This window comes from Bacillus sp. TH50 (assembly GCF_016650565.1).
Classification (GTDB): Bacteria; Bacillota; Bacilli; order Bacillales; family Bacillaceae_G; genus Bacillus_A; species Bacillus_A mycoides.
This window is the reverse complement of sequence record NZ_JAEKFM010000003.1, coordinates 2,305,225-2,420,567: the sequence shown is the minus strand read 5'-3', so window position 1 is coordinate 2,420,567 and position 115,343 is coordinate 2,305,225. Positions and strand designations below refer to the sequence as shown.

Annotated in this window: 107 protein-coding genes, 22 tRNA genes, 3 rRNA genes and 5 pseudogenes (2 of these 137 only partly in view); 100 read left to right on the top strand and 37 right to left on the bottom strand. The window is 37.0% G+C overall.

Annotated elements, in window-relative coordinates; genetic code table 11:
* The 3 genes and pseudogenes from JFU23_RS12660 to JFU23_RS12650 all read left to right on the top strand — a co-directional run.
* Window positions 1–886, top strand: the 3' portion of a protein-coding gene (locus JFU23_RS12660; RefSeq protein ID WP_201032013.1) for an IS4 family transposase. It extends 587 nt beyond the left edge of the window; the window shows 886 of its 1,473 coding nt (coding positions 588–1,473); its start codon lies off the left edge, out of view; the stop codon is at window positions 884–886.
* 41 nt (window positions 887–927) lie between these two features.
* Window positions 928–2,139 carry an IS110 family RNA-guided transposase gene (locus JFU23_RS12655; protein ID WP_201031483.1) on the top strand — a complete coding sequence of 404 codons (1,212 nt, stop codon included), beginning with the start codon at window positions 928–930 and terminating at the stop codon, window positions 2,137–2,139.
* A 142-nt stretch (window positions 2,140–2,281) separates the two neighbouring features.
* A pseudogene (locus tag JFU23_RS12650) lies at window positions 2,282–2,437 on the top strand (IS4 family transposase); the annotation flags it as partial.
* Between the two features lie 147 nt (window positions 2,438–2,584).
* On the opposite strand, the gene JFU23_RS12645 reads toward JFU23_RS12650, so the two are convergent.
* The 3 genes from JFU23_RS12645 to JFU23_RS12635 all read right to left on the bottom strand — a co-directional run bounded on the left by JFU23_RS12645 (window position 2,585) and on the right by JFU23_RS12635 (window position 5,807).
* Window positions 2,585–3,832: an MFS transporter gene (locus tag JFU23_RS12645; protein ID WP_201032012.1), complete on the bottom strand. Its 1,248-nt coding sequence runs from the start codon at window positions 3,830–3,832 to the stop codon at window positions 2,585–2,587.
* Window positions 3,833–4,162: 330 nt separating this feature from the next.
* Window positions 4,163–4,639 (bottom strand): GyrI-like domain-containing protein, encoded by a 477-nt coding sequence (locus JFU23_RS12640; protein ID WP_002191058.1) that lies wholly within the window; start codon window positions 4,637–4,639, stop codon window positions 4,163–4,165.
* Between the two features lie 178 nt (window positions 4,640–4,817).
* Window positions 4,818–5,807, bottom strand: a complete 990-nt coding sequence (locus JFU23_RS12635) for an NAD(P)/FAD-dependent oxidoreductase (RefSeq protein ID WP_012261913.1) — start codon at window positions 5,805–5,807, stop codon at window positions 4,818–4,820.
* A gap of 463 nt (window positions 5,808–6,270) precedes the next feature.
* Between JFU23_RS12635 and JFU23_RS12630 the strand changes: the two genes are divergently transcribed.
* The 5 genes from JFU23_RS12630 (at window position 6,271) to pepA (ending at window position 10,824) form a co-directional block, all read left to right on the top strand.
* A complete protein-coding gene (locus tag JFU23_RS12630; protein WP_002067919.1) occupies window positions 6,271–7,479 on the top strand; it encodes an NAD(P)/FAD-dependent oxidoreductase in 1,209 nt (402 codons plus the stop codon).
* A 121-nt stretch (window positions 7,480–7,600) separates the two neighbouring features.
* Window positions 7,601–8,107 (top strand): NUDIX hydrolase, encoded by a 507-nt coding sequence (locus JFU23_RS12625; RefSeq protein ID WP_002015875.1) that lies wholly within the window; start codon window positions 7,601–7,603, stop codon window positions 8,105–8,107.
* Window positions 8,104–8,421: a YuiB family protein gene (locus JFU23_RS12620; RefSeq protein WP_002089308.1), complete on the top strand. Its 318-nt coding sequence runs from the start codon at window positions 8,104–8,106 to the stop codon at window positions 8,419–8,421. The genes JFU23_RS12625 and JFU23_RS12620 overlap by 4 nt, the downstream gene beginning before the upstream one ends.
* Window positions 8,422–8,507: 86 nt before the next feature.
* Window positions 8,508–9,134 carry a 3D domain-containing protein gene (locus JFU23_RS12615; RefSeq protein ID WP_085313020.1) on the top strand — a complete coding sequence of 209 codons (627 nt, stop codon included), beginning with the start codon at window positions 8,508–8,510 and terminating at the stop codon, window positions 9,132–9,134.
* A 205-nt stretch (window positions 9,135–9,339) separates the two neighbouring features.
* On the top strand, window positions 9,340–10,824 hold the full coding sequence (pepA, locus tag JFU23_RS12610; RefSeq protein ID WP_201032011.1) for a cytosol aminopeptidase: 1,485 nt from the start codon (window positions 9,340–9,342) through the stop codon (window positions 10,822–10,824).
* Between the two features lie 168 nt (window positions 10,825–10,992).
* Here the strand turns inward: pepA and cdaS are convergent, their stop codons facing one another.
* Window positions 10,993–11,598, bottom strand: coding sequence for a sporulation-specific diadenylate cyclase CdaS (cdaS, locus tag JFU23_RS12605; RefSeq protein ID WP_002067925.1), 606 nt, complete (start codon window positions 11,596–11,598; stop codon window positions 10,993–10,995).
* Window positions 11,599–11,741: 143 nt separating this feature from the next.
* On the opposite strand from cdaS, the gene JFU23_RS12600 reads away from it, so the two are divergent.
* Together JFU23_RS12600 and galU are read left to right on the top strand one after the other, a co-directional pair.
* Window positions 11,742–13,466 (top strand): phospho-sugar mutase, encoded by a 1,725-nt coding sequence (locus tag JFU23_RS12600; protein ID WP_085312689.1) that lies wholly within the window; start codon window positions 11,742–11,744, stop codon window positions 13,464–13,466.
* 152 nt (window positions 13,467–13,618) lie between these two features.
* Window positions 13,619–14,506, top strand: coding sequence for a UTP--glucose-1-phosphate uridylyltransferase GalU (gene galU, locus JFU23_RS12595; RefSeq protein ID WP_002015869.1), 888 nt, complete (start codon window positions 13,619–13,621; stop codon window positions 14,504–14,506).
* Window positions 14,507–14,551: 45 nt separating this feature from the next.
* Here galU and JFU23_RS12590 read toward each other — a convergent pair whose 3' ends face one another.
* Window positions 14,552–15,145 carry a biotin transporter BioY gene (locus JFU23_RS12590; RefSeq protein ID WP_201032010.1) on the bottom strand — a complete coding sequence of 198 codons (594 nt, stop codon included), beginning with the start codon at window positions 15,143–15,145 and terminating at the stop codon, window positions 14,552–14,554.
* Between the two features lie 50 nt (window positions 15,146–15,195).
* Window positions 15,196–15,939 (bottom strand): DUF3298 and DUF4163 domain-containing protein, encoded by a 744-nt coding sequence (locus tag JFU23_RS12585; RefSeq protein WP_002089296.1) that lies wholly within the window; start codon window positions 15,937–15,939, stop codon window positions 15,196–15,198.
* A gap of 95 nt (window positions 15,940–16,034) precedes the next feature.
* Here JFU23_RS12585 and JFU23_RS12580 point away from each other — a divergent pair, with 95 nt between their 5' ends.
* A complete protein-coding gene (locus tag JFU23_RS12580; RefSeq protein WP_201032009.1) occupies window positions 16,035–16,418 on the top strand; it encodes a hotdog fold thioesterase in 384 nt (127 codons plus the stop codon).
* 36 nt (window positions 16,419–16,454) lie between these two features.
* Here JFU23_RS12580 and JFU23_RS12575 read toward each other — a convergent pair whose 3' ends face one another.
* Window positions 16,455–17,831, bottom strand: coding sequence for a glycine--tRNA ligase (locus tag JFU23_RS12575; protein ID WP_201032008.1), 1,377 nt, complete (start codon window positions 17,829–17,831; stop codon window positions 16,455–16,457).
* Between the two features lie 345 nt (window positions 17,832–18,176).
* Entirely contained in the window at window positions 18,177–18,890 is a 714-nt protein-coding gene (locus tag JFU23_RS12570) for a DNA alkylation repair protein (protein ID WP_002067938.1), read from the bottom strand.
* Window positions 18,891–19,008: 118 nt separating this feature from the next.
* Here JFU23_RS12570 and JFU23_RS12565 point away from each other — a divergent pair, with 118 nt between their 5' ends.
* A complete protein-coding gene (locus JFU23_RS12565) occupies window positions 19,009–19,476 on the top strand; it encodes a hypothetical protein (RefSeq protein ID WP_002034556.1) in 468 nt (155 codons plus the stop codon).
* Window positions 19,477–19,579: 103 nt separating this feature from the next.
* On the opposite strand, the gene JFU23_RS12560 is transcribed toward JFU23_RS12565, so the two are convergent.
* Window positions 19,580–20,905: an ArsB/NhaD family transporter gene (locus JFU23_RS12560; protein ID WP_078185140.1), complete on the bottom strand. Its 1,326-nt coding sequence runs from the start codon at window positions 20,903–20,905 to the stop codon at window positions 19,580–19,582.
* Window positions 20,906–21,195: 290 nt separating this feature from the next.
* Here JFU23_RS12560 and kapD point away from each other — a divergent pair, with 290 nt between their 5' ends.
* Entirely contained in the window at window positions 21,196–21,819 is a 624-nt protein-coding gene (gene kapD / locus JFU23_RS12555; RefSeq protein WP_063218136.1) for a 3'-5' exonuclease KapD, read from the top strand.
* A 40-nt stretch (window positions 21,820–21,859) separates the two neighbouring features.
* On the opposite strand, the gene kapB is transcribed toward kapD, so the two are convergent.
* Complete coding sequence (kapB, locus tag JFU23_RS12550; protein ID WP_201032007.1) at window positions 21,860–22,243, bottom strand: kinase-associated lipoprotein KapB; 384 nt, start codon at window positions 22,241–22,243, stop codon at window positions 21,860–21,862.
* A gap of 173 nt (window positions 22,244–22,416) precedes the next feature.
* Between kapB and JFU23_RS12545 the strand changes: the two genes are divergently transcribed.
* Both JFU23_RS12545 and JFU23_RS12540 read left to right on the top strand, forming a co-directional pair.
* Window positions 22,417–22,593 (top strand): hypothetical protein, encoded by a 177-nt coding sequence (locus JFU23_RS12545; RefSeq protein ID WP_000982764.1) that lies wholly within the window; start codon window positions 22,417–22,419, stop codon window positions 22,591–22,593.
* Between the two features lie 68 nt (window positions 22,594–22,661).
* The gene (locus tag JFU23_RS12540) at window positions 22,662–23,201 is read left to right on the top strand and encodes a superoxide dismutase family protein (protein WP_201032006.1); all 540 of its coding nucleotides are present in this window, start codon (window positions 22,662–22,664) and stop codon (window positions 23,199–23,201) included.
* Between the two features lie 117 nt (window positions 23,202–23,318).
* Here JFU23_RS12540 and JFU23_RS12535 read toward each other — a convergent pair whose 3' ends face one another.
* The gene (locus tag JFU23_RS12535) at window positions 23,319–24,470 is read right to left on the bottom strand and encodes a MalY/PatB family protein (protein WP_201032005.1); all 1,152 of its coding nucleotides are present in this window, start codon (window positions 24,468–24,470) and stop codon (window positions 23,319–23,321) included.
* Between the two features lie 117 nt (window positions 24,471–24,587).
* Between JFU23_RS12535 and JFU23_RS12530 the strand changes: the two genes are divergently transcribed.
* Window positions 24,588–24,839 (top strand): YugE family protein, encoded by a 252-nt coding sequence (locus JFU23_RS12530; protein WP_002015854.1) that lies wholly within the window; start codon window positions 24,588–24,590, stop codon window positions 24,837–24,839.
* A gap of 327 nt (window positions 24,840–25,166) precedes the next feature.
* Here the strand turns inward: JFU23_RS12530 and JFU23_RS12525 are convergent, their stop codons facing one another.
* Together JFU23_RS12525 and JFU23_RS12520 are read right to left on the bottom strand one after the other, a co-directional pair.
* Entirely contained in the window at window positions 25,167–26,006 is an 840-nt protein-coding gene (locus tag JFU23_RS12525; protein WP_002089283.1) for an alpha/beta fold hydrolase, read from the bottom strand.
* Between the two features lie 110 nt (window positions 26,007–26,116).
* Window positions 26,117–27,097 (bottom strand): 2-hydroxyacid dehydrogenase, encoded by a 981-nt coding sequence (locus JFU23_RS12520; protein ID WP_002034537.1) that lies wholly within the window; start codon window positions 27,095–27,097, stop codon window positions 26,117–26,119.
* 262 nt (window positions 27,098–27,359) lie between these two features.
* Here JFU23_RS12520 and JFU23_RS12515 point away from each other — a divergent pair, with 262 nt between their 5' ends.
* From JFU23_RS12515 to yugI, 3 genes are all read left to right on the top strand, one after another.
* Window positions 27,360–27,857: an Lrp/AsnC family transcriptional regulator gene (locus JFU23_RS12515; protein WP_002067952.1), complete on the top strand. Its 498-nt coding sequence runs from the start codon at window positions 27,360–27,362 to the stop codon at window positions 27,855–27,857.
* Complete coding sequence (locus tag JFU23_RS12510) at window positions 27,854–29,062, top strand: aminotransferase (RefSeq protein WP_201032004.1); 1,209 nt, start codon at window positions 27,854–27,856, stop codon at window positions 29,060–29,062. Before JFU23_RS12515 ends, JFU23_RS12510 begins: the two co-directional genes overlap by 4 nt.
* A gap of 235 nt (window positions 29,063–29,297) precedes the next feature.
* Window positions 29,298–29,642, top strand: coding sequence for a S1 domain-containing post-transcriptional regulator GSP13 (yugI, locus tag JFU23_RS12505; RefSeq protein ID WP_002015848.1), 345 nt, complete (start codon window positions 29,298–29,300; stop codon window positions 29,640–29,642).
* 112 nt (window positions 29,643–29,754) lie between these two features.
* Here yugI and JFU23_RS12500 read toward each other — a convergent pair whose 3' ends face one another.
* Complete coding sequence (locus tag JFU23_RS12500) at window positions 29,755–29,988, bottom strand: DUF378 domain-containing protein (protein ID WP_002034535.1); 234 nt, start codon at window positions 29,986–29,988, stop codon at window positions 29,755–29,757.
* A 281-nt stretch (window positions 29,989–30,269) separates the two neighbouring features.
* Here JFU23_RS12500 and JFU23_RS12495 point away from each other — a divergent pair, with 281 nt between their 5' ends.
* Both JFU23_RS12495 and JFU23_RS12490 read left to right on the top strand, forming a co-directional pair.
* Window positions 30,270–31,622, top strand: coding sequence for a glucose-6-phosphate isomerase (locus tag JFU23_RS12495; RefSeq protein ID WP_002015845.1), 1,353 nt, complete (start codon window positions 30,270–30,272; stop codon window positions 31,620–31,622).
* Between the two features lie 108 nt (window positions 31,623–31,730).
* Window positions 31,731–32,144, top strand: a complete 414-nt coding sequence (locus tag JFU23_RS12490; protein ID WP_002131278.1) for a YugN-like family protein — start codon at window positions 31,731–31,733, stop codon at window positions 32,142–32,144.
* Here the strand turns inward: JFU23_RS12490 and JFU23_RS12485 are convergent.
* Both JFU23_RS12485 and JFU23_RS12480 read right to left on the bottom strand, forming a co-directional pair.
* Window positions 32,131–33,126, bottom strand: a complete 996-nt coding sequence (locus JFU23_RS12485; protein ID WP_201032003.1) for a potassium channel family protein — start codon at window positions 33,124–33,126, stop codon at window positions 32,131–32,133. The two genes, JFU23_RS12490 and JFU23_RS12485, sit on opposite strands and share 14 nt — an antisense overlap.
* A gap of 95 nt (window positions 33,127–33,221) precedes the next feature.
* Window positions 33,222–33,905 carry an MgtC/SapB family protein gene (locus JFU23_RS12480; RefSeq protein ID WP_002143579.1) on the bottom strand — a complete coding sequence of 228 codons (684 nt, stop codon included), beginning with the start codon at window positions 33,903–33,905 and terminating at the stop codon, window positions 33,222–33,224.
* Window positions 33,906–34,187: 282 nt separating this feature from the next.
* Between JFU23_RS12480 and JFU23_RS30245 the strand changes: the two genes are divergently transcribed.
* The 27 genes from JFU23_RS30245 to JFU23_RS12350 all read left to right on the top strand — a co-directional run bounded on the left by JFU23_RS30245 (window position 34,188) and on the right by JFU23_RS12350 (window position 41,560).
* Window positions 34,188–34,343, top strand: a complete 156-nt coding sequence (locus JFU23_RS30245; RefSeq protein WP_207200005.1) for a hypothetical protein — start codon at window positions 34,188–34,190, stop codon at window positions 34,341–34,343.
* 113 nt (window positions 34,344–34,456) lie between these two features.
* Window positions 34,457–36,008: ribosomal RNA gene (locus JFU23_RS12475) — 16S ribosomal RNA — on the top strand.
* A gap of 151 nt (window positions 36,009–36,159) precedes the next feature.
* Window positions 36,160–39,081 (top strand): 23S ribosomal RNA (locus JFU23_RS12470).
* A 101-nt stretch (window positions 39,082–39,182) separates the two neighbouring features.
* Window positions 39,183–39,298: ribosomal RNA gene (gene rrf, locus JFU23_RS12465) — 5S ribosomal RNA — on the top strand.
* Together the 16S, 23S and 5S rRNA genes with 22 tRNA genes alongside form the textbook arrangement of a ribosomal RNA operon.
* Before the next feature lie 5 nt (window positions 39,299–39,303).
* A tRNA-Val gene (locus JFU23_RS12460) sits at window positions 39,304–39,379 on the top strand.
* Window positions 39,380–39,383: 4 nt separating this feature from the next.
* Window positions 39,384–39,459: transfer RNA gene (locus JFU23_RS12455), tRNA-Thr, on the top strand.
* A 10-nt stretch (window positions 39,460–39,469) separates the two neighbouring features.
* Window positions 39,470–39,545, top strand: a tRNA-His gene (locus JFU23_RS12450).
* A 24-nt stretch (window positions 39,546–39,569) separates the two neighbouring features.
* Window positions 39,570–39,650: transfer RNA gene (locus tag JFU23_RS12445), tRNA-Leu, on the top strand.
* 29 nt (window positions 39,651–39,679) lie between these two features.
* Window positions 39,680–39,754 (top strand) — tRNA-Gly (locus JFU23_RS12440).
* Window positions 39,755–39,770: 16 nt separating this feature from the next.
* Window positions 39,771–39,859, top strand: a tRNA-Leu gene (locus JFU23_RS12435).
* 3 nt (window positions 39,860–39,862) lie between these two features.
* Window positions 39,863–39,936, top strand: a tRNA-Arg gene (locus JFU23_RS12430).
* 11 nt (window positions 39,937–39,947) lie between these two features.
* Window positions 39,948–40,021 (top strand) — tRNA-Pro (locus JFU23_RS12425).
* A 14-nt stretch (window positions 40,022–40,035) separates the two neighbouring features.
* A tRNA-Ala gene (locus tag JFU23_RS12420) sits at window positions 40,036–40,108 on the top strand.
* A 20-nt stretch (window positions 40,109–40,128) separates the two neighbouring features.
* Window positions 40,129–40,205: transfer RNA gene (locus JFU23_RS12415), tRNA-Met, on the top strand.
* A 4-nt stretch (window positions 40,206–40,209) separates the two neighbouring features.
* Window positions 40,210–40,286: transfer RNA gene (locus tag JFU23_RS12410), tRNA-Ile, on the top strand.
* 17 nt (window positions 40,287–40,303) lie between these two features.
* Window positions 40,304–40,396, top strand: a tRNA-Ser gene (locus tag JFU23_RS12405).
* Window positions 40,397–40,423: 27 nt separating this feature from the next.
* A tRNA-Met gene (locus tag JFU23_RS12400) sits at window positions 40,424–40,500 on the top strand.
* A gap of 3 nt (window positions 40,501–40,503) precedes the next feature.
* Window positions 40,504–40,579, top strand: a tRNA-Asp gene (locus tag JFU23_RS12395).
* A gap of 14 nt (window positions 40,580–40,593) precedes the next feature.
* Window positions 40,594–40,669 (top strand) — tRNA-Phe (locus tag JFU23_RS12390).
* A gap of 14 nt (window positions 40,670–40,683) precedes the next feature.
* Window positions 40,684–40,759 (top strand) — tRNA-Thr (locus JFU23_RS12385).
* 10 nt (window positions 40,760–40,769) lie between these two features.
* A tRNA-Lys gene (locus JFU23_RS12380) sits at window positions 40,770–40,845 on the top strand.
* Window positions 40,846–40,858: 13 nt separating this feature from the next.
* Window positions 40,859–40,929 (top strand) — tRNA-Gly (locus JFU23_RS12375).
* A 6-nt stretch (window positions 40,930–40,935) separates the two neighbouring features.
* A tRNA-Ile gene (locus tag JFU23_RS12370) sits at window positions 40,936–41,012 on the top strand.
* Between the two features lie 7 nt (window positions 41,013–41,019).
* Window positions 41,020–41,094, top strand: a tRNA-Asn gene (locus JFU23_RS12365).
* Window positions 41,095–41,100: 6 nt separating this feature from the next.
* A tRNA-Ser gene (locus JFU23_RS12360) sits at window positions 41,101–41,191 on the top strand.
* Window positions 41,192–41,197: 6 nt separating this feature from the next.
* Window positions 41,198–41,269 (top strand) — tRNA-Glu (locus JFU23_RS12355).
* A 135-nt stretch (window positions 41,270–41,404) separates the two neighbouring features.
* Window positions 41,405–41,560, top strand: coding sequence for a hypothetical protein (locus JFU23_RS12350; RefSeq protein WP_165690453.1), 156 nt, complete (start codon window positions 41,405–41,407; stop codon window positions 41,558–41,560).
* A gap of 30 nt (window positions 41,561–41,590) precedes the next feature.
* On the opposite strand, the gene JFU23_RS12345 is transcribed toward JFU23_RS12350, so the two are convergent.
* Window positions 41,591–42,814 (bottom strand): MFS transporter, encoded by a 1,224-nt coding sequence (locus JFU23_RS12345; RefSeq protein WP_088040341.1) that lies wholly within the window; start codon window positions 42,812–42,814, stop codon window positions 41,591–41,593.
* A gap of 323 nt (window positions 42,815–43,137) precedes the next feature.
* Here JFU23_RS12345 and JFU23_RS12340 point away from each other — a divergent pair, with 323 nt between their 5' ends.
* The 3 genes from JFU23_RS12340 to JFU23_RS12330 all read left to right on the top strand — a co-directional run bounded on the left by JFU23_RS12340 (window position 43,138) and on the right by JFU23_RS12330 (window position 45,667).
* On the top strand, window positions 43,138–43,737 hold the full coding sequence (locus tag JFU23_RS12340; protein WP_002067839.1) for a TetR/AcrR family transcriptional regulator: 600 nt from the start codon (window positions 43,138–43,140) through the stop codon (window positions 43,735–43,737).
* A 194-nt stretch (window positions 43,738–43,931) separates the two neighbouring features.
* Complete coding sequence (locus JFU23_RS30580) at window positions 43,932–44,102, top strand: hypothetical protein (RefSeq protein ID WP_002067841.1); 171 nt, start codon at window positions 43,932–43,934, stop codon at window positions 44,100–44,102.
* A 620-nt stretch (window positions 44,103–44,722) separates the two neighbouring features.
* Window positions 44,723–45,667, top strand: coding sequence for an L-lactate dehydrogenase (locus JFU23_RS12330; RefSeq protein ID WP_000715348.1), 945 nt, complete (start codon window positions 44,723–44,725; stop codon window positions 45,665–45,667).
* 325 nt (window positions 45,668–45,992) lie between these two features.
* On the opposite strand, the pseudogene JFU23_RS12325 reads toward JFU23_RS12330, so the two are convergent.
* Both JFU23_RS12325 and JFU23_RS12320 read right to left on the bottom strand, forming a co-directional pair.
* Window positions 45,993–46,346: pseudogene (locus tag JFU23_RS12325) on the bottom strand (dockerin type I domain-containing protein); the annotation flags it as partial.
* Window positions 46,337–46,459, bottom strand: a pseudogene (locus tag JFU23_RS12320) (TasA family protein); the annotation flags it as partial. The pseudogenes JFU23_RS12325 and JFU23_RS12320, both read right to left, overlap by 10 nt.
* Before the next feature lie 469 nt (window positions 46,460–46,928).
* On the opposite strand from JFU23_RS12320, the gene glgB reads away from it, so the two are divergent.
* The 5 genes from glgB (at window position 46,929) to glgP (ending at window position 54,968) form a co-directional block, all read left to right on the top strand.
* Complete coding sequence (gene glgB / locus JFU23_RS12315) at window positions 46,929–48,866, top strand: 1,4-alpha-glucan branching protein GlgB (protein WP_085312677.1); 1,938 nt, start codon at window positions 46,929–46,931, stop codon at window positions 48,864–48,866.
* Window positions 48,814–49,944, top strand: a complete 1,131-nt coding sequence (gene glgC / locus JFU23_RS12310) for a glucose-1-phosphate adenylyltransferase (RefSeq protein ID WP_002129671.1) — start codon at window positions 48,814–48,816, stop codon at window positions 49,942–49,944. The genes glgB and glgC overlap by 53 nt, the downstream gene beginning before the upstream one ends.
* An 18-nt stretch (window positions 49,945–49,962) precedes the next feature.
* Window positions 49,963–50,997 (top strand): glucose-1-phosphate adenylyltransferase subunit GlgD, encoded by a 1,035-nt coding sequence (glgD, locus tag JFU23_RS12305; RefSeq protein ID WP_002034525.1) that lies wholly within the window; start codon window positions 49,963–49,965, stop codon window positions 50,995–50,997.
* A 113-nt stretch (window positions 50,998–51,110) separates the two neighbouring features.
* Window positions 51,111–52,541, top strand: a complete 1,431-nt coding sequence (gene glgA / locus JFU23_RS12300) for a glycogen synthase GlgA (RefSeq protein ID WP_002143574.1) — start codon at window positions 51,111–51,113, stop codon at window positions 52,539–52,541.
* A gap of 18 nt (window positions 52,542–52,559) precedes the next feature.
* Window positions 52,560–54,968 (top strand): glycogen phosphorylase, encoded by a 2,409-nt coding sequence (glgP, locus tag JFU23_RS12295; protein WP_201032001.1) that lies wholly within the window; start codon window positions 52,560–52,562, stop codon window positions 54,966–54,968.
* Between the two features lie 157 nt (window positions 54,969–55,125).
* On the opposite strand, the gene JFU23_RS30935 is transcribed toward glgP, so the two are convergent.
* Together JFU23_RS30935 and JFU23_RS12290 are read right to left on the bottom strand one after the other, a co-directional pair.
* Window positions 55,126–55,260, bottom strand: coding sequence for a hypothetical protein (locus JFU23_RS30935; RefSeq protein ID WP_000911070.1), 135 nt, complete (start codon window positions 55,258–55,260; stop codon window positions 55,126–55,128).
* Between the two features lie 76 nt (window positions 55,261–55,336).
* The gene (locus JFU23_RS12290) at window positions 55,337–56,059 is read right to left on the bottom strand and encodes a lipase family protein (protein ID WP_002034520.1); all 723 of its coding nucleotides are present in this window, start codon (window positions 56,057–56,059) and stop codon (window positions 55,337–55,339) included.
* A 142-nt stretch (window positions 56,060–56,201) separates the two neighbouring features.
* Here JFU23_RS12290 and JFU23_RS12285 point away from each other — a divergent pair.
* A pseudogene (locus tag JFU23_RS12285) lies at window positions 56,202–56,288 on the top strand (MerR family DNA-binding transcriptional regulator); the annotation flags it as partial.
* A 79-nt stretch (window positions 56,289–56,367) separates the two neighbouring features.
* On the opposite strand, the gene JFU23_RS12280 reads toward JFU23_RS12285, so the two are convergent.
* Window positions 56,368–57,150, bottom strand: coding sequence for a TIGR00266 family protein (locus tag JFU23_RS12280; RefSeq protein WP_002015806.1), 783 nt, complete (start codon window positions 57,148–57,150; stop codon window positions 56,368–56,370).
* 321 nt (window positions 57,151–57,471) lie between these two features.
* On the opposite strand from JFU23_RS12280, the gene cspD reads away from it, so the two are divergent.
* Window positions 57,472–57,672 (top strand): cold-shock protein CspD, encoded by a 201-nt coding sequence (gene cspD / locus JFU23_RS12275; protein WP_001193051.1) that lies wholly within the window; start codon window positions 57,472–57,474, stop codon window positions 57,670–57,672.
* Window positions 57,673–57,715: 43 nt separating this feature from the next.
* Here the strand turns inward: cspD and JFU23_RS12270 are convergent, their stop codons facing one another.
* The gene (locus JFU23_RS12270) at window positions 57,716–58,447 is read right to left on the bottom strand and encodes a yteA family sporulation protein (protein WP_201032000.1); all 732 of its coding nucleotides are present in this window, start codon (window positions 58,445–58,447) and stop codon (window positions 57,716–57,718) included.
* A 124-nt stretch (window positions 58,448–58,571) separates the two neighbouring features.
* Entirely contained in the window at window positions 58,572–59,525 is a 954-nt protein-coding gene (locus JFU23_RS12265) for a 1,4-dihydroxy-2-naphthoate polyprenyltransferase (RefSeq protein WP_002015811.1), read from the bottom strand.
* A 193-nt stretch (window positions 59,526–59,718) separates the two neighbouring features.
* Between JFU23_RS12265 and JFU23_RS12260 the strand changes: the two genes are divergently transcribed.
* The 9 genes from JFU23_RS12260 to JFU23_RS12220 all read left to right on the top strand — a co-directional run bounded on the left by JFU23_RS12260 (window position 59,719) and on the right by JFU23_RS12220 (window position 70,268).
* Complete coding sequence (locus JFU23_RS12260) at window positions 59,719–61,113, top strand: isochorismate synthase (protein ID WP_201031999.1); 1,395 nt, start codon at window positions 59,719–59,721, stop codon at window positions 61,111–61,113.
* Complete coding sequence (gene menD / locus JFU23_RS12255; RefSeq protein WP_201031998.1) at window positions 61,110–62,864, top strand: 2-succinyl-5-enolpyruvyl-6-hydroxy-3-cyclohexene-1-carboxylic-acid synthase; 1,755 nt, start codon at window positions 61,110–61,112, stop codon at window positions 62,862–62,864. The genes JFU23_RS12260 and menD overlap by 4 nt, the downstream gene beginning before the upstream one ends.
* Complete coding sequence (gene menH, locus JFU23_RS12250) at window positions 62,861–63,673, top strand: 2-succinyl-6-hydroxy-2,4-cyclohexadiene-1-carboxylate synthase (protein ID WP_201031997.1); 813 nt, start codon at window positions 62,861–62,863, stop codon at window positions 63,671–63,673. Before menD ends, menH begins: the two co-directional genes overlap by 4 nt.
* A 68-nt stretch (window positions 63,674–63,741) precedes the next feature.
* Window positions 63,742–64,560 (top strand): 1,4-dihydroxy-2-naphthoyl-CoA synthase, encoded by an 819-nt coding sequence (gene menB, locus JFU23_RS12245; protein ID WP_002089233.1) that lies wholly within the window; start codon window positions 63,742–63,744, stop codon window positions 64,558–64,560.
* 127 nt (window positions 64,561–64,687) lie between these two features.
* On the top strand, window positions 64,688–66,133 hold the full coding sequence (locus tag JFU23_RS12240; RefSeq protein WP_201031996.1) for an o-succinylbenzoate--CoA ligase: 1,446 nt from the start codon (window positions 64,688–64,690) through the stop codon (window positions 66,131–66,133).
* Entirely contained in the window at window positions 66,134–67,240 is a 1,107-nt protein-coding gene (menC, locus tag JFU23_RS12235) for an o-succinylbenzoate synthase (RefSeq protein ID WP_201031995.1), read from the top strand.
* 287 nt (window positions 67,241–67,527) lie between these two features.
* Window positions 67,528–68,226: a response regulator transcription factor gene (locus tag JFU23_RS12230; protein ID WP_085312668.1), complete on the top strand. Its 699-nt coding sequence runs from the start codon at window positions 67,528–67,530 to the stop codon at window positions 68,224–68,226.
* Window positions 68,219–69,325, top strand: coding sequence for a HAMP domain-containing sensor histidine kinase (locus tag JFU23_RS12225; protein WP_201031994.1), 1,107 nt, complete (start codon window positions 68,219–68,221; stop codon window positions 69,323–69,325). The genes JFU23_RS12230 and JFU23_RS12225 overlap by 8 nt, the downstream gene beginning before the upstream one ends.
* 82 nt (window positions 69,326–69,407) lie before the next feature.
* Window positions 69,408–70,268, top strand: coding sequence for a M15 family metallopeptidase (locus tag JFU23_RS12220; RefSeq protein ID WP_201031993.1), 861 nt, complete (start codon window positions 69,408–69,410; stop codon window positions 70,266–70,268).
* A 153-nt stretch (window positions 70,269–70,421) separates the two neighbouring features.
* Here JFU23_RS12220 and JFU23_RS12215 read toward each other — a convergent pair whose 3' ends face one another.
* Window positions 70,422–71,651, bottom strand: a complete 1,230-nt coding sequence (locus tag JFU23_RS12215) for a translocation protein TolB (RefSeq protein ID WP_201031992.1) — start codon at window positions 71,649–71,651, stop codon at window positions 70,422–70,424.
* A gap of 334 nt (window positions 71,652–71,985) precedes the next feature.
* On the opposite strand from JFU23_RS12215, the gene JFU23_RS12210 reads away from it, so the two are divergent.
* The 7 genes from JFU23_RS12210 (at window position 71,986) to JFU23_RS31060 (ending at window position 78,423) form a co-directional block, all read left to right on the top strand.
* A complete protein-coding gene (locus JFU23_RS12210; RefSeq protein WP_201031991.1) occupies window positions 71,986–73,086 on the top strand; it encodes an amidohydrolase/deacetylase family metallohydrolase in 1,101 nt (366 codons plus the stop codon).
* Entirely contained in the window at window positions 73,064–74,167 is a 1,104-nt protein-coding gene (locus JFU23_RS12205; protein ID WP_201031990.1) for a DgaE family pyridoxal phosphate-dependent ammonia lyase, read from the top strand. Before JFU23_RS12210 ends, JFU23_RS12205 begins: the two co-directional genes overlap by 23 nt.
* Before the next feature lies 1 nt (window position 74,168).
* Window positions 74,169–74,924 carry a 2-dehydro-3-deoxy-phosphogluconate aldolase gene (dagF, locus tag JFU23_RS12200; protein ID WP_000181936.1) on the top strand — a complete coding sequence of 252 codons (756 nt, stop codon included), beginning with the start codon at window positions 74,169–74,171 and terminating at the stop codon, window positions 74,922–74,924.
* Window positions 74,917–75,933: a sugar kinase gene (locus tag JFU23_RS12195; RefSeq protein ID WP_201031989.1), complete on the top strand. Its 1,017-nt coding sequence runs from the start codon at window positions 74,917–74,919 to the stop codon at window positions 75,931–75,933. The genes dagF and JFU23_RS12195 overlap by 8 nt, the downstream gene beginning before the upstream one ends.
* Window positions 75,933–76,658 carry a GntR family transcriptional regulator gene (locus JFU23_RS12190; RefSeq protein ID WP_002015828.1) on the top strand — a complete coding sequence of 242 codons (726 nt, stop codon included), beginning with the start codon at window positions 75,933–75,935 and terminating at the stop codon, window positions 76,656–76,658. Before JFU23_RS12195 ends, JFU23_RS12190 begins: the two co-directional genes overlap by 1 nt.
* Window positions 76,659–76,723: 65 nt before the next feature.
* Complete coding sequence (gene gntP, locus JFU23_RS12185) at window positions 76,724–78,049, top strand: gluconate permease GntP (RefSeq protein ID WP_002167483.1); 1,326 nt, start codon at window positions 76,724–76,726, stop codon at window positions 78,047–78,049.
* Between the two features lie 179 nt (window positions 78,050–78,228).
* A complete protein-coding gene (locus JFU23_RS31060; protein WP_061674573.1) occupies window positions 78,229–78,423 on the top strand; it encodes a YjcZ family sporulation protein in 195 nt (64 codons plus the stop codon).
* Between the two features lie 54 nt (window positions 78,424–78,477).
* Here the strand turns inward: JFU23_RS31060 and JFU23_RS12175 are convergent, their stop codons facing one another.
* The 6 genes from JFU23_RS12175 to JFU23_RS12150 form a co-directional block, all read right to left on the bottom strand.
* The gene (locus tag JFU23_RS12175) at window positions 78,478–80,451 is read right to left on the bottom strand and encodes an FtsX-like permease family protein (protein WP_201031988.1); all 1,974 of its coding nucleotides are present in this window, start codon (window positions 80,449–80,451) and stop codon (window positions 78,478–78,480) included.
* The gene (locus tag JFU23_RS12170; RefSeq protein ID WP_085312659.1) at window positions 80,448–81,200 is read right to left on the bottom strand and encodes an ABC transporter ATP-binding protein; all 753 of its coding nucleotides are present in this window, start codon (window positions 81,198–81,200) and stop codon (window positions 80,448–80,450) included. Before JFU23_RS12170 ends, JFU23_RS12175 begins: the two co-directional genes overlap by 4 nt.
* Before the next feature lie 19 nt (window positions 81,201–81,219).
* A complete protein-coding gene (locus JFU23_RS12165) occupies window positions 81,220–83,178 on the bottom strand; it encodes an FtsX-like permease family protein (protein WP_201031987.1) in 1,959 nt (652 codons plus the stop codon).
* A gap of 85 nt (window positions 83,179–83,263) precedes the next feature.
* Window positions 83,264–85,234, bottom strand: a complete 1,971-nt coding sequence (locus tag JFU23_RS12160) for an ABC transporter permease (RefSeq protein ID WP_201031986.1) — start codon at window positions 85,232–85,234, stop codon at window positions 83,264–83,266.
* A 94-nt stretch (window positions 85,235–85,328) separates the two neighbouring features.
* Window positions 85,329–86,351, bottom strand: coding sequence for a sensor histidine kinase (locus JFU23_RS12155; RefSeq protein WP_201031985.1), 1,023 nt, complete (start codon window positions 86,349–86,351; stop codon window positions 85,329–85,331).
* 2 nt (window positions 86,352–86,353) lie between these two features.
* Window positions 86,354–87,049, bottom strand: a complete 696-nt coding sequence (locus JFU23_RS12150) for a response regulator transcription factor (RefSeq protein WP_002089212.1) — start codon at window positions 87,047–87,049, stop codon at window positions 86,354–86,356.
* A 415-nt stretch (window positions 87,050–87,464) separates the two neighbouring features.
* Between JFU23_RS12150 and JFU23_RS12145 the strand changes: the two genes are divergently transcribed.
* From JFU23_RS12145 to JFU23_RS12130, 4 genes are all read left to right on the top strand, one after another.
* The gene (locus JFU23_RS12145; protein WP_002129626.1) at window positions 87,465–87,737 is read left to right on the top strand and encodes an autorepressor SdpR family transcription factor; all 273 of its coding nucleotides are present in this window, start codon (window positions 87,465–87,467) and stop codon (window positions 87,735–87,737) included.
* Window positions 87,734–88,369: an SdpI family protein gene (locus JFU23_RS12140; RefSeq protein ID WP_201031984.1), complete on the top strand. Its 636-nt coding sequence runs from the start codon at window positions 87,734–87,736 to the stop codon at window positions 88,367–88,369. Before JFU23_RS12145 ends, JFU23_RS12140 begins: the two co-directional genes overlap by 4 nt.
* Before the next feature lie 160 nt (window positions 88,370–88,529).
* Complete coding sequence (locus JFU23_RS12135; protein ID WP_002067760.1) at window positions 88,530–89,246, top strand: ABC transporter ATP-binding protein; 717 nt, start codon at window positions 88,530–88,532, stop codon at window positions 89,244–89,246.
* Window positions 89,236–90,810, top strand: coding sequence for a putative ABC transporter permease subunit (locus tag JFU23_RS12130; protein ID WP_201031983.1), 1,575 nt, complete (start codon window positions 89,236–89,238; stop codon window positions 90,808–90,810). The genes JFU23_RS12135 and JFU23_RS12130 overlap by 11 nt, the downstream gene beginning before the upstream one ends.
* Before the next feature lie 113 nt (window positions 90,811–90,923).
* On the opposite strand, the gene JFU23_RS12125 is transcribed toward JFU23_RS12130, so the two are convergent.
* Window positions 90,924–91,796 carry an AraC family transcriptional regulator gene (locus JFU23_RS12125; protein ID WP_201031982.1) on the bottom strand — a complete coding sequence of 291 codons (873 nt, stop codon included), beginning with the start codon at window positions 91,794–91,796 and terminating at the stop codon, window positions 90,924–90,926.
* 306 nt (window positions 91,797–92,102) lie between these two features.
* On the opposite strand from JFU23_RS12125, the gene JFU23_RS12120 reads away from it, so the two are divergent.
* Window positions 92,103–92,873 carry an ABC transporter ATP-binding protein gene (locus JFU23_RS12120; protein ID WP_000859659.1) on the top strand — a complete coding sequence of 257 codons (771 nt, stop codon included), beginning with the start codon at window positions 92,103–92,105 and terminating at the stop codon, window positions 92,871–92,873.
* A complete protein-coding gene (locus JFU23_RS12115; protein ID WP_085312653.1) occupies window positions 92,860–94,809 on the top strand; it encodes an ABC transporter permease in 1,950 nt (649 codons plus the stop codon). The genes JFU23_RS12120 and JFU23_RS12115 overlap by 14 nt, the downstream gene beginning before the upstream one ends.
* A gap of 66 nt (window positions 94,810–94,875) precedes the next feature.
* On the opposite strand, the gene JFU23_RS12110 is transcribed toward JFU23_RS12115, so the two are convergent.
* Window positions 94,876–95,334 (bottom strand): epimerase, encoded by a 459-nt coding sequence (locus JFU23_RS12110; protein WP_201031981.1) that lies wholly within the window; start codon window positions 95,332–95,334, stop codon window positions 94,876–94,878.
* Between the two features lie 308 nt (window positions 95,335–95,642).
* Here JFU23_RS12110 and JFU23_RS12105 point away from each other — a divergent pair, with 308 nt between their 5' ends.
* The 11 genes from JFU23_RS12105 to JFU23_RS12055 all read left to right on the top strand — a co-directional run bounded on the left by JFU23_RS12105 (window position 95,643) and on the right by JFU23_RS12055 (window position 107,451).
* The gene (locus tag JFU23_RS12105; protein ID WP_201031980.1) at window positions 95,643–96,221 is read left to right on the top strand and encodes a class I SAM-dependent methyltransferase; all 579 of its coding nucleotides are present in this window, start codon (window positions 95,643–95,645) and stop codon (window positions 96,219–96,221) included.
* A complete protein-coding gene (locus JFU23_RS12100; RefSeq protein WP_201031979.1) occupies window positions 96,221–96,835 on the top strand; it encodes a DedA family protein in 615 nt (204 codons plus the stop codon). The genes JFU23_RS12105 and JFU23_RS12100 overlap by 1 nt, the downstream gene beginning before the upstream one ends.
* Window positions 96,836–96,863: 28 nt before the next feature.
* Complete coding sequence (locus JFU23_RS12095; protein WP_201031978.1) at window positions 96,864–97,565, top strand: response regulator transcription factor; 702 nt, start codon at window positions 96,864–96,866, stop codon at window positions 97,563–97,565.
* The gene (locus JFU23_RS12090; protein WP_201031977.1) at window positions 97,549–99,057 is read left to right on the top strand and encodes a sensor histidine kinase; all 1,509 of its coding nucleotides are present in this window, start codon (window positions 97,549–97,551) and stop codon (window positions 99,055–99,057) included. Before JFU23_RS12095 ends, JFU23_RS12090 begins: the two co-directional genes overlap by 17 nt.
* Before the next feature lie 112 nt (window positions 99,058–99,169).
* The gene (locus JFU23_RS12085; protein WP_085312648.1) at window positions 99,170–99,535 is read left to right on the top strand and encodes a YxeA family protein; all 366 of its coding nucleotides are present in this window, start codon (window positions 99,170–99,172) and stop codon (window positions 99,533–99,535) included.
* Window positions 99,536–99,729: 194 nt separating this feature from the next.
* Window positions 99,730–100,497 (top strand): rod shape-determining protein MreC, encoded by a 768-nt coding sequence (gene mreC / locus JFU23_RS12080; RefSeq protein WP_201031976.1) that lies wholly within the window; start codon window positions 99,730–99,732, stop codon window positions 100,495–100,497.
* 683 nt (window positions 100,498–101,180) lie between these two features.
* The gene (locus JFU23_RS12075; RefSeq protein WP_201031975.1) at window positions 101,181–103,043 is read left to right on the top strand and encodes an FtsX-like permease family protein; all 1,863 of its coding nucleotides are present in this window, start codon (window positions 101,181–101,183) and stop codon (window positions 103,041–103,043) included.
* 77 nt (window positions 103,044–103,120) lie between these two features.
* Window positions 103,121–103,942 carry a peptidoglycan-N-acetylglucosamine deacetylase gene (locus JFU23_RS12070; protein ID WP_201031974.1) on the top strand — a complete coding sequence of 274 codons (822 nt, stop codon included), beginning with the start codon at window positions 103,121–103,123 and terminating at the stop codon, window positions 103,940–103,942.
* Between the two features lie 17 nt (window positions 103,943–103,959).
* Entirely contained in the window at window positions 103,960–104,616 is a 657-nt protein-coding gene (locus JFU23_RS12065) for a YkyA family protein (protein WP_201031973.1), read from the top strand.
* 210 nt (window positions 104,617–104,826) lie between these two features.
* Complete coding sequence (locus JFU23_RS12060) at window positions 104,827–105,588, top strand: ABC transporter ATP-binding protein (protein WP_098167647.1); 762 nt, start codon at window positions 104,827–104,829, stop codon at window positions 105,586–105,588.
* 15 nt (window positions 105,589–105,603) lie between these two features.
* Complete coding sequence (locus JFU23_RS12055) at window positions 105,604–107,451, top strand: FtsX-like permease family protein (RefSeq protein WP_201031972.1); 1,848 nt, start codon at window positions 105,604–105,606, stop codon at window positions 107,449–107,451.
* A gap of 217 nt (window positions 107,452–107,668) precedes the next feature.
* Here JFU23_RS12055 and JFU23_RS12050 read toward each other — a convergent pair whose 3' ends face one another.
* Entirely contained in the window at window positions 107,669–107,848 is a 180-nt protein-coding gene (locus tag JFU23_RS12050; RefSeq protein ID WP_002015777.1) for a cold-inducible protein YdjO-related protein, read from the bottom strand.
* Between the two features lie 377 nt (window positions 107,849–108,225).
* On the opposite strand from JFU23_RS12050, the pseudogene JFU23_RS12045 reads away from it, so the two are divergent.
* Both JFU23_RS12045 and JFU23_RS12040 read left to right on the top strand, forming a co-directional pair.
* Window positions 108,226–108,377 (top strand): annotated as a pseudogene (locus JFU23_RS12045) (FtsX-like permease family protein); the annotation flags it as partial.
* A gap of 292 nt (window positions 108,378–108,669) precedes the next feature.
* On the top strand, window positions 108,670–109,434 hold the full coding sequence (locus JFU23_RS12040; protein WP_201031971.1) for a hypothetical protein: 765 nt from the start codon (window positions 108,670–108,672) through the stop codon (window positions 109,432–109,434).
* Between the two features lie 39 nt (window positions 109,435–109,473).
* Here the strand turns inward: JFU23_RS12040 and JFU23_RS12035 are convergent, their stop codons facing one another.
* Window positions 109,474–110,433, bottom strand: coding sequence for an Rpn family recombination-promoting nuclease/putative transposase (locus JFU23_RS12035; RefSeq protein ID WP_201031970.1), 960 nt, complete (start codon window positions 110,431–110,433; stop codon window positions 109,474–109,476).
* Window positions 110,434–110,556: 123 nt separating this feature from the next.
* Here JFU23_RS12035 and JFU23_RS12030 point away from each other — a divergent pair, with 123 nt between their 5' ends.
* Both JFU23_RS12030 and JFU23_RS12025 read left to right on the top strand, forming a co-directional pair.
* On the top strand, window positions 110,557–110,694 hold the full coding sequence (locus JFU23_RS12030) for a DUF7003 family protein (RefSeq protein ID WP_201031969.1): 138 nt from the start codon (window positions 110,557–110,559) through the stop codon (window positions 110,692–110,694).
* Window positions 110,695–110,723: 29 nt separating this feature from the next.
* On the top strand, window positions 110,724–111,233 hold the full coding sequence (locus JFU23_RS12025) for a DUF2199 domain-containing protein (RefSeq protein WP_002089190.1): 510 nt from the start codon (window positions 110,724–110,726) through the stop codon (window positions 111,231–111,233).
* A gap of 40 nt (window positions 111,234–111,273) precedes the next feature.
* Here JFU23_RS12025 and JFU23_RS12020 read toward each other — a convergent pair whose 3' ends face one another.
* Both JFU23_RS12020 and hpt read right to left on the bottom strand, forming a co-directional pair.
* Window positions 111,274–112,176, bottom strand: a complete 903-nt coding sequence (locus tag JFU23_RS12020; RefSeq protein ID WP_002143521.1) for a diacylglycerol/lipid kinase family protein — start codon at window positions 112,174–112,176, stop codon at window positions 111,274–111,276.
* Window positions 112,177–112,326: 150 nt separating this feature from the next.
* Window positions 112,327–112,854, bottom strand: a complete 528-nt coding sequence (gene hpt / locus JFU23_RS12015; protein ID WP_002112486.1) for a hypoxanthine phosphoribosyltransferase — start codon at window positions 112,852–112,854, stop codon at window positions 112,327–112,329.
* A 161-nt stretch (window positions 112,855–113,015) separates the two neighbouring features.
* Between hpt and JFU23_RS12010 the strand changes: the two genes are divergently transcribed.
* The 5 genes from JFU23_RS12010 to JFU23_RS11990 form a co-directional block, all read left to right on the top strand.
* The gene (locus JFU23_RS12010; RefSeq protein ID WP_000976189.1) at window positions 113,016–113,231 is read left to right on the top strand and encodes a hypothetical protein; all 216 of its coding nucleotides are present in this window, start codon (window positions 113,016–113,018) and stop codon (window positions 113,229–113,231) included.
* Window positions 113,232–113,415: 184 nt separating this feature from the next.
* Complete coding sequence (locus JFU23_RS12005; protein ID WP_201031968.1) at window positions 113,416–113,748, top strand: hypothetical protein; 333 nt, start codon at window positions 113,416–113,418, stop codon at window positions 113,746–113,748.
* 177 nt (window positions 113,749–113,925) lie between these two features.
* Entirely contained in the window at window positions 113,926–114,420 is a 495-nt protein-coding gene (locus JFU23_RS12000; RefSeq protein WP_201031967.1) for an LPXTG cell wall anchor domain-containing protein, read from the top strand.
* Between the two features lie 89 nt (window positions 114,421–114,509).
* Window positions 114,510–115,130: a class D sortase gene (locus tag JFU23_RS11995; RefSeq protein ID WP_201031966.1), complete on the top strand. Its 621-nt coding sequence runs from the start codon at window positions 114,510–114,512 to the stop codon at window positions 115,128–115,130.
* A gap of 54 nt (window positions 115,131–115,184) precedes the next feature.
* Window positions 115,185–115,343, top strand: the start of a protein-coding gene (locus tag JFU23_RS11990; RefSeq protein WP_000041840.1) for a response regulator transcription factor. Its footprint extends 531 nt past the window's final position; only the first 159 of its 690 coding nucleotides appear in the window; the start codon lies at window positions 115,185–115,187; its stop codon lies beyond the right edge, outside the window.

Genomic DNA, 115,343 nt, shown 5'->3' with positions numbered 1-115,343 from the left:
CCGAGATTTAGGTTATTTTCATTTAAAAGACCTTCAATATATACAAGATAAAGAGGCCTACTATATCTCTCGTATCAAGTCAAATACACGTATTTATCAAAAAAATCCTAACCCTGATTATTTTCAAGATGGAAGAATTAAGAAAGGTACAGAGTATATACAGATAGATATGGAGACGTTAATGAACTCCCTTCAACCAGGACAAACATGTGAAATAGCTGATGCTTATGTAGGAATGATTGATAAAGTGCCAGCTCGTGTAATTGTTCATCGATTAATAAAACAACAGCGACAAAAACGATTACAAGATCAAGCTGTAAGAGAAAAAAAGAAAGGAATGAAGTATTCTCCTCGTAGTAAACGACTCAGTGGTATCAATGTATATATGACAAACACCCCTACAGATATTGTCCCGATGGGACAGGTACATGACTGGTATTCTTTGCGTTGGCAAATCGAAATTTTATTTAAAACGTGGAAGTCATTCTTTCAAATTTATCATTGTAAAAAGATAAAACCAGAACGATTGGAGTGCCATTTATATGGTCAGTTGATTGCCATTCTATTCTGTTCTTCTATCATGTTTCAAATGCGCCAATTGCTCCTCATGAAGAAAAAACGAGAGCTTAGTGAGTATAAAGCCATATATATGATTAAAGACTATTTTCTTCTATTCCAAACTATACAAAACATACTAAGATTAGTAGTGCAGACCAAGGCATTGGTTCGCACTACTATTTTTTATATAGTAGAAGTGAAGAGGAGGTCGTGGGTGTTTTGGGATCCTGAATCCGTATACAAAACTGACCTTCTTCACTTACCTTATTTGAATCAGTTTTTAGTATGTTGGTCTTCGAGATCGTGTATAAGAAATGAGAATCGATAAGTGTAAGTTGAAGACTTCAATTCCACCTGAGGAGGCGCTATATGAAACACGTTATTGCATTTGATATCAGTATGGGTAAAAGTTATATGGTAATTTATAATGCACAAAAACAATGCGTATTCGAAAGTGAAATCAAGCATTCTAAGCCTGATTTTAAAAAGCTACAAGAAAAGATACATAAGCTTACAGATGAAACCGGCGAATCACCTGAAATTGTGTTCGAAGCAACAGGGATCTATTCCAGACAGCTAGAACGATTTATGCAAAATAACCAGTATACATATTGTTTATTAAACCCATTAGAAGCCAAAATACAATGTGATTCCTTGCGGATTCATAAGACAGACCGAAGCGACGCACACCGATTAGCTCTCACTCATTTTACAGTTACCCGAAGGGTATCTACCGGAACTGATAATTTATTCTATCAGTTAAAATCTCTTTCTAGATTATATAGTGAACTGGATGATGAATTATCAATAATTCGCGGCCGTATGCATAAAGTAATCCAATTAACATTTCCAGAATTGGAAAGAATATTTACTAGTAAATCTGATTTGTTTTTAAATTTTGTTCAACTATTTCCCCACCCAGATTGTGTTTTAGGTCTTTCTAAAACCATTATAAAAAATCGTATTCGTGCCAATACCAATAAAAAAATATCAAATATTACGGCGGAGAAAAAAGCGATTCAGATACTTGAAATAGCGAAAATTTGCTATCCTGCTGTTTCTCAGAACGATGTTCTGTGTGACCAGCTCAAATTATACGCAAGGCGCTATCAAGAGCTTCTTCACCAAAAAGAAATCTGTATTAGCAAGATGGTGTATGTAGCTGAGCAACGCGCAGAATACGATATCATTCGCAGTCTCCCTGGGATTGGACCGAATACTGCCGTACGCTTGATGGCTGAAATAGGAGATATTACTCGTTTTAACAATAACAAGCAACTCAATGCATTTGCTGGTATTGATATACGCCGTTTTCAATCAGGTAAAACCTTTTTTAAAGATAAAATCAATAAACGTGGAAATAAACATTTGCGGAAGCTCCTTTTCCTCATCATCCAGAACATGATTAAACAACGACGTTACGGACAAAATCATATTGTTGAGTATTACGATAAATTAAAAACGCAACCTTATAACAAGTGTCATAAAGTTGCGTCCATTGCATGTGTAAATAAATTATTGAAGCTTCTCTTCTATCTCATTACACATAATATGCACTATGATTATCGGTTAGCCGCCTAAAACCATAGTTTCATCCATCGTACCATATCTTCCCCCTAGTAAAAAATGGACACATATTAGGGGTATTTGGCTTGCATTCTAATTGGCTTAAAATCTCTGGCATTTAATCAATTATAACTCTAAAAAACATTTGACTAATCGTAAGAAAAACACCCAAGAGCTATCAAAGGTGTTACTTCGCCTGTTCAATCTCCTACAGCAAAACGGGCGGAAATCTCATCGATATGAGAAAAAAACGGTCTTTGATATATTAGGTGTCGTTTACAATTTTACCCTGTCTGATAATCAAGCCGCTTAATTCAAAAAAGTGAAACCCGCTAGGGTTTATTTCGTATGCAAATCTTTCAATCAACTACACTTGCCCTTTAGAAAAAAGAAACAATCTCGTCTAAAATTGACTTTGCATAAGCTTAGCTTGATAGCGATGTGGTGCTACCCCAAGTAGCTAATCGAACTTTCTTACAACTGGAACACGAATTGCTACAAATAGTACAAAGACGATAACAGCGATTGCACCGCTTTTCATAACCGTTACAATTGGAATGCCGATTCCAAGTGCAAGCGATGTAAATGCGTAAGAGAGCGGAATGAATCCCATCGATGAAAGCATGAGTAAACTCATAACGCGCCCCATCATCTCTTCTTTTACTGTTGATTGAATCATTGCCATAAGTGGAACGATAGCCATCGCAATTGTAATACCGTAAAACATTCCAGCTAATAACGCTTGCCAAAGTACGGTGCTAAAGTTAATGGCTAGGAAGAATATACCAGACAGTAGCATCATGATAATACAAAATAGACCACGTCTGCGGTTAATGTTTTTTAATCCGACAATGACAGCTCCTATTGCCATCCCGCCGCCAACAGACGCTTCTAAGTAACTAAACTGAAGTGAATCACCGTGCAGAACGTTTTTGACGAAGAGCGGGAAGCCTACTTGCATTGGGCCGATTAAAAATAAGTTTAAAAAGGCGCTACATATGAGGAAAGTTGAAAGAAATGGTGATTCTTTTACATATAAAATTCCCTCTTTAATAGAAGTAAACATGCCTTTATCTGTTTCATTTTTTTCGGGTACTGTAAATTGTATTTTTTGAACGAGTATCGCAGCGATAATGAGTAGCAGGATTGTAATTGAAAAAATCGTTTCATAGTTCGTAAATTTAATGAGAATACCGCCAAGTACAGGGCCCAAGATGACCGATCCTTGGTTTGTCATTTGAGTAAGTGAATTTGCTTGTGTTAAACGGCTCTTTTCTACAAGTTCAGGCAGAATAGATCCATCTGCTGACCAGAAGAAAGCGTCAGCAAGTCCGAAGAACAATGCGAATAAAGCAAATGTATATAGTGTTACATCACCGACGATGAACCAGGTGAGAATGGTTGCGACAAGAATAGCGCGAATAATATTAGAGTAAAACATAATATTTTTTTTCGGGAATTTATCAGCTAATGCTCCGCCGATAATCATAAAGATGAGTCTTGGAACACTAAGAGCCACGAAAACAATACCGAGTGAAGCCTCAAGGTTTAATGTTTTTGCTATGTACCATGTTTGTGAAAAAGTAAAAAAGGCTAAAGCAAAACTTGAAAAGAGAGTAGCTGCCCAAAGAAAAAGGAAGTTCGTATTTTTTAATAACGGTTTTCCGCTTCCTTCTAAAGCAGATTTATTTTGTTGTAGTTCCTCCATATTGCTTCCTTTCTATGTACCAAATTTAGACTGAAAAACCTATTAACAATCGTTTTATCCCGCTATTGGCGGGCAGTAAAACTCCCACCTCAAAATTGGGCTAGGGCAAAGAAGTTAGGCGGGAGTCGGGCTGCCCGTAAACGCCCGATTGGTGAAGGCTAATATTCAGTGGGGGATGAACAAAAACCCCCACTGAGTATAGTTTCACTTTATACAGTTTCTAATATTTCTATACTGCACTTTCTCATTGTAGACAATAATAATGAATTTGCACAGTGGCTATTTAACGACAAAAAAGAAGATACCAAAGGGTATCTTCTTTTTTGTCATTCACGCTAAAGCAATATAAATATCCACTTGTACGTTATTTGGATCTACTGCATTTTCGTCATAAAGCTCAAAGTCTGTTGTAAAAGCACGTTTGTTTTCTTTCGACCATTGCCAAATATATTCCCAAGTTTCACAAATGACTTCAGACACAGGACCTTTTCTCGTTGTAAATACCGCATACGTTGCGGCAGGTATTGTTAAGGCTGTCATATTTTCAGGAACGTCTTCTAATGAAGAAACAGGCATGCCAATAGTAAATTGATATGTACCAGTTTCATCTGATTCGTAGTTTGAGTAGAAAGCGAATGTTTCTTTTGTTTGTTGATTTGGGATGTGATGCATGATTTGTTCTTGGAAGTATTGGTTCCAAAGTTGTGGGATTTTTCCTTCAGTAGATGCCTCTTTTTCATTTGTCGTCGTAATAGAAACGCCGATTGCTTGGAAAGCTTCTTTCTTAATGATAATAGGTTCTTTCATTATAAAATTCCCCTCCATTGAATGAAACGTACGTTCTATTTTATTGTAACATATTTTAGGAGTATGTGGTATTTTTTTCTAAGGTACATAGCTGTGAAGAAAGAGAGGTAATTTGGATTAGGGATCTTTATAACAAAAGAACTCCTTTCATGTAAAAGGAGTTCTTTTCATTTCTATATTAAAACATGCTTGAGCTATGCATTGGTTGAAGTTTTGCGTTTGGATCGAAGTAAGCTTTTGCATTGTTTACTGCTGTCGGTGCTTCACCAAAGCCGCAAGCAATGAGTTTTACTTTTCCTTCATATGTACAAATGTCACCAGCAGCGTAAATGCCAGGAATATTTGTTTCCATTTTTGAGTTCACGAGGATGCTGTTCTTTTGAATATCTAAGCCCCAATTTTTAATTGGACCAAGTGAAGAAACGAAGCCGTAGTTTACGATTACGTCATCAACATCGATGATAATTTTTTCTTCTGTTTTTACGTGCTGAAGAACAACTTGTTCAATAGTATCATCACCGATAAGTTCAACTGGAACGTAAGGTGTGCTTACTTCTGCACGGGAATTCATTAAGCTTTCTACGCTATGTTCATGTGCGCGGAATTTATCGCGGCGATGAGCAATTGTAACTTTGTCCGCAATCGGTTCTAACATCATTGTCCAATCTACTGCTGAGTCACCACCGCCGAATACAACGACGCGTCTTCCAGCAAATTTATTCATATCATCAACGAAATAATGTAAGTTTTTCTTTTCATATTTTGCTGTGCCTTCTAATTCTAAGCGGCGTGGTTGGAAAGCACCATTACCAGCAGTAATAATGACAGATTTAGAGTAGTGAGTTTGTTTATTTGTAACAAGCTTAAATATACCGTCAGCTTGTTTTTCAAGAGTATCAACAGCTTCTTCTAAGCAAACGGTTGGATCGAACTTTTTCATTTGTTCTTTTAAGTTATCAACTAGCTCTTGTGCGCGCACTTTTGGGAATCCAGCTACATCATAAATATATTTTTCGGGATATAGTGCGGATAATTGCCCTCCAAGTTGAGGTAAGCTTTCAATAATTTTTACACTTGCTTGTCTCATTCCGCCATAAAATGCGGTGAATAGTCCTGTTGGGCCACCACCAATAATCGTTATGTCGTAAACTTTTTGATTTTCTGTCATTTTCATTCCCCCTATAGATGATGGAATTTTAATATTGATTTCATATATTGTTCATATGTACATGAAAATCCTGCAAATGATGACACTTTCAAATAAATGATAGCATATTTCAGTTAATAATACTTCTGGAAACGACTGAATAATAAGTAAGTTTGCGTATAGATGTTTTAGAATCGTATAAAATACAACGGAAGGAAAATACATGAAAAAAAGGCTAAAAAACCCTTGAAAACGCTATGTTATTTTAAAATATCGATAATTCTCTAGGTGCTTGAATTATGGAATGAAACCGACTAATATAGGGAAGTATTATGTTAAATTTCTATGACAAATTTCGTACGATTTTTTGACTGCGTTTTGTTATGATATAGAATGTGATAAATTCCACATTCTTGACAAATAGAGTTTTTAGTACTTGGTATTATTTTTATTACTATTATATAAAGAAAAGGGTTGTGATTTAGTGAAGACTCCAAAAATCGTAGTTTTAGGTGCAGGTTATGGCGGGATGATTACGACTGTTCGTCTGCAAAAAACATTATCTGTAAGTGAAGCTGAAATTACGTTAGTAAATAACAACAGCTATCACTACCAAGCAACTTGGTTACATGAGAGTGCAGCTGGTACATTACAAGATGATAAAATCTGTCTAGATATTCAAGACGTTATCGATACAAATAAAGTGAACTTTGTACAAGATACAGTAGTAGAGATTAAAGCTGCTGAAAAACGTATTATCTTAAAAGATGGTGAATTAGAGTATGATTACTTAGTAATCGGTCTTGGTTTCGAATCAGAAACGTTCGGAATTAAAGGATTAAAAGAGCATGCATTCTCAATCACTAACATTAATGCAACTCGTCAAATTCGTGAGCATATGGAAGAAAAATTCGCTCAATATGCGACTGAAAAACGTGATGAGTTAGTAACAATCGTTGTTGGTGGCGCTGGATTTACTGGTATCGAGTACGTAGGTGAGCTTGCAAACCGTATTCCTGAACTTTGCAAAGAGTACGATGTTCCACGTGAAAAAGCACGTATCATCTGTGTAGAAGCTGCTCCAACAGCACTTCCTGGTTTCGATCCAGCATTAGTAGAGTACGCTGTAAAACAACTTGAGAAAAAAGGTGTAGAATTCCGCATCGGTACAGCAATTAAGGAAGCAACTGAAGAAGGTATTATCGTTGCCAACGGTGATGATGCTGAGCTTCTTAAATCTGAAACTGTAGTTTGGGCTGCAGGTGTTCGTGGTAATGGTATTGTGGAAGAGTCTGGATTTGAAGCAATGCGCGGACGTATTAAAGTGGATGAGTACATGCACGCTCCAGGTCATGAAGATGTATTCATGGTTGGTGATGCAGCGTTAATCATCAACGAAGAGATTAACCGTCCATACCCACCAACAGCACAGATTGCAATTCAAGAAGGTTATAATATTGCACACAATTTAACTGTGTTAGTTCGCGGCAAAGGTGAAATGAAAAAGTTCGCATTTGATAATAAAGGATCTGTATGTTCATTAGGTCATGACGATGCAATGGGCGTTGTTATGGGTAAAAAGTTAACAGGTTGGAAAGCTTCATTCATGAAGAAAGTAATCGACAACCGTTACTTATTCTTACTAGGCGGACCTTTATTAGTTCTTAAAAAAGGTAAATTGAAGTTCTTTTAATATATAGTAGAAAAAGCAGAAACGGCTATGAGCTGTTTCTGCTTTTTTCGTATTGAAAATATAGTATAATATATAAAAAAAGAAAGAATATTCTGTTCGTTTTGATGGAGGAGGTTATATCATGGGGAAGCGAGGGAAAGTGTGGTTAGCTGTCAGTGGCTTAGTAGCTACAGAAGATGGGAGATGGCTATTCGTTAAGAAAAAATACGGTGGATTGAAAGGGCAATGGTCTTTACCTGCTGGTTTTGTTAATGAAGGCGAGACTGTTGATGAGGCTGTGAAACGTGAAATTTTGGAAGAGACAGGCATTGTTGCTCATGTAAAGGGGATTATTGGTATTCGCTCAGGTGTTATTCATAATGAAATTAGTGATAATATGATTATTTTTCTTCTAGAGCCAGAGGGAGAAGACGTTATCGTACAGGAGAAAGAATTGTCGGAAGTAGCTTTTTTACATCCAGAAAATATTGCAGATGATCAAAATACTTCTGTACTCATCAAATATTTATTAGAAGGAAGAGCAGAGTCGCATTTTGAAATGGACAAAACATTAAATCCAGGAGAGCAATTTGGTTATACGGCTTATCATGTGTTTACGGCGTATGCGAAGGAGAGGGAGAAGAAGTGAGTATACCGGTACTACTTATTTCAATGATGTTGTTCTTTATTTTATTTTTTGGAATTGGATTTTTACTCAACATGATTTTGCGAGCTACGTGGGTAATGGTTATTGTATATCCGATTATTTGTATGCTTATTATTAATAAAGCGAGTGTATGGGACTATTTTTCAAAGCCAAAAGAAACATTTTCTTCATTTGGGACAAGTGTATCGCATTTAGGACACGCAGATGTGTTTATTCTATCTACTGGATTAGTAGGTGCTGCTTTAGCGGGAATCATAATTAAAAAACTTCGAAAAAGTGGATATCAAATGTTTTAATCTCCAATCAATTTGGAGATTATTTTTTTGCATATTCCTTCATCGTATAGGGAATGATTAACGATGAAGGAGTGTGGAATATAAAAATGTTAAAACGATATTGTATTCGCATTATGATGACTTGTTTACTTGCATTCGCATTATGCGTAACATGGCAGGCTTTCACAGGAGTTTCTTTAGTAGAGATTATAAAATCATATGAAGGAACAAGTGTAAAAGAAGTACATGCAGCAGAAATTGAGAAAAAAGTTGCTCCGAGTAAAGAAGTGATAAATGCTTTAGAGCAGGCAAATGACTGGTCTAAATATCGTGTTATAGAAATGACTGCAACTGGTTATACATCAGGTATAGAGTCGACTGGAAAGAGGCCGGGGCATCCAGAGTATGGCATTACATATTCAGGTGTTAAAGCAAAAAGGGATTTATATTCCACAATCGCTGCCGATTTACGCGTATTCCCGCTTGGGACAATTCTATTCGTGCCAGGTTACGGATATGGTGTTGTAGCTGATAAGGGCGGTGCTATAAAAGGAAATCGTCTCGATTTATATTATGATACGGTGAAAGATGTTTATAGCCAATGGGGTAAGAAAAAAGTAAATGTGTATATAGTGAAAATAGGAAATGGCAAGTTTTCGGAAGAAGAGTTAACGATGTTAAATCAAGACGAAACGATGCAAGTGTTTCGTGGACAATATTTAAAACAAAGATAGTCTAGTGGCAATAACGCTAGACTTTTTTCTTGTCTTATTTCACCATAGAAGATATTGGAGATAGCATCTTTATCCTGCTATTTGCGGCCGGTAAAACCCCCACTGATTAAAGTTTCACTTTATATGAAATGACAGAATTTAGAATTGTCGCATTTTATCGAAAATAAAGTTATAATGGACGTAGAGAAATTTAGGGGGTCTGAACATGTTTCAAGTACAAAAAGAATTAGTAAGTCATGAAGCGGTAATTGTTGCCTTATTTGAAGAAGATAAAAAGAGTAGCTTTGTACAAGAACTGGATAAAGCGTTTGAAGGACAATTACAAGTTTTATTAGAAGAAAAAGAACTTTCAACTAAGAAGAAAGCCATTTCAAAAGTACATAGCTTAGGAAAAACAAATGTTAAACGTTATTATTTTGTTGGTTTAGGTAAGAAAGAGTCATATACAACGGAAACGTTACGTGCTGCTCTTGGTAAGGCGTTTAAAGCGTTACAAGCAGCAAAAGTACAAGATGCAGCAATCTTACTTGATTCTTTCGTGACAGATAAATTAGATGCGATTGATGTAGCTCATATTGCGGCAGAAGTACAAGGTCTTGGTACATATGAATTACAAACGTATAAAGCAGATAAAAAGGATCGTGTAGAATTAGAGAAGTTTACGGCTATTACAGCAGAAGATACACAAGAAATTGAAGCAGCATTAACGGTAGGATACGTACATGGACGTGCAACGAATTCAGCTCGTACGCTTGTAAATATGCCGCCAAACGTATTAACAGCGACAAAGCTTGCTGAGTATGCAGTTGAATTAGCAGAAAAATACGATATGGATTATAAGGTTCTTGAGAAAGAAGAGATGGAAGAGCTTGGTATGGGTGCATTACTTGCAGTAAACCAAGGATCTACTGAACCGCCAAAAATGATCGCTCTTATTTATAAAGGAAAAGAAGAGTGGAAAGATGTAATTGGATTTGTTGGAAAAGGGATTACATATGATACAGGCGGTTATTCTTTAAAACCACGTGAAGGCATGGTTGGTATGAAAGGTGATATGGGCGGAGCTGCAGCTGTTCTTGGCGCGATGGAGATCATCGGTGAACTTCGCCCAGAGCAAAATGTAATTGCTGTTATTCCATCAACTGACAACGTTGTAAGTGGTACAGCATTTAAGCCAGATGATGTTATTACATCTATGAGCGGAAAAACAATTGAAGTATTAAATACAGATGCAGAAGGTCGCCTAGCGTTAGCTGACGGTATTACGTATGCGAAGAAACTTGGCGCAAATTACTTAGTTGATGTTGCAACATTAACAGGCGGTGTAATTGTTGCACTTGGAAATCATACAACAGGCGCGATGACAAATAATGAAGAGTTGTTTGAACAAGTGTTAGAGGCTTCTATGGAAACGGATGAGCCAATTTGGCGATTGCCGATTTTTGAACGTGATAAAGAACGTGTCAAAAACAGTAAATTTGCTGATTTAAATAACTCACCAGGCCGTGAAGGACATGCGGTTATGGCTGGGACATTCCTTGGTGAATTTGCAGAAGAAACACCATGGGTACACTTAGACATCGCTGGAACATCTGAAACATCAGGAGCACATGATTTAGGACCATCTGGAGCAACAGGTGCAATGGTGCGTACACTTGCAACACTTGTTGAGCGTTTCGGAGAAGAATAATTTTTGAAGAAAAGGCTGTCTCAAATTTTTGGGATAGCCTTTTCTTATTGATATGGTATGACTATTGTAAGTTTTTGTCGGTAAGGCGATATATTTGGAGTTACGGTTAATATAATTTCATTTACTATTTTACCGTTTCAAAAAGTGCTACATAGTGAAAGATTCGTCCTATAAAGAAATCGTATATAACGTCCCGCCTAAAGCGAATGAAGTACGCCCTGTTTCCTCAGATACAACTAATATAAGTGCATCAATTTTCTCGGATAAGCCAATTGCAGCCCTATGACGTGTTCCTAGCTCAGGATTGATTTCCATGCTTTTTGTTAATGGGAGAATATTAGCTGCTGAGACAATATGATTATTTTTAATGAGAACGGCTCCGTCATGAAGAGGGTTCCCTGGATAAAAAATCGATTCAAGTAGTGGCGCGGTTAAGTGTGCGTTTAATGTCGTTCCAGTTTGAATGAAAGAATCAAGAGCGTCACTTCGTTCCACAATAATAAGAGCACCGTGTTTTCGAGCGCTTAAATGTTGGACAGCTGTAGTGATGAAATGTGAACTTTCCGTATAAGGTGATAAATATGCTTGAATATAATATGTAGCTGCTAACGTCTGTACGTTTGTTAACATATGATGAATATCTTCCATTTTACATAAAATACATTCATCTTCTTTATCGATTGCATGCTTCATGTTTGATAATTCTTTTTCAGCAATTTCAATCATCTGCTTTGTTTTTATTTTGAGCTCTTCTGACAAGCCCCATTCTTGCATAATCCTCATTCCCTTTGGTGGAGTATTTAACCATAGTGTATACAAATATTTATAGTAAAATCCTGCTAGATTTTAAAAAATATTGAGATTCAGGTTGTTTTTTTCATATAATGAAGGTACGACAGGCGAGAGGAGATGGAAGTATGAATTGGAAACAAGAATTTAGTCGCTGGCTTTCATATGCAGAATTAGACGCAGAATTAAAAGAACAGCTAGAAAACATGAAGCAAGATGAGAAGAAAATCGAGGATAGCTTTTATAAAAATCTAGAGTTCGGCACAGGTGGTATGCGTGGTGAACTTGGTGCTGGTACGAACCGTTTAAATGTATATACAGTTCGTAAAGCAACAAAAGGATTAGCTATGTTTATTGAAAACTTAGGTGAAGAAGCGAAAAAACGCGGTGTTGTTGTCGCGTATGATTCTCGTCATAAATCACCTGAATTCGCAATGGAAGTAGCAGCTACTCTTGGTGCACACGGTATTACAACATATGTATTTGAAAGCTTACGTCCAACACCAGTGCTTTCTTTCGCAGTTCGTCATTTACATACAGCAAGTGGAATCGTTCTTACGGCAAGCCATAATCCGCCCGAATATAACGGTTATAAAGTATATGGTGAAGATGGTGGCCAGTTGCCTCCAAAAGAAGCTGATGAGTTAATTAGCTACGTAAATGCAGTAGAGAATGAATTAACAGTTGAAGTTGCTGATGTTGAGCAATTAAAAGCTGACGGTTTATTACATATAATTGGACAAGAAGTAGATGATGCTTATGCAGCAGAATTGAACAATGTCATTATTAATAAAGAGATGGTGAAAGAAGTAGGAAAAGATTTAAAAATCGTCTTTACACCATTGCATGGAACATCAAATATTTCGGTACGCCGTGGTTTAGAAGAAGTTGGATTTACAGATGTAACTGTTGTAAAAGAGCAAGAGTTACCAGATCCAAACTTCTCTACAGTAAAATCACCAAACCCAGAAGAGCATGCAGCGTTTGAGTATGCAATTCGCGACGGTGAAAAAGTAGGCGCAGACGTGCTAATCGCAACAGATCCTGATGCAGACCGTCTAGGTATAGCGGTTCGCAATCACGATGGTGAGTTCCAAGTGTTAACTGGTAACCAAACAGGTGCGTTAATGCTTGATTACTTATTATCACAAAAGAAGGAAAACGGAACGCTTCCAGAAAACGGTGTTGTTTTAAAAACAATCGTAACGTCTGAAATTGGCCGTACAATCGCAAAAGCATACGGTTTAGATACAGTTGATACGTTAACTGGATTTAAATTTATCGGTGAAAAAATTAAACAGTATGAAGAAAGCGGACAATATGAATTCCAATTCGGTTATGAGGAAAGCTACGGTTATTTAATCCGTCCATTCTGCCGTGATAAAGATGCAGTTCAATCCGTCCTATTTGCATGTGAAGTAGCTGCATACTACAAATCACAAGGTAAAACGTTATACGATGGTCTGTTAGAAGTATTTAAGAAGTACGGTTTCTTCCGTGAAGACCTTGTATCGTTAACGTTAAAAGGAAAAGATGGTGCCGAACAGATTCAAAAGATGATGGCAACATTCCGCGGGAATCCTCCGAAAGAAGTAGCTGGTTTAACAGTTGCTGCAGTTGAGGATTATAAAGAAAGCATCATTACAACGTTACAAGATGGAAATAAGGAAGAGATTCACTTACCGAAATCAAATGTGTTAAAATATCAATTAGAAGATGGTTCTTGGTTCTGCTTACGTCCATCTGGAACAGAGCCGAAAATTAAATTCTACTTTGGTGTACAAGATGATTCCTTACAAAATAGTGAACAAAAGTTACTTACTATTAAAGAAGATATTATGAATCGTTTATAATAGAATAGAATGCTACTGATAGGAAAAGAGGAGAACGGAGAACGGCCTCCTCTTTTCTTGTAGTTTTGTTTGATGTAGAGGATTATTACGAGCGAGTGTTAGAAATTAACACTTTACTAAGAGAATTAGAATGAAAAGCGAGGGTATTTGTCATGAAAAAAGTGAGAAAAGCAATTATCCCGGCAGCGGGATTGGGAACACGCTTTTTACCAGCAACGAAAGCAATGCCAAAAGAAATGCTTCCAATTGTAGATAAACCAACAATTCAATACATCGTAGAAGAAGCAGTAAAATCAGGCATCGAAGATATTATTATCGTTACTGGTAAAGGAAAGCGCTCTATCGAAGATCATTTTGATAACGCATTTGAATTAGAGCAAAACTTATTAGAGAAGAAAAAGTATGAGTTACTTGAAAAAGTACAAGCTTCTTCTAAAATGGTAGATATCCACTACATTCGACAAAAAGAACCAAAAGGATTAGGACATGCTGTTTGGTGCGCACGTAAATTCATTGGTGATGAGCCGTTTGCAGTATTATTAGGCGATGATATCGTTCAAGCTGAAAAACCATGTTTACGTCAATTAATGGACGAGTATGACAAAACACTTTCTTCTGTTATTGGTGTACAAACTGTTCCTGAAGCAGAAACACATCGCTACGGAATTATCGATCCGTTAGAGCAAGAGGGACGTCGTTACCAAGTTCGTAAATTCGTTGAAAAACCAGCGCAAGGTACTGCGCCTTCAAACTTAGCGATTATGGGACGTTACATTTTAACTCCTGAAATCTTTATGTTCTTGGAACAGCAACAAGTTGGAGCGGGTGGCGAAATTCAGTTAACGGATGCAATTCAAAGCTTAAATGAAATTCAACGTGTATTTGCATATGATTTTGAAGGAAAGCGTTATGACGTTGGTGAAAAATTAGGATTCGTTCAAACGACAATTGAAATGGCATTGCAGCACCCAGAATTACGTGATGATATGCTAGTAATGATGAAGAAAGTTTTAGACGAGCAAATGAAGCAAGAGTCTTAATATAATAAACAAGGAGCTGTTCCTATAGGAACAGCTCCTTGTTTATTATGAAATCGTCGAATGAGAATGCTGATAAGCGGAACGACGTACAGCATAGTATATGCGAGGTGCGATAATAGCGCCGATAATTGTAAACGCGATATCCTTTACTGCGAACCACATCATAATCATCCAGGCAGCTTTATAACTCATATTACCACCCATGAAAATATTGACTGCCCCGTACATATAAGTAGTACCGATAATATAAGTTAAAATGATTCCTGTGAAAGAAGCGATAGCAAATGTACTGAATGTTGGTCGTTCTTTTTGTTCTACTAGTTTTCCTGATACGTAAGCAACGATAATAAATGCGATAATAAAACCACCAGTAGGATCTAAAAGTGCCCCGAATCCAGCTTTGAAGTTAGCGAAGATTGGTGCGCCGGCTACTCCAACAAGCATGTAAACAGTCATTGATAATGCCCCAAGTCTACTTCCAAGAAGAAGACCTGCTAAAATTGCGAAAAATGGTTGCATAGATAATGGAACGCCCGCTATTTGTAAGAATGGTGCCCACGATACAATATTTGCACCAATAGCCATAAGAGCGACGAACATGGCAGCTAATGCTAAATCTAAAACATGAAGCTTCTTCATAATGTTAACCTCCAGTTGTGTTTAGGTTAACAATATCGTAGCGAAAATATTTACTTGTTGTCAATCAAAATATTTTGATAAGAAGGCTTTAAATAGTCTCTAAGCAATGTGTATGGAATACGAAACTGCGGAATTCCGCTTGAATAAGGAGCAATTTCATATAAAGGGAAATAAATCACAAGATTATCCGGTTCTAAAAAGTAGTGAAACTTTTTAGTGCTCGTTACTTTTTCGACTGCATCAGGAAAATAAATGCTTTCATTTTGTTTAATTTGTCTTACAATTTCTGTACGAATTATTTCTTTATATTTATCCTCTTGTTGAAATAAATCGTCTAAGTGTAATAATTTTTTTTCATTTAAATCAAATGTATTTGCCTTCCACGTATACAGTCCGTGCGCTCCGCCTGTATATTGATAGTAATTCACATATAGGCTGAGGAAAGGTGGTTTGTTTAAAGCTACTTTATAGTCAACATTTGCAACGTATGGATGAAAAGGTGTGCTAGATCCTTCTGTTTCCTCATAATATTTCTTCGCTTCTTTTTCTAATTTACTTTTAAATTTAGTAGTAGAGTTTTTGTAATAGGAATTCAGCTTATTTTGAAATTTCGAATCAGAAAAGTTGTGAAAGGAAGGCCTATTAATTTGATATTCTATATAAGGTTTCTTACCTTTTTGCGTTACAGTCTTAACATTGATTGTCAGGTTAGATGCTTTGGCTGCTATTGCACAATTTGGTACAATAGTCAGCAAGGAGAACATAAGCAATAGTATACAAAATTTCTGTTTCATTTAGGTGAAACCTCCTTATATAAGTGTTATAGGTAGTTTGAAATTAAACAGGTAAAATTATACATTTGATCTAAAGTGGGAGAGGTTGAAACGATATGTCAAAAACTTTAATGGATTCGCTTGGAATTGAGTTGTTAGAAATGACAGAGGATAAAGTAGTTGCTACAATGCCTGTTGATGAACGCACGCATCAGCCGTTTGGATTTTTACACGGTGGTGCATCTGTTGCATTAGCAGAAACTGTGGCAAGCGTTGGCTCATACAATTTAATTGATCAAGAAAAATGTATTTGTTTCGGATTAGAAATTAATGCAAATCATATTCGTTCAAAGAAAGATGGAATTGTAACAGCGATTGGAACACCGATACATAGAGGTCATTCAACGATGGTTTGGGATATTCGCATCATTGATGAAAATGATGAGTTACTATGTATATCAAGATGTACAGTAGCAATTAAAGAAAAACGTGAAAAGTAAAAAGAGGCGGCTCAATAGAGCGCCTCTTTTTTATAATTAGAACTGGATTTTTTTCTCTAAGAAACCTTTTAGTTCGCTAATTGGCATACGAACTTGTTCCATTGTGTCACGGTCACGTACTGTAACAGCTTTGTCTTCAACAGAGTCGAAGTCGTATGTGATACAGAATGGAGTACCGATTTCGTCTTGACGACGGTAACGTTTGCCGATAGAACCAGTTTCATCAAAGTCTACCATGAAGTCTTTAGCTAGTTCTGCGAATACTTCAGTAGCACCTTCAGATAGCTTTTTAGATAATGGTAAGATAGCTGCTTTATATGGTGCTAAAGCAGGGTGGAAACGAAGAACTGTACGAGAATCGTTTTCTAATTGCTCTTCTTCATATGCATCACATAAGAATGCTAATGTTACACGGTCTGCACCTAGAGATGGTTCGATGCAGTAAGGCACATAACGCTCATTCGTTTGTGGATCGATATAGTTAAAGTCTTCGTTAGAGTGTTCCATATGACGTTTTAAATCGAAGTCTGTACGAGATGCAACGCCCCATAGTTCGCCCCAACCGAATGGGAATCTGAATTCAATATCAGTTGTTGCGTTACTGTAATGAGATAATTCGTCTTCACCGTGGTCACGAAGACGCATGCTTTCTTCAGTCATACCAAGTGAAAGTAACCAGTTTTTACAAGTTTCACGCCAGAATGCGAACCACTCTAAATCTTCACCAGGCTTACAGAAGAATTCAAGTTCCATTTGTTCGAATTCACGTGTACGGAATGTGAAGTTACCAGGTGTGATTTCGTTACGGAAACTTTTACCGATTTGGCCGATACCAAATGGAAGTTTCTTACGCATAGAGCGTTGTACGTTTTTAAAGTTTACGAAAATACCTTGTGCTGTTTCAGGACGAAGGAAGATTTCGTTTGTGCTAGACTCTGTAACACCTTGGAATGTTTTGAACATTAAGTTGAACTGACGGATTTCCGTGAATTCTTGGCTACCGCAATCTGGGCATTTTACTTCATGTTCTTTCATTAAGTCAGCCATTTGGTCGAAAGTAAGACCGTCAACGACCATTTCGATACCTTTTGCGTCTAATGCATCTTCAATTAATTTGTCAGCACGGTGACGAGCTTTACATTTTTTACAGTCGATCATTGGATCATTAAAGTTACCAACGTGACCAGAAGCGATCCAAGTTTTTGGGTTCATTAAAATAGCAGCATCTAAACCAACGTTGTGTGGAGATTCTTGAATGAATTTTTTCCACCAAGCTTTTTTGATGTTATTTTTTAATTCGATTCCAAGTGGACCGTAATCCCATGTGTTTGCAAGACCACCGTAAATTTCAGAACCAGGGAAAACGAAACCGCGATGTTTCGCTAAGTTTACAACTTGTTCCATTGAATACATAATAAAATCCTCCTTTTGAAAGTTAACGTATTTGCGATGACGTGATGGGTACTTTGGAAACGAGCAATATATGCTTTAAAAAACATAAAAAAACGCTCATCCCAAGGCTTAATCGCCTAGGGACGAGCGTTTGCCCGCGGTTCCACCCTAGTTGATACACAAAATGTGCATCCACTTTATCACGTATTGCTCGAGACTGCCGTTTCCTCGCAGCTTCAGGCTTTCACTATCCCTGAATCGCTTTTTATGCAAGTACTTATAAGTCCGTCATCGCTACTTATATTAATAATAATGAACATATTTTAACACGTTCTTTTTTAAATCTCAATAGAGGAACGTGCCCATCTAGGATAGAGTTTCGCCTATTTTTTCGTTATTTATTCCGTAATTTTGCTTAATGTGCTTAATTGCTTCGCGTTTACTTAATGGAGCGAGTTCGTTGTTTTGAACGTATTCCCATACCACATCTGGTTTTGTTTTTGCATATTCGCGAAGGACCCAGCCGATTGCTTTTTGAATGAAAAATTCTTTTGAGGAATGTAGTTGTCCGATAATCCAGAAAAGGAGTTCTTCATCCATTTTTTGTTTATATTTCAGCTGGAATAAAATAGCGGCACGTTGTAACCATATGTTTTCTGATGCAATCCACTTTGGAATATATGCAGAAATTAATTCTGGATGTTTTAAAAAGATAGCACCTAAAAATGTAGGGACGATGCTATCAACAGAATCCCACCAAGATTTTGTGACAATAAGTTCTTCTAAAAATGGGATGTGAGTTTCGTTTATGTGTTTTTTATATTTTTGCATGATATCGAGTGCGGCAGCTTGAAATTCACGTTCTGGTAGGTCCCAAAGTTCACGCACGATAATTTGGAAGTCCTTTTTATCTGGGAGAGTATGTATTTGAATGACGTCTTTCAATAACTGTCTTCTCTCAGGAGTTTGAATACCGAGAAACGGGAAGTGATTTTTCATATAACGTGCCATCGGTTCTGCTTTTTCGGGATTTTGATGAGCTGTAAAATGCTCTTGTAATGCCTTTACAAATGGATGCATAGGTATGTGCTCCTCTCTCATTATCTTTCTCTTCTTATTATACAAAGAGTTTGGTTAAATTTTAAAACATAACTTGCACTGTAATGAAATATGTTGAGAAGAGAGAGGAGAGGATAAGATGGAAGATCAAGGCGTACTAGCAGGTTTCTTTGCTCTTAGTTTTGCGTTTATGCTTGTTATAATAATTTGGGCAATTATTTCGTATTTGTTAACGGCTTTTGCACTTTATACGATGGCGAAAAATGATGGTGCAACTGATGGTGTTCTTGCTTTTATTCCGTTTATAAATAGTAAGATATGGGGTGATTTAGCGAAAGATAAATTACCAGATTTCTTGAAAGAAGAAGCAGGGTGGAAAGTATTTGGCATATATGTTGGATGCTTCATCTTTAATTTCGTACCAATTCTATATATATTAGCAACAGCTGTATCACTTGTACTGTCTATTTATCTTATCTATGCTATTTTGGATAGATACGGAACGAATTCCATACTATTTACGATCATTCATACAATCACATTTTCGGTTTTCTTGCCGATTCATTTGTTCATTATTCGGAATGAGCCGGTTAGGTATAACGAGTAGGCGTATCAAAGTTGCCCTGCGGTCGATATATTTGGTTCTATAATAATTCGGATATGCTGAAAAAAGAACGAAAGCGCCCTGCTGAGCAGGGCGCTTTTTTCTACTACATAAGATAGCGTAAGTAAATGTAAATATGAGAAATGATTAATGAAACGATCATAATTGGGAAGCCGACTTTAAGGAATTCCATGTAGCTGAATTTATGTCCTTCACGACTTGCGATACCAGCTACGATTACGTTAGCAGAAGCCCCGATTAATGTTCCGTTTCCACCTAAGCAAGCACCTAATGCTAATGCCCACCATAGTACGTCGACTTGTGCGTCAGAAGGTGATAAACCTAGCCCAACTGCCATATCGTTAATAAGTGGAATCATTGTTGCAACGAATGGAATGTTATCGATTGTTGCAGAGGCGATACCAGATACCCATAGAATAAGGATAGATGCCTGAGAAATATCTCCGCCTGTTATTCCAATTACTTTTTGAGCTAACATTTTGATAAGCCCGATATCGATAAGTCCTCCAACGAGTACGAATAGTCCCGCGAAGAAGAAGATTGTTACCCACTCTACACTTGCGAATACCTCTTCAATTTCATGCTCTTTCACACCGATTAGCATAAGTACAGTAGCGCCAGTTAAGGCGATAATTGCTGCATCAATATGGAAAATAGAATGAGTCATGAAGCCTACAATAGTAAGGCCAAGTACTGTTAAAGATTTCTTCATTAATACTGGGTCTTTAATGTATTGTTTTTCATCTAAGCTCATTAACTTTTTAATTTGTACAGGATCAGCAATTAATTGCTTACGGTACATGAAGTAAAGCATTGTTGCCGTAACAGCAATAATGATAATTACGATAGGTGCTAAGTTGAATAAGAAAGCATTGAAATCTAAATGCTTATTTGCAGAACCAATCATAATATTTGGCGGATCACCAATTAATGTTGCTGTTCCTCCGATATTTGAAAAAATAATTTCAGAAAGTAAATATGGAACAGGATTTACTTGCAAGATGCGCGTAATAGATAAAGTAACTGGAACAACAAGAAGTACTGTTGTAACGTTATCTAAAAATGCGGAGCCAAGCGCGGTAAGTAAGGAAAGTGAAATTAAAATTTTAATTGGATTTCCTTGTGCTCCTTTTGCGGCTTTAATGGCAACGTATTGGAAGACACCTGACTTACTTGTAATGTTTACCAGTATCATCATACCGATGAGTAATGTAATTGTTCCCCATTCAATATGTTTCGTAAAGGCATTGTGTAAGTCAACGACCCCTGCAATTACCATGAATGCTGCACCAAGAAGTGCGATGACAGCACGGTTAATTTTTTCAGAAATAATAATGGCATATGTAATTAAAAAGACTGCGATAGCGAAATAATACTGCCAGTTTGCGAGCTCTTGCGTTGTTTCGTGCAAAACTCTCATCTCCTTTCATTCACTTTTCTTAGTGTGTCAAAAAATTAACTAGATGAAACACACATAACGTCATTATAAAGTAGAAAAATAGCGGATGTAAATGAAAGGGTTTATTTTGTCATATTTTCTGCATAGGTCATTTTTTCTTATTTTTAAAAATATTTGTGGGCATCTGACATATATATAAGATACATCCAATCTGAATATTTAAAATCGAATCAGCATTCGAGCTTGTTCGTGTAGGAGTGTCAAATAGAAAGGAATGACAAATATGATAAGGAAGGGATCGTATGGATGAACAACGATTTTTGTTTTTAGACTTTGAGTTTACGATGCCCCAGCATAGAAAAAAGCCAAAAGGTTTTTTCCCAGAAATTATTGAGGTCGGACTCGTTTCAGTTGTTGGTTGTAAGGTGGAAGATACGTATTCATCGCATATTAGACCGAAAACATTTCCGTCTTTAACGGATCGATGTAAAAAATTTTTAGGAATTAAACAGGAAGTAGTGGACAAAGGAATTTCTTTTCATGAACTTGTTGAGAAACTTGCAGAATATGAAAAGATTGGTAAACCGACAATTGTAACGTGGGGAAATATGGATATGAAAGTCTTAAAGCATAACTGTGAAATGGCAGGAGTAGAATTTCCATTCTTTGGACAGTGTCGTGATTTATCGCTTGAGTATAAGAAGTTTTTTGGAGAGAGAAATCAAACAGGGCTGTGGAAAGCAATTGAGGCGTATGGAAAAGCAGGAACAGGAAAGCATCATTGTGCGCTTGATGATGCGATGACGACATATAATATTTTTAAGTTAGTAGAAAAAGATAAAGAGTATTTAGTCAAACCAGCACCTCCGACATTAGGGGAACTTGTTGATTTTTCGAAAGTGTTAAAGAAAGTGAGTACACAGTAACGACCAAATTGCAAAATATGTAATTTGGTCGTTTTGTTTTTTAAAGTTTGTAATCTTGCTTCAATTGCTGAAGTGTTTCTAGACTACGCCCCGCAAAAGGTGAATCATCTTCAGAAAATGAATTCATTTGAGTTTCTAATGCTAATTTTAGTGACTCTGTATAATCCGGAATTTCTCCTTCATATTTCTTCACCATTTGCTCTGGAATGTTCGTCTGTTCACGAAAAGCTAAAGCACGTCTTTCATGGAAGAATGGTACGTCAGCTTGTTTTACATTATGTAAATCACCTTGCACTGGATGTTTTAAAACAGCTAGTACTTTTACGATGTAACTGCCAGGACGGCTATTTGTAATTTCGCCGATGTATTTTCCAGTTTTATAAATACCAGTAACGATTTCACCAATTTCAAATGTTTCTCTCATATTTTTCACCTCAAGTTTATAGTAAGGAAAGTGCGCGAAGGAGTCAAAGAAATCATTCGCTTTCGGAACGCCCCCTTGAGAATATGACAGGCTTCAATTATAATTTAAGATGATAAAACAGAAAATTCCGATGTTTATTCTTACTATAAATTTCCCGATAAGGAGTGTTTCATATGATGCCTTTATATTTTCCTGAAGATAAAACGGAGTATATTATTCCAGGTATTGTTTGCGTTCTATTTATCATCGGTGCGGTCGCTACGTGGCGTATGTTTATTCGTGTATCAAAACGAGAAGCAGAGCGATTACAGAAAGTAGAAGAAAAGCTTTTAGCTGAAAAGAAACGGTAATTCATTTTTGTATGTTTCCCTCTATGCTCGGACAATCTAAGGGCAGAAAGCATTTTGGAGGGAATTGAATGAAAAGACGGCTTTTTTTCAGTTGTTGTTTATTATTTCTAATGGTGGGTTGTGACCAAGGGAAGCCGAAAGAAATTGATGTGAAATTACATAATGCTTCAGGTGATGAAGTTGGGACTGCAAAAGTAGCTCAGCAAACAAGTGGAGTGAAAATTACGATTAAAGCGGAAGGCTTTACACCAGGACCACACGGTATACATGTACACGAAATCGGAGAATGTAAAGCGCCTAGTTTCGAATCATCTGGGAATCATTTTAATCCAGATAATAAAAAACATGGGCTCTTGAATCCGAAAGGTGCGGAAAATGGTGATTTACCGAATGTAGTGGCGGATGGTTCTGGAAAGATTAAAGCAGAAATCGATGCTCCGCATATAACGCTTGAAGAAGGAAAAACGACGATTCATAGAAAAGATGGAGCGTCTATTATTATTACAGAAAACGCTGATGATGGTATGACGCAACCAACTGGTAAATCTGGTGGCCGAATTGCTTGCGGTGTTATCGTAAAAAAAGCGTCGGATCTGAAGAAAAAATAGAAGCTACCGTGAATGATAGCTTTTGTTGTAAAACCGCATGATAGTAAGTGGAATTATATCGATTTACCGAAAAAAGGAGGCTATCCCAATATCATTTTGGGATAGCCTCCTTTTTTATTATGAGAATGTATGGTGTAGTCTGTTTAAAATCTCTTCTAAAACAGATCTAGGACAGCCAATGTTAATTCGGATATGGGCTTCCCCGCCTGTTCCGTATTTCTCACCGGGCTCAATGATGATTTTACCTTTCTCTTCAAGCAATGCTGTTCGTTCATCTTGAGAAAGATCCAAGTGGGAACAATCAATCCACAGTAAAAAACTACCTTCTGGTTTAATTACAGAAAGAGCTGGTATGTGATTTTGAATATACTTACAAGCAAATTGAGCGTTATCTTCAACATACAATCGAATTTCATTTAGCCAATCATTACATTCTGTATAGGCACTTTGCATTGCTGTATAAGCAAATGTATTTAATCCGTGGAATCCTTGTCTATATTGGATAGACATAAAGGCATTACGGAGATTTTCATTCGGAATAATAATGATCGATGCTTGTAATCCAGCGATATTAAATGTTTTGCTCGGAGCCATACAAGTAATAGTGCGTGCTGCTAATTCTTCAGATAAAGAAGCAAACGGTGTATGAGTATGGCCTCTATAAATAATATCGGCGTGAATTTCATCCGCGACAACGGTTACATTATATTGCGTACATAACGCACCGAGTTTTGTTAGCTCCTCTTTCGTCCAAACGCGCCCGATAGGATTGTGAGGGCTGCAAAGAAGCATTAGTTTTACACCTTGTTTAAATTGAGTTTCTAGATGCTCGAAGTCTATCTTATATATGCCATTTTGTTTAAATAAGGGACTCTCACATAATTGTCTATTATTTGTTTTGACCATTTCAAAAAATGGTGGATAAATAGGAGGTTGTACGAGTACGGCTTCTCCTTCTTTCGTTATAGCTTGTATGCTCGTACTAAGAGCTGGAACGATACCTGCGCTAAATACAATCCATTCTTTTTGTATTTCCCAATTGTATTGGCTTTTCGTCCAATTACAAATGATATCCCCAATATTTTCAGGAGGAAGTGTATAACCGAAAATAGGATGTTCTGTGCGTTTTTGTAATGCAGTTTGAATTGGTTTTGGTACTTCAAAATCCATATCGGCAATCCAAGCGTGGATGAGCTCTTCATTTTTATATGTATCCCATTTTGTACTATGCGTTCCGCGACGATTTACCGTTTTATGAAATAGTTGCATATGTTTGCTCCTTTCTTCTGTCAAACTGTTAAGTTATGAAAATTCTCACTCTTCTTATAGAATAGCTGATGTGATACGATAAAGAAAAGCATTAAAAAGTGAAAAGGCGGGAAGCAGATGGGTGCATATGACAAAATGATTGAGGTTGTGAAAAATTGGGATCCGTTTCAAATGGGACCGGAGTTTTATGAAACAGAAGCGAGCGATGTTGTAAACGTCGTAAGTGTGTTTGATGATCCGAAATACATCGCAAAGAAGATTCAACATATATACTTTATGTCTTTTGAAGAAGTACCTGCACTTGAAAAATGCGAAAAATTAGCAGTAGAGTTACTCGTACTAAAAGAAGGCGGAAGTTGTTCGTTATAGGCTGTCGGAATTTACGACAGCCTTTTTGTTTATTTTCATTTGTGCTGATTGATTAAAGCTTCACTTTATCCCGTTTTAACGGGCAGTAAGACTCTCGCCTCAAAATTCGGTTGAAGCAAAGAGGTTAGGCGAGAAATCAAACTGCCCGTAAAAACCCGATTGGTGAAGGCTAATAATCCGTGGGGATAGAGCCTCCCACGGATTAAAGCTTCACTTTATCCCGTTTTAACGGGCAGTAAGACTCCCGCCTCAAAATTCGGTTGAAGCAAGGAGGTTAGGCGAGAAATCAAACTGCCCGTAAAAACCCCCACGGATTAAAGCTTCACTTTATTGCGTCGCAAACGTAATAATTTCTTCATAAACATGATCGGGCTTTTCTTCAGGTAGTAAGTGCCCTGTATTTTCGTAAGAAATGAAAGTTGAATTTGGCAGGTCTTTATGGAGACGGTGTCCTACATGTACAGGGACGACGCGATCTTTTTCACCCCAAATGAGTAATACTGGGGTTTCGATTTTTTGTAATTCAGTTGAAGATAAGTCACCTTCACGGTCTCTTATCATTCGAGTTAAAGCAGGGAATATACGATCATCATAAAAAGGAGCAGCATAGCCTTCCATCATTTCATTGTCAATTAATGAATGGTCATGAACGACATTCATTAAGTTATGGACGATGCCCCTTCGAATAATCCAGTTCTTCACGTATAAGTGGAAGAACGGTAAATAAGAGGAGTACAGTAAAGGTAAGTTTGCGCGTGCTAAATAACTAGAGCTACATAGTAAAATCGTCTTTGAAATTAATTCAGGGCGTAGTCGGTTTACAAAGAGTGAAATTTGTCCGCCCATAGAATGGCCAACTAATACAATATTCGCGAGAGATAAATGTTCGATTAAATCGATAATAATAGCTGCTAAATTGTGATAAGAATATTTAAAGAGATGAGATTTATCACTTTTTCCGAATGGTGGTAAATCAAGGGCAATTACTGTACCTTCCTTTGTTAGTAAAGGAATGAGTCGTCGATAGCTAAATGAGGAAGAGAGGAAGCCGTGAACGAGTACGAAAGTAGGTCGTTCTTTTTTAGTATTATGTTCATACAATTCGTAATGAATAGTAGTCCCGCGAGTGGAAAAAGTGAAGTAAGGGCATTTGCATTCATGGTTCATTTTTTGTCACTCCATTGATTTTTGTTCATATCATCTCCCGGCAAGAAACAAAATATGTTAACAAAAAAAGGCAAGATGACATCGTCATCTTGCCTTTCGCTTATTTATAATTACCCACGCACAATATTAGGTGGTGTTTTTCCTTGTAATCCTGCTACTAAATTTTCAGCAGCTGTCATTGCCATTTGCTGCCGAGTTTTTAATGTTGCAGATCCGATGTGCGGTAAAGTTACAACGTTTTGTAATGATAAGAGCGGATTCTCTTTTTGAATCGGCTCTTGTGTAAATGTGTCGATGCCGGCTGCAAATATTTTCTTTTCTGTTAACGCATGAATTAATGCAGTTTCATCTACTGTTTTCCCGCGAGAAGCATTAATGAAAATTGCTGTTTCTTTCATTAGTGAAAATTCCTTTTCACCGATAAGATGATACGTTTCATCTGTTAATGGAGTAAGAAGAATAATAAAATCAGATTGTTTGATTAAAGTTTGTAAATCACAATATGTAGCATCAAATTTTTGCTCAGCTTCTTCTTTACGGCGACGGTTATAGTAAAGGACATTCATATCAAAGCCGAATTTCGCTCGTTTTGCGACAGCTTCTCCAATTCGTCCCATTCCGATAATACCAATCGTACTATGATGTACATCTAGTCCGAAGTGTTCTTTTCCAATTTCAGCGTTCCATTCACCATTTTTCACATAGGAATTGAGTTCGCAAACACGGCGACCAGCAGATAACATAAGAGCGAAAACGAGATCGGCTACTGTATCATCTAACACATATGGAGTATTCGTTCCGATAACATTTTGTTTCTCCATCGCTTTTAAATCAAAGTTATCATGGCCAACAGAAATGTTACTTACTACTTTTAAATTAGGAGCAACCTGCAATAATTCTTCATTTATAGTAGATCCGAAATTTAATAACCCATCTTTATCTTTTATTTTTTCTAATAGAACATCACGAGGTACTTTCTCGTTTTGATCCCATTTTTCAAAATCACAGTGTTCTGATAAATAGTTTTCTACAAATGTTGGAACTGGTTCGGCAATATATACTTTTGGTTTCACGGTTCCATCCCCTTTCACTTTATCCTGCGTTTTTTCACTTTACCCCGATTTAACGGACAGTAAGCCTCCCGCCTCAAAAAGCAGCTTAAGCAAAGAGGTTAGGTGGGAAAGCAACGGTCCGTAAAAGCTCGATTGGTTCAAATAATAATCAGCGGGGTGAGTCTTTCCACTGATTAAAGTTTCACTTTATTTTGACATAATTCACTAAAAAAATCTTCTTTTCAAATTGGAAAGAGTATTTGTATAATTTAGACAGAAACTAAAAGGAAGGATGATTTATATGGTGACAGAGAAAGAATTGGAATTATTAGCTTGTCTTGAAAAGAATAGTCGTTTATCTGTAGATACATTAGCGAAGTTGTTAAATATAGAAGTAGAAGAAGTGAAAAAAATGGTTACGAAATTAGAAAGTGAAAAGATTATCGTGGACTATGTAACACATATCGATTGGACAAAAGTGAAAGAACATACTGGTTTAACGGCGATGATTGATGTGAAAGTTACACCGAAGCGTGGTGTCGGTTTTGATGCAGTAGCTGAACAAATTTATCGCTATTCAGAAGTGAAATCCGTTTATTTAATGTCTGGGACATATGACCTTTCTATTACATTAGAAGGAAAGACGATGGGAGAAGTAGCGATGTTTGTTTCTGAGAAATTAGCAACAATTGAATCTGTCGTTTCAACGACAACTCATTTTATTTTGAAGAAGTATAAACATGAGGGGATTATTTATGAAAAGACAGATGATGATAAGAGAATTGTGGTGACACCGTGAAGCAATTTGACCTATCTAGAGTAGCAGAATCTTTACAACCGTCCGGTATACGAAAGTTTTTTGATTTAGCGGCAAGTATGAAAGGTGTTATTTCACTTGGAGTGGGAGAGCCGGACTTTGTTACACCTTGGAATGTAAGGCAAGCATGTATTCGTTCTTTAGAACAAGGATATACGTCATATACAGCAAATGCAGGATTATTGGAGCTCCGTCAAGAAATAGCAAAGTATCTAAAAAAACAATTTGCAGTATCTTATGATCCGAATGATGAAATCATTGTTACAGTTGGAGCGAGTCAAGCGCTAGATGTAGCGATGCGTGCTATTGTAAACCCTGATGATGAAATACTTATTATTGAACCAAGTTTCGTTTCGTATGCACCGCTTGTTACGTTAGCGGGCGGGGTCCCAGTTCCAGTGGCGACTTCATTAGAAGATGAATTTAAAGTACAGCCAGATCAAATTGAAGCAGCTATTACAACGAACACAAAGGCAATATTACTTTGTTCTCCCAATAACCCAACAGGCGCAATGTTAAATAAATCCGAATTAGAAAAGCTAGCTGTTATTGTTGAGAAGTATAATTTAATCGTGTTATCGGATGAAATTTATGCAGAGCTCGTATACGACGAAGCATATACGAGTTTCGCGAGTATTAAAAATATGCGTGACCATACGATTTTAATTTCAGGATTTTCAAAAGGGTTTGCCATGACGGGATGGCGTCTTGGGATGATTGCAGCCCCTGTTCAATTTTCAGAATTAATGCTCAAAATCCACCAGTATTCAATGATGTGTGCACCGACGATGTCTCAATTTGCAGCACTTGAAGCATTACGCGGGGGAAATGATGAAGTAATTCGAATGAGAGATAGCTATAAAAAACGTCGTAACTTTATGACGACATCTTTCAATGAAATGGGCTTAACATGTCATGTGCCAGGCGGGGCGTTTTATGTCTTCCCTTCTATAGCTTCAACCGGACTATCTTCAGCAGAATTTGCAGAACAATTATTATTAGAAGAAAAAGTGGCTGTTGTTCCTGGAAATGTGTTTGGCGGGAGTGGTGAAGGATTTATTCGTTGTTCGTATGCAACATCGCTTGAGCAACTTATGGAAGCAATGAAGAGAATGGAACGGTTCATAGAGAATAAAAAAAAGGACAAAACACAATACGTTTTGTCCATAAAAGGGGGGGAATACTAGAAAGCCATGTGTTAGTATTCTATCCTAATATTGGAGAATTATACGTATTACAGGAAATTTTTTCGTGAATTTTGAATGAGTTCTATCAAAGTGGTATAATTTACTAATATAAGGTGGAAGTATCCTCGGTGTTTTACTTAGGATACTTACCACTAATCGGATATTTAACAATAAATACATCTGCTTTGCTATTTACAATTGTAGAGAAAATGGTAAACGTATGGGAGTGTTTCACATGTCAGAACAATATACAACGGGAGTGGTTGTAACAGGGAAAGTAACTGGAATTCAAGATTACGGTGCATTTGTAGCTTTGGATGCAGAAACACAAGGACTTGTGCATATATCTGAAATCACAAATGGGTATGTAAAAGACATTCATGACTTTTTAAAGGTCGGAGATACAGTAGAAGTAAAAGTACTTTCAATTGATGAAGAACACAGAAAAATGAGTTTATCGTTAAAAGCGGCGAAGAGAAAGCAAGGACGAATTCTTATACCGAATCCATCAGAGAACGGATTTAATACACTGCGAGAAAAGCTAGCAGAATGGATTGAAGAGTCGGAGGTAATAAAGTAAAAGAGGAACGCATATGAGCGTTCCTCTTTTACTGTGACTTATGATATATATATTTGCAAATATGATTGCATGCAATCATATTCGTATGTCGGAGGCGAAAAAGACATACTGACTATTGAATTTCATGTGTTTCTGGGTGAGTACCAAGATTCTCGGATGGTTTAAATAGTAAGCCGAGATTGATAAGCCCAGAAATACCAACGATGCCGTAAATAATACGTGCAAGAGCTGAGTTCTGTCCCCCGAAAATAGCCGCTACTAAGTCAAACTGGAAGAACCCGATCAGTCCCCAGTTAACAGCGCCGATTACAGTGAAGACTAATGCGATACGTTGCAAGGTACTCATGAAAAGCCCCCCTTAATGTGAAGCGTGAGCAAGCAAGGAGTTAATAAGAAAATTTAACTCCTTTATAGAATGGTATAGTTTTGTTGTTTTTATACATGAAAAATGTACGAAAAACGATGTATATACATCTATACCGAAAAATTCGAATTTTTATGCAAAAAATGAACTTTTTCTAAAAAATAAATAATGGTTACGTTTACAATTGTTGAATCGCTTGATTTACAACTTTAGTTTCGCTAAAGTGAATACAGAAATACATATACATAATTGGAGGGAAAAAGATGAGTACACATGTAACGTTCGACTATTCTAAAGCGTTATCCTTCATCGGTGAAAATGAACTAACTTATTTACGTGATGCAGTAAAAGTAACACATCATGCAATCCACGAAAAAACTGGAGCTGGGAACGATTTCCTTGGGTGGGTAGAGCTTCCGCTTCAATATGACAAAGAAGAATTCGCTCGCATTCAAAAATGCGCAGAAAAAATTAAAAATGACTCTGACATTTTACTTGTTGTAGGTATTGGTGGTTCTTACCTAGGAGCACGCGCAGCAATTGAAATGTTAAACCATTCTTTCTATAACACGCTTTCTAAAGAACAACGTAAAACTCCACAAGTGCTATTTGTTGGACAAAACATTAGCTCCACTTACATGAAAGATTTAATGGACGTACTAGAAGGTAAAGACTTTTCTATTAACGTTATTTCCAAATCAGGTACAACAACAGAGCCTGCAATCGCATTCCGTATTTTCCGTAAATTATTAGAAGAAAAGTATGGAAAAGAAGAAGCACGCAAACGTATTTATGCGACTACAGATAAAGCGCGCGGTGCTTTAAAAACATTATCTGATAATGAAGGCTACGAAACGTTCGTTATTCCAGATGATGTTGGCGGTCGTTTCTCTGTATTAACACCAGTAGGTTTATTGCCAATCGCTGTAAGTGGCCTAAACATTGAAGAGATGATGAAAGGTGCAGCTGCTGGTCATAATGATTTCGCGAAATCAGAACTTGAAGAAAACCCAGCTTACCAATACGCAGTAGTTCGTAATGCTCTATATAATAAAGGGAAAACAATTGAAATGCTTGTTAACTATGAGCCAGCACTTCACTACTTCTCTGAGTGGTGGAAACAGTTATTTGGTGAAAGTGAAGGAAAAGATCAAAAAGGTATTTTCCCATCTTCAGCAAACTTCTCAACTGACTTACACTCATTAGGTCAATACATTCAAGAAGGTCGTCGTGACCTATTCGAAACAGTTCTTAAAGTAGGTAAATCTACACACGAACTAAAAATCGAATTAGACGACAACGATTTAGATGGATTAAACTACCTTGCTGGTGAAACGATAGACTTCGTAAACACAAAAGCATACGAAGGTACATTACTTGCACATAGCGATGGCGGAGTACCAAACTTAATCGTAAACATCCCTGAATTAAATGAGTACACATTCGGTTACCTTGTATACTTCTTCGAAAAAGCATGTGCGATGAGCGGCTACCTATTAGGCGTAAATCCATTTGACCAACCAGGAGTAGAAGCATACAAGAAAAACATGTTTGCTTTACTTGGTAAACCAGGATTTGAAGAATTAAAAGCAGAATTAGAAGAGCGTTTAAAATAATGAAAAGCGATCGGGTCTCCGGTCGCTTTTTATTATTTTATTGAAAGGTACATCGGTATATTCAAACTAGAATGGGTATGCTAAAGGAAAAGTCTAGGAGGGATGGGCTTGATTCCGATTCAATCAAAATTAGAAGGATGTACATATGCCTTATATAAGTTAGAAGAGGTTATGAAACCACTTGGATATAGTATTGGCGGCAATTGGGATTATGATAAAGGATGCTTTGATTATAAAATCGACGAAGAAGAAGGGTATCAATTTTTACGCGTACCATTTACAGCGGTGGATGGGGAACTAGATGTGCCTGGTGTAATAGTCCGTCTTGAAACACCGTATATTCTTTCGCACGTATATCAAGACGAACTAGATGATAATGTTAATGCTTTAACAGCTGGAACGAGTGGATTGGATCAATTTGCGGAGCCGCAAGATCCAGATGGAGATGTGAAAAGAAAGTATGTCAATATTGGTAAAGTATTGGTACAAGAACTAGAAAATCATTTTTTTAATGGTGAATAACGATGAGTATGTCGCTTTCGATGAGAATGAAAGAATGAACTGGATTGATCATATATTGTTCGTCGCGCTTTACACCTAGTAAGAGAATGTTTTGCTTTAAAAGAATATAGCTACAATTTGCAAAGGATTGTCCGGTGCAGGACGGGGGAATCTCCATCAGTTGTAATTTGTTATCAGAGATTTCATCGTAAAGTGAGAATAGTACACCTGAAATGGAAGGGAATAAAAGAGAAGCGGTAAATACATAGCTCGTTAATTTATTTCCTTCTATAATTTCTGATACGCCAGCTCTCGTTGCATTTTGGATTTGTTCAGAAGTAAGAAGTTCAGCGATGCAGTGAATGTTTGGATTAAGTCCTTTTGCAGTTAAAATATTTAAAATGGACTGTGTATCTGCTAAGCTTTCGTTCTTCTCTTTATCCGCTGTTATTAATATAGTGTGAGCTGTTGTAATGTTAGCTTTTAATAAAGTTTGATCGTGATGCGGACAACCTTTTATAAACTCTAAATGATGAAACGGCTTTGGAAGTAAAGAAAGTGTTTCATCAATTAAAACGATATCAAGGTTCGGTTGTAAGATGTGCATTTGTTTGACAACATGTTTTGCCCGTTCGTTCCAGCCGACGATAATCATATGACCGTTAGAAGTCGCGGCTTCTTCTCCTTTAATTTTCATATATTGTTTATTAATCATATCAGTAGCGAATAGAACCATATAATAAGAACAAAAGCCGGTTCCAAATAAAATAATACCCATACCGATAAGTTTGCCTACTAGTGTATGCGGGGCAAAGTCACCATAGCCAACAGTGAAAATGGTAACGATTGACCACCAAACTCCATCAAACCATGTGGTGAAGTGCGATGGCTCTAATCTATGTATAAGGAAGCCAGAAAAAGCAGTAAGTATAACAATAAAGCAAACTAAACGAAAAATAATGGAATCACGAAATGTATCTACTAAATTTGGACGGGATTTCAAACTCTTATTCCTCCTTACTTTGCAGGACTACATTCATTGTTACCATTATAGAAAAAAGAAAAACTCTCTAATTAAAAAGAGAGTTTATTTCATAATTAATACATACTTTCAACTTCAGTTTGTTGAACACTTTCAAGATGCTGAAGAGCATAATAAACATCAGCAGTATGTCTTTTTTGATCGATAGACAATTTTAAATGTAAATAGTGCGAACCATTTTCCAATGTTTTGAGCTTCATGTTCTTAACTTTTATATCCATTTCTTTTATTTCTTCAATTACGGTCGGGATATTGTCCATATTTCGTACAACGAGTCTCACTGCGATATCACGTTGGCGAAATGATCTAGGACCGACGTATTTCATCGCTAATGGTATAAGTTCTACACTAATCATAAGGAAACACATTCCGAAAATAGCCTCGATATAGAAACCAGCTCCAACGGCAATGCCGATGCCAGAAGCACCCCAAATCATAGCGGCGGTCGTTAACCCCGCAATACTATCGTTTCCTCTGCGTAAAATTACACCGGCACCTAAAAAACCAATTCCTGATACAATTTGAGCGGCAAGTCGAAGTGGATCCATATTCATATGATCGGTATGTGGTAAGTTGTAAGCTGCTTTAATAGAAACAATAGTTAGGAGGCAACTAATAATAGAAATAACTAAACACGTTTTTAAGCCGAGTGGTTTACGTTTTAATTCGCGCTCTAAACCGATAGCGAATCCTAAAATAGCCGAGAGACCTAGTTTTATTAATAAGTCGGTGTAGTCCATGTATATTCCTCCTTGTATGATATGGTATATGAATAAAACGTTTATCCCACTATTTGCGGGCAGTCAGCCCCGCCTCAAAATTCGCCGAATGCGAGAAAGTTAGGTGGGAGACGACTGCCCGTAAATGCCCGATTGGTGAAGGCTAATAATCAGTGGGGGATGAACACCCCCACTGATTAAAGTTTCACTTTATATAGAAAGAAACGTTTTTTGACAGAGTGACTTTCTATAGAATATATGTAGGAATTACTTAGAAATGAAAGAGATGTTTCGTTTAAGTATATGATATTAAAAAAGAAATGTAGTTGGTTTCAAAAAAGTTTTCAAAAGGTGTTGCATTTCATTTTTTCACATGATATATTAATAAACGTCGCTGATGCAGAAACGCAGGAAACGACAAAAAAGAAATTGAAAAACATAGTTGACATCGAAAAATGAAGATGTTAATATGATGAAGTCGCTTCTGAAGCGGCAGATAAGTTCTTTGAAAACTGAACGAAACAAACAACGTGAACGTCAATTTTTATTTTTAGATGCTAGACAAACTAACTTTATTGGAGAGTTTGATCCTGGCTCAGGATGAACGCTGGCGGCGTGCCTAATACATGCAAGTCGAGCGAATGGATTAAGAGCTTGCTCTTATGAAGTTAGCGGCGGACGGGTGAGTAACACGTGGGTAACCTACCCATAAGACTGGGATAACTCCGGGAAACCGGGGCTAATACCGGATAATATTTTGAACTGCATAGTTCGAAATTGAAAGGCGGCTTCGGCTGTCACTTATGGATGGACCCGCGTCGCATTAGCTAGTTGGTGAGGTAACGGCTCACCAAGGCGACGATGCGTAGCCGACCTGAGAGGGTGATCGGCCACACTGGGACTGAGACACGGCCCAGACTCCTACGGGAGGCAGCAGTAGGGAATCTTCCGCAATGGACGAAAGTCTGACGGAGCAACGCCGCGTGAGTGATGAAGGCTTTCGGGTCGTAAAACTCTGTTGTTAGGGAAGAACAAGTGCTAGTTGAATAAGCTGGCACCTTGACGGTACCTAACCAGAAAGCCACGGCTAACTACGTGCCAGCAGCCGCGGTAATACGTAGGTGGCAAGCGTTATCCGGAATTATTGGGCGTAAAGCGCGCGCAGGTGGTTTCTTAAGTCTGATGTGAAAGCCCACGGCTCAACCGTGGAGGGTCATTGGAAACTGGGAGACTTGAGTGCAGAAGAGGAAAGTGGAATTCCATGTGTAGCGGTGAAATGCGTAGAGATATGGAGGAACACCAGTGGCGAAGGCGACTTTCTGGTCTGTAACTGACACTGAGGCGCGAAAGCGTGGGGAGCAAACAGGATTAGATACCCTGGTAGTCCACGCCGTAAACGATGAGTGCTAAGTGTTAGAGGGTTTCCGCCCTTTAGTGCTGAAGTTAACGCATTAAGCACTCCGCCTGGGGAGTACGGCCGCAAGGCTGAAACTCAAAGGAATTGACGGGGGCCCGCACAAGCGGTGGAGCATGTGGTTTAATTCGAAGCAACGCGAAGAACCTTACCAGGTCTTGACATCCTCTGAAAACTCTAGAGATAGAGCTTCTCCTTCGGGAGCAGAGTGACAGGTGGTGCATGGTTGTCGTCAGCTCGTGTCGTGAGATGTTGGGTTAAGTCCCGCAACGAGCGCAACCCTTGATCTTAGTTGCCATCATTAAGTTGGGCACTCTAAGGTGACTGCCGGTGACAAACCGGAGGAAGGTGGGGATGACGTCAAATCATCATGCCCCTTATGACCTGGGCTACACACGTGCTACAATGGACGGTACAAAGAGCTGCAAGACCGCGAGGTGGAGCTAATCTCATAAAACCGTTCTCAGTTCGGATTGTAGGCTGCAACTCGCCTACATGAAGCTGGAATCGCTAGTAATCGCGGATCAGCATGCCGCGGTGAATACGTTCCCGGGCCTTGTACACACCGCCCGTCACACCACGAGAGTTTGTAACACCCGAAGTCGGTGGGGTAACCTTTATGGAGCCAGCCGCCTAAGGTGGGACAGATGATTGGGGTGAAGTCGTAACAAGGTAGCCGTATCGGAAGGTGCGGCTGGATCACCTCCTTTCTATGGAGAATTGATGAACGCAGTTCATCAATAAACGTTGACTTGTTTTGTTTCGTTTCGTTCAGTTTTGAGAGAACTATCTCTCAAGTTTAAATGTATGTTCTTTGAAAACTAGATAACAGTGTAGCTCATATTTTTTTAATTTTAGTTTGGTTAAGTTAGAAAGGGCGCACGGTGGATGCCTTGACACTAGGAGTCGATGAAGGACGGGACTAACGCCGATATGCTTCGGGGAGCTGTAAGTAAGCTTTGATCCGAAGATTTCCGAATGGGGAAACCCACTATACGTAATGGTATGGTATCCTTACCTGAATACATAGGGTATGGAAGACAGACCCAGGGAACTGAAACATCTAAGTACCTGGAGGAAGAGAAAGCAAATGCGATTTCCTGAGTAGCGGCGAGCGAAACGGAATCTAGCCCAAACCAAGAGGCTTGCCTCTTGGGGTTGTAGGACATTCTATACGGAGTTACAAAGGAACGAGGTAGACGAAGCGACCTGGAAAGGTCCGTCACAGAGGGTAATAACCCCGTAGTCGAAACTTCGTTCTCTCTTGAATGTATCCTGAGTACGGCGGAACACGTGAAATTCCGTCGGAATCTGGGAGGACCATCTCCCAAGGCTAAATACTCCCTAGTGATCGATAGTGAACCAGTACCGTGAGGGAAAGGTGAAAAGCACCCCGGAAGGGGAGTGAAAGAGATCCTGAAACCGTGTGCCTACAAATAGTCAGAGCCCGTTAATGGGTGATGGCGTGCCTTTTGTAGAATGAACCGGCGAGTTACGATCCCGTGCGAGGTTAAGCTGAAGAGGCGGAGCCGCAGCGAAAGCGAGTCTGAATAGGGCGTTTAGTACGTGGTCGTAGACCCGAAACCAGGTGATCTACCCATGTCCAGGGTGAAGTTCAGGTAACACTGAATGGAGGCCCGAACCCACGCACGTTGAAAAGTGCGGGGATGAGGTGTGGGTAGCGGAGAAATTCCAATCGAACCTGGAGATAGCTGGTTCTCCCCGAAATAGCTTTAGGGCTAGCCTTAAGTGTAAGAGTCTTGGAGGTAGAGCACTGATTGAACTAGGGGTCCTCATCGGATTACCGAATTCAGTCAAACTCCGAATGCCAATGACTTATCCTTAGGAGTCAGACTGCGAGTGATAAGATCCGTAGTCAAGAGGGAAACAGCCCAGATCGCCAGCTAAGGTCCCAAAGTGTGTATTAAGTGGAAAAGGATGTGGAGTTGCTTAGACAACTAGGATGTTGGCTCAGAAGCAGCCACCATTTAAAGAGTGCGTAATAGCTCACTAGTCGAGTGACTCTGCGCCGAAAATGTACCGGGGCTAAATACACCACCGAAGCTGCGAATTGATACCAATGGTATCAGTGGTAGGGGAGCGTTCTAAGTGCAGTGAAGTCAGACCGGAAGGACTGGTGGAGCGCTTAGAAGTGAGAATGCCGGTATGAGTAGCGAAAGACGGGTGAGAATCCCGTCCACCGAATGCCTAAGGTTTCCTGAGGAAGGCTCGTCCGCTCAGGGTTAGTCAGGACCTAAGCCGAGGCCGACAGGCGTAGGCGATGGACAACAGGTTGATATTCCTGTACCACCTCTTTATCGTTTGAGCAATGGAGGGACGCAGAAGGATAGAAGAAGCGTGCGATTGGTTGTGCACGTCCAAGCAGTTAGGCTGATAAGTAGGCAAATCCGCTTATCGTGAAGGCTGAGCTGTGATGGGGAAGCTCCTTATGGAGCGAAGTCTTTGATTCCCCGCTGCCAAGAAAAGCTTCTAGCGAGATAAAAGGTGCCTGTACCGCAAACCGACACAGGTAGGCGAGGAGAGAATCCTAAGGTGTGCGAGAGAACTCTGGTTAAGGAACTCGGCAAAATGACCCCGTAACTTCGGGAGAAGGGGTGCTTTCTTAACGGAAAGCCGCAGTGAATAGGCCCAAGCGACTGTTTAGCAAAAACACAGGTCTCTGCGAAGCCGTAAGGCGAAGTATAGGGGCTGACACCTGCCCGGTGCTGGAAGGTTAAGGAGAGGGGTTAGCGTAAGCGAAGCTCTGAACTGAAGCCCCAGTAAACGGCGGCCGTAACTATAACGGTCCTAAGGTAGCGAAATTCCTTGTCGGGTAAGTTCCGACCCGCACGAAAGGTGTAACGATTTGGGCACTGTCTCAACCAGAGACTCGGTGAAATTATAGTACCTGTGAAGATGCAGGTTACCCGCGACAGGACGGAAAGACCCCGTGGAGCTTTACTGTAGCCTGATATTGAATTTTGGTACAGTTTGTACAGGATAGGCGGGAGCCATTGAAACCGGAGCGCTAGCTTCGGTGGAGGCGCTGGTGGGATACCGCCCTGACTGTATTGAAATTCTAACCTACGGGTCTCATCGACCCGGGAGACAGTGTCAGGTGGGCAGTTTGACTGGGGCGGTCGCCTCCTAAAGTGTAACGGAGGCGCCCAAAGGTTCCCTCAGAATGGTTGGAAATCATTCGTAGAGTGCAAAGGCATAAGGGAGCTTGACTGCGAGACCTACAAGTCGAGCAGGGACGAAAGTCGGGCTTAGTGATCCGGTGGTTCCGCATGGAAGGGCCATCGCTCAACGGATAAAAGCTACCCCGGGGATAACAGGCTTATCTCCCCCAAGAGTCCACATCGACGGGGAGGTTTGGCACCTCGATGTCGGCTCATCGCATCCTGGGGCTGTAGTCGGTCCCAAGGGTTGGGCTGTTCGCCCATTAAAGCGGTACGCGAGCTGGGTTCAGAACGTCGTGAGACAGTTCGGTCCCTATCCGTCGTGGGCGCAGGAAATTTGAGAGGAGCTGTCCTTAGTACGAGAGGACCGGGATGGACGCACCGCTGGTGTACCAGTTGTTCTGCCAAGGGCATAGCTGGGTAGCTATGTGCGGAAGGGATAAGTGCTGAAAGCATCTAAGCATGAAGCCCCCCTCAAGATGAGATTTCCCATAGCGTAAGCTAGTAAGATCCCTGAAAGATGATCAGGTTGATAGGTTCGAGGTGGAAGCATGGTGACATGTGGAGCTGACGAATACTAATAGATCGAGGACTTAACCATATAATATGAAGCAATGTTATCTAGTTTTGAAAGAATATAAAAAACTTGTTGACTTTAAATGTCGAATGAGTTATGATAATTCTTATCTTAAATGAATACAGTCTGGTAATGATGGCAGAGAGGTCACACCCGTTCCCATACCGAACACGGAAGTTAAGCTCTCTAGCGCCGATGGTAGTTGGGACCTTGTCCCTGTGAGAGTAGGACGTTGCCAGGCAATTCGGAGGATTAGCTCAGCTGGGAGAGCACCTGCCTTACAAGCAGGGGGTCGGCGGTTCGATCCCGTCATCCTCCACCATTTAGCCGACTTAGCTCAATTGGTAGAGCAACTGACTTGTAATCAGTAGGTTGGGGGTTCAAGTCCTCTAGTCGGCACCAGAAAATCATGGCGGTTGTGGCGAAGTGGTTAACGCACCGGATTGTGGCTCCGGCACTCGTGGGTTCAATTCCCATCAGTCGCCCCATTTTTTCTTTTTAAATTATAATATGCGGGTGTGGCGGAATTGGCAGACGCACTAGACTTAGGATCTAGCGCCTTTGGCGTGGGGGTTCGACTCCCTTCACCCGCACTTTTAATAAAATAACTCAAACATATCTTGCGGAAGTAGTTCAGTGGTAGAATACAACCTTGCCAAGGTTGGGGTCGCGGGTTCGAATCCCGTCTTCCGCTCCAATTTTCAGTATGACATGCCGGGGTGGCGGAACAGGCAGACGCACAGGACTTAAAATCCTGCGGTGGGTGACCACCGTGCGGGTTCGACCCCCGCCCTCGGCACCATATGCGCCCGTAGCTCAATTGGATAGAGCGTTTGACTACGGATCAAGAGGTTAGGGGTTCGACTCCTCTCGGGCGCGTTTTTTATTAACGGGAAGTGGCTCAGCTTGGTAGAGCACCTGGTTTGGGACCAGGGGGTCGCAGGTTCAAATCCTGTCTTCCCGATATTTTCAAAATATGGGGCCTTAGCTCAGCTGGGAGAGCGCCTGCCTTGCACGCAGGAGGTCAGCGGTTCGATCCCGCTAGGCTCCACTTATTTGAATATAACTTATGGCGGTGTAGCTCAGCTGGCTAGAGCGTACGGTTCATACCCGTGAGGTCGGGGGTTCGATCCCCTCCGCCGCTACCATAAAGGACCTTTAGCTCAGCTGGTTAGAGCAGACGGCTCATAACCGTCCGGTCGTAGGTTCGAGTCCTACAAGGTCCACCACTCAAAGTTCATATCTCGGAGGTATACCCAAGTTCGGCTGAAGGGATCGGTCTTGAAAACCGACAGGCGGCGAGAGTCGCGCGGGGGTTCGAATCCCTCTACCTCCTCCATTTTTTCTAAATTAAATATTATATCATCGCGGGGTGGAGCAGTACGGTAGCTCGTCGGGCTCATAACCCGAAGGTCGCAGGTTCAAATCCTGTCCCCGCAACCAAATGGTCCCGTGGTGTAGTGGTTAACATGCCTGCCTGTCACGCAGGAGATCGCCGGTTCGACCCCGGTCGGGACCGCCATTTTTTTACATAAAGGCTCGGTAGCTCAGTCGGTAGAGCAGAGGACTGAAAATCCTCGTGTCGGCGGTTCGATTCCGTCCCGAGCCACCATTTTGAAATCGCAAGCCGGCTTAGCTCAATTGGTAGAGCAACTGACTTGTAATCAGTAGGTTGGGGGTTCAAGTCCTCTAGCCGGCACCACTTTCAAAATGAGCCATTAGCTCAGTTGGTAGAGCATCTGACTTTTAATCAGAGGGTCGAAGGTTCGAATCCTTCATGGCTCACCATTTTTAATTTAATGCGGGTGTAGTTTAGTGGTAAAACAAGAGCCTTCCAAGCTCTGGTCGAGAGTTCGATTCTCTTCACCCGCTTTTTATGGGCCTATAGCTCAGCTGGTTAGAGCGCACGCCTGATAAGCGTGAGGTCGATGGTTCGAGTCCATTTAGGCCCACCATAATTATTCCGCAGTAGCTCAGTGGTAGAGCTATCGGCTGTTAACCGATCGGTCGTAGGTTCGAGTCCTACCTGCGGAGCCATATTATAGAGAAGTACCCAAGTGGCTCAAGGGGCTCCCCTGCTAAGGGAGTAGATCGCGAACGCGGTGCGAGGGTTCGAATCCCTTCTTCTCTGCCAGATTTTGGCCCGTTGGTCAAGTGGTTAAGACACCGCCCTTTCACGGCGGTAACACGGGTTCGAATCCCGTACGGGTCATACTAAAAGAGATAGCATAATCTGCTATCTCTTTTTTGTTGTATAAAAGTGGACTTTTGATAGTCTGCTTTTTTTTATAGATTTTTGTATACTTTTTTCTATTTGAACCGTCTAACTAATAGAAAGGAGAGAGCGATGGAGTATGAAAAGGTCATTATAGAAACATCAAAAAGTATTTATAGATATTTGCTTAAAATTGGAGTAACACCAGCAGAAGCAGAGGATATCGTTCAAGATACGATACAAAAAAGTTATATTAATTTAAATGGGATTACCTCTTCTTATACATAAGAAGAGGTAATCCTATTTTTTGAATATGTTTTAACTCTCCGCTGAATGCCCATCCGGTTTCATAACAGCATGACTATATGCGGAGTGGAGAGTTTTGTATCCTAAAAGTGCAATAATTAAGGCAAGGCCTCCTGCAATAATAGCCACACTAAATCCTGCGCGAGCTCCAAAAGTATCAATAACTAAACCAGCTACCGCTGATCCTAGAGAGACTCCAATACCAAGTCCTGTAATTGCCCAGGTCATTCCTTCGGTTATTTTTGATTCAGGTACAATTTTTTCCACCAGTCCCATAGTAATAATCATAGTAGGGGCAACAGATAAGCCTGCAAAGAAAACAATAACTACTAGCCAAGCAATAGTGTTTACGAAAACTAGTGGCAGCATTGTTACCATTGATAGTGTGACTGCTATTAAAAATTGATTATATGGTGGAGTACTGAGTTTAAGAGTGCCGAAAATAAGACCTGCCAGGCATGAACCGATTGCATAGACGGAAAGCACAAAGCTAGCAGCTACTGTGTTTCCTTGATGCTCAGCAAAAGCCACACTAACTACATCTATTGTGCCAAATATAGTACCTATAGCGATGAGTGTGAATACAAGCACTCGTAATGTACCAATTTTAAATACTGTTCCTTTGTTTGTAATGTCGTGGGGATGTACATGTGGTTCTGTGCTTTTTTGCATGGTGAATAGGCATACCCCGATAGTAAGAAAAACACATGATAAAAGTGGTCCTGCTTCTGGGAAGAACATAACACTTAAACTGACGGATAATACAGGACCAATGATGAAGCAAAGTTCATCGACGACCGATTCGAAGGAAAATGCTGTATGCAATTTATGAGATCCACGGTATAGTTTAGTCCAACGTGCACGTACCATGGCCGACATGTTTGGCATACAACCCGCACATAAGGCGGATAGAAATAGCGTCCAATAAGGAGCCTCATATTTCGTACATAGAAGTAAGAGAATCGTAAAGAAAACACTGATACCTGTAGTCGGAAGAAGTATACGAGATTGCCCTAATTGATCAGCCATACGAGAAATATGAGGAGCTAGTAAAGCTGATGATAATGTGAAGGTGGCTGCAACGGCTCCGGCAAGCCAATAGTCACCACGTAACTGAGATAACATTGTAACAATACCAATCCCCATCATTGATATGGGCATCCGAGCTATAAAGCCTGCTAATGAGAATCCTTTTGTACCAGAAGCACTGAAAATCTCACGGTAGGAATTAAACATAATAATCACCAAAGTATTTGACGTTTACATATACATTCTTCATTCTTGTAACTCCTCCTCTGTGTCGTTAATACCTTCTATAAAAAGGGACAGTGAGTCAATTTAGGGTATAAGTAAGAAGTTATATTATCTTATAAGCTAGAAATAATTGACATACGCACCGTATGCCAATATCATATTGACATACGGTGCGTATGTCAATTGAAATGTTTTATCTCTGGATGGAGAGCTGACATTCAAAGGAGTTATTCTTTTACATAGAGAACGATACTATAATGGGATTCATTTTGAATAAAGAGAATGAATAGAAGTAGGAGGAAAAGATGGTTAAAAAAACAAGAGCAGAAATGATCATTGAAACACGCGCTAAATTGCTGAGTGCAGCAAGAGAGGCTTTCGGTACAGTTGGATATGTAAACACATCTATGGATGATTTTACTGCATCTGTCGGTTTAACGCGTGGTGCAATTTATCATCATTTTGGCGATAAAAAAGGATTGCTAGAAGCAGTTGTAAAAGAAATTGATATGGAAATGGATAATAAATTACGGAAAGTATCAGATGAGGCGGAAGGAAATTGGGAAGGATTTGTTGGGCGCTGTCGAGCTTATTTAACGATGGCACTTGATCCAGAAATTCAGAGAATCGTACTTCGGGATGCACCAGCAGTATTAGGAACTAGCTATTATCAATCATCACAGTCACAATGTTTAGCAACAATGGGTAATATGCTTCTGCAATTGATGCAGGAGCATATTATTGAAAAAACAGACTGTGAAGCTTTAGCACGGCTCATAAATGGGGGATTAGTGGACCTCGCTTGTTGGATTGCGAATTCTGAAGATGCCGAGGCACAGTTGTCTAAAGCTTTACATAGCCTATCACTTATATTGAATGGTTTGGTGTTAGAAATGAATGCATGATCTTAACGGATATTTTTAAAATTGATATACAGTAATTGTTAAAATGGAGGTGATACAGCGCATGTTAATTTATCTACTCCTTTTCGCATTAGCAGGCTGTTTATTTATATGGATAGGAAGTAATATATTGAAAAAAGAAAGAACACCTTTCATTCTTTGGATATAATACTGTATTCCATCTAAAGAATGAAAGGGTGTTAGCAAGACGAGTAGGTGTAGTAGTTATTCTATTTGGAGTAGAAACAATATTGTTTCCACCAGTTGCATTTTTCTTCAACGTTGAGGGATTTTACTTTGGTATTTTAGCTGGGGTAGATATTGTTGTTGTATTTATTCTTCTCATAGTAGATCAGCTGGAAGTTTAATATGTTACATTTTGCTTACTTGTATCTTGGAAAATGGTTTGTAGAATAGATTCCCATATGCTTAGGGCATCAGGGAAGAAATGCCCAGTTTCGTTTATCCCGCATTAACGGGCAGTAAGACCCTCACCTCAAAATTCAGCGAAAGCAAAGAAGTTAGGTGGGGGATCAACTGCCCGTAAAAGCCCGATTGGTTCAACTAATAATCAGTGGGGGATGAACAAAACCCCCACTGATTAAAGTTTCACTTTATATAGTGTGTTACTGCATGAGGAGTAGTTTGAGGCTACTCTTTTATTTCTTCTATTGATGAAACGATATTATCTGTACGTTGCTAAAAATGGAGAGGGGTAAAAACATTTTTAAAGTGGTAATTAAACTTGTTTATTTCGATTCACAATCTTTATAAAACATCTTCATTGGTATTGATTCCACACTTGATCTAATCATTTTACACTCTATGTGAAAAAGTTCACAAATAGGTCATAATTTGTGAAGGGATTCACAATAATCCGTGCTACAATATGTATGTAAAGAAGTTAAACAACATTAAATTAGTATTTTAATTAATTACTTAAACAATAATAAAAAATAGATGTAAACAATTGAAAGGGGAAATTAACATGAAAAAAGGTATCAATCGCGTAGTATTAGTAGGAACAGGAGCTGTAGGTTGTAGTTACGCTTACTCAATGATCAACCAAGGTGTAGCTGAAGAATTCGTACTAGTAGATGTTAATGAAGCAAAAGCAGAAGGGGAAGCAATGGACTTAAGCCATGCGGTACCATTCTCTCCATCACCAACAAAAGTTTGGAGCGGTAGCTATGCAGATTGTAAAGATGCAGATTTAGTAGTTATCACTGCTGGATTACCACAAAAGCCAGGCGAAACTCGTTTAGACTTAGTTGAGAAAAATACAAAGATCTTTAAACAAATCGTTCGCGGCATTATGGATAGCGGATTCGATGGAATCTTCTTAATCGCAACTAACCCAGTTGATATTTTAACTTACGTAACTTGGAAAGAATCTGGTTTACCGAAAGAGCGCGTAATCGGTTCTGGTACTACTTTAGACTCTGCTCGTTTCCGTTACATGTTAGGTGACTACTTAGATGTAGATCCACGTAACGTTCATGCTTACATCGTTGGTGAGCATGGTGACACTGAACTTCCAGTATGGAGCCACGCTACTGTAGGTGTACAAAAACTAGAAACAATCTTAGCGAACAACGAACAGTATAACCAAGAAGATTTAGATAAAATCTTTGAAAATGTACGCGATGCAGCTTACCACATTATTGAGCGTAAAGGCGCAACTTACTACGGAATCGGTATGTCACTACTTCGTGTAACTAAAGCGATCTTAAGCAACGAGAACAGCGTATTAACTGTATCTGCATACCTTGAAGGTCAATATGGTGAGAAAGATGCTTTCGTAGGTGTTCCAGCTGTTATTAACCGCGAAGGTGTACGTGAAATCGTAGAACTTGAGCTAAATGAAGAAGAAAAAGCGAAATTCGCTCATTCTGTAAAAGTATTAAAAGAAACAATGGCACCAGTACTATAATAATTGCTAAATAATTCAGAGGCGGGAAACTGCTTCCTACCTCTGAGTTTTTATATAATTTAATATAAATTCCTTTTCCGGTTTCCCTTGTATATCCCCAATATACCCCTTTTGCTGGATAAGGGTCGTTTATAGAAAAGAGCACTCTACTTTATATAGAGTGCTCTTTATTATCCCGCATTAACGGGTAGTAAGACCCCCACCTCAAAATGCAGCGAAAGCAAAGAAGTTAGGTGGGGGATCAACTGCCCGTAAAAGCCCGATTGGTTCAACTAATAATCAGTGGGGGATGAACAAAATCCCCACTGATTAAAGTTTCACTTTATTATTTTTTAGGTGTTAATCCTAATTTCTTTAAAATATCTGCCAGTGTACCGCTTTTTGATTTTTCAACAGGTGTTTGTGATTTAGATGCATCCGGTCCTTTTTTCAAGAAGTTCTTTTCAACGAAACGAATATCTTTTTCGTCGACAATGCCATCTTTGTTAAGGTCGCCGTCTTTCACAGATAGTCCTTTTTTACCATAGTTGCTAGCGATAATTTCAGCATCTTTAATATCAATGACTTTATCGCCATTTACGTCGCCTGCAAGGTTTTCATCTGGACGAGCATAATAATATTGACCGAGTAGCTTCCCATCTTTTTCAGTACCTAATTTCGTTGTTAGACGGCTTGAAATGAATTACCCGATGTTTCAGAATCACTGAAATAGGCGAATACACCGCCGAATGTAAGGGATAAGCCAAGCGAAGCTGTGACAATTCCCATTCCAACCTTTTGTTGTAATGACATAAGAAAGCCCCCTAATTTAATTTTTATCAAACTTTCGCCTGGAGCATGGATATAGTAAACATAGTGTTTTAGTATGAATTATATTAGCGGAGGTTCAACGTTCTTTATTGAGAACAAGTATATACTTATGAATTTTACATTTCAATAAATTTTGTGACAAAAAATGTTGAGAAACATTTTTTTATGAAAGATTATTTTGTTTGTATTTTGAGTGGAAAGAGCGTGAAATACAGAGAGAAACCAATAAAATAAATATTGAGCAACAATGAAAGGCGAGAAATAGTAAGGGAAATGAAGCGCTTGCAATGAATATTCGTCAAAATTCGATAATTTACACGAAAAATGTGAACATTTTAAGTGAAATTTAAGAAAAAAACGAATATTTTTAAAAAAATAACAAGGATATTTCAGTTTTTCGCAGAAATGATAAAGAGTAAAAAATTTCTGTCATCTTAGTGAGGTGAACATATTGGATGTAATAAATTGTGAAGAAGTGAAACGAGATGAGTTTCATACAGAAAAGTACTATGACAGTTATAACATCTTTGGGGCACATATTGTGACGGAAGATGGGATGCGAGGTGTACGATTCACAGTATGGGCTCCTCATGCGAAAGCAATGAGTGTTGTTGGGGATTTTAATGAATGGGATTATGAGCAACATAAGATGCTACAAGTGACAGAAGAGGGGATTTGGTCCTTGTTTGCACCGCATATTGAAGAGAATGATATATATAAGTATGCGATTGAAACGATGGACGGTGACGTTATTTTAAAAGCGGATCCTTATGCAGTATATGCAGAAGTAAGACCAAATACGGCATCTGTAGTTTTTGATATAGAGGGATATGAATGGAATGATAAAAACTGGATTCGTAAGAGAAAGAAAAAATCGATTTATAAAGAAGCGATGACAGTTTATGAATTACATTTCGGTTCTTGGAAAAAGAAAGAGGATGGCGCTCTGTATTCTTACAGAGAAATGGCCGAGGAGCTCATTCCGTATGTGGTGGAACATCAATTTACACATATTGAAATTATGCCGCTTGTTGAGCATCCCTATGACCGTTCTTGGGGATATCAAGGAACAGGATATTATGCAGCGACAAGTAGATTCGGCACGCCACATGATTTGATGTATTTTGTCGATGAATGTCATAAATATGGAATCGGTGTCATTTTAGATTGGGTACCGGGGCATTTTTGTAAAGATGCTCACGGTTTATATTTGTTTGATGGGACACCGACTTATGAATATAAAGATAGAGACGTACAAGAAAACCTTGTATGGGGAACTGTTAATTTTGATTTAGGGAAGAGAGAAGTACGTAATTTCTTAATTTCAAATGCGTTATTTTGGATGAGGCATTTCCATATTGATGGTTTCAGGGTAGATGCAGTTGCGAATATGCTGTACTGGAATAAAGAAGGAAAAGAGCAAAGCAATGAACATGCTGTTTCTTTCTTACGAGAGTTAAATGAAGCCGTGTTTGCAGAAGATGAAGAGTTTCTTATGACAGCGGAAGATTCAACAGCTTGGCCACTTGTAACAGCTCCAACATACGAGGGTGGACTTGGATTCAATTATAAATGGAATATGGGTTGGATGAATGATGTGCTGAAATATATGGAATGTGCGCCAGAGTACCGGAAATACATTCATGAGAAAATGACATTTTCTTTAATATATGCTCACTCTGAAAACTTCATATTGCCACTTTCTCATGATGAAGTCGTTCATGGGAAAAAGTCGTTATTAAATAAAATGCCGGGAGATTACTGGGATAAGTTTGCTCAGCTTCGTTTATTATATGGATATTTCTTTACTCATCCAGGTAAGAAATTACTCTTTATGGGTGGAGAATTCGGGCAATTTGATGAGTGGAAAGACCTTGAAGATTTAGATTGGAATTTACATGATTTTGAAATGCATCGTAATATGCATGATTACTTTAAAGAGCTCATAGCATTGTATAAGCGCTCAAAACCACTTTGGCAGTTAGATCACTCGCCTGAAGGATTTCAGTGGATTGATGCTAATAATAATGAGCAAAGTATTTTCTCGTTTATCCGCCAAGGGGATAAGCAGGAAGATGCGTTAGTTGTCGTATGTAATTTTACGAAAGCTACATATGAAAACTATAAAGTAGGTGTACCGGATTTCGAGTACTATAACGAAATTTTAAACAGTGACTCGGCGCAATATGGCGGATCGGGGCAAGTGAATAAGAAACGTCTCAAGACGATTCTAGAGCCATATCATAATCAAGCGGCACATGTAGAAATTACAATTCCACCATTTGGCGTATCCATATTACGACCAGTGAAGACGAGAAAGGGGAGCAAAAAACAAGATGGCTCAAAAACAAAAGTGCGTAGCAATGTTACTAGCAGGGGGAAAAGGTAGTCGTTTAAGTGCATTAACAAAAAATTTAGCCAAGCCAGCTGTTCCATTTGGTGGTAAATATCGCATTATTGATTTTACGTTAAGTAACTGTGCAAACTCCGGTATTGAAACGGTGGGGATTTTAACACAATATCAACCGTTAGAACTTCATAATTATATTGGAATCGGAAATGCTTGGGATCTTGATCGTGTAAACGGTGGAGTCACTGTGTTACCTCCTTATGCGGAGTCTTCAGGTGTGAAGTGGTATACAGGTACGGCAAGTGCTATTTATCAAAACTTAAACTATTTAAGTCAGTATGAACCAGAATATGTCCTTATTTTATCAGGCGATCATATTTATAAAATGGATTACAGCAAAATGCTAGATTACCATATTGAGAAAGAAGCGGACGTTTCGATTTCTGTTATTGAAGTGCCGTGGGATGAAGCAAGTCGCTTTGGCATCATGAATACAAATGAAGAGATGGAAGTTGTTGAATTTGAGGAGAAACCGCAATTTCCAAGAAGTAATCTTGCATCAATGGGAATTTATATTTTTAACTGGGCTATTTTAAAAGAATATTTAGAGATGGATGCAAGAAACCCTGAATCTAGTAATGACTTCGGAAAAGATGTACTTCCGCTCTTGTTAGATGAAGGGAAGAAGTTGATGGCGTATCCATTTGAAGGATATTGGAAAGATGTTGGAACGGTGAAAAGCTTATGGGAAGCGAATATGGATTTACTTCGCGATGAAACATCGTTGAACTTGAACGATCGTAATTGGCGCATTTATTCTGTAAATCCAAACGAGCCACCTCAATATATTGCAGAAAAGGCAAAAGTAGAAGAGTCACTTATTAATGAAGGGTGCGTCATTGAAGGGGACGTGAAGCATTCTGTTTTATTCCAAGGAGTGACGGTGGAAGAAGGTAGTATGGTAATCGATTCTGTCGTTATGCCGGGGGCAAAGATTGGTAAAAACGTTGTGATTGAAAGAGCGATCGTTGGATCGGAAATGGTTATTGAAGATGGGACAATAATTCGTCCAGAAAAAAATGTTGATGATGTAGTACTAATTGCTGAAGGAAAATAGAAAAGGGGGATGAAATGAATGGGAGAAAAAATGTTAGGAATTATTAATGCAACGGGAAGTTTTCCTTCCTTAAAGAAAGTAACAGGGCATCGTTCATTAGCGGCGTTACCGTTTGGAGGCCGTTATCGCCTCATTGATTTCATGCTTTCAAATATGGTGAATTCTAATATTCATAGCGTGGCGGTTTTTACAAGTCATAAAAATCGTTCTTTAATGGACCATGTCGGTTCAGGAAAACAGTGGGATTTAGATAGAAAGCGTGATGGACTGTTTTTATTCCCACCGAACTGTCAATGTGATCATGACGAATTTGGATCTTTTGCACATTTTAGAAGACATATTGATTATTTTCTAAGAAGCAGAGAAGAATATGTTGTTATTACAAATAGCCATCTTGTAACAGCGTTAAACTTTCAAGCGGTGTTAGAGCGACATATACATACGTCTGCAGATATTACTGAAGTTTGTCATGAAGGAGTCTCGCTTCAAACATATGTGTTAAAGAAACAATTATTGCTAGACTTATTTGAGACATATAAAGATGTGGAGCAATACAGTTTATTTGATGTAGTGAGAGAAAAGAGCGGGAAATCACTGCATATTACTACGTACGAACATACAGGATATGTAGCTATTATTGATTCTATTGAAAGTTACTATAAACATAGCCTAGAAATTTTGCAGCCTTCTATTTGGAAGCAATTATTTAAGAAAGAAGCACCAATCTTTACGAAAGTAAAAGATGAGCCACCAACTCGTTATGTGAAGGGTGCAGTAGTGAAAAATACGATGATTGCAAACGGCAGTATTATTGAGGGTGAAGTAGAAAATAGTGTTGTCTCCCGTTCTGTTAAAATTGGAAAAGGTTCAATTGTTCGTAATAGTATTATTATGCAAAAGAGTCAAATTGGAGATAATTGCATAATAGACGGTGTTATTATTGATAAAGACGTGAAAATTGGTGACGGTGTTGTACTAAAAGGAAACGCCGATGAGCCATATGTTGTAGAAAAAGGAAGCATTCAAAACAGTACGATTAATAGTTATTCTTAAAAGAATCAGTGGGGGTTTTTCCTCCACTGATTAAAGCATTCATTCAAATGAAAACTCGAAGGGAGGAAGCTGCAAGGGAAGTCGTATAAGCTTTTCGTGCAGTGGGACAACAAGTGAATATTTTATTTGCAGTATCAGAATGTGTACCATTTGTTAAATCGGGAGGATTAGCTGATGTAGCAGGTGCGCTCCCAAAAGAGCTGAAAAAATTAGGTGTGGACGTTCGTATTATACTTCCAAATTATAGTCTTATTCCGCAAAAATTAAGGGATGGATGTACGTTACATAAAGTAATTAACGTCCCGCTTGGGTGGAGAAATCAATATTGCGGAATTTTAAAAGGTGAGCAAGACGGGATTACGTATTACTTAATAGATAATGAATATTATTTTAAGAGAGATTCTCTATATGGTCATTATGATGACGGAGAGCGTTTTTCTTATTTTTCAAAAGCAGTTTTAGAGTGTATTCCGCATCTTGATTTCGAAGTAGATGTTCTCCATAGCCACGATTGGCATACAGCTATGGTGAATTTCTTACTACGTGAAAAGTATCAAGATAACCCGTTATATGAGCATATTAAAACGGTGTATACGATTCATAACTTGCAGTTCCAAGGTGTATTTCCTCCTGAAGTGATGTACGACTTGTTAGAACTTGGTGATGAATATTTTCATAGTGAGCAGCTAGAGTTTTATGGAAATGTGAACTTTATGAAGGGCGGAATTATCGCTTCTGATCAAATTACAGCAGTTAGCCCGACATACAAAGAAGAAATTCAATATGAATTTTTCGGTGAGAAGTTAGATGGGTTGTTACGAAAAAATAATGGTAAGCTTAGCGGCATCGTAAATGGAATTGATACGAGCGTATATAATCCAGAAACGGATTCGTATATTACTGCTCAGTATGATGCAGAGTCATTAGAGGAAAAGAATGAAAATAAACGCGTATTGCAGCGTTATTTTGGTTTGCCAGAAAAAGAAGATACACCAATTATTTCGATGGTAACGAGATTAACGAAGCAAAAAGGTCTTGATTTAGTACGTACTGTATTCCGCGAAATAATGGAGGAAGATGTGCAATGTATTATTTTAGGATCAGGTGATTCTGAATATGAACAATTCTTTGAGTGGATGGCATACGAGTATCCTGAGAAGGTAAAAGTGTATATCGGATTTAATGAAGAGCTAGCCCACCAAGTGTATGCGGGAAGTGATTTATTCTTAATGCCATCACTATTTGAACCGTGTGGACTTGGACAACTTATTGCATTAGCGTACGGTACAATTCCGATTGTAAGAGAGACAGGCGGATTAAATGATACTGTACAATCTTATGACGAAGAAACTGGAGAAGGAAATGGTTTCAGTTTCACGAACTTTAATGCGCATGACATGTTGCACACGGTTCTTCGTGCGATTGAATTTTATCATGATAAACCGGTATGGGAGCAGCTTGTAAAACAAGCGATGACTGAAGATTATAGCTGGGAGAAATCAGCTCTTGCCTATAAGAAATTGTATAAAAGTCTCATGGAATAACATGTAGGTGGTGAAGAAATGTTTACTCATGTTGAAAGTTTCAAATCAGCTTTTCTAGAAAAGTTAGAGACGATGTATGGTAAAAGTTTTAAAGACTCTACAACTCGTGATCAATACAATACGCTTGGGTACATGGTACGTGAGTATATGAATAGTCAATGGATTGCAACGAACGAAAGTTATCGGTCTGGAGAGCAAAAGCAAATGTATTACTTATCCATTGAGTTTTTACTTGGGCGTTTGCTTGGAAGTAACATATTAAATTTAGGCATCAGGGATGTATGTGAACAAGGACTTTCTGAGCTTGGGATTTCTTTGCAACAATTAGAAGAGGTGGAAGCAGATGCAGGTCTTGGAAATGGTGGACTTGGACGATTAGCAGCCTGTTTCCTTGATTCACTTGCATCTTTAAACTTACCAGGTCATGGCTGTGGAATTCGTTACAAACACGGCTTATTTGATCAAAAAATTGTTGATGGTTATCAAGTTGAATTTCCAGAACAGTGGCTTCTTCATGAAAACGTATGGGAAGTAAGAAGGCATGATCAAGCTGTAGAAGTAAGTTATTTCGGTAATGTTGAACCGCTATACATTGATGGGCGTTTAGAGTTCAGGCATACGAATGCAGAAGTGATTATGGCAGTACCATATGACGTTCCAGTAGTAGGTTATGAGACGAGTACTGTAAATACACTCAGACTTTGGAATGCTGAACCAGTTCCTTTCCCGCAAAATTGCAAAGATATTTTGAAATATAAGCGTGAAACAGAGGCTGTATCGGAGTTTTTATATCCAGATGATACGCATGATGAGGGGAAAATACTTCGTTTGAAGCAACAGTATTTCCTCGTATCAGCAAGTTTGCAAAATATCGTTCGTATGCATAGAGAAAGATATGGTGACCTTCGTCAATTACATGAGAAAATTGCGATTCATATTAATGATACACATCCAGTTTTGGCGATTCCAGAACTAATGCGTATTTTATTAGATGAAGAAAAACTAGCATGGGAAGAAGCATGGCACATAACGACACAAACGATTTCTTATACGAATCATACGACGTTATCAGAAGCGCTTGAGAAGTGGCCAATTCACATTTTTAAACCGTTATTACCGAGAATTTATATGATTATTGAAGAGATTAATGAACGTTTCTGTCATGAACTTTGGGGACGTTATCCATATGAATGGCATCGTATTGAAGAGATGGCGATTATTGCGCATGATCTTGTGAAAATGGCTCATTTAGCAATTGTCGGTAGCCATAGCGTAAATGGTGTAGCAAAAATTCATACGGAAATTTTAAAGCAACGTGAAATGCGATTGTTTTATGAGTTTTATCCAGATAAGTTTAATAATAAAACGAATGGAATCGCTCATAGACGTTGGTTAATGAAGGCGAATCCGCAGCTGACAAACCTGATTTCAGAGGCGATTGGAACAGAGTGGAAGAAAGAACCGATTAAGCTTCAAGCGCTGCAAACAGTTCAACACGATGCGAGTTTCCAAGAGAAATTTGCAGAGGTAAAACAAGAGCGTAAAGAGATTTTAGCGGAGCGTATTCATAATAAAATGGGGATTACAATTGATCCTAATTCTATTTTTGATGTGCAAGTAAAAAGACTACATGCTTACAAACGACAACTATTAAACGTTCTTCATATTTTATATTTGTATAACCGTTTGAAAGAGGATGCTAGTTTTACATTTTATCCGCGCACTTTTATCTTTGGAGCGAAAGCATCACCTGGCTATTACTATGCGAAAAAAATTATTAAATTAATCAATGAACTCGCAAGGAAAGTAAATAATGATCCGTACGTAAGCCAATATATGAAAGTTATCTTTCTAGAAAACTATCGAGTGTCTTTAGCGGAAGATATATTCCCAGCTGCGGATGTGAGTGAGCAAATTTCAACTGCGAGTAAAGAAGCATCAGGAACAGGGAATATGAAATTTATGATGAATGGTGCGATTACACTCGGAACGTTAGACGGAGCTAATGTTGAAATAAAAGACCGGGTCGGTGATGATAACTGTTTCATTTTTGGTTTAACAGCGGAAGAGGTTCTTCATTACTATCAAAATGGTGGATATCGTGCAAGTGATTATTATCACCACAATATGCATATTAAAAAAGTAGTAGATCAGTTAACGAATGGTTTCTTTGCACATTCGGGAGCTGAATTTGAAGCGATTTATGATTCTCTCGTAATTCAAAATGATGAATACTTCGTTCTGCGAGATTTTGGTCCATATGCGGAAAGGCAAGAAGCTGTTGGTAGAGCGTATGAAAACCGAACGAAGTGGCTAGAAATGTCGATTTTAAATATTGCACAGTCTGGTCATTTTGCGAGTGATCGAACGATTTTACAGTATAGTAATGAGATTTGGAGTATTGGTAATGCGGTTACACAGTATTAAGTGAAAGTCCCTTTTGAAGGGACTTTTATTCATGGAGACAAAGTGTAAAAATGAATAATACGTATAGGGACGCTAAAGTGTATTCACTTTTAAAAGAGGAATATAATCACTTAAAAAACCGAGCTTAATCTCATTAAGCTCGGTTTTCTTTTTTTGCTTAAGAAAGAAATGGGATAGCGGTATATATGATACCTGTTCCATCATATTCTCCCGTCGCAAAGTATGAAAATGTAAAGAAACCTGTAAACGTAAAAATTACAATTAGAAAAAGTGCAAAGATAAATTTTAGCATGTAAGGTCCCCTCATCCAAAAATAACTTCATATATTATTATAGTATAAGGATATAGGGTTTCCAATCATTACCTGGTTAAAAATGAGAAGTCAGACATGTTTTGTATGTTGTCATGGCATGATTATTTGTAATAGATTTTGTGTTTTTTGTAAAAGTCATGTTGTGATGAACATGTGCATATTCCCAGTCTTGTTCATTAAAATGGACATTGCGCGGAGGGAGAAGAGGAACGACATCAAATAAATTAACAAAGCGAAAGCTACTAGCTACTTGTAGTTTATAATAATTACGAAATACAATATCGCCCACTTTGGGAGAGGCAAATGTATAAAGACCGTACTGTGCGAAGGCGGTGTTGATACGCGCATCGAGTATATGTAGTGTGGCGAGCGCGCCGCCTAAGCTATGGCCTGTTGCAAGAAGTTTCTTATGGGCTGGTAATGACACGAGCATATCCATAATAGAATCCCGGCAAGATTCATAAATTGAAAGAAAGCCGTTATGAACATTTCCGCTATTTAAAGCGTATGGGTATGGTCTTTGGTTGACGAGTGAATCGATAATCCAATCTGTATCTGTTTGTGTGCCTCTAAAAGCTACAATAATCGTATCTTCAGATTCTAATATGAACCCAAACCATTCCATCGTTTGAATCGCTTTTCCTTGAAAGCCTTGTACATATTGGAATCCATCAGGTATTTCAAAAATCCCATTTTGTTTATATTGTTCATACGTTAACTCACAACAAGATGCTAACAATATGGCAGTATCTTTATCAAAGGATAAAGGAGTACGCATCAAGCAAGCCCTCCTTAAGAAAAGGTATAGTTCAATATATGCAGTGAGGGACTTGATTCATTCTTTTTTGAAAAAAGGCTTGAACCTACAGTTACGTGAGGGAGTATGATTTTTGTAAACATATTGTTAGGAGGAGTGTAGGATGAGCAAAAAGGAAGGCTATTCAATTGGTGAGTTTTCAAAGAGAACAGGTATATCAATACGAACACTACAGTATTACGATGGAATATTACATGATTAAAAATGGTTTATACAGTCAAAAATAAACAGATAGTTCCCTATGAAGGGCACTATCTGTTTTTAGTGTTTTACTCTTTCCCATCTAAAAGGCGACCAAGTCCGCCTAAAACGCTACCTTCACCGCTGTTTTGAGCTGCTGGGCTTGTAAGACGTGCTGCTAAGCGGCTAAGTGTTAAGGACTGAATCCAAACCGTTCCAGGACCTTCTAGCGTTGCGAAGAATAAACCTTCGCCGCCAAATAGAGCCGTTTTTACTTTTCCAACGAATTGAACATCGTAGTTAACATCTTTCGTCATTGCAACGAGACAACCTGTATCAATGCGAAGTTTCTCGCCAGGTTTCAATTCACGCTTATATACAGTTCCGCCTGCATGCATGAAAGCTAGACCATCACCTTCAAGTTTCTGCATGATGAAACCTTCACCCCCGAAGAAACCAGTTCCTATTTTTTTAGTAAACTCAATTCCGATAGAAACACCTTTTGCGGCACAAAGAAATGCATCTTTTTGGCAGACTACTTTTCCTTGATATTCTGTTAAATCAACAGGAATAATTTTTCCAGGATAAGGAGCGGCGAATGATACGTGTCGTTTGCCATGACCTGTATTTGTAAATACAGTCATAAACATACTTTCACCCGTAACGAGACGTTTACCTGCGCCCATTAATTTACCGAATAGACCATTAGATGGTCCAGAACCATCACCGAAAATCGTTTCCATTTCGATATGATCTTCCATCATCATCATTGCGCCAGCCTCTGCGACAACGCTTTCTTCTGGATCCAATTCAATTTCAACAAACTGCATATCATCGCCATATAATTTATACTCGATTTCATGTGCTTGCATTTTTTCACCTCATCATATGTAGTAATTATATTGTACAGAAATCAAAGGAATTAGAATACTGTAGTTTTATTAATTTTTGAATAAAAATAGAATGAAAATTTAAGGTTATACTAGAATTATAAAAAACGATGGGACGAAAGTGTTCTCATTTGACGTTTTTGATATAGCATGATATAGTGAAAACACTATTGAGCTACATAATGTGGTACGGAAATAAAGCACGTTGTATTAAAGGCTGTAAGCTTGTTATACATTCATGTCCTTTATATCCACCTTTTCATGTGGATTCATAGTTTCATTTTTATTTAGGAGGTACATGACATGCAAACAGGTAAAGTTAAATGGTTTAACGGCGAAAAAGGTTTTGGCTTCATCGAAGTTGAAGGCGGAGAAGACGTATTCGTACATTTCTCAGCTATTCAAGGCGACGGCTTCAAAACTTTAGAAGAAGGTCAAGAAGTTTCTTTCGAAATCGTTGATGGAAACCGCGGACCACAAGCAGCTAACGTTACAAAAAACTAATTAGCTAGCGAAAAAAAGCATTCCGAATTTCGGAATGCTTTTTTTATGCTTTAGAACCAGACTCATCTGAAGATAATTCACCTTTAAAGGTGCGTTCTTCAAAGTCATCAAGCAATTGTTCATATTCTTCATGTTCTTCTGTTGCGAAAACTTGTGGGTTTTTTCCATACATATCTGTTCCGATAAAGTTTTCGAAATCCTCTACATACCCAACATTTTCTTCACTATTTACGTACATGCCATTATAGTTTTTTGAATCCTGTCTTTCTAAATCGGATGGTGTTTCTGATGTTCCGTAATTTGCGACGTCTTGCCAAGCATCTTCAGCATCGTACTCTACAGAATGATCTTCGTCGTGCTTATGAAAAGAAGAATTTAGCACCTCTTCTTCAACTGGGCGCGCCTTCATATCTAATTTATTTGTAGTGTGCTGAATACACGTTGTAGCAGTTGGCATTGCTTCTAATCTTTCAAATGGAATTTCCTCACCAGACACTTCGCAAATTCCGTACGTACCAGCTTCAATTTTTTGCAGAGCATGTTTCGTATCTTCTAACTGTTTATGCCAAAATTCGATGAGTCCGAAATCTTTCTCACGTTCGTACAATTCTGTAGCCATATCACCTGGATGGTTGTCATAGCTAGACAATTCTCCTACTGAATCACGTTCAGATGCACGGTTTTCATCTTCATGAGTTTGTATCGTTTGTTCAACTTCTTGCTGTTGTTTTTCTAGAATAGATTTAAATTGATTTATTTGTTGTGGAGTTAACATAGTCGTCCACCTTCCTACAATTCAGTTTCTTTACATAGTATGAGCGTTGAGAGTAGGAATTATGAGATGAATTTCAGCCGGGAAGTCGGTATATGAAAAAAGGAGCCGCATAAGCAGCTCCTTTCTATAGGAAGTATCCAAGCAATAATCCGATTCCCATTAGGAGACCGAAAATTGTATTTGTTTTTGCTGTTGAAATCATCGCAGGTACCATTTCCATTGGAATGCTTTTGCCGATAAAGCCTTTCGTCGCTTTAAATGCTTTCGGTACACTTAAGAATACGATAAGCATCCATGGTGATACGATGTTAACGATGATTAAAGCGATTGTCCAAATGTAGGCAACGATAAACATAGAAGCAAGTACACCAACGGCTCTTTCGCGTCCAACGAGAATTGCTAACGTTTTACGACCATTTTCTTTATCACCATCTAAATCACGAATATTGTTAGATAGTAGAATTGCACCAATTAAAATGGAGCTTGGAATAGATAATAAAATCACTTCTGATGTTACTGCGCCTGTTTGGATAAAGAATGAAATACCAATAATAATGACACCCATAAATAATCCTGCTGTTAGCTCTCCAAATGGTGTGTACGCAATTGGAATGGGGCCACCAGTGTAAAGGTAAGCAACGGCCATACAAACAAGACCGATTGCAGCAAGCCACCAGCTAGAGTTCATACAAATATAAACACCTAATAGCGTTGCAATGCCTAAAAATCCGAATGCTAAGTTAAGCACGGTTTTTGGTTTAATGCCATCGCGGACGATAGCACCTCCGATTCCAACTGAACCTTCATGATCGAGTCCTCTTTTATAATCAAAGTATTCATTAAACATGTTCGTTGCTGCTTGAATGAGAAGGCAAGCAAGAAGCATCATAAAGAAAAGAGGAAGATGTATTTGATTTATACCTCCGACCTGCATTGCAAAAGCTGTTCCGATGAAAACAGGAACGAAAGCTGCTGTTAATGTATGGGGACGTAATAAACTCCACCAAATTCGCCAGCCTGTTTGTTTACTTGGCTTTGGCGCCGTAGGAGAGGAATTCGTTTCGACGTTCATTTCCATGTTGAATCCTCCTTGGTCACATATTGTACACAATTAAGTGTAGAAAAAGCATCATTTAGTGTCAACGTTTATTTTCTAGGAAGAGAAGGTGAATTTCTCAGAAATGCTAAACGTTGACAGGCCTTTCCTTTGAGGTGTATCTTAAAATCAAGCGTAATTATGACTATTTTTCGCCCATAGAGGGGAGACAATTGTGATTCAAACGAAACGAAAAGGCTTACAAGAAGTTCTTGTTACAGCTATTAAGCGTACGACTGATGAAAAAACATTAGTTAGTTTTGTAAAACAAATAGATTGGGTGGATCCACTTCTGTTTTATGCAGCAGGAAAAAGGATCGCATTCGAAAATAGATGTTATTTTGCAGACCCAGCTCAGCATGTAATATTTGCTGGAATTGGCTCTGTTTTCACTATAGCAAATTCTTCTCACAAACGCTTTCAAACTGCTCGTGACGAGTGGGATCAAGTAAAGGAGAAAGCATTCGTACAAAGAGAAGGATACGAATTTGGAACAGGTCCTCTTTTATTTGGTGGATTTTCATTTGACCAAGAAAAAGAAAAAACGAATCTTTGGAAAGAATTTGATGATACCACATTTTCACTACCAGCATTTTTATTAACTGTAAAAAATGAAAAGGCGTGGTTAACGATTAATCAGTTCGTTTCAGCTGAAGATTGTGCAGAAACTCTTTATAACGAAATTATTTCTGTAGAAGAGAGAATTTTACAAGAGAGTAAATGTGCACTAGTAGGATCAAAATTAACAGTTACTTCTAAAGTAGAAGTTGATCCGAGTGGCTGGATGAACGCGATTGGAAAAGTGCAGCATGAAATGAAGCAAGGGAACGTGCAGAAGGTTGTATTAGCAAGGGAGCTAAAATTAACGATGGATCAGCATATTGATTCCGTTCTTGTTTTAGAAGCGCTTAGCATTGGGCAACCGGATTGTTACGTATTTTCTTTTGATTATAAAGGAGCATGCTTCTTAGGGGCGACACCTGAGCGATTGATTCGAAAAGAAGGCGAGAAGTTCACATCGATGTGCCTTGCTGGTTCAATTGGTCATGGCAATTCTATAGAAGAAAGTAAACAAAATGGTGAGACGCTTCTTCATGATGAAAAGAATTTGGCTGAACACGGTTATGTAGTTAACATGATTCGAGGTGTGCTAAGTGAGCATTGCGAATCTGTTAATATTCCGGAGAGCCCAGGCTTATTAACGACGAAAAATTTAATCCATTTATATACGCCAGTAGAAGCAAAAGGTGATGCAAGTCTTTTAACGATGGTAGAAGAATTACATCCAACACCAGCTCTTGGTGGTACACCTCGTCATGAGGCGTTGAAATTAATTCGTGATGTAGAGCTTTTAGATAGAGGATTATATGGTGCACCAATTGGCTTTATAGATGATGAAGGAAATGGTGAATTTGCGGTTGCACTTCGCTGCGGATTATTAAATGGCGAGAAGGCATCCTTGTTTGCCGGCTGTGGTATCGTAATTGATTCAGTAGCGCAGCTTGAATATGAAGAAACAAGTTTGAAGTTTAGACCGATGCTTGGTGCTTTGGAGGAATTAATGAAATGAACAATCATATAGAAGCATTATCATATTATTTAGGCGCGTTCGTGGACGAACTGACGCGTCTAAATGTATGTGATGTTGTCATTAGTCCTGGCTCACGGTCAACGCCGATTGCCTTACTAATGGAACAACATGAAGGAATGAAAACATATTTACATGTAGACGAAAGATCAGCAGGATTTTTTGCGCTCGGTATTGCGAAAGCAAAAAAACGTCCTGTTGCGCTATTATGTACGTCAGGGACGGCAGCAGCGAACTATTATCCAGCTGTATGTGAAGCGTTTCATTCACGAGTGCCGCTTATCGTATTAACAGCGGATAGACCGCATGAATTAAGAGATGTGGGTGCACCACAGGCGATGAATCAATTTAATTTATACGGTACTTTTGTGAAGCAATTTACAGAGATGGCACTTCCTGAAGCGAGTGAAGCAATGTATCATTACGCTCGAATGACAACGCAGCGTACGATAGCAAGCGCACTTCTAGCGCCGCAAGGACCTGTTCATCTTAATTTTCCAGTTCGCGAGCCGCTTATACCGGATTTCTCATTAGAAAGTTTATGGGATAAAGGGCGTGGTGAATATACAGGAGTAGTTCAGCAAGGGAACGTGACGATGCCGAGTGAATATGTAGATTCTCTTGTAGGGCGCCTTTCACATATGGAAAAGGGGCTTATTATTTGTGGAGACGGCAGTCATCCAGAAATAACAGAAGTTGTTATGAAAGTAGCTGAGAAAACAGGGTATCCAATTTTAGCAGATCCACTTTCTAACCTCCGTAGTGGTAATCATGATAAAACGATGGTTATAGATTGTTACGATACATTTTTACGAAATGAATTGTTAAAAGAAACGTGGAAGCCGAATGTTTTAATTCGTTTCGGAGGAATGCCTGTCTCTAAAGCATTAACGCAGTTCATTAAAAAACAAACGAAAGCTGTTCATATCGTTGTTGATGAATCTGGACAATGGAGAGATCCAGCTCTAGTTGCGACAGAAGTTGTACAAGCTAGTGACAGTGAATTTTGCAGAGCATTACTAGAGAAAATGCCAGTTATGAAAAAGAATGATTGGTTCGGAATGTGGAAACATATAAACGAGAAAACGAGAGAAACGCTTCGTGAGATGGAAACATATGAAACGGCGTTTGAAGGAAAAGTAGTTACGGATATTGTACGTGTATTACCAGAAGGGGCAACGTTATTTGCGAGTAATAGTATGCCAATTCGCGATACCGATTCATTTTTCTTCACATCGGATAAAAACATTCAAGTAATGGCGAACCGCGGTGTAAATGGTATTGATGGAATCATTTCAACAGCTTTAGGAGCGAGTATTATTTGTGATCCGCTCGTATTAGTAATCGGTGATTTATCATTTTATCACGATTTAAACGGACTATTAGCCGCGAAACTACATGAGTTAAATATAACGATTGTTGTTGTAAATAATGATGGTGGAGGTATTTTCTCATTCTTACCACAATACGAGAAAAAGGAACATTTCGAATCATTATTTGGAACACCAATTGGGCTTGATTATGAACATGTTGTCAAAATGTATGGTGGTTCATTTAGCCGTGTAAATGGTTGGGAAAACTTCCGAGAAGAAGTACAAACTGGAACGAAAACGAATGGATTACATGTTGTGGAAATTTGTACGAATCGCGAAGAAAACTTGAAATTACATCGTGAACTATGGGCAAAAACAATGGACGTTATTACTACATCTTTGCAAGGTGAATCAAAATGAAAGTAACATTGCAAGGTGTATCGTATGAATATGAAGTAGCCGGAAGCGGGGAACCACTTCTACTTCTTCATGGTTTTACGGGAAGCATGGAAACGTGGGGTTCCTTTATTCCTTCTTGGAGCGAGCAGTTTCAAGTCATTCTAGTAGACATTGTTGGACACGGGAAAACGGAAAGTCCTGAAGATGTGACGCATTATGATATTCAAAATGTGGCGCTGCAAATGAAAGAACTACTGGATCATCTTCATATTGAAAATGCACATGTACTTGGCTATTCAATGGGTGGTAGACTTGCGATTACGATGGCATGCTTATATCCAGAATATGTGCGTTCGCTTCTTTTAGAAAACTGTACAGCTGGACTTGAGAGTGCAAAGGAGCGAAAAGAACGCAAGGAAAAAGATGAACGACTTGCCGATAAAATTGAGCAAGAAGGCATCCGAAGTTTTGTATCGATGTGGGAAAATATTCCGCTATTTGAAACGCAAAAACGTTTAGTGCAAAACGTAAAAGAAGCGGTGCGAAAAGAACGACTTGCTAATAATCCAAAAGGACTTGCAAATAGTCTTCGCGGCATGGGAACAGGGGCTCAGCCTTCATGGTGGAACGAATTGCAAAACCTAAAAATGCCTGTCCTTTTAATGAATGGAGAAAGCGATGAAAAGTTCTTTCGCCTATTAAAAAACATCAAAAAATGCATCCCTCATGCGAAATTTGTCAAAATTGATGGGGCTGGCCATGCAATTCATGTGGAACAACCGGAAAAGTTTGATACAATAGTAAAGGGATTTCTAAAAACTATGCAGTGATACTTTTTTCAGCAAGAAGGAAGTTGCACTTATAGCGGAGATCAGAAATATAAAAGGAGGTAATAGTAATGACTATTGAATGGGTAAAAGAAGGCAATTACGAAGATATTATTTATTCAACATACAATGGCATCGCAAAGATTTCGATTAACCGCCCTGAAGTACATAATGCATTCCGTCCTAAAACGGTAATGGAGTTAATCAATGCTTTTGCACACGCTCGTGATGATGCAAATGTTGGCGTTATCATTTTAACAGGTGAAGGTGGACGTGCATTCTGTTCTGGCGGCGACCAAAAAGTTCGCGGTCATGGTGGCTATGTAGGTGACGACCAAATCCCACGTTTAAACGTATTAGACTTACAACGTCTAATTCGCGCAATCCCTAAACCGGTTATCGCAATGGTAGCAGGTTATGCAATCGGTGGTGGACACGTACTTCATATCGTATGTGACTTAACAATCGCTGCAGACAACGCTGTATTCGGACAAACAGGTCCTAAAGTAGGAAGCTTTGACGGTGGATACGGAGCTGGTTATTTAGCTCGTATGGTAGGCCATAAGAAAGCTCGTGAAATTTGGTACCTATGCCGTCAATATAGTGCACAAGAAGCACTTGATATGGGCTTAGTAAACACAGTAGTACCATTAGAAGAACTTGAAGCAGAAACAGTACAATGGTCACAAGAAATTTTAGCAAACAGCCCAATGGCACTTCGTTTCCTAAAAGCTGCATTCAACGCAGACACAGACGGTTTAGCTGGTATTCAACAACTAGCTGGAGACGCAACGTTATTGTACTACACAACTGACGAAGCAAAAGAAGGCCGCGACGCGTTCAAAGAAAAACGCACTCCGGACTTCGGTCAATTCCCTCGTTTCCCGTGATCAAACCAAAAGCGGAAGCGGCTCGCACACAATGTGAGACGCTCCTAAAAGATCACACCGGAAACAAAACAACTAAGAGACTTGATGTCATATCAGGTCTCTTTCTTTCATGAAAGGAGAATGAGTGATGGAGACGATGCCGAATTGGTTAATGCAACGTGCATTTTTAACACCTGATCGCACTGCAATTGAAATTGAAGAGGAGAAGGTTACTTTCGTGCAGCTGCATGAAAAAGTAGTATCTGTTTGTGAACACCTCACGCATGTAGGAGTGAAGCGGGCGCAAAAGGTGGCTGTTCTGATGAAAAATGGTATGGAGATGATTACAGTTATTCACGCCCTATCTTACATAGGTGCAGTAGCTGTGCTTTTAAATACGCGTCTTTCAAGAGAAGAGCTACTTTGGCAAATGGATGATGCGGAAGTTGTTTGTTTAGTGACGGATCAAGAGTTTGAGACGGAAAATGTTCCAGTATGTTCATTTGCTGAAGTGATGCAAGGACCGAAGGCGGAAGCATTTATACAAGAAGAATTCTCTTTAGAAGAAGCGATGACAATTATTTATACGTCAGGGACGACAGGGAAACCGAAAGGCGTTATTTTAACATACGGTAACCACTGGGCAAGTGCAGTCGGTTCTTCGCTTAATTTAGGGCTTCGTGATGATGATTGTTGGTTAGCTTGTATGCCAATGTTCCACGTTGGCGGGTTATCTCTTTTAATGAAAAATATTATGTACGGTATGCGCATTTTACTCGTTCCAAAATATGATGCTAATTTTATTCATAAAGCACTTCAAACGAGAGGCGTTACGATTATTTCTGTCGTTTCTAAAATGCTAACAGATTTATTAGAACGACTTGGCGAAGGTACATATCCATCTTCTTTACGATGCATGTTACTTGGGGGAGGACCAGCACCGAAGCCGTTATTAGAAACATGTGTGGAAAAAGGAATTCCTGTGTATCAAACGTACGGTATGACAGAAACATCATCGCAAATTTGTACGTTAACAGCAGATTATATGTTAACGAAAGTAGGATCAGCCGGAAAACCACTATTTCAGTGTCAGCTTCGTATTGAAAAAGACGGCGTAGTAGTGCCGCCACATGCTGAAGGAGAAATTGTTGTAAAAGGGCCAAACGTAACAGGTGGCTACTTTAACCGTGAAGATGCGACGCACGAGGCGATCAGAAATGGCTGGCTTCATACTGGTGACCTCGGTTATTTAGATGAAGAAGGGTTTTTATACGTATTAGATCGCCGCAGTGATTTAATTATTTCTGGCGGGGAAAATATATATCCAGCTCAAATTGAAGAAGTATTGCTCTCTCATCCGGCGATAGTGGAAGCGGGTGTTGTCGGTATGAAGGACGAAAGTTGGGGACAAGTACCGACTGCTTTTGTTGTAAAAAGTGGAGAGGTAACAGAAGAAGAAATTCTTAGTTTTTGCGAAGAGAAATTAGCGAAATATAAAGTGCCGAAGAAAGTATGTTTCTTAGAGGAATTACCACGAAATGCTTCAAAGAAATTGTTAAGACGAGAGTTAAGACAATTAGTGGAGGAGATGTAAGTGGAAATAAAAAAAGCGACACTTTATATAACGAAAATGCCGCTCGTTATCCCGTTTGCGGCAAGTTACGGGACTTATGAAAAGCGTGAGAGTATCGTCGTTGAATTAGAAGATACAGATGGATATGTTGGGTTTGGTGAAGTCGTTGCATTTTCTGAACCGTGGTATACGGAAGAAACGGTGAAGACAGCGCTGCATGTACTTCAGGATTTTTTATTACCAGATTTATTGAAAGCTGAAATCTCTCATCCGAATGAAGTATCGTCTTTGTTCAAACATATAAAGAGAAACCGAATGGCAAAGGCCGGAATTGAAGGTGCCGTTTGGGATTTATATGCGAAGCGTCAAGAGCAGTCATTAGCGACATTACTTGGTGGAACTAGGACTGAGATTGAAGTCGGAGTTGTGATTGGGATAAATATGATTCCGGTTATGTTAAAACAAATCGAGAAGTACGCGGAAGAAGGATACGAGCGCTTTAAAGTGAAAATAAAGCCAGAACATGATTACGAATTACTGAAAGAAATTCGTAAAGAGTTTCCGCACATTCCGTTAATGGCTGATGCCAATTCAGCGTACACATTAGCGGATACAGAGAAATTGAAACGACTAGATGAATTTCAATTGATGATGATTGAACAACCGTTAGCGGATTACGATTTTCTTGATCATGCACAACTGCAAAAGAAAATTGAAACACCGATTTGTCTAGATGAAAGCATCCATAGTTTAGAAGATGCACGTGTGGCGATTACGCTCGGTAGTTGCCAAATCGTTAATATTAAACCAGGGCGAGTGGGTGGATTAACAGAATCCATTCAAATCCATAATTATTGTATGGAGCATAACATACCAGTTTGGTGCGGTGGCATGGTAGAAATGGGGATTTCACGAGCTCAAAATGTTGCACTTGCCTCTTTGCCAAACTTTACGATTCCTGGAGATATATCTGCTTCTAGTAGACATTGGGAGAAGGATATCATTTCACCAGAAGTGATGCTTGAAGGCGGAAAAGTAAGGGTACCGCAAAGTATTGAACGTGAGTATGAAGTAGATCGAGGCAGGTTGGAAGAAATAACAAAGCAGCGGATTATTTTTGAGCGATGAATGGGAGCTTTTATTAGTACTGACTACCTGCAAATAGCGGGATGATTTTGTCGTTAATTGTCGGTAAGTCGATATATTTAAAAAATCGCTGATATAATTCAAGTTACGGTCGATATATTTAAAAAATCGCTGATATAATTTAAATTACAGTTGATATATTTTGAAAATTGCCGATATAATTTCATTTATCAAGGTTACTCTTACGGGTAGCCTTTTCTTATTGTACAAATTGGATAGACTAGTTTAAAATCGAGCGTATGAAAACAGAATAAAGTAGGGGGAGTAAAATGAAGCACATTTCAATTTTAATAGCTGATGATGAGGCAGAAATTGCTGATTTAATTGAGATACATTTAGAAAAAGAGGGGTACCACGTCGTTAAAGCAGCTGATGGAGAAGAAGCCATGCATATTATTCAAACTCAGCTAATTGACTTAGTGGTTTTAGATATTATGATGCCGAAAATGGATGGATATGAGGTGACACGCCAGATTCGTGCGAAACATCATATGCCAATCATTTTCTTAAGTGCGAAAACATCTGATTTTGATAAAGTGACAGGTCTTGTGCTAGGTGCGGATGATTATATGACGAAGCCTTTCACACCGATTGAATTAGTTGCGCGTGTAAATGCACAATTACGTCGATTTCTTACGTTAAATCAGCCGAAAGTAGCGGAGAATAAATCTGCTTTAGAAATAGGCGGAGTCGCTATTGATCCTGAGCGAAGAACAGTAAATGTGTACGGAGAGCCAATTGAATTAACACCAAAAGAATTTGATATTTTATATGTATTAGCGAGTCATCCGAAGAAAGTGTACAGTGTGGAAAATATTTTTCAGCAAGTATGGGCTGAAGGGTATTACGAAAGTGGAAATACAGTTATGGTACATATTCGTACACTGCGGAAAAAACTTGGGGAAGATAAAAGAAAGAATAAGTTAATAAAAACGGTATGGGGAGTAGGGTATACTTTCAATGGCTAAAAAAATGAGAAGCTTTCGCTCAAAGATGATTATGCTATTTGCGTTAAGCATGATATTAGCTGGTGGCGTAACGTATTTAATTTATAAAGGATTACGGATCTATTATAAATTAGTAGTTCGTTATGAGGATCCTTTAGCCCAATTTCGTTCAATGGTAAGACAAATTGGGGATATTAATTTCTTTTTAATTATCTTCATCCCTCTATCCATTATGTTTTTCTTCTTCCTTACAAGGCCTTATTTAAAGTATTTTGATGAGATTTCAAACGGGATTCATCATTTGGCGAACGGTGATTTTACAAATCAAGTTCGTGTTTCATCAAATGATGAGTTTGGATATATCGCCCGCGAAATGAATGTAGCGAGTGAGAAATTAAAAGAAGCGGTTGAACGAGGAGACTTTGCGGAAAGTAGTAAGGATCAGTTAATTGTTAACTTAGCTCATGATTTAAGAACGCCGTTAACATCTGTTTTAGGTTATTTAGATTTAATTCTTAAAGATGAGAATTTGACGAAAGAACAAATTAAGCATTTTTCCACAATTGCTTTTACGAAATCTGAAAGGCTTGAAAGCTTACTTGATGAATTATTTGAAATAACGAGAATGAATTATGGCATGTTGCAGCTGGAAAAAAGACCAATTGATATAAGTGAACTACTTATACAGTTAGAGGAAGAATTGTATCCATCATTAGAAAAAAAGGATTTAGAAGCGAGATTGAATATGGATTCGAATTTACCTATTAACGGTGACGGAAAATTGTTAGCTCGAGTATTTGAAAATCTTTTAACGAATGCGATTCGCTATGGATACGATGGAAAGTTTGTTGATGTGAACGGATATATTGATCGGGAAGAGGTAGTTGTACAAATTATTAATTACGGAGATAGCATTCCAGAAGAAGATTTACCGTATCTTTTTGATATGTTTTATACAGGTGATAAAGCAAGATCAGAGCAGCAGGGTGGAACAGGTCTTGGATTATTTATCGCGAAAAATATTATCGAACAGCATGATGGGACAATCTCTGCTGAAAGTAATGTAATTAGAACGATATTTGAAGTGAGATTACCAAAAGAAGAGAGCAAAGCAATTTAATAAAAATTTAAACTTTACCCCACTTTTTATTTTAATAGTTTTTTCTATTCTATACGTAAGTCACGTTAAGGGGGAACTAGAAATGAAAAAGTGGGTATTTATTTCTCTTTTTATAGTATGTACAGCATGTGTAGGCTTTTATATATCACCAGTATTTCAAAAGGAGATCGATGTTAAAATTGCAGAAAAAGATTACAAAGTAAAAGCCGCGAACACTGAAAAGATAGAGGTTACAGAGGAACAAATTTATAAAGGTGATCTATTATTAGTTAATAAAGATTATCCGGTTAAAAAAGATAGTGTTAGGTCCGATATTATAAATGTAAATCACAATAGTGAATTAGTAAGAGGCTATGTAATATTTGATAGAAATCTTCGCTTATCAGAGGGTGTTGTAAAAAAGTTTTTGAACGTTGTCGATGCAGCTGGGAAAGATGGAGTACAGCATTTCTTAATGAGTAGCGGTTACCGAGATTTTCAAGAACAAAGTAAATTATATAAAGAAATGGGATCTGATTATGCACTTCCAGCAGGATATAGTGAACATAATTTAGGATTATCACTCGACGTTGGGTCTACTCAAAAGAAAATGGAGAAAGCGCCTGAAGGAAAATGGATTGAAGATAATGTATGGAAGCACGGATTTGTTTTACGTTATCCGAAAAATAAAAGCGATATTACAGGCATTCAATATGAGCCGTGGCATATACGTTATGTTGGCTTACCACATAGTGCGATTATGCAAAAAGAGAAAATTACATTAGAGGAATATTTAGACTTCCTCAAAGAGAAAAAAGAAATTTCAACTGATGTTGAAGGTAAGAAATATACGGTTTCTTATTATAAAGTTTCAGATCGTATGAACGTGAATGTTCCGGTGAATAAGCAGTATGAAATTTCGGGGAACAATATGGACGGGGTTATTGTGACTGTTCAGGAATAGGTGTTTCTTCACCAATCGGGATTTTGCGGGATGAAATTTGATTCTCCCATAATAGTGCTCTATTGTGGGAGAATCAAAATAGAAGAACAGATACAAATTTTTAATAATAGAAAAAGTAATCTTTATATGACGAGGGTTTTAATTAGCACATGTTCAATGACTTTTATTCAAAGTAAAAAAGGTTGGAGCCTCATCAACATTTTTCAGCCATATATACTCTTGACTATGTAAGCCATCCTTCATCCAGATATCACCTTTATATACATTTGTCTTCTTACGAAACCAAGTAAGATAAGATCCAACAACTTGAGGATCTTCATCAAGTTCATTCTTTTTTGGGAAGGAAATTTGTTTCTGTTCTTCTGTTTTTATATTAATAATATAAAGCGTTGTGATCATCGGCGGAACAGGCCCTTCCTTCCATTCCTTGTTCTCTTTTGTACGAGCCACAATCACTTTGTCTGGTGAGAACCATTCCAAATCAAGGTCTACATAACCTACAGGTGTGTATTCCTTTTGTTGTTTAGATGTTATCATGTCTGCAACTGTGAATTTTTTATTTTCTACCAAAAACCTTCCTTCTCCTGAAATATAGGCCAGTTGATTAGCTGATGGAGCCCACTTCATCCAGTCTTTGAACCCTAGTAGTTTGCCTATCGCTTGAAAGTGTTCCCCTTTTGATGAGATAACACATAACGTATTGCTATCCATTGACAGGGAAGCAGTAGGAGTGGCTAAAAAACTAACCCATTTTCCATCAGAACTCCACTTAAAATAGTTAGTACCAATCGCAAATAAATCAGTTTCATTTGTTCGAATCGTATAAAAAGGCTTTATTTTATCTTTAGCAAGATTTGCATCTACTGGAATTCTATAAAGTGGGATTGGGCCCCATCCAATAGGACGCAAGCAGGAGTGTGAGGAAACGATAAATTCCTTTCCGTTCGGGAACCATTCGAAATCACTAACCCCAAGTGATACATTTTCAAAACCTTGCGGGCGACCATTTTTTATTTTTGTAACGTTTAATACACCTTGATCAGTGTATGCCAATTGATTTTTGTTTGGTGACCACTTAAAGTCAGATGTTACGACTCTTACATAAGGCTGATAGTTTATTTTCTCCTTAGTATCATAAATGAATAGGTTAGATTTTTTACCCGTTTCATCACTATCAATATAGCCAATAAACCTACCATCATAAGACCATTTTGGAGAATACACATATCGATTCTTTGTGATTTGTATTTCTTGATTACCCTTTTTTATCCATAGCTGATGGTCGCGGAGAAATGCAGCTGTGAGTGGTGGGGTCTCTGCGCTAACCATCGTTGATAGATAAAAGCTGATTAAGATTGTACATAATAAAATCCGAAATTCCAAGAACATCCCTCCTACTTATAGGCTGTCCTAATATTTAATGGAAACGCTCGTCAAAATGTGCATTTTCATTCATAATCTTCTTTGGCTATTTTGCTCTGTCACCTAAAAAAATATCTGATTTTTTTATTAAGTATTTTCCATAAAATGACCCTTTAGCAGAACGACTTTATTTCAAATTTACATTAGAGGAGGAAATAATGTGGAATTAAACATTATAACGTTATATTTACTTCTTCCTTTTTTTGTGTTACGCTAAACGTGTGAAAGAGATATAAAATGAAATTTTAATGTAAGCGTATTCTTATGGCTTCTTATAGAAAAGGGTGGAAATACAATGACAGAACGATTCGTGCTACGTAATGTGAAACGTGTGAACGGGGAAGAGATTGACATTGTAGTTGAAAATAATAAAATCGCACAGGTGACGAAAGCTGGTTTTGGCGAGGGCGAAAAGGTTCTTGATTACGCAGGTACTTACGTATCGAGTGGCTGGATTGATTTACACGTTCATGCTTTTCCAGAGTTTGATCCGTATGGCGATGAGGTAGATGAAATTGGCGTTAAGCAAGGGGTAACGACAATTGTTGATGCGGGAAGCTGCGGAGCTGATCGTATCGCAGATTTAGTACAAAGTAGAAAGCAGGCAAAAACGAATTTATTTGCCTTTTTAAATATTTCTCGCATCGGTTTGAAACGAATTGATGAATTATCCAATATGGAATGGATAGATAAAGAGAAAGTAATAGATGCAGTAGAAAAGTATAAAGATGTAATCGTTGGATTAAAAGCGAGAATGAGTAAAAGTGTCGTTTGTGATAGCGGAATTGAACCGCTGCACGTAGCGCGTTCTTTATCTCGTGAAACATCATTACCGATTATGGTACATATCGGTTCAGCTCCTCCGCGTATTGAGGAAGTTGTACCTCTTTTAGAAAAAAATGATGTCATTACACATTACTTAAACGGGAAAGAAAATAATTTATTTGATGAAGAAGGAAAACCGATGTCAGTGTTATTAGATGCAGTGAAACGCGGTGTGCATTTAGATGTTGGTCACGGTAATGCTAGTTTTTCTTTTAAAGTAGCAGAGGCAGCGAAGCGTCACGGCATTGTCCTTAATACAATTAGTACAGATATTTACCGGAAGAATCGTATACACGGTCCAGTGTATAGTATGGCTAACGTTCTTTCGAAATTCCTTTACTTAGGGTATCCGCTAGAAGAAGTAATTGATGCGGTTACGAAAAATGCGGCAGAGTGGCTGAAAAAACCAGAGCTTGGTCGTATTCAAGTAGGAGATATTGCAAACTTAACTTTATTTACGGTGAAAGATGAACCGATTACGTTAATTGATTCAGAAGGGGATCAGCGCATTGCTGAAAGAAGAATTGATACGAAAGGGGTTGTAATCAATGGGTCATTCATTGAATGCTAAGTACGGATTAAAAAGAGTGATTAATGCGAGCGGTAGAATGAGTATTTTAGGTGTATCCGCTCCTACAGATACAGTTATGGATGCGATGAAACATGGTGGACAAAATTATGTGGAAATTGCTGATTTAGTAGATAAAGCGGGAGACCATATTGCGAGAATTCTAGATTCAGAGGCAGCAGTTGTTGTAAACTCAGCATCGAGTGGAATTGCGCTTTCTATCGCTGGTATCGTTACAGAAGGAAATCGCCGTAAAAGTGAAAGACTTCATCAAGAAGTAATCCTGAAAAACGAAGTGATTATGTTAAAAGGTCATAACGTTCAATACGGTGCTCCTGTTGAAACGATGATTTATTTAGGCGGAGGTAAGCTCGTTGAAGTAGGTTACGCAAATGAAGGGAAAGCGGAGCATATTGAAGATGCAATTGGCGAAAATACAGCAGCGATTCTATATGTGAAATCCCATCATGCAGTACAAAAAAATATGATTTCTGTTGAAGAAGCATGGGAAGTTGCGCAGCGAAATAACGTACCACTTATCGTCGATGCGGCAGCTGAAGAAGATATTCAAAAGTATGTGAAGTATTCAGACCTTGCAATTTATAGCGGTTCAAAGGCAATTGAAGGACCTACTTCTGGTATTGTCGGCGGTAAACGAAAATATATTGAATGGCTAAAAGTACAATTACATTGCATCGGAAGAAGTATGAAAGTTGGGAAAGAAACGACTTTCGGCTTACTTCAAGCGCTTGATGAGTACGGAGTGAAAGAAGATAAGAGTGAGCAAGAAAAAGAGTTGTTACAAGTACTTATGCCGCTGAAAGAGTTAAACGGTGTAAATGTAACAATCGTTCAAGATGAAGCTGGAAGAGCAATTTTTAGAGCGCGTATTCATATTAACGAGAACGAATTAAATAAAACTGCAAAAGGTGTTGTGACCGCGTTACGCGAAGGGGAAATCGCAATTTACACACGTGATTACGGAGTAAGACAAGGGTTCTTTGATATTGATCCACGTCCACTTCAAGGCGATGACATACATGTGATTGAAGAAAAAGTGAGAGAAATTGTAGGGGGAAACTAAGATGACAAACATTCAAAAACGTTTTTATAAAGGCCGCGTAGCATTAAATGTATTAGCGAACAATATCCGAAATGCGAAAGACATTTTTGAAGCAGCAGAAGGTTATGTAGTAGTCGGTGTGTTATCAAAAGATTATCCAACAGTAGAAGAAGCAGTAACTGCGATGAAAGCATACGGAAAAGAAATTGATGACGCTGTATCAATCGGACTAGGAGCAGGAGATAATCGTCAAGCGGCAGTTGTGGCTGAAATTGCGAAACATTATCCAGGTAGTCATATTAACCAAGTGTTCCCTTCAGTTGGAGCAACGCGCGCAAATCTTGGCGGAAAAGATAGCTGGATTAATAGTTTAGTATCACCTACAGGAAAAGTAGGGTACGTAAATATTTCTACTGGTCCAATTAGTGCAGCTGGAGAAGAGAAAGCAATCGTTCCAATTAAAACAGCTATTGCACTTGTACGTGATATGGGCGGGAATTCATTGAAATACTTCCCAATGAAAGGTTTAGCGCATGAAGAAGAATATCGCGCAGTTGCGAAAGCTTGTGCGGAAGAAGGATTTGCATTAGAGCCAACGGGCGGAATTGATAAAGAAAACTTTGAAACAATTGTACGTATTGCATTAGAAGCAAACGTAGAGCAAGTTATCCCGCACGTGTACTCTTCTATTATTGATAAAGAAACTGGCAATACGAAAACAGAAGATGTTCGTGAATTACTAGCGGTCGTGAAGAAGTTAGTTGATCAATATGCGTAAGAAAATTGCAGCATTCGGTGAAGTAATGATGCGCCTGCAAGTGCCAGGATATGAATTGCTATCGCAAGCAAACACATTAAATTACTCATTTTCAGGTACAGGTGTGAACGTTGCAGCAGCACTTTCTCATCTAGGGCATGAAGGTTTTCTTATTTCAACTTTACCGGAAAACTCTGTTGGGGATGCTGCGGTATCACATATTCAAAAGTTAGGCATTCAGGCACCGTTTGTTTCAAGAGGCGGTAAATATGTTGGTATGTACTTTTTAGAAAATGGATTTGGAGCACGCGCAAGCCGCGTTACATATTCGAACCGATTAGAAAGTAGTTTCAATACGGCATGTGAAGAGATGTACCAATTTGAAGAAATTGCAAAAGAAATTGATATCGTTCATTTTTGCGGGATTACCCTTGCGATGAATAATACTGTGCGCCATCATATGAAATCTTTGGCGAAGGCAGTTAAAGAAAATGGAGGCACTGTCGTTTTCGATTGCAACTATCGTCCATCGCTTTGGGGAGAAGATGGGTATGAACAGGCGAAACCTCATTATGAAGAAATGCTAGGCCTTGCCGATATTGTAATGATGAATGAAAAAGATGCGATGTTTGTTCTCGGAATGAAAACGGAAGAGACGGAGCGAGAAGCACAGCTTGTTGATCTTATTCCAAAAGTCGCTGAAATATATAATATCGCTACAATTGCTGGGACACATCGTTCTATTAATAGCGATAATACACACTCACTTCGCGGATTCATATGTAAAGATGGGACGTTCACTTTTGCCAAAACACTTACGTTTTCTGTATATGATAGAATAGGTGCTGGAGATGCTTATACGAGCGGAATTATTCATGGCGAGATAGAAGAGTTTGCACCAGAGAAAGCTGTTTCATTTGCGTCAGCAGCTGGAATGCTTGCACATACAATCGTCGGTGATACGCCAATGTCATCAGAGAAAGATATACTTCGGGCAATGATGGCATCAGTAGGTGATGTAGAAAGGTAGTGGGTGTAACGGTGAACGTAACGAGAAAAAGAGGTCCATTATATTTACAAATTAAAAATATTATTCGTGATCGAATATTACATGGTGTTTATGCCATTCATACAAATATTCCTTCTGAACCACAATTAGAAGAAGAGTTCAAAGTGAGTAAAATTACAGTGCGAAACGCAATTAAAGAACTCGTTCAAGAAGGATATTTAGAAAAGAAAAGCGGTAAAGGAACGAAAGTCATTCGAAATACTTCTGCGACAAAGCTTTCAAAGGGAAAGAAATTTACAGAAGTGTTAGTGGAAGAAGGCTATAAAGTACAAAAGAAATTGCTAAAGGCAGAAGTGGTTCATAATGAAGAAGGAACAGTACCATTTCGTTTGTTTGGTAAAGAGAGTTTTCGTATTGAGCGTCTATATGCTTTAAATGATACTCCGTACATTCATTATACGCACTATTTCTCAGCACAAATGGCAAGTACAGACTTAGCGGACTTTGACTTACAATCGCTTTATGATCTAGTCGAGGACCGTGGTATACATTTAGAAAACTTCAGAGATGAATTCGCTGTTGGATTTGCGCCTAATTTTGTTGCAGAAGCGTTAGGAGAAAAAGAGGGAACAGCGTTATTAAAACGTATGCGCTATTCTTACGATGAAGTTGGCGAAGTAATTGAATATAGTGAAGGCTACTACAATACGGAAATGCAGCATTACGTTGTAAATTATGATGTGTAAAAAATGAAGAGGGACCAATTCCCTCTTTTTTTGTAAAAAAATTTCATATCGAAGGGGAATGGGATATGGATATATACTTATTAATCGTCACGTTAATTGCGATCGCAATTGTTATTTTAGGGGTATCATGGTGGAAATGGCATGCGTTTATTAGTTTAACAGTTGCTAGTCTATTTTTAGCTATTATGTCTGGGTTGAACTTGACCAAAATTGTTACTGCCTATGAAACTGGTGTTGGTAGTGTACTAGGGCATTTAGTTGGTATTTTGGCTCTCGGAACAATTTTAGGGAAAATGATGTCCGATTCAGGGGCTGGCATGCAAGTAGCAGATTTCTTCATTCGATTCTTCGGGGTGAAAAAATTACCTTGGGCAATGTTATTCGCCGGATTTGTTATAGGTATTCCAGTGTTTTTTGAAGTGGGAATCGTCATTTTATTACCACTTGTTATTTCAATTCGGAAAACAACGAAACAAAATATATTGTTAATTGCGTTACCTGTTATTGCTGGATTATCGATTGTACATGGGCTAGTGCCGCCGCATCCAGGTGCGATGACAGCAATCGGTATTTATAATGCGAATTTAGGAAAGGTACTATTGTATTCATTAATTATCGCGTTACCAACAGCAATTATCGCAGGACCGGTATTTGCAAAGTGGGTACATAAGAGGGTTATACCTGAAAATGAACCGGAGCTTGTTCGAGTTACGACAGTATCAACTGATTTACCGAGTCGTAAAGTTTCATTTTTTATTATTTTACTGCCAGTAGTTTTAATGATTTTATCAGTAGTCGCACCATATATTTCATTACCGAAAAAAATAACTGAATTTTTAGTATTTGTGGGAAGTCCGGTAATCGCTTTACTTATTTCATGTTTCGCAGCGTTTTATTTGCTAGGTATAAAACAAGGAATTAATAAAAAGATGATTAAAAAATTAACAGATGAAAGTTTACTACCTGTCGGTTCCATTATTTTAATAATTGGTGCAGGCGGTGGATTTAAACAAATATTAATTGAAAGCGGCGTTGGAACAGCCATCGCTCAAATGGCAGAACATATTTCATTATCACCAATCGTCTTAGCGTTCATGGTAGCGGGATTAATCCGAATTGCAACAGGTTCAGCTACTGTAGCATTAACGACAGCAGCTGGAATTGTTTCACCGGTTATTCAGCACATGTCTGGTGTAAATTTAGAATTACTCGTTATTGCAACCGGTGCAGGTTCATTAATGTTTTCTCACGTAAATGATGCAGGATTCTGGCTTGTAAAAGAGTATTTAGGTTTGACAGTAAAAGAAACGTTTAAAACGTGGACGGTGCTGGAGACATTGTTATCATTTATTGCATTCGGCTTTGCGCTTTTACTTAATATGTTTGTTTAGAAGAAGGGGGTGCCTATTTAAAGGTATCCTCTTTTTGTGTTGGGGCTCTTTTCATGAAACAAGCCCGTTTTTAGGAGTGCCAAGCTTCCTATTTGCCCTGAAAACATAATATAAATGGAATCCCCTCATTTAGAGCAAGACGATCTTGTTATGAATGATACTAAAGGAGGAATAGAGTAATGAGCGAAAAGTGTGAACACAGACATGATGATTGCGACCGCAGACGTGGGTGCGGAGGCGGTTTTGCGCTTCTAATCGTATTGTTTATTTTATTAATTATCATCGGTGCTAGCTGCTTCGGCGGAGGCGGCGGTGGTTGTGGTTACGGCGGTTATGGTGGCTATGGCGGCGGCTATGGTGGATATTGCTGCTAATTATTTAAAAACTATTGAAAATAGCCTTGTGCAATATGCACAAGGCTATTTTATTCATAGTTTTATATGCTGTGATAATTTATTAATGTACAGAGAGCGGATTAAGAAAAAGAAAATAATCTCGATAATCCCGAAAAAGGTGAGTACAATCAGTAACTCTTTTAGTAATGAGAAAGAAAACATGCTTTGTAAAAACTTAACCGCAAATAACGTGTGAACACCAGCAACGATGTAAGGAACGAAAAATAAAATTCCTAATTGAATCGTTGCGGAGCGAAACATTTCTGATTCAGTTAAGCCCAGTTTTGTAATCGTAATGTACTTTTGTTTTTCATTCGTTAAGTCGTTATACATACGGAAGTATAAAACGCTAGCCGCACCGATAAAGAAGATAAAGCCAAGAAATGCCCAAATAAAGAATTGAGCAATTGAATTTCCTTTACTGTAGTTTAGCTCATCAGTAGCTGTATGAATGTAAAAAGGAGTTTGAGCATTTTCTTCTTTATGTTTTTCAAAAAAATCACTTGCATCATTACTAATTGTACGTAAAATATTTTTCGTCGGAACAATCGCATTTTCCCAGTTCTCCACGAAATAATTATAAACTATGGTCGTTTCAATATGAGGAATCATATTATCAAATACATAATCTTGTATAACAATTAAATAGGGGAATGCGAAGGATGGTTCAATCCCTTTATTAATAAACCCTTTAATATGAAATTCTTTTTTATTAGATCCGAGTGTAATTGTGTCTTGTTTTGCAAATGGATTTGAGACAAGGTTTAAAAGCTCTGGCGAATGACGAGAAATAATATAAACTTGTGTAGAATCAAGAGTGATTTCCAGTCTCTTCAATTGTTTAGCAATTGCATTATAATCACTCATCTTCATAAGCATAATGTCTTCTTTTGAAGCTGTATCTTTTAATACTGTAAACTTATATTTTCTGTACTGAAAATTACTATTTGTAAGCTCAGTTTCAATTGTAGTAATATGCTTTTGTTCAAGGGAATTGTCACCTTCTGATGTATAAGTGAAGGGGATAGGATATCGCTCTAGTACTGATGCCTTCGTATTGTTATTAGCGGCAAATAACCCGATAATAATCGTAAATGCAAGCGCAGATAGCATAGAAACGATAAAGAGTACATTAATATTACTACGGGTACGGGCAACTAAGTCTGAAATCCATAACATGTTTATTTGTTTCAAATAAAACTTTCTACGCTTCTTTAAAATATAAATAAAAAGAAGAAATGTTTGTGAAAAGAAAAAATATGTTCCGACTACTACGAGTGGCAAAATAGATAATATAATAAAGAAGACAGATCCGTTTTGCACATTTTTTTCGGTTACGTAGCCTTGTGGATAACCAGCAATATAATAACATAACCCTAAACAAGTTAAAGCAAATATCGAAATAAGTATAGACGGCCTTTTTTCGGCTGTCACTTTCTTGTTCCCTTTAATAAGATGGACTGTTTTACGAGTCCGAATAAACATAGGTGTAAATGTAGAAACGATTAAAAATAAAATGATAAACGTTACGGTTGTAACGATGATTGCTTCTGCTGGCCAATATAAATAGAGGCCTTTCGCACTTGTTAATTTTGAAGTGACTAATAAGAAGAAATTAGAAAACACAAGGCCACCTTGAATGCCGATAAAGATAGATAATATCCCGATTATCATGTTTTCGGTAAATAAAAGTCTTTTTAATTGTCTCTGTGAGATACCAAGAATAGTGAGTATCCCAAATTGCTGCTTTCGTACATTTAAAAATGTTCCGACTGAATATAAGAGAAAGAAGAACGAGAACAAAACGATAATAAACTGTGCAGTACTAGCTAAGTTCATGAGAGGATCCCGTTCTTGAAATTTTTGTAAATTTTGCAAGCGTGGATGATACGCATATACAGTAAATGAAAAGAAAACCATTATAGAAAAAGCACTACTTACAAAATAAGCAAAATATGCTTTAGAATTACGTGAGACATTTTTAAATGCAAATTGCCAAAACGTCATCCACGTCTTCCTCCTAATAATGCTAAAACATCTAATATTTCTTGATAAAATTTCTCGCGATATAGTCCGCGGTGTAATTCATTGTAAAGCCCACCATCTTTAATGAAAATAACGCGGTTACAATAACTTGCTGCAAACGGATCATGAGTAACCATTAAAATTGTTGCATCTTCTTCTTTGTTTAACTTCGTAAATAACTCCATTACGTCAATCGCTGACTTAGAATCCAAGTTTCCTGTCGGTTCATCAGCGAGTAAAAGAGACGGATGATGAATAACAGCGCGTGCTACTGCGGTACGCTGTGCTTGTCCTCCAGAAACTTCAAAAATACGCTTGTCCAAAATATGATCAATTCCAAGTTTCTTTGAAATGTTATCGAGTTTTTCGTCCATCTCTTTTAAAGGAACATTATCTAACGTTAAAGGCAGTACGATATTTTCACCGATTGTTAGTGTATCTAATAGGTTAAAGTTTTGGAAAACAAACCCTAACTCTTGGCGGCGGAAAATAGCTAGCTTCTCTCTACGAAATGTGTGCGGTTTTTTTCCATTAATCACGACATCACCAGAAGTAGGGGAGTCAATTGTAGAGATAACGTTTAAAAATGTAGATTTACCGCTACCAGATGGTCCCATGATAGCAACAAATTCTCCTTTATCTACATGTAAATTTATATTTTTTAAAGCAGTATGAGGGACCTTTCCTTCATACACTTTTGAGACGTTTTTTATGTGTAATACTTCTTCCATAATAATCACCTTTCTATTTTTAAAACTTAATATGTTGTGATAATTTTTGCATATAAAAGGAACGAATTAAAAGGAAAAAGATAATTTCAACCGTTCCAAAGATTACAAGTACAACTGTAATCTCAGCGAATAATGATAGATGTAATATTTCTTGTAACATCTTTGTCGCAAACATCGTATGGATCGATGCCATAATGTAAGGAACAAAGAAAAGAATCGCAAGTTGAATTGTAGCGGATTGCTTCATTTCGACTTCTGTTAAACCGATTTTTGTAATCGTTATATACTTTTCTTGCTCATTTGTTAAATCTGTATACATACGGAAGTAAAGAACACTGCCAGCTCCGATAAAGAAAATAACACCTAGGAAAGTACCAATTAAGAAAAACGAAGCAACATTTAATTTTGTTTTGTATAGAGAATCGCTTGCTTCACTTGCATGAAACGGTGGATGTTCTGCCTGAATAGCTGCATTGTCATTATCAATTTTTGTTATAAATGCTGAACCGATATTATGTGCCTTTTCCCAATCTGGAACTTTGAAGCTATATACACTCATCTGTTTTGAAGCGGTTGATAAGGCTTCTACATTTTCATCAGATAATACGAGAAGTTGTGATATTAAGCTATTCGGGAAAGGGTTATAACTTTTATATTCTTTCACTTGTAGCTGTAAAGAGTTTTGAGTAAGTGTCAGAGTATTTCTCTTTTCTTGATCAAAAACTGTTCCAATGAATTGATCATCTATGTCTTTAATAAGGATATAAGACTCATTATTACTTACGGTGAGCGTTTCCCAATTTAATGCTTTAGCAAGTATATTATATTCACTTTGTTTAATTGCATAATAGAGCTGCGCGTTATCTTCTGCCGAAGACACTTCATATATATCCGTTTTAAATTTCTTATAAGCAAACTGCTCTTCGTTAAATTTTTGTTCTAACCAATTTAAATGTTCATCAGCTAACGTATTTTCAGTATGTGATAAATAAGTAAACGGGAAAGGGTTTTGCTTTATTTCATCAAACTTTGTGAATTTCCCAAACCCATATAAGAATGTAATCATTGTGAAAGCGAGCGTTGATAACATCGTCACGATAAAGAGCATGTTAATATTTGTCCGAATCCGAGTTGCTAAATCAGAAACCCAAAGCATATTAATACGTTTCATATAAAATTTTCTTCTCGTCTTTAATATGCGAATGAGTAAGAAGCTAATTTGTGAGAAGAAAAAATATGTCCCAGCTGCAGCAAGTGATGGGATGACAAATATACAGGAGGCAGCGTACAAAAGCCCAGCGATATCTCCTAATGACATAAAATATAGTGGGTTTGCTGCTAAAACATATCCAGATATTAAACATATCGCACCAAAGAGAGAGATGAGTACAGATGCTTTTCTTTCTTTTTGTTTTGTTCCTTCTTTTAAAAGACGTACAGCTTTTCTCGTACGGATTAGCATCGGTGTAAAAGATGATACGAGAATGAAGAGTCCAAGAAAGATAATTATAGTTAAAACGATAGCAGCTGTAGGCCACCAATATAAATATAAACCAGGTACATGCGTAATTTTGGCGGTAACTAATAAAAAGAACTGTGAAAAGACAAGGCCAAATTGAATGCCGAAAAATATGGATAGGCCACCAATTAGCATGTTTTCTAGAAATACGAGCCTCTTTAATTGCTTTGGAGATATGCCAAGTACTGTTAAAATCCCGAACTGTTTTTTTCGTACTTTTAAGAAAGTACCGATTGAATATAGTAAAAAGAAAAATGAAAAGAATACAATGACAACTTCTGAGATTGTCATTAATATGTTCAGAGCAGCATTCACGCCTGTCATATGCAATTTAGGATGAAATAAATAAACTGCAAACGAGAAGAAAATTGCAATGGAAAACGCACTACTTACAAAATAGGCGAAATAAGCTCTGGCGTTCCGCGTCACGTTTTTAAATGCAAACTGCCAAAATGTCATGCGCCTAAACCTCCTAATAGAGTTAATGTGAAAGGAGTATGAGGGGGTCCGCATACTCTTTTCATAAAGCTCACCTTTTGCTTATTTAAAACTTAATATGTTGCGATAATTTTTGCATATAAAGTGAACGAATTAATAGGAAAAAGATAATCTCAACTGTTCCAAAAATCACAAGTACAACCGTAATTTCAGCGAACAATGATAAGTTAATAATATCTTGCAACATCTTTGTCGCAAACATCGTATGAATAGAAGCCATAATGTATGGAACGAAAAATAAGATTCCAAGTTGAATGGTCGCTGAACGCTTCATTTCTGATTCTGTTAAGCCAATCTTCGTAATCGTTACATATTTTTCTTGCTCGTTTGTTAAATCTGTATACATACGGAAGTACAGTACACTACCAGCTCCAATAAAGAAAATGATCCCAAGGAATGTACCAATAAGGAAGTAGGAAGCACTTCCGGATTTGATTTTGTATAGGGCATTACTCGTTTCGAAAACACGGACGAGCATTTCTTCATGTTCAAAACTCGTACGGTCTTTATTCACTCGTTTTACAAACTCATCAGCAATAGCATACGTATTCTCCCAGTTCTCCACGTTGTAGTTATAGGCTGTTACACGCTTTGTATAATTTGATGAATTATTAATGACAGAATCAGCTAATACTAACGTTTCGTACGCAAAATTAGTCGGAAGTGCATTATCTGCCTCAAACCCTTTTACTTGTAATTTATAATTGTTATTAGCGAGTGTAATATGTGTGCTGTTGTAATTTTGATCAAATGCACTAAACAACGGGACATATGCCGCACCAGACAATACATATGTTTCATTATCATTTATAAATAGTTTTTTCAATTGTAATGACGTAGCGAGTTTATTATAGTCACTTTGTTTTATGGCATACGTGTCATTATAAGTTTCCGTACCATTTCTAGATTTTACAGGTGTAGTATATAAATTTACTTTGATTTTTTCATAAGAAAAATTCCCGTCTCGTAATTGTTTTTCTAGCCAATTTAAGTGCGGGGAAGTAAATGGATTCGCCTCATATGAGAAATAAGAAAATGCAAATGGTGAATTTCGTGCAACATCAAGTTTCATAAATTTCCCGAATCCATATAGAAATGTAATCATCGTAAAAGCAATTGTAGATAGCATTGCTACAATGAAAAGCATATTAATATTTGATCGAATACGGCTAGCTAAGTCTGAAATCCAAAGCATATTAATACGTTTCATATAAAATTTTCGTCTCTTTTTCAAAATATGAATGAGTAAGAAACTAATTTGTGAAAAGAAGAAATACGTTCCAATTGAAACGAGTGCCGGAATAACAAAAATACTAGAGAACATGTAAATCATCCCTATTTGCGGGCTTAATGATACGAAGTATACTGGTTTACTAGCTAACGCGTAGCCACCTAATAAACATAAAGCGCCAAATAGAGAAATGAGTATGGATGGCTTTCGTTCTTTTTGTTTCCCACCATTTGCTTTTAAAAGATGCACAGTTTTTTTTGTTCGAATGAGCATTGGTGTAAAAGCAGATACAATGATAAAAAGGCTAAGAAAAACAATTGTCGTTAAAATGAAAGCATTTGTAGGCCCGTATAAATAAATTCCTGGGACGTGCGTAATTTTCGCTGTTACTAATAAGAAAAATTGCGAAAAGACAAACCCAAACTGTATGCCAAAAAAGATAGATAAAATCCCAATTAACATGTTTTCCATAAAAACGAGACGATGTAATTGTTTTCTCGATATTCCTAAAACGATCAAAACTCCGAATTGTTTTTTTCGAACTTTAAAAAAAGTACCGATGGAATATAGTAAAAAGAAGAAAGAAAAGAATACAATTACAACTTCTGAAAAAATCATTAATCCTGAAACTTCAGAGATCATACTGGAATTTTGTAATTTCGGATGAAATAAATAAACAGCAAACGAAAAGAAAACAGCAATGGAAAAGGAACTGCTTAAAAAATAGGCAAAATAAGCTCTTGAGTTACGCGTTACATTTTTAAATGCAAACTGCCAAAATGTCATAATATATGCCTCCCGTTAGCAGGCCGATATGTAGTCTTATTGCAAAAAATGTATGAGAGTAAATTCTCATACATTTTGCTGGCATATGTTATGGTCATACTTCGGTCACCTTCTCTGTATTTTCTGCTTGATTATTTGCAGCGTTGTGGAAGATGATTTTAATCGTCGTTCCTTTACCAACTTCAGAGTCTAGTTTCACAGAGTGACCTAAATAATCACAAATTTTACTTACAATATAAAGCCCCATACCAGTAGATTCTCCGAATGCACGACCGTTTTTTCCAGTGTAAAAAGGTTCAAATACTCTTCGAATATCTTCTTGCGGAATACCAACGCCTTCGTCACGAACTTCCAAAATAATATCTTTACCATTGCGATAAGCTGATAAGAAAACTTTCTTTCCGCGCTCACCAGAGTAGCGAACTGCATTTGTCATTAACTGATAGATAATGAACTTTAGCCATTTCGCATCAGAAGCAACTTTTAAATCTGAATGAACTTCTAAAACGGGGAAGACTCCGTTTCGAATGAATAGTTCTTTTAATCCGTTAATATTTTTTGTTACAGCATCTTTTAATGAAATCGTCTCAACATGGAAGTCTTCATGGAAGTTATTTAGCCTTGCCATATATAAAGCCATATCGAGTCCTTGATTTAATCGTTCTAATTCTTTTTTGAATTTCGGGATTAAATGTTCATCTTCCATTTCAAGCACCATAAGCTGCATAACAGAAACAGGCGTTTTCATTTGATGTACCCAATGGTTAATAAATAACTGGTGTTCTTGCTGTTTTACTTCGAATGTTTGTAGGTCTTTTTGGAATAGGCGATATTGCGTACGAACGAGCTCGTTTACACTGTGGGGCATAGGAGCAGTCGCTCTTTCAATAAACGCATCTTCCATTTTCTCTGGTGGTTCACTTAATCTGTGGTACATTCTACGGTTACGAACGTAACGATAAGCGAGGAAACAGATGAATAAGTATAAGCTTAAAACGATGAAGTAAAACTTATTATTTTGAAATCCGTCTACTGCATCATAAAGAACGAAAATGATTCCGAAGTTTAATACATATAGTAGGAAAAATGCAAAATGATCACGTAAAAATAGCTTCATGTTTATTCACTCCAAGTTGCGTTAAAACGATACCCAAGTCCACGTACTGTTTCAATAGCATTTTCAATACCAAGCTCATTGAACTTTTTACGAAGACGCGTGATGTTTACGTTTAATGTATTTTCCTCAACGAAGCTTTCGTCGTCCCAAAGAGCGGCTAGTAAATCTTCACGACTCGCTGTACGCGGGAATTTAGATAATAACATTTCTGCTAAAATTGCCTCTTTCTTCGTTAAAAGAACTTGCTCAGCGCCAAAATGAATTTCGGGACGCTCAGGAAATAGTTTTAGTCCTTCAACTTCAACGATACGTTCAGAAATATTTGGTGCATAATCACCGTAAATACGGCGTAATTGACCTTTGATTTTCGCCATTACAACGTCATAGTGGAACGGCTTCGTAATATAATCGTCCGCACCGCTTTCAATCGCCATAATTTGTTCCATTTCACCAGCACGAGCTGAAATGAAAATAATTGGACAAGTAGATTCATGACGAATTTGACGGCACCAGTAGAAACCATCGAATTTCGGTAAGTTTACATCAAGTAAAACAAGATGTGGTTTCACGGCGTTAAACGATTCCATAATATCATCGAAGTTCTCCGCAACAACAGCATCATAGCCATATTTTTGAATGTGAGATTGTAGTAATGTTGAAATATTTGGATCGTCTTCAACGATTAAAATTTTATACATATGTATATTCCTCCTAAAAAAACAATTGTAGCTATAGTGTATCATGTGTTTCAAGTCTTTTCATTATGTTGAAATGGGAGCTATATAAATATAAAAATTTAAAAGACGACATAGAACTTGTCTTTTTAGGGGAGAGAGAGGATCTAGCCATGCATAGAAGCGGTCAGAGCCTTTTTCTGCCCCGTACGAAGTAAAAACAAAGAAATCAAATGAATAGGCTTTCCTTTTTTGTTATACGTAGCATAGTTGTGGCGTATTTATATGATGAAAGATTAAACAGGATTTATATAGTAAACAGTATGGGTCAAAAGTGGAAAAAGTAAAAAGGGCCTTATATATAATTGACAATTGACTGAAATCATTTTAACATTTAGATAAATATCTAAATGTCTAATTAGTGAAAGGAAGAAAGACATTGAATCAAGCATTCAAAGCATTAGCAGACCCAACAAGGCGAAAAATTTTAGATTTATTAAAAGAAGGCGATTTAACAGCTGGGGAAATTGCTGAACAGTTCAACATGACAAAGCCAAGTATTTCTCATCATTTAAATGCACTTAAAAATGCTGAACTTATTCAAGATGAAAAGAAAGGGCAATTCGTTATGTACTCTTTAAACACAACTGTATTTCAAGATTTGTTGACTTGGGTGTTTACATTTACGAATAAGGGGGAAGAGGGGAAATGAAAAAACATCTTTTTGCAATTATATTAATTGTTACAGCATGTGTAGCATGGGCGTTTGCTTGGCCGCATTTGCCAGATACAATTGCGACACATTGGAGTGGCGGTAAGGTAGATGGTTATTCTTCTAAATTGTACGGAATGATTTCTATGGTTGGAATTATGATTGCGTTATATATATTTCTAAATGTGATACCAAAGATTGATCCAAGGAAAGCAAATTACGAGAAATTTTCTAAAGCTTTTATGATGATGAATAACGGGATACTCCTGCTACTATTTGTAGGGAATATAGATATTATTACAAGTGGATTAGGATATAATTTATTCATTAATCGAGTTCCAGAATTATTAGTGGGTGTTTTATTTTTAGTGATGGGTAATTATTTACCACAGTGTAAGCCTAACTTTTTCGTTGGGATGCGTAATCCTTGGACGTTAAGTAATGAAGAAGTATGGCGGAAAACACATCGATTTAGTGGAAAAGTATTTGTAGCTTTAGGACTCATTATGATTATAAGTGTTTTCGCTCCAGCTGATTGGAGATCTTATATGATGCTTGGGATTATAGTAGTTGCTGTCCTCATAACGAATTTATATTCTTACGTTTTATATAAAAAAGAAATGCAATTGTGAGCAATAAGGGATTGAATTGTACTAGTCAAATTTTATATTTATAGTTTCTATGTGTTAAGAGATTTTAATACTCAGTGGGGATAACGAAAAAGCTCGCTGAGTAAATTTTTTACTTTAAGGTCTGAAAATTCAGTTTAAAAGATAGTTTGGGGGAAATCACATGTTAGAAATTATAAATTTTAGTAAGACATACAAAGGTGGAAAAAAGGCAGTAGATCAGTTAAATATTACTGTTCAAGCAGGAGATATCTTTGGATTTATTGGACATAACGGTGCGGGGAAAAGTACAACGATTAAGTCATTAGTAGGAGTTATAGATTTTGAAGAGGGCGAAATTTTTGTTGATGGCCATTCAGTAAAAAAGGATCCGATTGCATGTAAAAGAGTAATGGCGTATATTCCTGATAATCCAGATTTATATGAGCAATTAACAGGAATTCAATATTTGAACTTTGTTGCTGACGTGTTTAAAGTGTCTGCGAAGGATCGGGAAGAACAGATACAGAAGTATGGGGATGCCTTTGAGATTACACCTTACTTAGGAGACTTAATTTCTTCTTATTCACACGGTATGAAACAAAAAGTAGCGATTATATCGGCGGTTTTACATAAACCGAAATTATTAGTTTTAGATGAACCTTTCGTTGGTCTTGATCCAAAGGCTGCTGTAGTGTTGAAAGGTATTATGAAGGAGCTTTGTGAAAAGGGAAGTGCGATTTTCTTTTCTACGCATGTTTTAGATGTGGCGGAGAAGTTATGTAATAAAATAGCGATGATTAATAGAGGGAAATTAGCACTTTCAGGGGAAGTGAATTCTTTAATAAAGGAAGGCTCATTGGAAGAGCTCTTTATGAAGGAGCTTGCTAATGAATATTAGTAGTCTAGATCTTTTAAAAATCCGCTTGATAACACAGCTTGGTTTAAATACTTTTAAATACGAAAAAGATAAGAAAAAGAAGCAGAATAAGATTTTACTGACAGCATCTATTGCCTTAGTTGGTGTCATGTTAATGCTATATTGTGGGGCCTCGGCATATGGGTTGGTGAGACTAGGAATAAGTGAAATTATCCCAGTTTATGCACTAGTTATTAGCAGTGTATTGACGTTGTTTTTCACTATATTTAAGGCAAATGGAGAAATTTTTGCTTTTAAGGATTACGATCTTTTAATGTCATTACCGATTCGTGTAAGTACTATTATTACAAGTAGATTTTTGTATTTATATTTGCTGAATACGATCTTTTCAATCATAATCATGCTACCAATGGGAATTGTTTATGGCATACATGAGAAGCCATCAGTTTCTTTTTACTTTATGTGGTTCATCAGTATGTTTATAGCATCTTTAATTCCAACAACAATCGCAGCGGTCTTTGGAGCTGCGATTACGGCAATCGCTTCTAAATTTAAAAATACGAATAAAATAACTACGATTTTAAGTTTCATAGTAATTATTACATTCGGTTTCTTTATGCTAAAAAACGGAAATGCTCAATATAGCCTTAATGATATGAACGGGATTGGTGCAATTGTTTCGGAGCAATTAACTAAAGTGTATCCACTAGCTAACATGTTTCAAAAAGCAATTGTTCATGCTGATATTGTAGCTTTCATCCTATTCGTTGGGATATCAGTTATTTGGTATTATCTTTTTGTAAAAATACTTTCGTTAAAATATAAGCAAATAAATACAGAGATTACCACTTATCATATGCTTTCAAATTATGAGATTCATGGCATGAGAAAAGAAAGTGTATTGGTCGCATTGTATAAAAAAGAGCTGAAACGTTTCTTCTCTTCTACAGTTTATGTCATAAATAGTGGAATGGGAGTCGTGATGGCGATAGCTTTCTCGCTAGCTATAGTTGTAGTAGGACCAAGTCAATTAATAGCGTACCCTGGAATTGAGACCCTGTTGCAAAAGGTTGCGCCATTTGCTATTGCAGCAGCGATTTCGATGACGTGTACAACATGTGTGTCATTGTCATTAGAAGGAAAAAATGTATGGATTATTAAGTCGTTACCTATTACACCAAAGATGATTTATGACAGTAAAGTACTTATGAATCTTTCATTAAGTATACCTGCATCACTTATCAGTTCCGTATTACTGATAATAGGGTTAAAACTAGATGTTTGGAGTTCTCTTTTCATCGTAATAACACCGATAACATATTCATTATTTTCGGCAGTATGGGGAATTTTTATTAACAATCGATTTGGTTATTATGATTGGGTATCAGAAACTCAAATAGTAAAACAAAGCATAGGATCGTTTGTCGGTATGTTTGGTGGCTTAATTATGGCTGTTATACCTGCTTTGTTAATCGGTACTGAGGCTATCTCGAACTACAGGGTATTTACTTTTGGAGTTATTATAGTGCTTGCGATTATTACTATTTTCTTGTATAAGAACGAGTCGAGAAGAAGTATAAAATAAAGTTAATGTCATATTCGTATTTTGTTTGTAAAGAAGAAGTTAAAATAAAAAAGCTACTGCTCCTTTGAAAGGAGCAGTAGCTTTTTTATTTTAGGGAAATTTGGATCTAGACATTATTTCTTCAAAACCGGTATCCAAATTTCACTTTTGAAGTTTGGAGAAGTTACATCTTTCTGTTCATTCCACAATATTTCCGGTCCTTCTGCTAGTTCATAGTTCGAAGAAGGGAACCATTCGGAATAAATACGTCCCCACACATTTTGTAATGCATCAGGAAATGGACCGACAGCTTCAAATATAGCCCATGTTGAAGCTGCGACTTCAAGTTGCGCAAATTGCTCTGGGCAATCTTTCGTTGTGGCTACTCCAATATAGTGATCGAGTTCGCCTTTTTCCTCCATTCTTCCTTCAGAAAAATTCGTAGAAGCACTAATAATTCCGGTAGGTTCAATATTTGAAAGGGACTTTAATGTTTCGATTGATTGGCTGTCTAAACTTTTCCACATAGAAGCAATTTCTTCGTTTACACCGTTAAAAACAATCGGTACTCGTTTTTGTATACCAATGATTTGAAATGGCCCTTTTTCTTCAATTCGATAGTTCATTTCATTTCCTCCTTGAATGGATAGTTGGAAGGTCATTGGTGAATAAGCTTTCAAAGAACGACTAGTACTTCGAGCTTCTGAAGGCGTTATTCCGTGCAAATTTTGAAATGCACGTGTAAATGAATCTGGTGAGTTGTAGCCATATTTTATAGCGACATCAATGACTTTTGCATTGCTATCTTTTAGTTCAAAGGCAGCAAGAGTAAGACGTCTACAGCGAATATATTCTGATAGTGATATGCCAGCTAAAAAAGAAAACATTCTTTTGAAATGATATTCGGAGCAGAAAGCTATTTTTGCGACTTCTTTAAAATCAATTTCGTGTGTAAGGTTGTCTTCAATATACTGCATTGCCGCATTCATATTTTTAAGTGAATCCATACTATGACCTCCTTTGTATATAGAATAGCAAGAATGAAATAGCTCCATCCGACATTTCATGCACAACTTTGTAGGGGGCATTTTTAACCTTACAAAATTGTAATGTTCCTGTAAGGAGAATGAATGGATGGCATGATATCCCAATGTTATAGTAACAAAGTACTTTAGTACATTAGGTTAAATTCTGATGTCTTTACTTATGTGCCTTACATAACTGTCATGTTTGTGTAAGAAACATCGATAGTGGCAAGAGTAGAGAGTGTATATAGTTGAAAATATAGAATAGAAGAAATGAGGGATGTCGAGATGAAAACAGTGTTAGAAGCAAAAAATATTGAAAAAGTATATGACACAGGTGGGAATAAATTTGCAGCTTTAAAAGGTATTAACTTACAAGTAAAAGAAGGTGAGTTCGTTGGAATTATGGGACCTTCTGGTTCGGGTAAGACGACTCTTTTAAATGTTCTTTCTACAATTGATAATGCGACGAACGGTGAAATTTTAATTGATGGAAAAGACATCGTTAAGATGAACGATGATAAGCTGGCGTTATTCCGCCGCGATCATTTAGGGTTCATTTTCCAAGATTATAACTTATTAGATACGTTAACGGTGAAAGAGAATATTGCGTTACCTCTTGCGTTATCAAAGGTGAAAGCGAGTGAGATTGATCGCCGCGTTCTTGAAATCTCAAAGAAATTCGGTATTGATCATATTTTAAGTCAGTTCCCATATCAAGTATCTGGTGGACAGAAGCAGCGCTGCGCAGCATCGCGCGCAATCGTTACAAGTCCTAGTATGATATTTGGGGACGAACCGACTGGAGCACTTGATTCTAAATCAGCGACAGATTTATTAGAAAGTATGAAGTCGTTAAATGAATATGATAATTCTACAATTTTGATGGTAACGCATGATGCATTTGCGGCGAGTTATTGTAAACGAGTTATTTTCATTAAAGATGGTGAGTTATATAAAGAATTACACCGTGGTGAATCAACACGTAAACAGTTCTTCCAAAAAGTCGTTGACGTAATGTCTTCTATTTCTGGAGGTATGGCTGATGACCTTATCTAGCATTGCCCTCCGCAACATACAGCGGAACTTTAAAGACTACTTTGTATATTTTGCATCTATGATATTTAGCATCGTCATCTATTTTACATTTAAGGCGTTGCAGTATAATTCACAAATGGAAAAAGCTGCGGAAGGTTCTAAAAAAATTAGCGGTGCATTTCAAGTTTCAAGTGTCATGCTAATTATATTCGTAGCGGTGTTCATTATATATTCAAACGGATTCTTTACACGTAAACGTAAAAAAGAAGTTGGATTATATTCGTTACTTGGTATTCGTAAAAGACAGATCGGTAAAATGCTCTTTTATGAAAATATGTTAATGGGATTAATGTCTTTAATTATCGGGATTGCGTTCGGTAGCGTCCTTTCGAAACTATTCCTTGAATTACTAGTAAGTATGATGGGGTTAAATTTAAATGTTCATTTTGAAGTACCGATGGCTGCAATTGTTGATACAGCAATTATTTTCTTTGTGATTATTTTATATACATCACTTCAAGGGTATCGTTTAATTTATCGCTTTAAGTTAATTGAACTTTTCCGCGCAGAACGTGAAGGAGAAGCAATGCCAAAAGGATCCGTAATTATGGCGTTAATTTCAGTTTTCTTAATCGGCTCAGGTTATTTCTTAGCGTTAATGTTTATGAAGGCAGTTATGTATGTAAACTTTATGGCAGTCGCACTTTATATATTACTTGCGACAGTATTAGGTACGTATTTACTATTTATGTTCTTTACAGTATTCGTATTGAAACGTGCAAGAAATAATAAATCATCGTTTTATAACGGTATGAATATGATAACGACGTCACAGTTACTATATCGTATTAAAGGAAATGCAAAGTCACTTGCGACAATTTCTATTTTAAGTGCAGTAACATTAACAGCGGTTGGTACGTCAGTTACGATGTATTACAACATATTTACGCAATCAAAAGCAGCCATGCCATACAGTTACTCTTATGAGAGAAAAGATGTAGAACTGGATAAGAAAGTAAATGCGATTCTTGCGGAGGAGAAGCAGGATCATCCTGTTAAAGATCAATTTGAAATTGAAACGGTTCCTGTCAAAGGGAAGTTCGAAGGAGATAAAGTTGATTTCATTCTTAATATGAATTACACGATTTCAGAGAAATATCAGTTTATATCTCAATCTGAATTCAACAAACTTGCGAAAAAAATCGATGCGGAAACAGTGAATGTAGCTACTGGCGAAGCATTTATATATGATAGTTCTTATATGGAAGGGTATGAGTTTAGCCCTGAATATAAAGGGAATAAAGCGGTATTCCAAATTGGAAATGAAACGAAGACATTGACGATCCAAGGTGTAAATAATACTGCAATTACGAATTTAGGTGAATTAGTTGTTGTCGTTCCAGATGAAATGTATGAACAAGCGAAGCAAGCATTTGGAACACGTGTTGTAAAAAATATTGATGTAAAAGATGAAAGAAACAGTAAAGTGTTAACAGAAAAATTAACAAAAGTGATGCCGGCTGGTGAATCAGAAATGGCACCACCATTTAGAGACTTCTATACTGGTTTCCATATGGGACTTGAAGCAACTGGACTAATGATGTTCATCGGAATGTTCTTAGGACTTGTATTCTTACTAGCAACAGGTTCTATTATTTACTTCAAACAGTTAACAGAAGCAAGTGCAGATCGTGAGCGTTACGTTGTCCTTCATAAAGTGGGTGTAACGAAACAAGAGATGAAAAAAGCTATCGCAAAACAAGTGAGCTTTATCTTTGCAATTCCACTAGTAATCGGAATTCTACACAGTTTGTTTGCACTAAAAGGTTTAGGGAACATACTACCATTCGAAATTATGATCCCGCTCCTAATTAGTATTGGAGTATACAGCGTTATTTATATCGGATATTACTTCTTAACAGTTCGCTCTTATTATAAGATTGTGAGCGCGAAGTAATGAAAGAGTTGTTTTATCTTAGTAAAAAAGCATCCGACTAATATGTTAGTCGAATGCTTTTTTTGTCTATACGTGAGCTTTATTTTCGTCCGAACTATCAAATATGTCCATTACTTTAAAAATACCTTCCAATAGCAAGGTACATAAAATAGCGAAAATTAATACGGCATGAGGTGATAATTCAACTGATGTGAAGTTAAGGTCTGCCAACCAAAAGTAACCTACATAAAAACTTAGAAATGTGCTAACAGCCGAAAGTGTAAATCCTAAAAATCCTAATTCTTTTAATTTTTCCTCAGATAATTTACATAAACGTAAAACAATAGAGAAGAGAATTCCTACTATGAAAAATCCAATACATAATGCGAACAATGATAGTATGCTTGGATACTTAACTTCATCAGGTAGCCACTTTTTCATTCCCACTATTAAAAATGTAGGGACAAGAATAGGCAATAAAAGTAGTAGCATTATTTGTAAGGCTGCAAAAAATGCATTTGATTTATTATCGTTTTGATTATTCATAAAGCCTCCAAAAAATGATTTCTATACTAACTCCAAATGTCTTAGAGGATTCTAACATAAAAATAGTAACTTCGCTATACAAAATCGGAGTAGGATCATGATCCTTCATAGTAAATAAACAAGATGCCATATTCGTATATGTTTGAATCCTTTATCCTTGGAATTCAATTTTTTATGTTTGCTTATAGTAAATAAGAAGATTTTCTTCATCTTCATAAAATCTTAAGAAATCTCCTCAATATTTGTTAAGAAACGATAGTTATACTTAAACACAAGTTAAAACTATTGAACGAATGGAGAGAGAGTACATGCAGCTCATAACATTCTTAACTGAATTTATAAAACATCCGAAACATACTGGTGCGGTTGCACCGAGTTCAAAAATATTAGCAAAGAAAATGGTAGATGTAATTGATTTTAATAGAGCGAAATGCATTGTTGAGCTAGGTCCTGGTACAGGAGCTTTTACGAAAGAGATTATGAAGAGAAAGAAGAAGGAGACAATATTTCTTCTTGTTGAAATTAATGAAGTGTTTTTTAAAGAGTTAAAGAGAAAATATAAAGATGAGCAGAACGTGATTGTTATACACGGTTCAGCTGAAAATATAAAGAAGTATATGGAACAATTAAATATAGAATGTATTGATTACGTCTTATCAGGATTACCTTTTGCTTCTTTACCAGAAGAGGTTTCCAAGCGCATTTTAAACAGTGTAATGGAAACGATACATGAGAACGGGGAATTTATTACATTTCAATATTCACTTGTGAAAAAAGGATTTATACAGCATTTCTTCCCTGAAATTACACTAGAAAAAGTGTGGCTTAATTTCCCACCAGCTTACGTATTTAGCTGTAGAAAAGAGTTAAGGGGAGCATATGCATAATGGAGTTACATGAATTAATGTCATACATTGAGCAGTATGGTTATTGGGCACTATTTTTTTGTTTATGGCTTGGTATTATCGGTATGCCGATTCCAGATGAAATGATTGTAATGAGTGGTGGATTTGTATCATCGATGGGTATATTGAATTTGATTCCCGCCTTTTTATTAACGTATTTAGGCGTTGTATCCGGCCTTTCTTTAGGGTATATAGCCGGGAAAATCTTTGGCATAAAAGTGCTTAATAAATTGATGAAAAAGAAAAAGATGAAGTATCTTTTAAAATCGCAAGAGATGATAGGAAAATATGGTCATTATGCATTAGTTATAAGTTATTTTATACCTGTTGTGAGGCATATCGTACCGTATTTAGTAGGAATGAATAACATGTCTTTTAAGACATATGCGATTTATTCATATGTAACAGGATTTGTCTGGACGTTAGTTTATTTTGTACTAGGTTCTATATTTGGAAAGCATATAGAAGTGATAGTAACCCTTGCGACCGAGTACGGTATATATTTTGGTGGCATCGTTATTGTAGTTTGTAGTATTTCTTATGTGTATATGCATAAGAAGAATGCAGTAGTGAGTGAAATAAAGCAACATTCTTAGTTTGGTAAATGATGCTGGAGGAGATTTTGTGAGTAAAGGAACGATACTAATCGTGGACGATGAGAAGGAAATTAGAAAACTTATCGCTATCTATTTAAAGAATGAAGGATACGAAGTATTACAAGCTGTAGATGGTGAAGAGGGGTTAGAAATAGTAAAGAAAAGAGACGTGCATCTAATTGTACTTGATATTATGATGCCGAAAATAGATGGCATTCATATGTGTATGAAAGTGAGAGAAATAGCAGAAATGCCTATTATTATGCTGTCGGCAAAAACGCAAGATATGGACAAGATTTTGGGGTTAACAACTGGGGCAGATGATTACGTAGCAAAACCATTTAATCCGCTGGAACTCATTGCCCGGATTAAATCACAACTTCGGAGATATATGAAAATGAGCGGGACAAGCGTAAAAGATGAAAATGTATTTGAAGTTGGAGATATAAAGATAAATATAGTAACGCGTCAGGTCATTATTGCAAATGAAGAAGTGAAATTGACACCGAGAGAGTTTGAGGTATTAGAATTGCTTGCACGAAATCAAGGAATAGTATTAAATGCAGCGCAAATTTATGAAAGAGTATGGAAAGAACAAGCTTTCCAATCCGATAATACTGTGATGGTACATATTCGGAAAATACGCGAAAAGATAGAGGCGATTCCAAGAAAGCCTCGTTATATTAAAACAGTATGGGGAGTTGGCTACAAGATTGGGAAAGATATTTGAACCGATAATATGGATGAATCAAATTTTTAAAAAAATGATAGATAAAACAGTGAGTTATTTGGAAAAAAGTATACGGATACAGCTAATTGCTACATTTACTTTCTGTACGGTACTCGGTGTATTAGTAGGGTGGTCTTCATCTTCCTTTTTCGAGGATGCGAATAAAATTTCTATCATTGATTATGCATCAGGTATGGAAGCCATTGATGGACAGACACAATGGCTTGTTGGAAGTATAACAGAGGAAGGTAAGGAAATTAATATACAAGAACTGCTTGATCAATCGAATCATCAAAATCAACTAAAAATTTTAATAATAGATGAGAATGGGAAAGTCGTTTATAAAACAAAGGGAGCGCCGGAAGAACAAATCAATCTTCATGAGACGATGCGTAATGTGATGGATTTTAAAATGGATCAAGTACGATATGTAGAGGCGCAAAATTTAATTCAAGATGGAACTGAACAAAAGCGTAAGGAGTTTACAACCTTTTATCCGGTTACTGTTAATACGAAAAATATGTATATCATTGCAAGTGGTATACCACAAGGAAATGTGAAGTATATCGTGAATGATAGTAGCCCATTTCCATCTTTACTAGGTTTTATCACGTTTATACTGTCTTTCTTTTATATAACGAAAAGGAAGATGAATCAGATTGAAGCGATGGCAGAAGGAGTAAGGGAATTTTCGAAAGGTAATTTACAATATAAAATCAAGCAGGTAGGTCAAGATGAAATAGGGTTATTAACTTCAAATATTAATCAAATGGCAGAAAAGCTTTTGGCTAATATAGAAAAGGAAAAACAAATAGAGAAACAAAAAAGTGAATTGATTACAAATGTATCACATGATTTAAGAACACCACTTACTTCTATTATGGGGTATTTACGTTTACTAGGTGATGCAAAATATGAAAATAAAGAACAGCATGATGAGTATATAAAAATTGCTTTCTCAAAATCAGAGCAGTTGAAGATGTTAATAGAGGATTTGTTTGAGTATACAAAACTAACAGATGAAAATATGTCGTTAGATTCGCAAGAAGTGTGTATGAATGAACTACTTGATCAGTTAATAGAAGAGCTAGTACCACAAGCGGAGGAGCATAATCTTTCTTTTGGGAAAGAATTTCAGGAAGATCGTATATATGCTGTTGTGGACTCAGAAAAAATGGTACGTGTGTTTGAAAATCTTTTAATAAATGCAATTAAATACAGTATAGATAAAGCAGAAATTCGGATTTTACTTCAAAGAGAAGAACAGCATATCAAAATTGCTATAGCGAATCATAGTGAAGAATTTACAAAAAAAGAATTAGAGAATTTGTTTGAGCGTTTTTATAAAAAAGATCAATCGAGAAGTAGAGCTGTAGAAGGTTCAGGTTTGGGGCTTGCAATTGCAAAAAGCATTGTTGAATTGCACAAAGGAGAAATTCGAGCAGAATATGAAAATGGGGTTATTCAATTTATTATCTTATTGCCAATTTAATTAGAAGAGCATTAGGAAATTTGGTTACATTTTAATACGTAATAGTGCCGCGATGGATTTAGAGGAAGTCCTTTAAGGGGAAGTATCTGAGAAGAGGAGAATAGAAAGTTTCATGAAAAAAATAAGTTCGTTTATCGTATTGATTATAGTTGGAGTTACATTACTTATAGGAAAGGGTGGACCGATTGTAGATCAACTCAATCCATTTATTAAAGAAGATATTTATTATGCTGTTGTTGATAATGATGGTAAATATGGAGCTGAAAACAAAGGTTTTGCTAGATGGGAATATAAATTCAAAGGATATAATGAATCTGGTCAAGAGCAAAAGATTGCGATGACTGCTTCAAAACATTTAAGAATAGGAGCATATTTAAAGATTAGATCTAAAGGAAGTTATGGTATGAAATGGGAAGAAGTACAAATAGATGAAATACCTACGAAAGTAAAAGAGAAAGTACAGATACAACACAATTAGTTATAGAAATTATAAGTGGCATTCCATGGATAAGGTAACGAGCAAGCTTCGAATATTGTGGCAGTATATGATAAGTTCTAAATTTTTTATAAAGAAGATAAAGTTTATCTTAACTTTATTTAAACTGCATTTCTTCTGTGTACAATGACTAGTATTCTATAGTATGTAGATAAAAAATAGTAAGGAGTAGCAAGATGATCATGCAGGTTTCTAAGAAGAAAATATTAGTATTTCTTTCAATTATTCTTTTGGCTTTATTGATGGTATATGTATGTACAAATAATAAGCATGTCCAAAATATTGTTCATAATATAGAAGACATTTATAAAGTATATAAAGAGAATCAAGTATTGAAAGGGAAAATTGAACATCAAGAATCGTTAAAGAGTAAAGTGCAAATGTTAAGTGAGGAGAAAGAAAGCCTTACTAAAATTATCAACAAAACGAAAGAATTAAAGGAACAGGGAAAATATAATTTCATTCAAGCTACAGTAGTAACCCGTGTAGCAGAAGAGTGGTATAGAGAAATTACTCTTGATAGAGGTTCACAACATGGTGTAAAGGCTGATATGGCTGCTATTACAGTGAACGGTTTTATCGGAAAGGTAGAGAGTGTAGATCAATATACATCTGTTGTGAAATTAATTACGAAAGATGAACGAACAAATCGTTTAGCAATCACCTTCCAAAATGATTCATCTATTTTAGGATTTGTTACAGGGTACGATAAGAAAAAACAAGCCCTTCGAATTGATAATATTCCATCAGATAAAGCGAAAGAAATAAAAATAGGTGATAGCGTTATTACCTCTGAATTAAGTCAGAAAATACCACCCGGTCTTGAAGTAGCAGAGGTGATAGAGCAAGAACCAGATCAATATGGTCTTGCTTATATTGTTTATGCAAAACCAAAGGCAGATTTATATGATTTAGAAGATGTAATTTTAATAGAACCTAAATAATAGTTTTATATAGTGTCTATGAGAGGTGAATTAGAAACGAAGAGAATTAATGTAAAGTAAAGAGTAAGAGGGATAAGGGAAAATAAAATGGTACTAAATTTAATAATATGTAGTTATATCTTTATATCTTTATATCGTTTTTATTTTATCTTTATCTTATCTTTATCTCGGACAATTATAATGAAGAGGTAAACTGATGATAAGTGCAAAGTTATTAAGTATTACAGTGGGTCTTTTTTTGTCCATTTTTAATATTAATTATTTATATAACCTCTCCAGTAGGCTAGAAAAACTATACAATATCCTTCGAATTTATATTTGTAAATGCATTATTTGAGCGCGAGAATAATGGCTCTTCGAAAACATTATTGACGCCATCTTCGTGAGAACAAAGTAATGGTATATGAATTGGGTTATAAAACATTTAATTTATATATTGTAATTATTTTCGGGAATATACATTACAAAAATGTAAGGATAATGTAAGGGGAATCAATATTGCTGTTTGTAAAGAAAAGATAAAATGATAGTTAGTGTCTATAAAAATAGCGTAATCGTAACACTAGCCATATGACAGGAGGAAATATGAAAACTTTAATATTTGATGAAAACGTTGTACAAAAAGTACATAGTAAAAAGGTGAATGTAGTACACCATATTGAAGAGAAGCGTGGGCGTAGAGTATGTTATTAAAGCTTTCTATTTCCAGTATGAAAAAAATGATTAAGGATTATATCGTTTTATTAATAGGTCTTGTAATCTCTATTTCTATATTTTATATGTTTCAAACACTTGCGTTAAATAAAGAGTTTACAATGAATAACAGTATTATTGGTTCGATCGTATTTGTATTTCAAATAGGATCGATTTTGGTGGCGTTTATTACCTTCTTTTATATTTTTTATGCAAACTCATTTCTTCTCTCACTCCGGCGGAAAGAACTTGGCATGTATCTTGTGTTAGGAGCCAAAAAGAGTAAAATCAGTCAAATCTTATTCTTTGAGACATTGTCTATGGGAATGATTTCACTAGTATTAGGTAGTGTATTCGGAGCTATTCTTTCTAATTTCATAAGTAGATTTTTAACAAAACAATTGGAAATATCAGCTGAAGGTTATCAAGCATTTTATGGTCCTGCATTCAAAATAACATTTATATTCTTTAGTGCATTGTTTCTGCTTACATCTGTTGTGAATGCAATTCGAATAACACTTAAAACAGAATTAGATTTAATTCGTACAGAGCAAAAGGCGGAGCAGATACGAAAAAAGGGTCCCGTCACAATGGCGTTAACTTTATGTAGTTTATTAGGACTAAGTGTAGGATATTATTTCGTAATCTTTGTAGGAATAAAAGGTGCTGGCGCCATTTTACTCCCACTATTCACAATTACATTGGGAACATATCTTATATTTATTTCTCTTTTACCCACGTTTGTTAATAGATTAAAAAAAACGCGCTATTTAAACGAAAAGAAATTAAATGCATTTACATTTGCACAATTGCAGTTCCGTGTAAGTAGTTTAGCGAAAATATTAGGAACGGTAACGATGCTAATTGGACTAGGCGTGGGGGCAATGGCCGGTGGCATGTCTTTACAGAAAAATGTAATCCTAACAGCAGAAAAAATGCCAGGGTATGATATTACAATTCATAATCCAGAAGCAGCGGATTATAAAGCTATGGAAAAAATGAAAATTATAGATAAAAAACAGTATAAATATAAAGTTGATAATGAGGCTGTTTATTATTTAAAAGAGGAGTTATTAGAGAATCCTCCACTTCTATTCAGAAAGAAAGAGACAACACATATTTCTGAACAACTTCCATCTTCGAGTTATAGGATGTTTAAGGGAGAGGAAGTTGATCCATCTAGTTCTACGTTACCGATGAACTGGGACAAGATTGTGGATAGTGATTTTAGGTCGAATATTACTGTATATAATCGTAAGCCTGTCTATATTGTCGATAAAAACCGTTATGAAACAATTCAAGGGAATGAGCATACGTTTTTTATTGCTAAAGTAGATAATATTTTACAGTATAAAACAGAGTTAAAAGAGATGGATAATCGTCAAATTGAAAAAATAGCTGCTGCTACTAATAGGTCTAAGGAAGACGTATATTTACCAACAAACTATGGTGATTATGAATCTATGCTCGCCTTTTCAAAAGGAACTTCCTTTATGGGATTCTTTTTAGGTCTTGCTTTTTTAGCTATGATGGCAAGTTGTTTAATGTTTAAAATCCTTTCTGGGGCTACGAAAGATATAGGGCGGTATGAGATGCTTCGGAAAATTGGGGTGCGTAAAGAATTACTTATAAAATCTATGTATAAAGAATTAGGTATCGTATTTCTATTTCCAGCAATATTGGGTCTCATTCATGTTTTGGTAGGAATGAACATATTTACATTTGTTAAATTTTTTGTGAATCCATATGTGAACATCTGGATGCCGATTTGTATATTCCTGGGGATTTATATAGTCTACTATTTAATCACTGTACAATTATATAAGAGGATTGTTCTTCCGAAGGAAAGATGAATAAATAACGAGGAAGACTTGAAAAGCTAGATTAATATTTCATTAATAAGTAAGGGATGTAGAAAGGAATTAATAGAATGGGGAAATTGTTAAAGGTAAAAAACATAGTTGTAATGACAGTAGCTACAGTTGTAGTGGGAGGAGCTTTTTTCGTATTTCAATCGATAACCTCACCTGCAAAAGCGATAGCAAATCAAGAGAATCCAGTTCAATATGCAAATGAACAAATAAAAGTGGAGATGAATAAGGTAGCACCAACGCAATTTAATGGTCAAACTAGAAAAATTGCCTATCTTACCTTTGATGACGGTCCAGGAAAGTATACGGCACAGTTGCTAGATATATTAAAGGAAAATGATGCGAAAGCAACATTTTTTCTAATCGGTCAAAATGTAAAATCGTATCCTGATTTAGTAAAAAGAGAAGAAGTAGAAGGACACTATGTGGGAATGCATAGCATGACGCACAATAACAAGAAATTATATGCCCAAGGTGGCTATGTTGATGAAATGAAAGAGAATCAAAGTTTAATTGCTAGTATTCTCGGACATGCCCCAAAACTAACACGCCCACCATATGGTTCAAAGCCAGGATTACACGAAGAACTTCGTAATAAAGTTGTAGAAAATGGTCTTAAAGTATGGGATTGGACAATTGATTCATTAGATTGGGAATACAGTGGAATGCCAATAAATACAGCAATAGCAAAAATTGTTCAAAATGTACTGGCTGGTGCGACAGATCAAAAAGAAGTGATTTTGATGCATGACATTCATCCGCAATCCGTTGCAGCAGTACCTGCTATTATTAAAGGTTTAAAAGAAAAAGGGTATGAATTTGAAGCATATCATGAAGATGATCATTTCCCATTGAACTTTATGCATGATAAACGTATGTAACATAGGGGGAATTGACATTGACTTATAAAGCGTTAGCGATTACGGGAATTATATCCATAAGCTTATTAACAGGGTGTTTTGGCACGAAGCCAGAAGCAGAATTGTTCGTTGCATTTGAAAATGCAACGAAGCAAGAAAAGACGGTTTCTGAAGATGTGAAAAAACTAGAGGTTTTAGAAAAAGAAGGTCAAGAGTTATACAATCAAATTATAAATGAGGGTAAAGATAGTAACCAAGCAATTATGCCGAAGTTAGAGCAAGCTACAAAAAGTATTGATGAACGTGAAAAAGTATGGAACAAAGAAAAAGAAGCTTTTGGAAAAGCACAAGAAGAAGTAAAATCAGTTCATAAAACTATAGATAAAATGGAAGATGCAGCTCTTCAGAAACAAGCGAAAAACATACAGGATATTTATAAAAAGCGTTATTCATCTTTTAGTAAGATAAATGATTCATATCAAAAATTAATGAAATCTGAAAGAGAATTATATAAAAGCTTAGGTGAAAAAGAAACGAACTTAAAAAAGGTTAGTGAAAAGGTTAAAGGTATCAATCAAATGAATGAAGAGATTCAACGAGAAAAAGAAAGCTTTAATGAATATACAAAGGAATATAATAAAGAAAAATTAGCTTTCTATAAGCAAGCAAAAATTAAAATAAAGGATGAGAAATAAACCCTTTATTTCTCACTCCAAAATAGAATATAGAAATCAAAGGTCCCAAGCTACTAGCTTTGGGGCTTTTTCATATTCTTAAAGAAATGTTAAGAATATCCGCTGCTATTTATTAAGAAATGCTATCTATACTTAGAAATGGGTTAAGAAGTGCTCGGAAAATATGTAGGGAAAATAAAAGATAGGAAAAAGAAGTGTAGGAGGATATATATGAAAGCATCAGTTGTAGAGGTAAAGAATGTACAAAAGGTATACGGTAAAAAAGATGAGAGTCAATCACATGCGCTAAAGAATGTATCGTTCTCAATTCAAGAGGGTGAATTCGTTGGAATTATGGGACCATCTGGTTCAGGAAAAACAACATTATTGAATGTAATTTCTACATTAGATAAGGCAACAGGTGGAATTGTTGAAATTGCTGGAATAGATATTACGAAAATGAAGCAGGGGGAATTATCTGATTTTCGCTCAGAGAAACTAGGGTTTATCTTTCAAGATTTTAACTTACTTGAAAACTTATCAATCTATGAAAACATTGCATTACCGCTTTCTCTGCAAGGTGTTCATTCGAAAAGAATTGAATCAAAGGTGAAAAAGGTAGTAGAAATGTTAGGAATTTCAGAGATTCTTCAAAAATATCCGTCCGAAGTATCTGGTGGACAAAAACAACGTTCGGCAGCGGCCCGTGCACTTGTACATGAGCCAGCCATTATTTTAGGAGATGAGCCAACAGGAGCGCTTGATTCTAAAAATGCGAAAAGTTTATTAGAGTCGATGACCAACTTAAATGAAGAACAGGATGTTTCGATTATGATGGTTACACATGATCCATTTAGTGCGAGTTACTGCCGACGTATTTTATTCATCCAAGACGGAGAACTGTATAAAGAAATTCATCGCAGAGGTACGCGTGATGAGTTCTATAAAGAAATTTTAGATGTGCTTGCGGATTTAGGCACACAAAAAGCATAAGAAAGAAGGTTCAACATGTTATTCAAACTTTCCATGTCGGGACTAAAAAGTAAACGAAAAGACTATATGGTCTTATTAGTTGGGCTTATTATGTCTATTTCAATTTTTTATATGTTTCAAACGTTAGCGTTAAATAAAACGTTTATTGAAGGGAATTCTATGGATGGGATTTTTTCCGTCTTTCAAACGGGCTCATTTTTATTAGGATTTATTACATTATTTTATATTTTATACGCCAATTCATTTTTATTATCACTTCGGCAAAAAGAATTTGGTATGTATATGGTATTAGGGGCAAAAAAGCATAAAATTACATTGCTCATGTTTATTGAAACAATTGTATTAGGAATAGTATCTCTTATAGTAGGTGTGATAGTCGGTATAATCTTGGCACAAGGTGTTGGACATTTACTGATGAAGGAGCTGGAATTTACTGGCGGTGGTTATCATGCATTTTATGTACCATCAATCGTTGTTACTTTCATCTTTTTCATTGCACTATTTATGTTGTCCGCAATTATGAATGGTATGAAACTAGTGCGTAATTCGCTATTACAACTCGTTCACTCCAATAGTAAAACAGAGCGTACGTCTACTAAAGGGAAACTAACAAGTATAGTAGCACTTTTATCAATTATTTTATTAGTAGTTGGTTATGTTTCGATGATTTATATGAAGGAGCTAAAGGAATCAGGATTTATCATTGCTACAATTACAGTAACATTAGGAACTTACATGCTATTTGCATCATTTCTGCCGATTATTATTAACAGACTGAAAGCGAATAAAAATCGTAGTAAAAAAGGAATCAATGTGTTTACGTTTGCACAGTTAAGTTTTTCTATTAATAGCTTAACGAAAGTATTAGCGACAGTTGCTATGTTAGTGGCTCTCGGTGCGGGTGCAATCTCCAGTGGTATGGCGTTTAAAAATAATATCACAAATATGGTGGAGAGTGCAGAATACTATGATGTCGAAATTAAAAATCCCACAGCAGAAGAAAAGAAAATACTAGATAGTATTACATTTAAAGAAAAGAATGAATATCGATACAAAGTAGATGAGCAGTTTATTTATCAGTTGAAAGAAGATTTGGAAAGAAATCGTCCGCTAACACGTACTGGAAAGGACGAGAATAGTAGCCGATTCGTTCCTGTTTCGAGGGAACTAATTGCGGGATCCGTTTTAAGTCATAGCCAAGAAAAACATGAGAATAATACCAATGTAATTCCAGAAGGGTGGGGAAATGTTTTACGGTCTCTTCAAAAGACATATATGAATCCTAGTCAAAAGATACAAATTGTAGATCAAAAGATGTATGACGGGATACAAGGTAAAGAAGAAATTATAATACTGGGGAAAACGGACAATTTTATAACGTATAAAGAAGAATGGAAAAAAATCGATGAATTAGAACTAGCTAAATATAAAGATATGAAAGAAGTACATCTTTTGAGTAAATATATGCTGTATGAAGGATATTACAGTAATTACAGTGGAACAGTATTTATGGGTTTTTTCTTAGGCATAGCTTTCTTAGCAATGTTGGCAAGTTGTTTAATGTTTAAAATTCTTTCTGGTGCTTCAAAAGATATTATTCGCTATCAAATGCTTCGTAAAATTGGTGTACGTTATGAGCTATTAACGAAATCAATTTATAAAGAGTTACTTTTCATTTTCTTGTTCCCAGCGATCGTAGGTATAACGCATGTATTAGTCGGAATGAACATGTTCTCGTTCTTAATAGATAATCCATATTTCCGTATTTGGCTGCCGATTATTATTTTCTTAGTCATTTATGTGTTTTATTATTTCATTACAGTTCAATTGTATAAAAAAATTGTTCTTCCGAAAGAAGTGTAGTATGTAGTGAATAAGGGGGATGATGAATCGAGCTAAATTTAGGGGAATATTATATGGAATTTATAGCGATGAAGAAGTTAAATAATGAAAGAAGCAGCTACTACGTAGAATAGCTGCTTCTTTCATTATTTATAATTAGGAAGCAACTTGTACTGTAGATAAGGAGAAATAAAATCCTCTATCTTTTCAGTATATAAAAGATAAAGAGGGAAAAGTATTATAATTTCTGTAGTAATCGTTCGCCGCTTTTCATGTCGCCTTTACACAACGGGCATTGTGGCTTATCTTCTAAAGAAAAGTTTTTACGCATCCATCCAAGGCAGTCGTCTGCTTCGCATTCCCACACAGCAATTGCTTCTGGTTCTTCTACAGGTTTATCATTTTTTCTCCAATACATGTGATCGCTCCTTTAAATTGAAAAGTTTTTTAGAAAAAACAAAAAAGGTTGTTAACGTTTTTGTTAACAACCTTTTATTTATTCATCATACTATATTTTTTTGAAAAATGCGAAGTTTAGTAATTTTTGAAGTTATATTGAAATAGTGATTATACAAGCTTAGGATTATAAATCATCGTTGAACGCCTTAGTAATAATTCAATTTGACACGGTGTATGCCGTCAACTTTCTCCGCATGTTTCTATCTCTTTTTCTTCTCTTGTTTCAATTCAGATAAGCCTAAAGAACTATAAAGGAAAATGAGTATACTATCAAAAAAATTTTTAAGAGAACTGAATTAAAATAGATTTAATATGAGTAATTAAGGAGTATATCTTTTAGTAGTTGGAAATTCACACAGTTTATTTGCGCTAAAAGGTTTATCGAAATTGCAGTTCCATTATTAATAAGTATTGGTGTGTATAGCGTTATTTATATTGGCTATTATTTCTTAACGGTTCGTTCTTATTTTCGGATTGTTAAGGAATAAAAATAGTGATGAAATTTCTCGTGAAGCGAAGGAAAACATAGTGGGAATTATGTTCTCTTTCGCTTTTTTATTAGTTAAAATGAAGTATGTATGACAATGGATAGTAGTAGCACAAAATTTTTTAGGGTTATTTAGTGATCCGCTACACGGAGCACCGTTCTACTTTTTAATTGGTGCGCTCTTTTTTGTAGTGGGGCTTTATTTCTCTCTATGGGAATGGGCTGGGTTGAAATTAATTAGTTGGTACTAGAGAATTAATTATATAGTCGTAGCGTTAAGAAGGAGAGAGTAAATGCCAATTATAAGAGATATCCAATTAAGTTTTCTAAAAAGAAAAGAGAATATAAGTAGCCTAGAAGTATTACAATTAACACCCTCAAGCAACTATGAGGAAGAGATATCTTTTTTACAAGAAACGAGCTGTATTACTTCTTTATACGGGCGACATATACCAAAGCTAAGAACAGACTATGAAAAAGGTATTTTGATTTACTGTGTGGATGATATTTCATTATTAAATCAGTGGGAGAAGAAATATCGAATTTTTCCTGGATATATGAATGTGTTTGTAGAGTATGGGAGTGTAAATGATTTTCCATATTTATCAGATAGAGAGAAAAAAGAATTAGCCCTTCAAATCGTTCATACTGAAATGAAGAGTTTAGCTGTGGAATGTGATTGGGATATAGGGATGTTAGAAAAAGCATACAATAAGGTACTGGATTTGGATTATAAAAATGAACTTGTATATATAAAGAAGAGTAGTCCGAATAAAAAATATGTATGTAGTATAATTTGGCAGCATGAAGTGGCTTATGCTGATATGTACTTAGAAATAAGGGAGTATAGAACGAGACGATTAATCAAAAAGGAAAAGCTTATTAGAGAAGAAGATATGTATAAAATGTTTAATCATATTAGTGACGTGGCTTGGAAGTTAAACCATAAAGTGATGTTGATGAACGACAAAGGGAAAACCATGTGGATGTTAACCTTTTTAGAGAAAAACGAGCCAGATAATTTAGTTTGGAAGATTGAAAGAATTGAGGAAAGTTAATAAAAAAGAGCTTGAAACCATTCAAGCTCTTTTTTATTACTATTTATGTCCTAAAATATGCTCAACCTCATGCACACTTAATTTACTTGCCTTAGCAATCGTTTCAAGTGGTATACCAAGATCATACATATTTTTAATCATTTGAATTTTTACCTGCTGAACCCCTTCTTTTCGACCCTTTTCAATCCCTTGTTCAATGCCTTTTTCAATCCCTTTTTTTATTCCTTGTTCCATTCCTCTTTTTATTCCTTCTGTCTCTGCGTGGGCGAATTTTGCTGCTTCATCCATTAAAACTTTCTCCCTTGCGTCATAGGCTTGTCGGAAAGAAGAATCTTGACTCATACGTTCCCATTTATTTATCGCTTTTTGTAAAATAGGATCTTGGTTCATAGCAATATCCTCCAATGTTTTAGTTAAGTGCTCATCCTCATTTGCTGAAAGTAATAAAAGCCAACGAACAAATGGATCTTTCCACGGATTTACTTTTTCTTCATGCCATTGTTCTGTTAACTTTGGAATTTCTACAATGTGAATTTCTATGTCGTGACTTAGGAGTTTCTGTTGTTGTGTATTCCATAATATACTCGTTGAATGGAAGGCGTTTTGTTCTGAAAACATTATGAAGTTTAATAAATTTATGGTGATGGTTTTATGCAGTGAGCTATATGGCATGCCCTTTTGTAATTGGGATGTGTATAATTTTCCCCAATAATATAAACTACGTTTTATCATATCGTGATTATTATTGAGCTGTATTTCTACATTTACTTTTGTTCCTGTGTTTAATGTCGCTGAAATGTCTAAAATAGATAACTTATCCTCTTCATATTCCCGATGTAAATGTGGATCTTCTAGTTGTAGAGAAGCAATGGGCGACTCTAAAGACTCTTGTAACATAGCGTTTAAAAATGCAATTAGAATATCTTCACTACCATTCGTACCAAACAATTGTTTAAATGCAAAATCAATGCGTAAATTAACTAACTGTTGGTTGAACACAGCTTTTCCTCTCCCTTGTATCAGGTTGTTTCTTTCTTTCATTGTACCTAAAAAGAACTAGGCCATGCAAACAGGCCCTTCTGCTATTTTGTTAGTAGTATTATTAGAAAATGAAAGGCAAGTATGTCTATATTATACTCTAGTGAAATTGAATTTTTTCAATCAGTAGCTGCTACAATAGAGAAGAAAGATCCAAGTGTTATTGTGAATAAGGATTCTAATACACATTGGAAAATTTGGATGGATTTTGAGTGTGAATGAAATTTAAAGGATAGGAGAACTCATAATAGATGAAAAGAAGAAGAAAGTCCGGAGAAAAGATACAAATGAACCGATTTACATTCCCTTTATGTTACGGAAGTGAAGCACCATCTTATTACTACGAGGTAGCGGCTCATGAAAGAGAGGGACGCTTCTATTTAACATCAGATCTTTGTGTAATGGACGATAAACATTATTTTATTAGAGGCTGTTTAGAGATTCCTATAATTGATTACCATGAAAATTTCATCTGGACTGTGTGGGTATCACTTAGTAAAGAAAGTTATGATCAAGTACTAGAAGAGTGGGATGAGAGAGGACGAGAGAATAGTGATCCTCATTTTGGCTGGTTATCTGTAGAAATACCAGTTTATCCAGAAACACTAAATTTAAAGACAAATGTACATATAAGAGAAGTTGGAATGGCACCGTATGTTGAATTAGAGCCAACCGATCACCCTTTAGCGATAGAACAAAGAAATGGAATTACTTTAGAGAGAGTTAAAGAAATACAAGAAATTATACAACGACATAATTAGATTAGAAGAAAAGAACGAGTGATATCACTCGTTTTTTTCATTACACAACATTAGGATTATAAATCATCGTAAAGTGCGCTTGTAACAACTCAATATGACACGGTGTATGTAGAGAGCTTTCACCATCTGTATCTACTTCTTTTTCTTCTTCTGTTTCAATATGAATGGATTTAGCTTTGACGTGGAAGATGTCATTTTCATTTGAGTCTTCAAATAGTTTCTTTCCGATATAATCTTTAAACGCTTGAATGCCTGTTGATTTGACTACGAAAATATCAAGTGTTCCGTCATCACATTTTACGTTCGGAATAAAGGATGGGATCCCCCCGAGATATTCACCGTTTCCAACCATAACAAGGACAGCTTCATCTTCATACACTTGTCCGTCGTAAGTAATTTTTACTGGGAATGGTTCAGCATTTTTTACAGTTCGAATGGTGCTTAAATAGTAACCAATTTTACCAAGCTTTGCTTTCTCTTCTGCATCAATATTGTTTGATACTTCAGATACGAGTCCAATGCCCCAGAAGTTTAAGAAGTGTTGTCCGTTTGCTTTTGCGACATCAATTGGTTTTACATGTCCTTTTGTAATGAGTTTCGCTGCTTCTGCAATATTTTGCGGAACACCAAGTGTGCGAGAGAAGTCGTTGCAAGTTCCACCTGGAATGATTGCAAGTGTAGGTCTAGTTTCAAGAGGGGCTAAGCCGTTTGTGCATTCAAATACAGTTCCATCACCACCAAAGACGATAATTAAATCTACTTTACTAGCAAACTCTTGGCAATATTTTGTTGCATCACCTTGTTTTTTCGTATGAAGGATATGTAGGTCAGGAAAAGCTGCGGCAAGTGGTGGTACGATTTTTGTTAAGTTCGTATGTAAATCGCCTTGCCCTGCTTTCGGATTTACGATGAGGAGTACTTTTTCAAATTTTGTCTTTGTCATTCTTCATCTCTCCCTTTGCTTTTATAAATTACGATAGAAATAAAACTTCCACCAATAATGCATGGAAGCTTATTTGATCCCGCTATTTGCGGGCCAATAATCATTGGGAATGGACAAAAATCCCACTGATTAAGGTTTCACTTTATTATATTATTCCGTTACAACTGAAGCGATAAATGGTAAGTTACGATATTTTTCTGCGCAGTCGATACCGTAGCCAACGATAAATTCGTCTGGAATTTGGAAGCCAACATATTCAGCTTTTAAGTCCACTTTACGGCGTTCAGGTTTATCAAGTAACGTACAGAATTTCAATGCTTTTGGTTTATGCATGAAGAAGTGATCTTTTAAGAAGTGAAGTGTTAAACCAGAATCGATAATGTCTTCTACGACAATTACGTTTTTTCCAGTAATGTTTACATCGATATCTTTTAATAGTTTTACTTTTCCAGTTGTTTCTGTTTGATTTCCGTAGCTAGATGCAGAGATAAAGTCGATAGTTACTTCGTTTTTAATGTGACGAATTAAATCAGCAGCGAATACGAAAGATCCTTTTAATACAGCGATTACAACGATTTCTTCTCCTTCAAAATCATGTTCGATTTGAAGCGCTAGTTCTTTTACTTTTTCTTGTAATTGTTCTTCAGAAATTAAAGTGTCTTTTATTTCAATTTTCATTTGAATCCTCCTACAGTGTAAAACTTGTGAACATTTCGACTGTAAAGGATAGAAAGAAAAAAGTCAAAGAAGATATAAGGTTTTTACAGAAGTCTCCACAAAATAGTCAGATGATATGATATACTGATAATATTAAGAAAACGCTTCCAAAAAGGGTGATTATGATGAAAAAGAAACAGTATACAAGTGTAACATTTATAAAAGCATTGCTTTTAACAATTGTTCTTGGTATGTTGGCTTACATAATTGATGTACCTGCAATTCGCATTTCACTAATTGGAATGACTTTAGTATTAGGCGCAATTTCCCACGGTATGATGTCGCAGCTGCAAGAGGCTGGACTTGATGATATGAAAGATTCTATAGATAAGAAATGAGAAACCTTCACGTATATAGAGTGAAGGTTTTTCGTTTCTTACAAAAATGTAAGGTGATTTGTAAGACAAATCGATAGTTGCATAGTAGTGTTTTGGATAAACTATAAGTGTAAGGTAAAGGGCAAGCATATTTTAGGTAAATTAAGTTTTAGGCACTCTATATGTGAAAAAGGAGTAGGAGGGCATGGAGAAACATTGGACGACCTTTTCTTTTTTAGCAACTAGTAACACCGTAATGCTAGCTGGAGAAATGGATTTTTTGCATACGTTTGATCGAGAAGACGATCATTCTTCTTCTAAATTTACAATGAAATGGAGTAAGTGGAGCGATAGTTGTAAATTGGAAGAAGAGGCCCCTAACGAAAGGCAAAAAATTATTTTAACAAATCCTATTAAAGCATGGGTCGTTCAATGTCGTAAGTGTAACGTCAAAAATCACTTCAAGAAAACTGAGCCGAGACAATTAGTTAGCACTCCGGCCCTTTCTACTTCTCAATCACGCGAAAGTAACAAATAAATATCGAGACACACACCCGAAAAAACATCGTATATATTACGGTGTTTTTTTATTTTTCTAAAATGAAATCTTTAACAGAATTCCATTTCATCTGCATCTTATATTTATATCTATTGTTTATTCTAGTGTTACATCCGATGCGACGTGATGTAAAACGTATAAGAGGAGAGAATGAAAATGAAAAAGAAACTATTACCAATTTGTGCAATGGCACTTTTAACAGTAGGTTATTCTTCGGTAGCGAGTGCTTCAACTGGAACACTGACAAAGGAAGAAGCAGCGCAAGTACAGTCAGATGTAGCTAAAAAGGAAGCAGCAATTCAGGAACAGCAAAAGAGCGAAGTAGAGAAAAAAGAAGCAGCACAAGTACAAGAAAAAAGTGATATGGCTAAAAAAGAAGAAGCAATAAAAGCAGGGCAAAAGAATGATACAGCGAAAAAAGAAGTAACACCACAAGTTCAAGAAAAGGAAGCTCTTGCAAAAAAAGAAGAAGCAATTAAGGCCGGGCAAAAGAATGATGCAGCGAAAAAGGAAGTAGCAAAGCCAGCTGTACAAGGTGAAAAATTACCAAACACAGCATCAAATAATGTAGCAATGATGGCACTAAGCGCATGTCTTGTAGGGATAGGGACATTATTTGGTTTGAAGCGTCGTAATAAAGTTAAGGCGTAAATAAAATATTTTTCTATAAAGAATGGGATAATTTCATATATTAAAAATGGTAGGTTATTCCTACCATTTTTTGCATGGAGGGATGGAACATGAAGTTACTCAATTATATCGGTATCATATTGATGGCCATAGGGCTATTCATGGGATCGTATTACGCTGTGGAATGGTATAAAGGAAAAAGCTCTGCTCAAGAATTAACGAAAGAAGAAATAAAGAGCCTTAAAAATATACAAGATAATCAACTTTCACATGAAACACCTGTAACTTCTCAAGTACCTTCTTCTCAAACTGAGCATAAAGAAGGTGAGAAGGTAGCAATGTTAAATATACCGAAAATAAAGAAGAAGTTTTCTATATATTGGGGAGCAAATGATGCAACATTGAAAAAAGGAGTCGGTATGTTTGTTAGTGATTTAACGACAACACCATCTGGAGGAGGACATACTGTACTGAGTGGGCACCGAGATACTGTTTTTACAGATTTAGGAGAGTTAAAAGAAAAGGATACCCTTATTTTAGAGTATGATAATAAAACGTACACATATGAAATTCAAAAGACATGGATTACCCATGCGGATGATCGTACTGTTATTATAAAAAAAGAAGAACCAATATTAACACTGACGACTTGCTATCCATTTGATTATATAGGGGATGCACCGGATCGATATATTATCGAGGCAAAGTTAATTACGAGCAATTCAAAATAAAATTATCAAGTACAAAATGCTAGCTACTTAAAATGAGAGGGGGAGACATAGATTATGTCAAAAAACATTTTAATTGTTGAAGATGAAGATATTTTACGCGAAATATTAAAGGATTACTTTTTGAGTGAACAATATAAAGTGCTTGAAGCGAGAGATGGAAAAGAAGCTTTAGTCTTATTTGAAGAAGAAGAGGTCGATTTAGTTATACTTGAT

Bases quoted from the DNA above. Each gene is read 5' to 3' on its own strand.
- JFU23_RS12655 (WP_201031483.1), top strand. From the start codon at position 928: ATGAAACACGTTATTGCATTTGATATCAGTATGGGTAAAAGTTATATG.
- JFU23_RS12645 (WP_201032012.1), bottom strand. From the start codon at position 3,832: ATGGAGGAACTACAACAAAATAAATCTGCTTTAGAAGGAAGCGGAAAA.
- JFU23_RS12640 (WP_002191058.1), bottom strand. From the start codon at position 4,639: ATGAAAGAACCTATTATCATTAAGAAAGAAGCTTTCCAAGCAATCGGC.
- JFU23_RS12635 (WP_012261913.1), bottom strand. From the start codon at position 5,807: ATGACAGAAAATCAAAAAGTTTACGACATAACGATTATTGGTGGTGGC.
- JFU23_RS12625 (WP_002015875.1), top strand. From the start codon at position 7,601: ATGGGGAAGCGAGGGAAAGTGTGGTTAGCTGTCAGTGGCTTAGTAGCT.
- JFU23_RS12615 (WP_085313020.1), top strand. From the start codon at position 8,508: ATGTTAAAACGATATTGTATTCGCATTATGATGACTTGTTTACTTGCA.
- pepA (WP_201032011.1), top strand. From the start codon at position 9,340: ATGTTTCAAGTACAAAAAGAATTAGTAAGTCATGAAGCGGTAATTGTT.
- cdaS (WP_002067925.1), bottom strand. From the start codon at position 11,598: ATGCAAGAATGGGGCTTGTCAGAAGAGCTCAAAATAAAAACAAAGCAG.
- JFU23_RS12600 (WP_085312689.1), top strand. From the start codon at position 11,742: ATGAATTGGAAACAAGAATTTAGTCGCTGGCTTTCATATGCAGAATTA.
- galU (WP_002015869.1), top strand. From the start codon at position 13,619: ATGAAAAAAGTGAGAAAAGCAATTATCCCGGCAGCGGGATTGGGAACA.
- JFU23_RS12590 (WP_201032010.1), bottom strand. From the start codon at position 15,145: ATGAAGAAGCTTCATGTTTTAGATTTAGCATTAGCTGCCATGTTCGTC.
- JFU23_RS12585 (WP_002089296.1), bottom strand. From the start codon at position 15,939: ATGAAACAGAAATTTTGTATACTATTGCTTATGTTCTCCTTGCTGACT.
- JFU23_RS12580 (WP_201032009.1), top strand. From the start codon at position 16,035: ATGTCAAAAACTTTAATGGATTCGCTTGGAATTGAGTTGTTAGAAATG.
- JFU23_RS12575 (WP_201032008.1), bottom strand. From the start codon at position 17,831: ATGTATTCAATGGAACAAGTTGTAAACTTAGCGAAACATCGCGGTTTC.
- JFU23_RS12570 (WP_002067938.1), bottom strand. From the start codon at position 18,890: ATGCATCCATTTGTAAAGGCATTACAAGAGCATTTTACAGCTCATCAA.
- JFU23_RS12565 (WP_002034556.1), top strand. From the start codon at position 19,009: ATGGAAGATCAAGGCGTACTAGCAGGTTTCTTTGCTCTTAGTTTTGCG.
- kapD (WP_063218136.1), top strand. From the start codon at position 21,196: ATGGATGAACAACGATTTTTGTTTTTAGACTTTGAGTTTACGATGCCC.
- kapB (WP_201032007.1), bottom strand. From the start codon at position 22,243: ATGAGAGAAACATTTGAAATTGGTGAAATCGTTACTGGTATTTATAAA.
- JFU23_RS12545 (WP_000982764.1), top strand. From the start codon at position 22,417: ATGATGCCTTTATATTTTCCTGAAGATAAAACGGAGTATATTATTCCA.
- JFU23_RS12540 (WP_201032006.1), top strand. From the start codon at position 22,662: ATGAAAAGACGGCTTTTTTTCAGTTGTTGTTTATTATTTCTAATGGTG.
- JFU23_RS12535 (WP_201032005.1), bottom strand. From the start codon at position 24,470: ATGCAACTATTTCATAAAACGGTAAATCGTCGCGGAACGCATAGTACA.
- JFU23_RS12530 (WP_002015854.1), top strand. From the start codon at position 24,588: ATGGGTGCATATGACAAAATGATTGAGGTTGTGAAAAATTGGGATCCG.
- JFU23_RS12525 (WP_002089283.1), bottom strand. From the start codon at position 26,006: ATGAACCATGAATGCAAATGCCCTTACTTCACTTTTTCCACTCGCGGG.
- JFU23_RS12515 (WP_002067952.1), top strand. From the start codon at position 27,360: ATGGTGACAGAGAAAGAATTGGAATTATTAGCTTGTCTTGAAAAGAAT.
- yugI (WP_002015848.1), top strand. From the start codon at position 29,298: ATGTCAGAACAATATACAACGGGAGTGGTTGTAACAGGGAAAGTAACT.
- JFU23_RS12500 (WP_002034535.1), bottom strand. From the start codon at position 29,988: ATGAGTACCTTGCAACGTATCGCATTAGTCTTCACTGTAATCGGCGCT.
- JFU23_RS12495 (WP_002015845.1), top strand. From the start codon at position 30,270: ATGAGTACACATGTAACGTTCGACTATTCTAAAGCGTTATCCTTCATC.
- JFU23_RS12480 (WP_002143579.1), bottom strand. From the start codon at position 33,905: ATGGACTACACCGACTTATTAATAAAACTAGGTCTCTCGGCTATTTTA.
- JFU23_RS30245 (WP_207200005.1), top strand. From the start codon at position 34,188: ATGATATTAAAAAAGAAATGTAGTTGGTTTCAAAAAAGTTTTCAAAAG.
- JFU23_RS12350 (WP_165690453.1), top strand. From the start codon at position 41,405: ATGGAGTATGAAAAGGTCATTATAGAAACATCAAAAAGTATTTATAGA.
- JFU23_RS12345 (WP_088040341.1), bottom strand. From the start codon at position 42,814: ATGTTTAATTCCTACCGTGAGATTTTCAGTGCTTCTGGTACAAAAGGA.
- JFU23_RS12340 (WP_002067839.1), top strand. From the start codon at position 43,138: ATGGTTAAAAAAACAAGAGCAGAAATGATCATTGAAACACGCGCTAAA.
- JFU23_RS12330 (WP_000715348.1), top strand. From the start codon at position 44,723: ATGAAAAAAGGTATCAATCGCGTAGTATTAGTAGGAACAGGAGCTGTA.
- glgC (WP_002129671.1), top strand. From the start codon at position 48,814: ATGGCTCAAAAACAAAAGTGCGTAGCAATGTTACTAGCAGGGGGAAAA.
- glgD (WP_002034525.1), top strand. From the start codon at position 49,963: ATGGGAGAAAAAATGTTAGGAATTATTAATGCAACGGGAAGTTTTCCT.
- glgP (WP_201032001.1), top strand. From the start codon at position 52,560: ATGTTTACTCATGTTGAAAGTTTCAAATCAGCTTTTCTAGAAAAGTTA.
- JFU23_RS30935 (WP_000911070.1), bottom strand. From the start codon at position 55,260: ATGCTAAAATTTATCTTTGCACTTTTTCTAATTGTAATTTTTACGTTT.
- JFU23_RS12290 (WP_002034520.1), bottom strand. From the start codon at position 56,059: ATGCGTACTCCTTTATCCTTTGATAAAGATACTGCCATATTGTTAGCA.
- JFU23_RS12280 (WP_002015806.1), bottom strand. From the start codon at position 57,150: ATGCAAGCACATGAAATCGAGTATAAATTATATGGCGATGATATGCAG.
- cspD (WP_001193051.1), top strand. From the start codon at position 57,472: ATGCAAACAGGTAAAGTTAAATGGTTTAACGGCGAAAAAGGTTTTGGC.
- JFU23_RS12270 (WP_201032000.1), bottom strand. From the start codon at position 58,447: ATGTTAACTCCACAACAAATAAATCAATTTAAATCTATTCTAGAAAAA.
- JFU23_RS12265 (WP_002015811.1), bottom strand. From the start codon at position 59,525: ATGGAAATGAACGTCGAAACGAATTCCTCTCCTACGGCGCCAAAGCCA.
- menD (WP_201031998.1), top strand. From the start codon at position 61,110: ATGAACAATCATATAGAAGCATTATCATATTATTTAGGCGCGTTCGTG.
- menH (WP_201031997.1), top strand. From the start codon at position 62,861: ATGAAAGTAACATTGCAAGGTGTATCGTATGAATATGAAGTAGCCGGA.
- menB (WP_002089233.1), top strand. From the start codon at position 63,742: ATGACTATTGAATGGGTAAAAGAAGGCAATTACGAAGATATTATTTAT.
- JFU23_RS12240 (WP_201031996.1), top strand. From the start codon at position 64,688: ATGGAGACGATGCCGAATTGGTTAATGCAACGTGCATTTTTAACACCT.
- JFU23_RS12230 (WP_085312668.1), top strand. From the start codon at position 67,528: ATGAAGCACATTTCAATTTTAATAGCTGATGATGAGGCAGAAATTGCT.
- JFU23_RS12225 (WP_201031994.1), top strand. From the start codon at position 68,219: ATGGCTAAAAAAATGAGAAGCTTTCGCTCAAAGATGATTATGCTATTT.
- JFU23_RS12220 (WP_201031993.1), top strand. From the start codon at position 69,408: ATGAAAAAGTGGGTATTTATTTCTCTTTTTATAGTATGTACAGCATGT.
- JFU23_RS12210 (WP_201031991.1), top strand. From the start codon at position 71,986: ATGACAGAACGATTCGTGCTACGTAATGTGAAACGTGTGAACGGGGAA.
- JFU23_RS12205 (WP_201031990.1), top strand. From the start codon at position 73,064: ATGGGTCATTCATTGAATGCTAAGTACGGATTAAAAAGAGTGATTAAT.
- dagF (WP_000181936.1), top strand. From the start codon at position 74,169: ATGACAAACATTCAAAAACGTTTTTATAAAGGCCGCGTAGCATTAAAT.
- JFU23_RS12195 (WP_201031989.1), top strand. From the start codon at position 74,917: ATGCGTAAGAAAATTGCAGCATTCGGTGAAGTAATGATGCGCCTGCAA.
- gntP (WP_002167483.1), top strand. From the start codon at position 76,724: ATGGATATATACTTATTAATCGTCACGTTAATTGCGATCGCAATTGTT.
- JFU23_RS31060 (WP_061674573.1), top strand. From the start codon at position 78,229: ATGAGCGAAAAGTGTGAACACAGACATGATGATTGCGACCGCAGACGT.
- JFU23_RS12175 (WP_201031988.1), bottom strand. From the start codon at position 80,451: ATGACGTTTTGGCAATTTGCATTTAAAAATGTCTCACGTAATTCTAAA.
- JFU23_RS12170 (WP_085312659.1), bottom strand. From the start codon at position 81,200: ATGGAAGAAGTATTACACATAAAAAACGTCTCAAAAGTGTATGAAGGA.
- JFU23_RS12165 (WP_201031987.1), bottom strand. From the start codon at position 83,178: ATGACATTTTGGCAGTTTGCATTTAAAAACGTGACGCGGAACGCCAGA.
- JFU23_RS12160 (WP_201031986.1), bottom strand. From the start codon at position 85,234: ATGACATTTTGGCAGTTTGCATTTAAAAATGTAACGCGTAACTCAAGA.
- JFU23_RS12155 (WP_201031985.1), bottom strand. From the start codon at position 86,351: ATGAAGCTATTTTTACGTGATCATTTTGCATTTTTCCTACTATATGTA.
- JFU23_RS12150 (WP_002089212.1), bottom strand. From the start codon at position 87,049: ATGTATAAAATTTTAATCGTTGAAGACGATCCAAATATTTCAACATTA.
- JFU23_RS12140 (WP_201031984.1), top strand. From the start codon at position 87,734: ATGAAAAAACATCTTTTTGCAATTATATTAATTGTTACAGCATGTGTA.
- JFU23_RS12135 (WP_002067760.1), top strand. From the start codon at position 88,530: ATGTTAGAAATTATAAATTTTAGTAAGACATACAAAGGTGGAAAAAAG.
- JFU23_RS12130 (WP_201031983.1), top strand. From the start codon at position 89,236: ATGAATATTAGTAGTCTAGATCTTTTAAAAATCCGCTTGATAACACAG.
- JFU23_RS12125 (WP_201031982.1), bottom strand. From the start codon at position 91,796: ATGGATTCACTTAAAAATATGAATGCGGCAATGCAGTATATTGAAGAC.
- JFU23_RS12120 (WP_000859659.1), top strand. From the start codon at position 92,103: ATGAAAACAGTGTTAGAAGCAAAAAATATTGAAAAAGTATATGACACA.
- JFU23_RS12115 (WP_085312653.1), top strand. From the start codon at position 92,860: ATGACCTTATCTAGCATTGCCCTCCGCAACATACAGCGGAACTTTAAA.
- JFU23_RS12110 (WP_201031981.1), bottom strand. From the start codon at position 95,334: ATGAATAATCAAAACGATAATAAATCAAATGCATTTTTTGCAGCCTTA.
- JFU23_RS12105 (WP_201031980.1), top strand. From the start codon at position 95,643: ATGCAGCTCATAACATTCTTAACTGAATTTATAAAACATCCGAAACAT.
- JFU23_RS12100 (WP_201031979.1), top strand. From the start codon at position 96,221: ATGGAGTTACATGAATTAATGTCATACATTGAGCAGTATGGTTATTGG.
- JFU23_RS12085 (WP_085312648.1), top strand. From the start codon at position 99,170: ATGAAAAAAATAAGTTCGTTTATCGTATTGATTATAGTTGGAGTTACA.
- mreC (WP_201031976.1), top strand. From the start codon at position 99,730: ATGATCATGCAGGTTTCTAAGAAGAAAATATTAGTATTTCTTTCAATT.
- JFU23_RS12075 (WP_201031975.1), top strand. From the start codon at position 101,181: ATGTTATTAAAGCTTTCTATTTCCAGTATGAAAAAAATGATTAAGGAT.
- JFU23_RS12070 (WP_201031974.1), top strand. From the start codon at position 103,121: ATGGGGAAATTGTTAAAGGTAAAAAACATAGTTGTAATGACAGTAGCT.
- JFU23_RS12060 (WP_098167647.1), top strand. From the start codon at position 104,827: ATGAAAGCATCAGTTGTAGAGGTAAAGAATGTACAAAAGGTATACGGT.
- JFU23_RS12055 (WP_201031972.1), top strand. From the start codon at position 105,604: ATGTTATTCAAACTTTCCATGTCGGGACTAAAAAGTAAACGAAAAGAC.
- JFU23_RS12050 (WP_002015777.1), bottom strand. From the start codon at position 107,848: ATGTATTGGAGAAAAAATGATAAACCTGTAGAAGAACCAGAAGCAATT.
- JFU23_RS12040 (WP_201031971.1), top strand. From the start codon at position 108,670: ATGCCAATTATAAGAGATATCCAATTAAGTTTTCTAAAAAGAAAAGAG.
- JFU23_RS12030 (WP_201031969.1), top strand. From the start codon at position 110,557: ATGTCTATATTATACTCTAGTGAAATTGAATTTTTTCAATCAGTAGCT.
- JFU23_RS12025 (WP_002089190.1), top strand. From the start codon at position 110,724: ATGAAAAGAAGAAGAAAGTCCGGAGAAAAGATACAAATGAACCGATTT.
- JFU23_RS12020 (WP_002143521.1), bottom strand. From the start codon at position 112,176: ATGACAAAGACAAAATTTGAAAAAGTACTCCTCATCGTAAATCCGAAA.
- hpt (WP_002112486.1), bottom strand. From the start codon at position 112,854: ATGAAAATTGAAATAAAAGACACTTTAATTTCTGAAGAACAATTACAA.
- JFU23_RS12010 (WP_000976189.1), top strand. From the start codon at position 113,016: ATGATGAAAAAGAAACAGTATACAAGTGTAACATTTATAAAAGCATTG.
- JFU23_RS12005 (WP_201031968.1), top strand. From the start codon at position 113,416: ATGGAGAAACATTGGACGACCTTTTCTTTTTTAGCAACTAGTAACACC.
- JFU23_RS12000 (WP_201031967.1), top strand. From the start codon at position 113,926: ATGAAAAAGAAACTATTACCAATTTGTGCAATGGCACTTTTAACAGTA.
- JFU23_RS11995 (WP_201031966.1), top strand. From the start codon at position 114,510: ATGAAGTTACTCAATTATATCGGTATCATATTGATGGCCATAGGGCTA.